Annotated in this window: 88 protein-coding genes and 1 riboswitch (2 of these 89 cut by a window edge); of the genes, 48 read left to right on the forward strand and 40 right to left on the reverse strand. The window is 67.7% G+C overall.

Translation table 11 applies throughout. The features are described from left to right. From ACKN61_RS00735 to ACKN61_RS00760, 6 genes are all read left to right on the forward strand, one after another. Positions 1-992 carry the end of a translocation/assembly module TamB domain-containing protein gene (locus tag ACKN61_RS00735; RefSeq protein WP_408951858.1) on the forward strand. 2,893 nt of this gene lie to the left of the window's left edge, so 992 of the gene's 3,885 nt are visible here — the last part of the coding sequence; the start codon falls outside the window, past its left edge; it ends in the stop codon at positions 990-992. Between the two features lie 87 nt (positions 993-1,079). Continuing rightward, complete coding sequence (locus ACKN61_RS00740) at positions 1,080-2,204, forward strand: Fic family protein (protein ID WP_408951859.1); 1,125 nt, start codon at positions 1,080-1,082, stop codon at positions 2,202-2,204. Next, positions 2,194-5,316, forward strand: a complete 3,123-nt coding sequence (locus ACKN61_RS00745) for a DUF6531 domain-containing protein (RefSeq protein WP_408951860.1) — start codon at positions 2,194-2,196, stop codon at positions 5,314-5,316. The genes ACKN61_RS00740 and ACKN61_RS00745 overlap by 11 nt, the downstream gene beginning before the upstream one ends. 8 nt (positions 5,317-5,324) lie before the next feature. Next, positions 5,325-7,610, forward strand: coding sequence for an RHS repeat-associated core domain-containing protein (locus ACKN61_RS00750; RefSeq protein ID WP_408951861.1), 2,286 nt, complete (start codon positions 5,325-5,327; stop codon positions 7,608-7,610). 482 nt (positions 7,611-8,092) lie between these two features. Then, positions 8,093-8,638: a DinB family protein gene (locus ACKN61_RS00755; protein WP_408951862.1), complete on the forward strand. Its 546-nt coding sequence runs from the start codon at positions 8,093-8,095 to the stop codon at positions 8,636-8,638. A gap of 511 nt (positions 8,639-9,149) precedes the next feature. Then, the gene (locus ACKN61_RS00760; RefSeq protein ID WP_408951863.1) at positions 9,150-11,309 is read left to right on the forward strand and encodes a M66 family metalloprotease; all 2,160 of its coding nucleotides are present in this window, start codon (positions 9,150-9,152) and stop codon (positions 11,307-11,309) included. Positions 11,310-11,463: 154 nt separating this feature from the next. Here the strand turns inward: ACKN61_RS00760 and ACKN61_RS00765 are convergent, their stop codons facing one another. From ACKN61_RS00765 to mutM, 3 genes are all read right to left on the reverse strand, one after another. Then, the gene (locus ACKN61_RS00765; protein ID WP_408951864.1) at positions 11,464-14,289 is read right to left on the reverse strand and encodes a protein kinase domain-containing protein; all 2,826 of its coding nucleotides are present in this window, start codon (positions 14,287-14,289) and stop codon (positions 11,464-11,466) included. 127 nt (positions 14,290-14,416) lie between these two features. Beyond that, entirely contained in the window at positions 14,417-14,989 is a 573-nt protein-coding gene (locus ACKN61_RS00770) for an ECF-type sigma factor (RefSeq protein ID WP_031370611.1), read from the reverse strand. Positions 14,990-15,158: 169 nt separating this feature from the next. Further along, complete coding sequence (gene mutM, locus ACKN61_RS00775) at positions 15,159-15,971, reverse strand: bifunctional DNA-formamidopyrimidine glycosylase/DNA-(apurinic or apyrimidinic site) lyase (protein ID WP_408951865.1); 813 nt, start codon at positions 15,969-15,971, stop codon at positions 15,159-15,161. 64 nt (positions 15,972-16,035) lie between these two features. Here mutM and ACKN61_RS00780 point away from each other — a divergent pair, with 64 nt between their 5' ends. From ACKN61_RS00780 to ACKN61_RS00820, 9 genes are all read left to right on the forward strand, one after another. Continuing rightward, a complete protein-coding gene (locus ACKN61_RS00780) occupies positions 16,036-16,956 on the forward strand; it encodes a CHAD domain-containing protein (protein WP_408951866.1) in 921 nt (306 codons plus the stop codon). 307 nt (positions 16,957-17,263) lie between these two features. Next, positions 17,264-18,469: an acyl-CoA desaturase gene (locus ACKN61_RS00785; protein WP_408951867.1), complete on the forward strand. Its 1,206-nt coding sequence runs from the start codon at positions 17,264-17,266 to the stop codon at positions 18,467-18,469. 446 nt (positions 18,470-18,915) lie between these two features. Next, the gene (locus ACKN61_RS00790; protein WP_161786072.1) at positions 18,916-19,086 is read left to right on the forward strand and encodes a hypothetical protein; all 171 of its coding nucleotides are present in this window, start codon (positions 18,916-18,918) and stop codon (positions 19,084-19,086) included. Between the two features lie 12 nt (positions 19,087-19,098). Continuing rightward, positions 19,099-19,272, forward strand: a complete 174-nt coding sequence (locus ACKN61_RS00795; RefSeq protein WP_408951868.1) for a hypothetical protein — start codon at positions 19,099-19,101, stop codon at positions 19,270-19,272. A 209-nt stretch (positions 19,273-19,481) separates the two neighbouring features. Next, the gene (locus ACKN61_RS00800; RefSeq protein ID WP_057972045.1) at positions 19,482-19,820 is read left to right on the forward strand and encodes a hypothetical protein; all 339 of its coding nucleotides are present in this window, start codon (positions 19,482-19,484) and stop codon (positions 19,818-19,820) included. A gap of 163 nt (positions 19,821-19,983) precedes the next feature. Next, positions 19,984-20,802: a kanamycin nucleotidyltransferase C-terminal domain-containing protein gene (locus ACKN61_RS00805; protein ID WP_408951869.1), complete on the forward strand. Its 819-nt coding sequence runs from the start codon at positions 19,984-19,986 to the stop codon at positions 20,800-20,802. 160 nt (positions 20,803-20,962) lie between these two features. After that, the gene (locus ACKN61_RS00810; RefSeq protein ID WP_408951870.1) at positions 20,963-21,961 is read left to right on the forward strand and encodes a hypothetical protein; all 999 of its coding nucleotides are present in this window, start codon (positions 20,963-20,965) and stop codon (positions 21,959-21,961) included. Beyond that, on the forward strand, positions 21,958-22,719 hold the full coding sequence (locus ACKN61_RS00815; protein WP_408951871.1) for an ABC transporter ATP-binding protein: 762 nt from the start codon (positions 21,958-21,960) through the stop codon (positions 22,717-22,719). The genes ACKN61_RS00810 and ACKN61_RS00815 overlap by 4 nt, the downstream gene beginning before the upstream one ends. Positions 22,720-22,965: 246 nt before the next feature. Then, positions 22,966-23,072: riboswitch (glycine riboswitch) on the forward strand. 161 nt (positions 23,073-23,233) lie between these two features. Further along, positions 23,234-23,839: a trimeric intracellular cation channel family protein gene (locus ACKN61_RS00820; protein ID WP_408951872.1), complete on the forward strand. Its 606-nt coding sequence runs from the start codon at positions 23,234-23,236 to the stop codon at positions 23,837-23,839. Positions 23,840-23,866: 27 nt separating this feature from the next. Here the strand turns inward: ACKN61_RS00820 and ACKN61_RS00825 are convergent, their stop codons facing one another. The 3 genes from ACKN61_RS00825 to ACKN61_RS00835 all read right to left on the reverse strand — a co-directional run bounded on the left by ACKN61_RS00825 (position 23,867) and on the right by ACKN61_RS00835 (position 27,790). Further along, complete coding sequence (locus ACKN61_RS00825; RefSeq protein WP_408951873.1) at positions 23,867-24,454, reverse strand: uracil-DNA glycosylase family protein; 588 nt, start codon at positions 24,452-24,454, stop codon at positions 23,867-23,869. Positions 24,455-24,630: 176 nt separating this feature from the next. Further along, the gene (locus tag ACKN61_RS00830; protein WP_408951874.1) at positions 24,631-26,295 is read right to left on the reverse strand and encodes an MFS transporter; all 1,665 of its coding nucleotides are present in this window, start codon (positions 26,293-26,295) and stop codon (positions 24,631-24,633) included. Between the two features lie 82 nt (positions 26,296-26,377). Then, entirely contained in the window at positions 26,378-27,790 is a 1,413-nt protein-coding gene (locus tag ACKN61_RS00835) for a DcaP family trimeric outer membrane transporter (RefSeq protein ID WP_408951875.1), read from the reverse strand. A 301-nt stretch (positions 27,791-28,091) separates the two neighbouring features. Here ACKN61_RS00835 and acs point away from each other — a divergent pair, with 301 nt between their 5' ends. Beyond that, on the forward strand, positions 28,092-30,044 hold the full coding sequence (gene acs, locus ACKN61_RS00840) for an acetate--CoA ligase (protein WP_408951876.1): 1,953 nt from the start codon (positions 28,092-28,094) through the stop codon (positions 30,042-30,044). A 307-nt stretch (positions 30,045-30,351) separates the two neighbouring features. Here the strand turns inward: acs and ACKN61_RS00845 are convergent, their stop codons facing one another. Continuing rightward, entirely contained in the window at positions 30,352-30,657 is a 306-nt protein-coding gene (locus ACKN61_RS00845) for an endonuclease domain-containing protein (protein WP_408951877.1), read from the reverse strand. A gap of 191 nt (positions 30,658-30,848) precedes the next feature. Between ACKN61_RS00845 and ACKN61_RS00850 the strand changes: the two genes are divergently transcribed. The 3 genes from ACKN61_RS00850 to ACKN61_RS00860 all read left to right on the forward strand — a co-directional run bounded on the left by ACKN61_RS00850 (position 30,849) and on the right by ACKN61_RS00860 (position 33,099). Beyond that, the gene (locus tag ACKN61_RS00850) at positions 30,849-31,517 is read left to right on the forward strand and encodes a response regulator transcription factor (RefSeq protein WP_031370625.1); all 669 of its coding nucleotides are present in this window, start codon (positions 30,849-30,851) and stop codon (positions 31,515-31,517) included. Positions 31,518-31,659: 142 nt separating this feature from the next. After that, positions 31,660-32,163 carry a hypothetical protein gene (locus ACKN61_RS00855; RefSeq protein WP_408951878.1) on the forward strand — a complete coding sequence of 168 codons (504 nt, stop codon included), beginning with the start codon at positions 31,660-31,662 and terminating at the stop codon, positions 32,161-32,163. Between the two features lie 135 nt (positions 32,164-32,298). After that, positions 32,299-33,099, forward strand: coding sequence for an SDR family NAD(P)-dependent oxidoreductase (locus ACKN61_RS00860; RefSeq protein WP_408951879.1), 801 nt, complete (start codon positions 32,299-32,301; stop codon positions 33,097-33,099). Positions 33,100-33,111: 12 nt separating this feature from the next. Here ACKN61_RS00860 and ACKN61_RS00865 read toward each other — a convergent pair whose 3' ends face one another. The 4 genes from ACKN61_RS00865 to ACKN61_RS00880 all read right to left on the reverse strand — a co-directional run bounded on the left by ACKN61_RS00865 (position 33,112) and on the right by ACKN61_RS00880 (position 38,277). Continuing rightward, a complete protein-coding gene (locus ACKN61_RS00865) occupies positions 33,112-33,399 on the reverse strand; it encodes a hypothetical protein (protein WP_031370629.1) in 288 nt (95 codons plus the stop codon). A 356-nt stretch (positions 33,400-33,755) separates the two neighbouring features. Next, positions 33,756-34,067 carry a hypothetical protein gene (locus ACKN61_RS00870; RefSeq protein WP_031370630.1) on the reverse strand — a complete coding sequence of 104 codons (312 nt, stop codon included), beginning with the start codon at positions 34,065-34,067 and terminating at the stop codon, positions 33,756-33,758. Between the two features lie 163 nt (positions 34,068-34,230). After that, positions 34,231-36,717 carry a S8 family peptidase gene (locus ACKN61_RS00875; protein ID WP_408951880.1) on the reverse strand — a complete coding sequence of 829 codons (2,487 nt, stop codon included), beginning with the start codon at positions 36,715-36,717 and terminating at the stop codon, positions 34,231-34,233. A gap of 183 nt (positions 36,718-36,900) precedes the next feature. Further along, positions 36,901-38,277, reverse strand: a complete 1,377-nt coding sequence (locus ACKN61_RS00880; RefSeq protein WP_408951881.1) for a S8 family peptidase — start codon at positions 38,275-38,277, stop codon at positions 36,901-36,903. 210 nt (positions 38,278-38,487) lie between these two features. Here ACKN61_RS00880 and ACKN61_RS00885 point away from each other — a divergent pair, with 210 nt between their 5' ends. From ACKN61_RS00885 to ACKN61_RS00915, 7 genes are all read left to right on the forward strand, one after another. Continuing rightward, a complete protein-coding gene (locus ACKN61_RS00885) occupies positions 38,488-39,327 on the forward strand; it encodes a DUF6689 family protein (RefSeq protein WP_408951882.1) in 840 nt (279 codons plus the stop codon). A gap of 78 nt (positions 39,328-39,405) precedes the next feature. Continuing rightward, positions 39,406-40,296 (forward strand): FHA domain-containing protein, encoded by an 891-nt coding sequence (locus ACKN61_RS00890; protein ID WP_408951883.1) that lies wholly within the window; start codon positions 39,406-39,408, stop codon positions 40,294-40,296. Next, positions 40,293-43,616, forward strand: coding sequence for a protein kinase domain-containing protein (locus tag ACKN61_RS00895; RefSeq protein WP_408951884.1), 3,324 nt, complete (start codon positions 40,293-40,295; stop codon positions 43,614-43,616). The genes ACKN61_RS00890 and ACKN61_RS00895 overlap by 4 nt, the downstream gene beginning before the upstream one ends. Beyond that, positions 43,613-44,356 carry a sensor histidine kinase gene (locus ACKN61_RS00900; RefSeq protein ID WP_408951885.1) on the forward strand — a complete coding sequence of 248 codons (744 nt, stop codon included), beginning with the start codon at positions 43,613-43,615 and terminating at the stop codon, positions 44,354-44,356. Before ACKN61_RS00895 ends, ACKN61_RS00900 begins: the two co-directional genes overlap by 4 nt. A gap of 38 nt (positions 44,357-44,394) precedes the next feature. Further along, on the forward strand, positions 44,395-45,045 hold the full coding sequence (locus ACKN61_RS00905) for a response regulator transcription factor (RefSeq protein WP_057916175.1): 651 nt from the start codon (positions 44,395-44,397) through the stop codon (positions 45,043-45,045). A 745-nt stretch (positions 45,046-45,790) separates the two neighbouring features. Then, positions 45,791-46,525, forward strand: coding sequence for a hypothetical protein (locus ACKN61_RS00910; protein ID WP_408951886.1), 735 nt, complete (start codon positions 45,791-45,793; stop codon positions 46,523-46,525). A 19-nt stretch (positions 46,526-46,544) separates the two neighbouring features. Then, positions 46,545-48,011: an XVIPCD domain-containing protein gene (locus ACKN61_RS00915; RefSeq protein WP_408951887.1), complete on the forward strand. Its 1,467-nt coding sequence runs from the start codon at positions 46,545-46,547 to the stop codon at positions 48,009-48,011. 122 nt (positions 48,012-48,133) lie between these two features. Here ACKN61_RS00915 and ACKN61_RS00920 read toward each other — a convergent pair whose 3' ends face one another. The 3 genes from ACKN61_RS00920 to ACKN61_RS00930 form a co-directional block, all read right to left on the reverse strand. Beyond that, positions 48,134-48,421, reverse strand: coding sequence for a hypothetical protein (locus ACKN61_RS00920; RefSeq protein ID WP_408951888.1), 288 nt, complete (start codon positions 48,419-48,421; stop codon positions 48,134-48,136). Positions 48,422-48,791: 370 nt separating this feature from the next. Beyond that, positions 48,792-49,136: a hypothetical protein gene (locus ACKN61_RS00925; RefSeq protein WP_408951889.1), complete on the reverse strand. Its 345-nt coding sequence runs from the start codon at positions 49,134-49,136 to the stop codon at positions 48,792-48,794. Further along, complete coding sequence (locus tag ACKN61_RS00930; protein WP_408951890.1) at positions 49,136-49,582, reverse strand: hypothetical protein; 447 nt, start codon at positions 49,580-49,582, stop codon at positions 49,136-49,138. The genes ACKN61_RS00925 and ACKN61_RS00930 overlap by 1 nt, the downstream gene beginning before the upstream one ends. Positions 49,583-50,077: 495 nt before the next feature. On the opposite strand from ACKN61_RS00930, the gene ACKN61_RS00935 reads away from it, so the two are divergent. The 4 genes from ACKN61_RS00935 to ACKN61_RS00950 all read left to right on the forward strand — a co-directional run bounded on the left by ACKN61_RS00935 (position 50,078) and on the right by ACKN61_RS00950 (position 53,590). Beyond that, positions 50,078-51,115, forward strand: coding sequence for a helix-turn-helix domain-containing protein (locus tag ACKN61_RS00935; protein WP_408951891.1), 1,038 nt, complete (start codon positions 50,078-50,080; stop codon positions 51,113-51,115). Between the two features lie 103 nt (positions 51,116-51,218). Beyond that, positions 51,219-52,145: a type 1 glutamine amidotransferase domain-containing protein gene (locus tag ACKN61_RS00940; RefSeq protein ID WP_408951892.1), complete on the forward strand. Its 927-nt coding sequence runs from the start codon at positions 51,219-51,221 to the stop codon at positions 52,143-52,145. A gap of 83 nt (positions 52,146-52,228) precedes the next feature. Then, complete coding sequence (locus ACKN61_RS00945; RefSeq protein WP_408951893.1) at positions 52,229-52,669, forward strand: nuclear transport factor 2 family protein; 441 nt, start codon at positions 52,229-52,231, stop codon at positions 52,667-52,669. A 267-nt stretch (positions 52,670-52,936) separates the two neighbouring features. Continuing rightward, positions 52,937-53,590, forward strand: coding sequence for a glutathione S-transferase family protein (locus tag ACKN61_RS00950; RefSeq protein ID WP_408953739.1), 654 nt, complete (start codon positions 52,937-52,939; stop codon positions 53,588-53,590). A gap of 77 nt (positions 53,591-53,667) precedes the next feature. Here the strand turns inward: ACKN61_RS00950 and ACKN61_RS00955 are convergent, their stop codons facing one another. The 3 genes from ACKN61_RS00955 to ACKN61_RS00965 all read right to left on the reverse strand — a co-directional run bounded on the left by ACKN61_RS00955 (position 53,668) and on the right by ACKN61_RS00965 (position 57,195). Further along, positions 53,668-55,221, reverse strand: coding sequence for an amidase (locus tag ACKN61_RS00955; protein ID WP_408951894.1), 1,554 nt, complete (start codon positions 55,219-55,221; stop codon positions 53,668-53,670). A gap of 235 nt (positions 55,222-55,456) precedes the next feature. Next, entirely contained in the window at positions 55,457-56,098 is a 642-nt protein-coding gene (locus tag ACKN61_RS00960) for a hypothetical protein (protein ID WP_408951895.1), read from the reverse strand. Between the two features lie 206 nt (positions 56,099-56,304). Further along, the gene (locus ACKN61_RS00965) at positions 56,305-57,195 is read right to left on the reverse strand and encodes an AraC family transcriptional regulator N-terminal domain-containing protein (protein ID WP_408951896.1); all 891 of its coding nucleotides are present in this window, start codon (positions 57,193-57,195) and stop codon (positions 56,305-56,307) included. Between the two features lie 134 nt (positions 57,196-57,329). Between ACKN61_RS00965 and ACKN61_RS00970 the strand changes: the two genes are divergently transcribed. Beyond that, positions 57,330-58,085 carry an SDR family NAD(P)-dependent oxidoreductase gene (locus tag ACKN61_RS00970; protein ID WP_408951897.1) on the forward strand — a complete coding sequence of 252 codons (756 nt, stop codon included), beginning with the start codon at positions 57,330-57,332 and terminating at the stop codon, positions 58,083-58,085. Here the strand turns inward: ACKN61_RS00970 and ACKN61_RS00975 are convergent. Continuing rightward, complete coding sequence (locus tag ACKN61_RS00975; protein WP_408951898.1) at positions 58,073-61,582, reverse strand: NahK/ErcS family hybrid sensor histidine kinase/response regulator; 3,510 nt, start codon at positions 61,580-61,582, stop codon at positions 58,073-58,075. The two genes, ACKN61_RS00970 and ACKN61_RS00975, sit on opposite strands and share 13 nt — an antisense overlap. A gap of 364 nt (positions 61,583-61,946) precedes the next feature. Between ACKN61_RS00975 and ACKN61_RS00980 the strand changes: the two genes are divergently transcribed. Next, on the forward strand, positions 61,947-63,530 hold the full coding sequence (locus tag ACKN61_RS00980) for a proprotein convertase P-domain-containing protein (protein ID WP_408951899.1): 1,584 nt from the start codon (positions 61,947-61,949) through the stop codon (positions 63,528-63,530). Positions 63,531-64,077: 547 nt separating this feature from the next. After that, a complete protein-coding gene (locus tag ACKN61_RS00985; RefSeq protein WP_408951900.1) occupies positions 64,078-65,316 on the forward strand; it encodes a trypsin-like serine peptidase in 1,239 nt (412 codons plus the stop codon). A gap of 522 nt (positions 65,317-65,838) precedes the next feature. Here the strand turns inward: ACKN61_RS00985 and rpmG are convergent. The 11 genes from rpmG to ACKN61_RS01040 form a co-directional block, all read right to left on the reverse strand. After that, the gene (gene rpmG / locus ACKN61_RS00990; protein ID WP_031370656.1) at positions 65,839-66,003 is read right to left on the reverse strand and encodes a 50S ribosomal protein L33; all 165 of its coding nucleotides are present in this window, start codon (positions 66,001-66,003) and stop codon (positions 65,839-65,841) included. 13 nt (positions 66,004-66,016) lie between these two features. Beyond that, positions 66,017-66,253 (reverse strand): 50S ribosomal protein L28, encoded by a 237-nt coding sequence (rpmB, locus tag ACKN61_RS00995; RefSeq protein ID WP_031370657.1) that lies wholly within the window; start codon positions 66,251-66,253, stop codon positions 66,017-66,019. Between the two features lie 447 nt (positions 66,254-66,700). After that, positions 66,701-67,036 (reverse strand): lipid-A-disaccharide synthase N-terminal domain-containing protein, encoded by a 336-nt coding sequence (locus tag ACKN61_RS01000; RefSeq protein ID WP_408951901.1) that lies wholly within the window; start codon positions 67,034-67,036, stop codon positions 66,701-66,703. An 8-nt stretch (positions 67,037-67,044) separates the two neighbouring features. Further along, on the reverse strand, positions 67,045-67,785 hold the full coding sequence (locus ACKN61_RS01005) for a glycosyltransferase family 2 protein (RefSeq protein WP_408951902.1): 741 nt from the start codon (positions 67,783-67,785) through the stop codon (positions 67,045-67,047). A 331-nt stretch (positions 67,786-68,116) separates the two neighbouring features. Next, positions 68,117-69,082, reverse strand: coding sequence for an NAD-dependent epimerase/dehydratase family protein (locus tag ACKN61_RS01010; RefSeq protein ID WP_408951903.1), 966 nt, complete (start codon positions 69,080-69,082; stop codon positions 68,117-68,119). A gap of 168 nt (positions 69,083-69,250) precedes the next feature. Next, entirely contained in the window at positions 69,251-69,682 is a 432-nt protein-coding gene (locus ACKN61_RS01015; protein WP_408951904.1) for a hypothetical protein, read from the reverse strand. 185 nt (positions 69,683-69,867) lie between these two features. Continuing rightward, positions 69,868-70,317, reverse strand: a complete 450-nt coding sequence (locus ACKN61_RS01020; RefSeq protein WP_408951905.1) for a DUF4279 domain-containing protein — start codon at positions 70,315-70,317, stop codon at positions 69,868-69,870. A 14-nt stretch (positions 70,318-70,331) separates the two neighbouring features. After that, complete coding sequence (locus ACKN61_RS01025; protein ID WP_408951906.1) at positions 70,332-71,249, reverse strand: ParB/RepB/Spo0J family partition protein; 918 nt, start codon at positions 71,247-71,249, stop codon at positions 70,332-70,334. Further along, on the reverse strand, positions 71,246-72,064 hold the full coding sequence (locus ACKN61_RS01030; RefSeq protein ID WP_223619267.1) for a ParA family protein: 819 nt from the start codon (positions 72,062-72,064) through the stop codon (positions 71,246-71,248). Before ACKN61_RS01030 ends, ACKN61_RS01025 begins: the two co-directional genes overlap by 4 nt. 110 nt (positions 72,065-72,174) lie before the next feature. Beyond that, positions 72,175-72,852 (reverse strand): 16S rRNA (guanine(527)-N(7))-methyltransferase RsmG, encoded by a 678-nt coding sequence (gene rsmG, locus ACKN61_RS01035; protein ID WP_408951907.1) that lies wholly within the window; start codon positions 72,850-72,852, stop codon positions 72,175-72,177. Between the two features lie 144 nt (positions 72,853-72,996). Continuing rightward, positions 72,997-73,608, reverse strand: coding sequence for a 4'-phosphopantetheinyl transferase family protein (locus tag ACKN61_RS01040; protein WP_408951908.1), 612 nt, complete (start codon positions 73,606-73,608; stop codon positions 72,997-72,999). A gap of 278 nt (positions 73,609-73,886) precedes the next feature. Between ACKN61_RS01040 and ACKN61_RS01045 the strand changes: the two genes are divergently transcribed. Together ACKN61_RS01045 and ACKN61_RS01050 are read left to right on the forward strand one after the other, a co-directional pair. Further along, complete coding sequence (locus ACKN61_RS01045) at positions 73,887-75,197, forward strand: AMP-binding protein (RefSeq protein ID WP_408953740.1); 1,311 nt, start codon at positions 73,887-73,889, stop codon at positions 75,195-75,197. A gap of 345 nt (positions 75,198-75,542) precedes the next feature. Beyond that, entirely contained in the window at positions 75,543-75,818 is a 276-nt protein-coding gene (locus ACKN61_RS01050; protein ID WP_031370668.1) for a GlsB/YeaQ/YmgE family stress response membrane protein, read from the forward strand. 136 nt (positions 75,819-75,954) lie between these two features. On the opposite strand, the gene xth is transcribed toward ACKN61_RS01050, so the two are convergent. Genes xth through ACKN61_RS01065 form a run of 3 tightly spaced genes read right to left on the reverse strand, consistent with a single transcriptional unit; the run spans position 75,955 to position 79,547 of the window. After that, the gene (gene xth / locus ACKN61_RS01055; protein WP_408951909.1) at positions 75,955-76,722 is read right to left on the reverse strand and encodes an exodeoxyribonuclease III; all 768 of its coding nucleotides are present in this window, start codon (positions 76,720-76,722) and stop codon (positions 75,955-75,957) included. A gap of 16 nt (positions 76,723-76,738) precedes the next feature. Beyond that, positions 76,739-78,067, reverse strand: coding sequence for a hypothetical protein (locus tag ACKN61_RS01060; protein ID WP_408951910.1), 1,329 nt, complete (start codon positions 78,065-78,067; stop codon positions 76,739-76,741). Positions 78,068-78,119: 52 nt separating this feature from the next. Beyond that, a complete protein-coding gene (locus ACKN61_RS01065) occupies positions 78,120-79,547 on the reverse strand; it encodes a coniferyl aldehyde dehydrogenase (protein ID WP_408951911.1) in 1,428 nt (475 codons plus the stop codon). 208 nt (positions 79,548-79,755) lie between these two features. Here ACKN61_RS01065 and ACKN61_RS01070 point away from each other — a divergent pair, with 208 nt between their 5' ends. The 12 genes from ACKN61_RS01070 (at position 79,756) to ACKN61_RS01125 (ending at position 100,754) form a co-directional block, all read left to right on the forward strand. Then, the gene (locus tag ACKN61_RS01070) at positions 79,756-80,298 is read left to right on the forward strand and encodes a gamma carbonic anhydrase family protein (RefSeq protein ID WP_057916209.1); all 543 of its coding nucleotides are present in this window, start codon (positions 79,756-79,758) and stop codon (positions 80,296-80,298) included. A 65-nt stretch (positions 80,299-80,363) separates the two neighbouring features. Continuing rightward, positions 80,364-80,867 (forward strand): RDD family protein, encoded by a 504-nt coding sequence (locus ACKN61_RS01075; RefSeq protein WP_223619275.1) that lies wholly within the window; start codon positions 80,364-80,366, stop codon positions 80,865-80,867. Then, positions 80,867-81,550 carry an RDD family protein gene (locus ACKN61_RS01080; protein WP_408951912.1) on the forward strand — a complete coding sequence of 228 codons (684 nt, stop codon included), beginning with the start codon at positions 80,867-80,869 and terminating at the stop codon, positions 81,548-81,550. Before ACKN61_RS01075 ends, ACKN61_RS01080 begins: the two co-directional genes overlap by 1 nt. Further along, positions 81,547-82,563: a stage II sporulation protein M gene (locus ACKN61_RS01085; RefSeq protein ID WP_408951913.1), complete on the forward strand. Its 1,017-nt coding sequence runs from the start codon at positions 81,547-81,549 to the stop codon at positions 82,561-82,563. Before ACKN61_RS01080 ends, ACKN61_RS01085 begins: the two co-directional genes overlap by 4 nt. Further along, positions 82,560-84,236 (forward strand): DUF4129 domain-containing protein, encoded by a 1,677-nt coding sequence (locus tag ACKN61_RS01090; RefSeq protein ID WP_408951914.1) that lies wholly within the window; start codon positions 82,560-82,562, stop codon positions 84,234-84,236. The genes ACKN61_RS01085 and ACKN61_RS01090 overlap by 4 nt, the downstream gene beginning before the upstream one ends. Continuing rightward, on the forward strand, positions 84,233-85,459 hold the full coding sequence (locus tag ACKN61_RS01095; protein WP_408951915.1) for a DUF4350 domain-containing protein: 1,227 nt from the start codon (positions 84,233-84,235) through the stop codon (positions 85,457-85,459). The genes ACKN61_RS01090 and ACKN61_RS01095 overlap by 4 nt, the downstream gene beginning before the upstream one ends. After that, positions 85,456-86,445: an AAA family ATPase gene (locus ACKN61_RS01100; RefSeq protein WP_408951916.1), complete on the forward strand. Its 990-nt coding sequence runs from the start codon at positions 85,456-85,458 to the stop codon at positions 86,443-86,445. The genes ACKN61_RS01095 and ACKN61_RS01100 overlap by 4 nt, the downstream gene beginning before the upstream one ends. Beyond that, positions 86,442-87,833, forward strand: coding sequence for a DUF58 domain-containing protein (locus tag ACKN61_RS01105; protein WP_408951917.1), 1,392 nt, complete (start codon positions 86,442-86,444; stop codon positions 87,831-87,833). Before ACKN61_RS01100 ends, ACKN61_RS01105 begins: the two co-directional genes overlap by 4 nt. Positions 87,834-88,090: 257 nt before the next feature. Then, positions 88,091-91,081 carry an FG-GAP-like repeat-containing protein gene (locus ACKN61_RS01110; RefSeq protein WP_408951918.1) on the forward strand — a complete coding sequence of 997 codons (2,991 nt, stop codon included), beginning with the start codon at positions 88,091-88,093 and terminating at the stop codon, positions 91,079-91,081. 390 nt (positions 91,082-91,471) lie between these two features. After that, on the forward strand, positions 91,472-94,462 hold the full coding sequence (locus ACKN61_RS01115) for an FG-GAP-like repeat-containing protein (RefSeq protein WP_408951919.1): 2,991 nt from the start codon (positions 91,472-91,474) through the stop codon (positions 94,460-94,462). 243 nt (positions 94,463-94,705) lie between these two features. Further along, positions 94,706-97,648 carry an FG-GAP-like repeat-containing protein gene (locus ACKN61_RS01120; protein WP_408951920.1) on the forward strand — a complete coding sequence of 981 codons (2,943 nt, stop codon included), beginning with the start codon at positions 94,706-94,708 and terminating at the stop codon, positions 97,646-97,648. A 103-nt stretch (positions 97,649-97,751) separates the two neighbouring features. Next, complete coding sequence (locus ACKN61_RS01125; RefSeq protein WP_408951921.1) at positions 97,752-100,754, forward strand: FG-GAP-like repeat-containing protein; 3,003 nt, start codon at positions 97,752-97,754, stop codon at positions 100,752-100,754. A gap of 63 nt (positions 100,755-100,817) precedes the next feature. On the opposite strand, the gene ACKN61_RS01130 is transcribed toward ACKN61_RS01125, so the two are convergent. From ACKN61_RS01130 to aroE, 3 genes are read right to left on the reverse strand one after another with little or no spacing between them, the layout of a single operon-like run. After that, positions 100,818-101,078, reverse strand: a complete 261-nt coding sequence (locus ACKN61_RS01130) for a YkgJ family cysteine cluster protein (protein WP_408951922.1) — start codon at positions 101,076-101,078, stop codon at positions 100,818-100,820. Further along, positions 101,075-101,503 (reverse strand): DUF952 domain-containing protein, encoded by a 429-nt coding sequence (locus ACKN61_RS01135; RefSeq protein WP_408951923.1) that lies wholly within the window; start codon positions 101,501-101,503, stop codon positions 101,075-101,077. The genes ACKN61_RS01130 and ACKN61_RS01135 overlap by 4 nt, the downstream gene beginning before the upstream one ends. Positions 101,504-101,510: 7 nt before the next feature. Beyond that, positions 101,511-102,380 carry a shikimate dehydrogenase gene (aroE, locus tag ACKN61_RS01140; RefSeq protein ID WP_031370685.1) on the reverse strand — a complete coding sequence of 290 codons (870 nt, stop codon included), beginning with the start codon at positions 102,378-102,380 and terminating at the stop codon, positions 101,511-101,513. A gap of 47 nt (positions 102,381-102,427) precedes the next feature. Between aroE and ACKN61_RS01145 the strand changes: the two genes are divergently transcribed. After that, positions 102,428-103,342: a TolB family protein gene (locus ACKN61_RS01145; RefSeq protein WP_408951924.1), complete on the forward strand. Its 915-nt coding sequence runs from the start codon at positions 102,428-102,430 to the stop codon at positions 103,340-103,342. Positions 103,343-103,444: 102 nt separating this feature from the next. Here ACKN61_RS01145 and hemB read toward each other — a convergent pair whose 3' ends face one another. From hemB to ACKN61_RS01170, 5 genes are all read right to left on the reverse strand, one after another. Then, a complete protein-coding gene (hemB, locus tag ACKN61_RS01150; RefSeq protein WP_408951925.1) occupies positions 103,445-104,437 on the reverse strand; it encodes a porphobilinogen synthase in 993 nt (330 codons plus the stop codon). Between the two features lie 257 nt (positions 104,438-104,694). Continuing rightward, positions 104,695-105,738, reverse strand: coding sequence for a sulfate/molybdate ABC transporter ATP-binding protein (locus ACKN61_RS01155; protein WP_408951926.1), 1,044 nt, complete (start codon positions 105,736-105,738; stop codon positions 104,695-104,697). A gap of 20 nt (positions 105,739-105,758) precedes the next feature. Further along, positions 105,759-106,619: a sulfate ABC transporter permease subunit CysW gene (gene cysW / locus ACKN61_RS01160; protein ID WP_051884424.1), complete on the reverse strand. Its 861-nt coding sequence runs from the start codon at positions 106,617-106,619 to the stop codon at positions 105,759-105,761. Beyond that, positions 106,612-107,478: a sulfate ABC transporter permease subunit CysT gene (gene cysT / locus ACKN61_RS01165; RefSeq protein WP_036147971.1), complete on the reverse strand. Its 867-nt coding sequence runs from the start codon at positions 107,476-107,478 to the stop codon at positions 106,612-106,614. The genes cysW and cysT overlap by 8 nt, the downstream gene beginning before the upstream one ends. A gap of 230 nt (positions 107,479-107,708) precedes the next feature. Continuing rightward, positions 107,709-115,343, reverse strand: partial view of an amino acid adenylation domain-containing protein gene (locus ACKN61_RS01170; protein WP_408951927.1) — the 3' portion only. Its footprint extends 5,991 nt past the window's final position; 7,635 of the gene's 13,626 nt are visible here — the last part of the coding sequence; its start codon lies beyond the right edge, outside the window; its stop codon occupies positions 107,709-107,711.

The following is a 115,343-nucleotide window of genomic DNA, read 5'->3' on the forward strand; positions in this document are numbered from 1 at the left end:
GCGAAGGCACTTTGAACATCGACGGCACGCTCGGCTGGCAGGGCGACGACACGCCGCTGGTGCTCAACCTGCGCGGCACCAACGTGCTCGCCTCCGACACCCGCGACCTGCATGCGATCGCCAACCCCGACCTGACCGTGCGCTATGCCGCCAAGCAGCCGCTGCAGGTCACCGGCACGGTGACCATCCCGACCGCGCGTATCGACCTGGAACGCCTCGACCAGGGCGTGTCGGTGTCCGAGGACGTGGTGGTGCTCGACCCGGTCGATCCGGAAGACACCGGCGCCTCGCCGCTCGACCTCGACCTGACCCTGGTGGTCGGAGAACAGGTCAAGCTCAACGGCTTCGGCCTCGACGGCAAGCTCGGTGGCCAGATGCGGGTGCGTTCGCGCCCCGGCCGCGAGATGACCGCCAACGGCGCGCTCAACGTCGAAGGCCGCTACACCGCCTACGGCCAGAAACTGCAGATCACCCGCGGCCGCCTGGCCTGGAATAACGGCCCGGTGTCGGACCCGATCCTCGACGTGCGCGCCGAACGCGAAGTCGGCGCGGTCACCGCCGGCGTCGACATCAGCGGCCGGGTCAGTTCGCCGCAGGTCAATGTCTGGTCGAACCCGGCCAGCTCGCAGTCCGAAGCGCTGGCCTATCTCGCGCTCGGCCGGCCGCTGTCGTCGGTCAGCGGCGACGAAGGCCGCCAGCTCAACGCCGCCAGCGCCGCGCTCTCGGCCGGCGGCGGCATGCTCGCCTCGCAGCTCGGCGCCAAGATCGGCCTCGACGATGCCGGCGTGATGGAAAGCCGCGCCCTCGGCGGTTCGGTGCTCGGCGTCGGCAAATACCTGTCGCCGCGCCTGTACGTCGGTTACGGCGTGTCCCTGCTCGGCACCGGCCAGGTGCTGACCTTGAAGTATCTGCTGCGCAAGGGCTTCGACATCGAGATCGAGTCGAGCACGATCGAGAACCGCGCGTCGATCAATTGGCGCAAGGAGAAGTAGGCGCGCATTTGCGATCACTCGGCACATATTGCGTGACGATTAGCGCATAACTATCCTGTCCCGGCCATTGCTTAGGGAAGCGATGCAATGCCTGAGGGGGCAGGGATGCAGCGGCCAGTGGATGCTGGAAGCAAGAAGCAAGACGTGGGGGCGACGTCCTCGGCGAGTGTGCCGATGGGGCGCTTTGACAGCGTGCCGTCCGCTATCACCGGCGTGCCGCTTACGTATTTCACGCCGGCCCCACTCAATGAGCTTTTGAGGCGCTTTGGGACGGCTCCGATCGCTCGGAACTACAGCTTCGGTTCGCGGGATTCCAACCATTGCCTGATTCTGGTGCGCTTGGCCAGCCTGAGCAGCGGCCAGGTCGTGGACATCGAGCAGGCCCGACGCCTGGCTGGCCTTTGGCTGCAGCCCGCCGCATGGACGTCCGTTGAGCAGCTCATCGAATTCGCGCGTTCGATTTCGCCCGGGATTAAGGGACTGCGCGAAGAAATTTCATTTGTAGGCGGCCCCACTGCGAGTCGGGCCAAGCACATATTCGCGCCTGCCTCTGAGCTGCCGAACCTCGTCGAGGAAATCGCAGGCTCGCTCGGTTCGGAGAACATATCCGTCGATGCTGCCGCTATTGCCGCGCTGGTAGGCTTCTGCGCCGTACATGCCCATCCTTTTGTCGACGGCAACGGAAGGTGGTCCCGCGCGTTGGCAATGTATGCCGGTATGCGCAAGGAAGGTCGCGCTGCCATGTCGGCGACCGTTTTTCTGAGTGCCGAGAACCAGTTGCTTTGCGAACGAATCTGGCCGGACGCGCGTCGAGCCGGAGCGGATACGTATATGGCAGCGCTTTATGCGTTCGAGCGGACGCTGTTCGTCCACTTAGACGCGACTCCTAAGTTGGTCGGGCTGCTCGATGAAGTCAATGATGTGGTACGCGCGGCGGCGCGTGGGTCACGAAGACTGAGCGAACGCCTGATGGTGCAGTTGTACGCGGAAGGTGGTCTTGCGTTGGCGGAGCTGCGGGCGCGTTGCGGTCTGTCCACGCGCGCAGCGACGGGGTGCGCGGAACGCCTGCGAGAAACGGGACTGCTCGGTGTGCGTGCCGGGGCGGCATGGATCGATATGGCGGAACCGCTGGCGCTGGCTGCAGATGCAGTGAGCGCTGCTGGCGCCGCCGCTCGTAAAGAAATCTATAAAGGATCGAGGAATGAGGCCTGATATCGGTTGTGAGCTAAGTGCGCGTGGGCGAGGAGAGCTTAGATACGCCATCGGCGCAATTCTATTCGCCACAGCGATGGCAACGGTTCCAATGCCGGCTGCTGCATCCGATCCGCCGCCGCATGATCTACCTGGCTTGCAGGTCACGTCGCCTTTCCCCCGGTTTCCTCGATCGGTCGTCAATGGTGCGCTTTACATGCGCAACTATGGGAGTTGGGAAGCGCACAGTACGGTGCCTCAGGACACGCCTCAGTACTACGAAGAAAGCCCACCGGATCCCGGTACCGGAAAGGACAAGGGAACTAACTGCGACAAGAACGTCGGACGTTCCAATCCGATCTACTTGTCCAACGCCAACAAGGCCGAATTCGAACTGGATTTTGCGGATTCGGATCTGGAGTTTCCGCTGCTGTTCGAACGGACTTACAACCATAACGCTACCGACCATTACTACACCGTCACCGGCAACGTCTGGTTGACTAGCTTCGATTACCAGTTCGAGGGCGGCACCCTGGTCGCGCGTCGGCCAGATGGTTCGTCGATCTACTTTGATGGAACTCTGGTGGGCGACCGATTTTACGAGAAGCGCGCAGATCCGCGGCGCTATGTCGTGGTTGCCATTGGGGGAGGCAGTTATGCCTTACATCGTGGCGACGGCGTAGTCGAACACTACGAACTCGGTGAAAGCAACGGAGCCTACCGAATCCGCAAAATCGAGAACGGCCGTGGAGTCGGTTGGACATTCGTGTACGGCGCACCGGGCGGCACGCCCTACCAGCCGTCGGCTGTCATTCATACTTCCGGTAAGCGTATCTCGCTGGAGTACAGCAATCAGAAGTTGGCCAAAGTCACGGATCCAGCCGGAAACCTCTATCAGTACGGTGGCGACAGTCGTCAGGGATCGACTTACGTCATCTATCCCGACGGCGTGAATCTGACCTACCACTACAGCCTTGAAGACGGCGCGGCGGCTTACGACTCGGAGCGAGAGTTGACCGGCAAGTCCTACGACGGCGTTCGTTACTCACGTTTCCATTGGGGGGAGATCAAGTTTCCCTACTTTGCGCGCAGGGTGCCAATATCCAGCGAACATGCGGGTGGGGTCGAAAAGTCCCAGTTCGAGTACACCCTGGCGCAGAGCGACGGCAGCGTCACCAAGGTTGTCGAAACCAATCCGCTTGGGAAAAAGGCGACCTATCTGTTCGACAAAGGCCGTCTGACCGAGGTAACCGGACATGCTTCGCCTTTGTGTTCGGGCTCAGTCAGCTCAATCACCTACGACAGCAACGGCAGCAAGGACCGCGTCACCGATCCGCGCGGTAACGTCACCGATTATGACTACTCATCGGGCGGAAGGCTGGCTCGGCTCACCGAGGCGGCGGGTACCGCGCAGCAGCGTGTCACTGAGTACCAATGGGATCCGACTAAGGAGCGGATGGCCGAGGTCAAGGTGGTGGGGCTGAACAAGGTGACCTATCGTTACGATCAGGACGACCGTCCTGCTGAGGTGATTAGCCAGAATTTGTCAGTGCACGGCGTGTCCGGTCAGACGCGCAGTGTCAACTACACCTACACCCATCACGGCAATGGGAAGATCGCAACGGTCACCGTCGATGGACCGCTGCCCGGCAACGGTGACGCGAAAGTGTTCTCCTACTCGTCCACCGGCAACCTGCTTTCCGTGCGCGACAGCCTCGGCAACGCCACCAGCTACAGTAATCACAACGGCCTTGGCCTTCCAGGACGGATTGAAGGCGCGAACGGCGAGGCTGTCGAGTACTCGTATGACACTCGTGGGCGGGTGCTGAGTACGCGCCAGATCACCCAGCGAGGGACTGCTGAGACGAAGAACTATTATGCTCACGGGCTGCTTGCTTCTTCTATCTCGGCCGACGGGGTAGAAACACGCTATGTCTACGACGCAGCTCGCCGACTCACCGATGTGTACCGCAAGGAGCCGGATGGCAGCTATGCGCGGCGACGGTACGTGCTCAATGCGATGTCTCAGCCAACGACGGTGGAAGTGTCGCGAGCCGATTACCCGTCGGATACACGAATAGCCGGCAACATCGACGGACTGTTCCAGTCAGGCGGGGTCCATTACGTCTCAGGCTGGGCTTGTTCGACCGGCATGACCCGTTCGATCGATGTCCATGTTTACGCAGGTGGGACCTTTCTGGTCAGCATCACCGCGGACAAAGACAGCGAGCCTGCAGTGGCGGCGGCATGCGGGACGCAGGGCACCCGTTACCGGTTCACGGTTCCCTTGTCTATGGAAATACGGCAACAGCGCGGTGGACAGGCCATCACTGCGTTCGGCATCTCGCCGACCGGGGACGGTGCGCAGAATCTGATGCTGACTGGATCCAATGTGCATGCGGTTCCCGCGCTGGGCTTCGCCGGAACCATCGACGGCGTCGGTCCTGATAGCGCATGGAATTACTTCTTGAACGGATGGGCGTGCACCGTCGGCGCCGCCGGACCTATTGATGTGCATCTTTACCTGGGAGGGCCGGCTGGCAGCGGAACGTTCATCGGTGCCTATCACGCAGATGGCGCTGCCGAAGCAGCGGTCGGGCAGGCCTGCGAGAGCAGCAACCATGCGCATAGATTCAACATCGCTCTGAGTACTGACTTCCGCCGACAACACGCCGGAAAATCGATTTATGTTCATGCGGTAACGTCGACCCAGGAAAAGTTACTGTCAGGCTCCGGAGCGCATGCGATTCCGGGAATCGGCAATAACGCCGAGATCGTCTCGTACGACGCGCCGAACTACATGAACTTGGGCGAAACGGCCAATGTCACAGTGCGAGTTCGCAACACCGGCGACGTGACCTGGGGCGCATCGGGCGGCGAAACTTATTCTTTCGGCAAGAACTCATACCTTTACAGCATGCCGGAAAGATTGCCGCTCTCCAGTCCGGTCGCGCCTGGGGCGGTTGCAACGTTCAACTTCAATGTTTACGCGGACCGGGAGGGCTTGATCCATCTCGGTGGCCGAATGCGGAGTGATGCGGCGGGTTGGTTCGGCGCTACAACCGCATGGGATATCACGGTCGAAGACCCGTACTACCAGTGCACCGACGCGTACTGCGAGGTGCCGCGATGAGAGGCACCATGTTCGCGCTCAATGCGGGCGGCCCGATCAACAGTCTGGCGACCAGGTTAAAAGGCGAGGAAGCCTCGATGAGCAAAATCGGAACGAAGACGGCATGGTCCGCACTGCTGTTGTTACCGTTATGGTCGCCATGGGCCATCGCCCAATCGGAAGTCGTTTCGCGTACTACCTTTCAATACGACGAACTCGGACGGTTGATCCGCCAGCACGCAGCCGATGGTCAGCTTCAAGCGAGCTATGTCTACGACGTCGGCGGCAATATGATCAGCGCGACCGATGCGTTGGGGCGCGCGACCACGTACGAGTACGATGCATTGAATCGAGCGGTAAAGACGACCGATGCCAAGGGAGGCAGTACGCGAGTCGCTTACAATCTAGCCGGTCTGCCGGTGGAAGTAGTCGATCCCAGGCAGTTGCCGACCACCTATCAGTACGATGGTTTCGGTCAGCTGCTAACACAAGCTAGCCCGGACACGGGAACCACGCGGCACGAGTACGATGCGGCCGGCTTGCGACGTAAGACCACGCGCAACGACAGTTCGGCGTTGAACTACGATTACGATGCGCTAGGGCGCTTGACCAGCGTGAGCAACGGCAGCGAAGTGCGGCGGTACGGCTACGACTGGTGCGGCAACGGCAAGGGCCGGCTATGCAATGCCGACGGCCCCGGCAGCGTCGTCCACTTCGGTTACACGCCGGAAGGCGACGTAGCAATCAAACGCCAGCTGTGGGGCGGCCACGACGATTGGACCCATTACGGTCGCGACGCGCAGGGGCGTGTGGTCGATCTGACTCATCCCAACGGCCTGGTGGTGAAGCATGAGTATTCATGGGATCGTCTGTCCGCGATCCGTGCCGCTTTCCCAGGCGAGCAGATAGCATCGGTCGTTACCGGCATCCGTTATTTGCCCACCGGGCAAGTTGCGGGTTGGACCTACGGCAATGGTCTCAACCGGAACCATAACTACGATCTGAACGGCTACGTTACCGGCATCAGCGCCGGCGATACACAAGACGTCGCCCAAAGCCTCACCCTTGGGCGCGATGCGAACGGGCTCATCACCGCGATCACGAACGGTGCTCGTGCCGAAGCGAGTCAGAATTACACCTACGACGAGTTGGGGCGCCTGGCCACGCTACGTGCCCATCAGGCGAACGAGGATTTCGCCTACGACGCGAACGGCAACCGGACCCATCATGATTGGCAGATTCACGGCTCCGACCATGTAGTGTCGATGCCGGGCGATATCCATTCGGCCAGCAACCGTCTGCTTAACGATCATCAGATCTACGATTACGATCAGCTCGGCAACCGTATCGGACAAGCCTGGGGCGGTTCCATGGCGGTCTACCGCTACGACGCCTTCAACTTTCTGCGCGAGATCGAGCGCGACGTTCCGATCAGCTATTACAACCCGGTCAGCGGATACTTGAGCTTGCCTGCGGGGGTGACCCGCTATGCAACCAATGCCTTGGATCAGCGAATCTCCAAGAGCAATGCCGCTGGCGAAGTGCGTTTTACCTACGACGGCCATCAGATACTCGAAGAGCGATCGGCTGCCGGGGCTCGGAACTACATCTGGCTGGGCGGCGAACTGGTCGGCTTAGTCCAGACCAATCGGGCACTGAGCTTCGTCCACGGCGACCAGCTTGGACGGCCGGAAGTCGTAACCGACTGGAACCGGACCTCGATCTGGCGATCGGCCAACTATGCGTTCGAGCGTCGGGTAACGCAGGATCAGATAGGTGGGCTCAAGGTGGGTTTTCCGGGGCAGTACTACGACGAGGAAAGCGGACTTTGGTTCAATGGATATCGCTACTACGATGCTCGTGTAGGCAGGTACACTCAATCTGATCCCATCGGGCTGGATGGCGGAGTTAATACATATGTCTATGTTGAGGGAAATCCGGTCAACTTGGTTGACCCTTTGGGGCTGGCCGGAGATCCGTTAGCTGGATATAAGCCTATCTATGGACGAATTATCACTAAGACCCCGTCGAGCCCAGTTTCCCTGCTTGAACGACTCATCACCGGTGTGTTGATTGGGAAGGCTTCGTTAGGTACGACGGGCGTTAATAAGTATGGCGATTTTGTGCCGAAGCCTACTACGCTGCTCGGAAGGGCGAGCGTGTTTATCGCATTGATGGAGCCGACGGAAATGGGGTGCGCCGAATTGGATTGTGATAAGAATGGAATTGCCGACTATAAGGAGCGCTATAGTTGTCCGGCTCCGGGAGTTGGAGTATTGGCTCCGGCTGTAGCTCTCCCCGCAGCCGGCCAATGAGGCCTGTATGAAGAAGTTAGCCGCTACTGTGACGTTCCTTGGCTTGTATTTTTTAGGGGTGCTAATGGCATGGCATGTCCCTGCCCTTAGGGACAGCGGGTTGACCGTCGTTTTCGCTCTAGTATGGTTCTTTGTTGTCTCTAAGGCAGTGTCTTACATCGCCGCAAAGCTCGGTTGGACTGAGCCCAAGCCGCGGTAAGGCGTTAAGCTGGTTAAAACCTGCCTATGGCCGGCGGCGATGCGCAGGACGGGTTTCGGCCCGCCGCGAGGAGCAAGGTATTGGACTTGAAGATGAGTGCATTACAATCCGAGGAGCGCTCGCCTATCGCGCATGCGGGCTCAGTTGGTTGCGGATGTTCGTCAGCTGCGATGCGGGCGCCTTGGCGCCGTGCGCACTCATCAACTGGCGCAAGAGAAATTAAGCAGATGCCTTTCGTGGGTTAGGGGCACGGCAGCTGGATAGCTGCAAGGAGTTCTCCACGATGAAGCTGTGCGAACACGCGGCGCTGATGGCCGGCTACAACCGCTGGATGAACGACAAGGTGTACGCAGCGGCTTCGCGTCTATCGCATGAGGCCTTAAGCGAAGACCGCGGTGCATTCTTCGGTTCGATCCTTGGTACGCTCAATCATCTGCTGGTGGCCGACCTGATCTGGCTGCATCGTTTCGCCAGTTATCATCCGACGCGTTTCGAGGCGCTGGACCCGATTCGTAACATGGCGCCGCCGACCGCCATCGATCAGCAACTGCACGATCGTCTCGCGCCCTTGCAGGCGCAGCGAAGCGAGCTCGATACGCGGATCGAGGGTTGGGCAGGCTGCTTGACCGATGCGGACCTCGATCACGTACTGACCTATGCGAACACCCAAGGCGTCGTTTCGCATCGCGACTTCGGCGGGTTGTTGATGCATTTCTTCAACCACCAAACCCATCACCGCGGCCAGGTCACGACGCTGTTGACCCAGGCCGGCGTGGACGTCGGCGCGACCGATTTATTGCTGCTGCTGCCGCAGCACGCGCCGAACTGAGGGCCGAGGTTTCGTCAGGCGTGCTGCGCCAACGGCCTTGCCTGCTGCACGCGGCCTGAGTACGCGGCCCGCTTCGCGCAAATCCGCATGCAGTGCACGATTCTTGGCCATGCGGGCGACGGCTTCGTGGGTATGGCCGATGTTGCCGATACGACAGCGCAGCGCTGCGGTGCGTCGCGCTCGTATCGTCGTGGTGCCGCATCCTTGCCTCCGGATTGTGCGCGCAGTCACGGCTCACGCATGCGACTTCGCGCATCCCGTGCGCGTGCTCGCGACGAGCTGTGCTAACGAAACGTAGGCAGTGCTGCGGTTGCACATGCGCGGGTGTCGCGCTTGGCCGTGCGCAAGCCGCGCATGGCGACGACGCGTCACGATTGCATGGGTATGATGCGGCCCGCCGGATCGTGGGGAGACGATCGCGCCGATCGGCGACGGCTCATACGCAGGATGCTCCATCCATACGCCATTCACTGGCGCGGGCGCAGAGGTTCGTGCCACAGGGGGAACCAGCATGCAGACACCTCGCTTCACCACAACCGCGTTGTGGCTTTCGATCGCACTGAGCTTGAGCGCCTGCGGAGGCGGCGGCGGTGGCGACAAGAAAGGCGGCGAAACCGCGCCGGCTCCGGGCACGCCGCCCGGCACGCCGCCGACTACGCCGCCCCCGCCGCCGCCGGGAGCGGCGGCGCTGGAGATCGCTCAACTCGAACTCGCCCAGACCCACGTGCTGCCGGAAGCCGGGCTGAGCTGGACTCTGCGCCAGGCCAAGGAGCGGCTGCATGCGGTCGGCGGGCGCGAAGCGCTCGCGCTGCTGCGCCTGTCGGCCGACAACGCCGGCAATCCGCAGTTGGAAGGCTGGGCCAACGGCGTTCAACTCGGCACCGTTGCGGTGTCCGCTTCGATCCCCGCCACCGAGGCCGGCGGCGCGGCCTATCCGGGCGCGCGCTACAGCGCGAGCTTGCCGGCGGCGTGGTTGGTGCCCGGTTTGCAGTTGCGCGTGCGCGCCGACAATTATCGCGTCGGCGCTTTCCGCTCGCCCACGATCGGCGCCGACAGCCCGGTGACCCTGCGCGTGCTGCCGCTGTATCTGTTCGGTGCGAACGAGAGCAACTCGGTGCCGCTGGCGACCTCCGGCGCGCCCGATGCCGCCACCGTGACCGAGATCTTCGCCAAATGGCCGGTCGCCAGCGTGGTCGCGCAGAACCATCCGGCGCAGCGCGCGGTGTGGCCGACCTTGTCGATCGCGCCGAGCGGCGGCAAACCGGCTTATCTGGCGCGCAGCACCGACGACGAACAAGCGGGCTACCAGGTCATGGGCGCCGCCTTGAATCTGCTCGGCGGGTTGCTCGCCGCCAACGGCGAATCCTCCGGGCCGGTGCAGTACTACGCGCCGCTGATCCTGTTCGATGCCGCCGGCAAGCTCAAGCATCCCGGCGGCGGCCTGGGCTCGATCGGTGGCGACACCGGCGTCGGCGATCATGGCTACTCGGGCATCTTCATCCATGAGCAGGGCCACGCGATGGGCCTGCCGCACCAGGGCGGCGCCTACACCGACGGCAAGTACCCCTATCTCGCCGGCAGCTTGAACGGATCGGTGTGGGGCTACGACAGCACGCGCAAGGAGTTCCTGGCGCCGTTCGTGCCGGCCACCGCTTCGCGTTATCGCAACTGCGCCGGCGATACCTTCGACAGCACGCCGCGCCAACTCGATGCGCAGGGCCGCTGCATCAAGCAGGACCCGATGCAGAGCGGTTCCGGCGACGAGGCGCGCGGCTACCGCTTCGCGACCTTCTCCGATTACAGCGTCGCGATGATGCAGCGCCATCTGGAAGGCACCACCGCGACCGACAAGAACGGCGCGCGCGTGTACTCCGGCGGCAGCATCGTCGCCGATGCGGCCTTCCCGGGCGGCTACAAGCGTTGGGACGGGATCGACCGGCGCTGGATCGACGTTGCGCCCAAGACCGCCGACAACGGCCTGTACGGCTTCAACCAGGGCTTGCCGGAGCGGCGCGACGTGCCGGTGCAGGCGATCGCGGTCGCTTACAGCCGGGCCGGTACCGCCAACGTCTCGCAGATCTATCCGCCGATCGGTTTCCGCGGCAACCTGCTGCGCTACATCGATCCCACCGATGCGGCGCAGCGCGCGAGCATCGTGCCGAACACCGGGACCTATGCGTGGTACTGCCATAACGGCGGCTGCGACTACACCTTGCGCGTGACCTATGCCGATGGCGGCGTGCGCCATGTGCTGCTGCAAGGCGGTTTCCGTCCCTGGTTCGGCCCGACCACCGCGCCGCCGGCCAGCGCCGGCGATCCCAACAACGGCGACAGCTTCCGCACCTGGGTGGTCAACGTGCCCGCCGACAAGGCGATCGCGCGGATCGAGCTGCTGGATTCGCCGAAGGGGTGGGAAGGCCTGCCGGCTGCGCCGACGGTGTTGCTGTCGCGTCAGGTGCCGGCGGTGAGCGCCCGCGCCACCGAAGCCGGCGCGAACGATGCCGCCTGCATTGAGCTTGCGACCGTCGCGGTGCCGCTCAAGGCCGCACCGGAGCCGCGTTGCGCCTCCACGCCGCGCCCGGCCGCGTCGCCGGCGAGCGAAGCGTCGGCGACGCAACCGGCGGCGGACCTGCATCTGCGCGCCTGGCTCAGCAGCTTGCTCAGGCGCTGACGCCGCAGGCGTCGGATCGTCGCGATCGCGCCCTGCCCCGTCCGCAACCGCGGCGGGGCATGCGCCCTGCGTCGGGACTTCGCGCCCTCATGAGGTGTTGCGGCGACTGCGGCGCGCCGTTCGCTGGCCAGGCGAGCGAACCCGCGAGTGCCGCCTATCCGCTGCAGGCGTCGCGTATGACCTGCACTTCGCGTTTGACCTCGCTGCCGTCCGGTCGCGCGTCGCCGATGCCGCGCAGCAGGCCGTCGAGCGTCGCCCGTGCCTGCCCCCGCTGCGGCCCGCGACAACGCACCTGTGCGGCATAGGCCTGCGCGCGCCAGCCGAGTTCGCGCAATTTTTCGTCGGTGGTCGGCAGTTCCGACAGCGAATCCAGGTGCGCGAGCGCGGCGGCATCGCCGGACAGCGCCTGCACCTGGGCCAGGTCGAGTTCGGCGTGACGGGTGTTCGGGTGGCGCTCGCCATAACTCTTGCGGGTCAGGCTGACCGCGCGTTGCAAGTGGTCGATGCCGCGGTCGCGTTGGTCCAGCGCGATCTCGACATCGCCGAGCAGACGCTCGGTGTCGCCGACCAGGCCGTGCTCGGCGCCGAACTCGGTCACGCGCAGCGCGCGGATCTCGTCGAGCAGAATCCGCGCCATGGTGTTGCGGCCGGTCGCATGCAGCACCGCGGCCTGCGCGAACAGGGCCTCGGCGAGGCGGCCGCGGTCGAGGTGCTTGCGCGAAATCGTCACCGCGTATTCGAGTTCGCTCAGGGCGCGATCGACGTCGCCGCGTTCCCAGGCGATCAGGCCCAGACTGCTGTGCAGGCCGGCCAGGTCGGAATGATCGGCGCCCAGGCGCGGGGTCAGTACGTTGCGCAGTTGTTCCAGCTCGATCTGCGCCTGCACGTACTGGCCTTGTTCGATGTGGAAGGCAGCGAGTTGGCGGCGCACGGCCAGGGTGGCCGGATGCTGGCCGCCGTTGACCTCCAGGGCGATCGCCAGCGCTTCCTTGGCATCGCGTTCGGCGTCGTTGAGCTGGCCGAGGTCGTGTCGCAGCGCGGCCAGGTTGCGGCTGATTTCGACCTGCAGCGGGTGGCGATCGCCCACGCTCTGCTGCAGGCGCCGGCGCGCCTGCTCGAAGCCCTGCAGGGCCTGGCGGCTCTGCCCGGCATCGGCTTGCAGGCTGGCGAGATCCATCAGGTTCTCGACTTCGCCGATGTCGCTGTTCTCGAGCATTTCGCGGCGCAACGCCAGCGAACGTTCGAACAACTGCCGCGCCCCCTGGCGCTCGCCGTTGGCCTGCCGGCACCGGCCGAGTTCGGAATAGAACTCGCTGGCCTGGTTCGGCAATTGCGCCTGTTCGCGCCGGGCCAGGTCGAGCCCGGTTTGCATCAGCGCCGCGCACTCGCGCGGCTGAGCGAGCAGGCGCAGCACCTTGCCGCGTTGGGTGATCGATTCCAGGCGCAGGCTTTCGGGGATGTCGTCGTCGGTGCTGGCGATGATGCTAGCCTGGCGGTCGAGCAACGCGCGCGCTTCGTTGTAGTCGCCCAGGCTGGTGCGCATGCGCGCGATCACCCCGAACAGCTCGGCGCGCGCGCGCGGTTGCCGCGCGAGTTCGCGCGTACCGCGGATCACCGAGGCGTCGAGCAGGCCGCGCAGGTCCAGCGCTTCGCCCTCGGGCGTGCCGCGCGCGCTTTCGAACAGGCCGACCATGAAGTCCTGCATGGCCTGGGCGCGGCTGGCTTCGCCGACCGCTTCGCGCGCCTGCCAGGCGACGATGCCTAGCGCGGCGCTGAGCACCAGGGTGACCAGGGCCGCGGTCGCCAAGGCCCAGCGATGGCGGGCGACGTATTTGTTGAAGCGGTAACGCAGGCTTTGCGCCCGCGCCAGCACCGGCCGGCCGGCTTCGAAACGCTGCAGGTCCAGCGACAGCGCTTCCACCGAGGGATAGCGCTGCTCGGGACGCTTGGACAGGGTCTTGAGGACGATGTTGTCGAGGTCGCCGCTGAGCTGGCGGGCGAGGCGACGCACCGAGTTCGGATCGACCTCGGCGTCGTCGGCGTCGACGTAGCGCAGCACCGCCTGCGAAGGCCGCAGCGGATCGGCGGCGAGGATCGCCTCTTCCCACTCGGCGTCGGTCTGGCGCTTGAGTCGGTACGGCTTGGAATCGGTGAGCAGCTCGTACAGCACCACGCCGAGCGAATACACGTCGGTCATGGTGGTGACCGGCTCGCCGCGCACCTGTTCGGGCGCGGCGTAGTGCAGGGTGAAGGCGCGCGCGCCGGTGCGGGTCTGCTCGGGCAGCGGCACGTCGTTGCTGTCGAGCAGCTTGGCGATGCCGAAATCGAGCAGGCGCACGTCGCCGGCCGGCGTCACCATGATGTTCGACGGCTTGAGGTCGCGATGGACGATCAGGTTGGCGTGGGCGTGGCTGACCGCGTCGCAGATCTGCTGGAACATGCGCAGACGCTTGTCGAGCGGCGTGCGCTGGTTACGGCAGTAGTCGGTGATCGGCTCGCCTTCGACGTACTCCAGGGCGAGATAGGGCAGGCCGTCGCGGCTGATGCCGGCATCGAGCAGACGCGCGATGTGCGGATGCGCCAGGCGGGCGAGGATCTGGCGTTCGCGGGTGAAGCGCGTGCGCAGGTTGGTGTCGGCCAGGCCCGGACGCAGCAGCTTCAGTGCGACCCGGCGCTGGTACAGACCGTCGGCGCGCGAGGCCAGCCAGACCTGGCCCATGCCGCCTTCGCCGAGCAGGCTTTCCAGGCGGTAAGTGCCGACCTCGACGCCCGGGCGCATGCCGGTGTTCTGCGGCGCGACCAGGGGCTCGGAAAGAAAATCCTCGTGGCCTTCTTCGAGCGCGATCAACTCGGTGAGCTGGTCGGCCAATTCGGCGTCGTCGGCGCGCAACTCGCTCAGGCGTTCGGCGCGTGCGACCGGGTCCAGCTCGAGCAGCGCGTCGAGCAAAGGGGACAGGCGTTGCCAGCGTTCGGCATCCATGCGCGGTCAGTCGGTTTCGATACGACGGTCGTCGGCGATGTGGATCATGACGATGCGCATGGTGTGCGGGCGCGCTGCGCGGCGGCAGCCGGGGCGGTGACGGAACGCGGCAGGCGCGGACCGTGCGTCAGCGGCTGGGCTCGTCTTGCAGCGAGGCCAGCAGGAACAGACGGGCCTTCTGCCAGTCGCGGCGGATGCTGCGCTCGGAGCGTTGCAGCAGCGCGGCGATTTCCAGTTCCGAGAGGCCGGCGAAATAGCGCAGCTCGACCACCTGGGCGAGGCGCTGATCGACGGCGGCCAGTTTGGTCAGGGCGGTGTCCAGACCGAGCGTGTCCTCGTCCAGGCGCAGGCCGCCTTCGACGTCGTCGGGCAACTCGGTGACGCGGTGCAGATCGCCGCCGCGCTTCTGCGCCAAGCGCTGGCGCGCGTAGTCGACGACCACGCTGCGCATCGCCGAGGCGGCGTAGGCGAAGAAATGGGCGCGATCGTCGAACTGCGCTTCGCGCCGGCCGACCAGCTTGAGGTAGGCCTCGTGCACCAGCGCGGTCGCGTCCAGGGTCTGGCCGTGCTGGCCGGCGAGCTGGCGCCGCGCCATGGTGTGCAACTCCTGGTACAGAGTCGCGAGCACGCGATCGAGTGCGCCGCGATCGCCTTCGCGGGCGGCATCCAACAGGATCGTGATGTCAGCGCTTTCGGCCATATCGCCCCTCGACTCGGTGGAGACTATAGCGCGTTCATCTTCACATGATAGCGACCGGGGTGGCATCGCCCGCGCCACCCGGGCGCCGTCCGTCCGGAACCGGCGCCCGTAACGCCTGCCGACGGTGCGGACGAGCCGGCCCGGCGGCGGGCAGCGCCGGGTCGCCGCTTCAGCGTTGGCAGTGCCCGCACCAGACGGTGGTGCGCTGGCCGATGCTGGCCTGCTTGAGCGGCCGTCCGCAGCGCGGGCAGGGTTCGCCGCCACGGCCGTAGGCCGACAGCTCCTGCTCGAAATAGCCGGGCGCGCCGTCGGGGCTGATGAAGTCGCGCAGGGTCGTGCCGCCGCGCTGGATGGCGTAGGCCAGGATGTCCTTGATCGAGGCCGCGAGCTCGCCGTAGCGGTCGCGCGAGACCTTGCCGGCCGCGCGCAGCGGCGACACCCCAGCCGCGAACAAGGCCTCGGCGGCGTAGATGTTGCCGACCCCGACCACCACCCGCTGGTCCATCAGGAAGGTCTTCACCGGCGCCTTGCGGCCGCGGCTGAGCTCGAACAGGTAGTCGCCGTCGAAGGCGTCCGAGAGCGGCTCCGGGCCGAGATCGCGCAGCAGTTCGTGGGTTTCGCCGGGCGCCTGCCACAGCAGGCAGCCGAAGCGGCGCGGGTCGTTGAAGCGCAGCACCTGGTCGGAATCGAGCAGCAGATCGACGTGGTCGTGCGCGCGCACCGGCGTGTCCGCGGGCAGCACGCGCAGGCTGCCGGACATGCCCAGGTGCAGCAGGGCGCTGCCGGCGGCCGTGTCGAGCAACAGGTACTTGGCGCGGCGGCGCACTGCGTCGATGCGTTCGCCGGGCAGGGTGTCTTCGATCTGCAGCGGGATCGGCCAGCGCAGGTCGGGGCGGCGCAGGATCGCGGTGACGACGCGGCGGCCTTCCAGATGCGGCGCCAGGCCGCGCCGGGTGGTTTCGACTTCAGGCAATTCAGGCATGCGGCAAGGGTACTATTCCGGCCAGGCCGCGCATCGTTCGAAGGCCGAAACTGGGAGTCGCTTCATGCCGCACGCGCCCGCGTCCGAGGAAGCCGCCGCACACCGGTCCCGGCTCGCCGCGAAGGCGCCGGACGAACCGCTCGCCGCTAAGGCGCCGGACGATCCGGCCGCGCACCCGCCGGGTCGGCGCCTGCGCAGTTTCGCCAGCGCCGAGATCGACATGGCGCTCGACGCCCTGGGCTGGCGCGGCAACCGCATCCATGCCGGCGTGCACCTGGCGCGCAAGGGGCTGCGGCGGGTCCGCGCCACCGTCGCCCTCGGCGGCGGCGCGCTCGGTCCGGGCGCGGTGTTGGTCGACCGCGAGTTGCGCCGGCTCAATCGCGACCTGTCCGAATTGCGCGACGCCCATGCGCTGGTCGAAACCCTGGACCGTCTGCTGCGCCTGTCGCTCGAGGCCGAGGTGCGCACCCTGCTGCGCCGCGCCCGCCGCCGCGCCGCGCAGGCGCGCGCGCGGGTCGCGCACCAAGCCCGCGCCGACGACCCCGAGCTCGGCGCGCGCCGTTCCCTGTTGCGGGTGTTGCGCGCCGCGCTGCGGGCGCTGCCCTGGGACGGCTTGAAGCCGGAGGATTGGCGCGGGGCGGTCACCGCCAGCCTGGCGCGGGTCGCCCGCGGCGCCGAACGCGCGCGCCGCAGCGGCGTGGACGAGGACTGGCACGACTGGCGCCGGCGTGCGCGGCGGTTGTCGCAGCAGCAACGCGCCCTGAAAGCGGCCAAGCTGGGCCGCGATGCGCCGAAGTTCGACAAGCACACGATCGAGCGCCTCGGCGCGGCCCAGGACCTGAACCTGCTGCTCGACCATTGCGGGCGCCGTTCGGTGTTCGGCAAGGCCGACCGCGGCGCCTTGCGGCGCTATGCCGAGGGCGAGCTGGCGCGGTCGCGCGGGGAAATCGTGAATGGGGGCGAGGAAGGGCGCGGCTCGGAGTAGGGGCCGTTCCTCGCTGCTGGCCCCTCACCCCCACCCTCCCGGCTTTGCACTTCCTGCGGTCGCCGCAGGCGGGAGAGGGAGCAAAACGGGGCGGAAGACAGGCTGGGCCGGGCAGCCGCGACCGCCGGTCGGCGGGCGCCGGCTGAACCCTTTCGGCCGCGCCCGTTGCGGGCGTCCTTGCCCGTTGGAATAAACGACCCCATCACATCGCAGAGCCGTACCGGCGCGAAGGGTCCGCGCCGGGTGGCATCATTTGCTCAGGACCGGCCGCTTCGGGCCGGCCCCCGTGGTCTGTCGGAGTTTCGAAATGCCCGCTTCCCTGATCGATTTCCTTGCCGGCGGCCTGGTCCAGGCCGGCTTCTGGGAACTCGCCGTGTACTTCCTCGCGGTCACCCAGCTCACCATCATGTCGGTGACGCTGTACCTGCATCGCTCGATGGCGCACCGCTCGGTCGATTTTCATCCCGCGCTGGCGCACGTGTTCCGTTTCTGGACCTGGCTGACCACCTCGATGATCACCAAGGAGTGGGCGGCGATCCATCGCAAGCACCACGCCAAGTGCGAGACCGAGGAAGACCCGCATAGCCCGCAGTTCAAGGGCATCGACACGGTCATGTGGCGCGGCGTCGAGCTCTACCGCGAAGCGCGCGGCGAGCGCGAGGACATCGAGAAATACGGCAAGGGCTGCCCGGACGACTGGATCGAACGCAAGCTCTATACGCCGCATGCGACCTTCGGCCCGACCTTGCTGCTATTCATCAGCTTCGCCCTGTTCGGCTTCGCCGGCGTGGCGATCTGGGCGCTGCAGATGGTGTGGATTCCGTTCTGGGCCGCCGGCGTGGTCAACGGCCTCGGCCATTGGTGGGGCTATCGCAACTTCGAGACCACCGACACCGCGACCAACCTGACCCCGTGGGGTTTCTGGATCGGCGGCGAAGAACTGCACAACAACCATCACGCCTTCCCGAGCTCGGCCAAGTTCGCCCTGCGCAAGTGGGAGTTCGACATCGGCTGGGCGGCGATCCGCGGTTTGCAGGCCGTGCGCCTGGCCAAGGTGCTGCGCGTCGCGCCGACCCTGGACGTGCGCCCGAACATCGCCATGCCGGACACCGAAACCCTGCGCGCGTTGCTGGCGATCCGCTTCCAGGCGATGACCGACTATTACCGCAGCGTGACCCTGCCGACCCTGCGCGAAGAAGCCGCGCACGCCGGCGACCGCATGCGCACCTTGCCGCGCCGTCTGCGCAAGGGCCTGGCCGACGGCGGCCGCTGGCTCGACGACGGCGCGCGCGCGCGCCTGCAGAGCTGGATCGACGAGCGGCCGCGCATGGCGACCCTGGCCGAGTTCCGCCAGCGCCTGGCGCAAGTGCTCGACGACCGTTCGCACGATGCGCAGGCCACCTTGAACCGTCTGCACGCCTGGTGCGTCGACGCCGAGGCCACCGGCATCCAGTCGCTGCAGGCGTTCTCCGCGCGCATGAAGGGCTACGCGCTGGCGCCGGCGCGCCACTGAGCGTTCGAAGCCGGTTCGCCGGTTGGGTCGTTCCAATAACAACCCGCGCAGCGATGCGCGGGTTTTTTATTGCCGCACAGGCAGCGCGCCGTGCAGCGCGCGATGGCTCGGCCGCCGCCCCGCGCGGCAGCCCCTTCAGGACCGCGACGCCCATCAGCATTTGCCGTCCGGCGAGGGTGTAGCGTGCGCAGGAATGGAGTCGCCGCGCCGGACCGCGTCCCGCGCCGCATAAGGAGATGCCGCATGTGCAGGGACATCGTTGCCCGGACCACCGCAGCTCGGATCATCGCCGCCGTCCGCGCGCCGCTTCCGATTCCCTCTTTCCTGCCTGCCCGTGCCGCCCTGCGCCGCACGCGACCGACGTCATTGCAAGGACGAACCCGCCACCCGTGAACGCGCCGCGCGCCAGGGACGGGGCCGCGCTTCAAGCAAAGGAGACAGAACAGATGAAGGTATTCCGTAGCAAGCGCATCAAGCTGCTCATGCTGGCCTCGTTGTTCGCTGCCGGCATCGGCTTCGGCGTGGCCCAGGCCGACAGTCCCTACCGCGAAGGCTGCCCGCCGAAGGCCGGCTGCAAGTACGGCGGCCAGCGCGTCGGCTGCTGCATGCTGCCCTGAGGACGGCGAACCATGAAGACTTTCCGCAGCACCCGCATGAAGTACTTGGCGATCGCCGCGCTGTTCGCCGCTTCGGTCGGTTTCGGCGCGGCCCAGGCCGACAACAAGTACGCCGAGGGCTGCGCGCCCAAGGCCGGCTGCCAGTTCGGCGGCAATCGCTTCGCCTGCTGCATGGACGATTCCTGATCCGAGGCGGTCGATGATCCGTGCGTGACCGGCCTTGCGCCGTGCGCACCCGTGTTGCCGGCGTCGCCTGCGCGCGCCGCCGGCAACCCTGGTCGGCCGAGCCGGCGGCGCGGGATCCCGCGATCCGCGGCCCGGACTTGCCTGGCGCTGCCGCCCGCGTCAGGCTGCGCGGCAAAGCCGCCGTTCCCGGCGCCACCCGGTTCCCGTGCATGCGCCGACTGATTGCGATCGCGTTCTGTGTTCCGTTGGTCTGCGCGGCCCAGCAAGTCGCCTCGACCGGCGACTATTTGTCGCGCATGGACGGCGACCAGGACGGCAAGATCTCGCTGCTCGAGTACCAGGACTGGCTCAGTTACGCCTTCGACGCGATGGACGCCAACCGCGACGGCCAGTTGGATGCGCAGGAGCAGCCCGCGAGCGGGCGCGGCGCGCGCGCCGCGCTGTCGCGCGAGCAGCATCGCCTGACCCTGGCCGAGCGTTTCGGCAAACAGGATCGCAACCGCGACGGCTGGCTCGACGCGCGCGAACTGGCCTCGCCCCCGCAGTGATCGCCGGCCTGAACGGCTCGCTCGGCCGAGGCGAACGCTAAGGCCACGGGCGTCGCGTTTCCGGCGCGTTGCGCGATGCGCATCCGGCGAATTCTCCGCAGCCCGTCGCATTGCCCGGATTGCGCAATTGCCGCCGCTGCGCCGCGCGTGATACCTAGTCGCGATGAATTACGCACTGCCCCGCGGCGAACTCGATACGCTGTTCGCCGGCCCCCAATCGGTCACTTCCGAACAACGCCGCGAACTGGCCGAACTGATCGTCGAACGACTGCGTCAGGTCCATGGCGAGCGCCTGCTCGCGGTCGCCATGTACGGCTCGACCGCGCGCGACGGCGACGGCCCGTACTCGGACATCGAACTGTGGGCGGTGCTCGACGACGACGCCCTCGGCGCCGACTACGACGAAACCCTGGAATGGGTGCACGGTCGCGGCAAGGCCGAGCTCAACCTGATGTCGCGCACCGCCATCGAGGCCTATGCGCGCGAAGTCGACGAAGGCTGGGCGCTCAGCCACGGCCAGTTCGTGCATGCGCGCGCGCTGTGGATCGCGCCCGACCACGGCGCCCTGGTCGAGACCTTGCGCTCGCTCGCCGCGCATCCGAACGATGAGGCGGTGGACGCGGCCTTGGCCGAAATCGTGGTCGGCGAGCTGTACGAACTGGTCGGCAAGCTGCGCAATCGCTATGCGCGCAAACCGCTGTCCCTGCTCGCCTGCGAGTTCGCCCAGCACCTGGCCTGCCTGATCGGCCTGGCCGAGCGACACGTGTTCGCATCGAGCGGGACCATGTTCGACGAGGCCGCCGACCTGCCCGGGCCGGACGGCGCAGCGCAATTGTTCGGCCTGGTGGGCCAGGGCGATCTGCGCGACGAAGTGGTGCTGAGCATGGCCGTGGAGCGGGTCTGGACCGGCCTGGAGGAATGGGCGCACGCCGCATCCTTGAACGAGGCGCTGGAACTGCGCTGCGCGGCGTCGGAGCGCTGAGCGGCGCCGATCCGGTACAGTCCGCATCGTCGACGGGACCGCTGCGGGGGCGTAACCGGCGTGCCCGCACGAGCGCGCCGCGCGTCGCCGCCGGGTCCTGCGCAGTGCCGTCGACAACGCCGATTCCGGTTTCCCGATCGATCGCCGAGGACCTCCTGCGATGGGCCGAATGCTGCATCCCTGGTTCGCCGAAGCGCGCCTCGTCGCCGCGCGCGGCGGCGCATGGCGACGCGGACGGACCCTGTCGGCGGCGGCCGCCGCGGCGATCGTCTTGCCGTTGTTGTTGCTTGGCTGGGGCGGCGATGCCGCGGCCCTGGCCGAGGCCCTGCCGCGCCTGATCGCAGGCTTGCCGCTGCCGTTCGGTCTGCTCGCCATGGCTACGGCGTATGCGGTTGCGCGCGGACGCTTGATCGCGCTCGATGAGTACCTGCGCCTGGGTTGGTGGGCGGCGGCGCCGATCGAGCCGTCGCGGGCCACGCGCAGCCTGGTCTTGCTGGCCGGCCTGGCGACGCTGGCGGCGATGGCATTCGCGGCGACCGTGCTCGCCGCCTGCGGTGGCGACCGCGCGAGCCTGCGCGCCGCGTACTGGGTCGTCGACGGCGGGCTCGCGCTCGGCGCCGTGCTGGGTCTGTTCGCGGCCCTGCGCCATCGTCGCCATCCGGCGCAGCGTTTGCGCGAAGGCGCGCGCCTGCCGGTGTTCGGCCTGGCCTGGCTCGACGATGCGCGGTTGCCGCACCTCAGCGACTGGCAACGGCGCGAAGGCGTGTTGCGCTGGCGCCGCGGCGGCCACGCCTGGATGATCGGCGCGGTGCTGTTCGGCCTGCCGAGTTCGACCGGTGCGAGCAGCGGTATCGGTGTGTTGCTGATCGCCATCGCGCTGGCCTGGTTCAGTCTGATCCTGCAGGCCTGCGTCGCCGCGACGCTCGATGCCGACGCCTTGCTGGCGAGCACGCCGCGCGCGCCGCACCGGCTGGCGCAGGCGGCCTGGCGGTATCCGGCCTTCGCCTTGCTCTGCGCCCTGGCATTCGCGGGCGTCGGCGCCGCGTTGTTGTCGCTGACCTGGCGTGCCGCGCCGGTATTGCTCGCGATCCTGCTCGTCCTTTCATCGCCAGCGCTGCTTGCGCTGCGTCCGCTCCTTCACCGGCCTTTGTCGCGATGACCGTCCTGCTCGAACTCGATGGCCTGCAGCACCGCTACGACGAGCACGCGGTGCTGCACGGCATCGATCTGCGCTTGCAGGCTGGCGAATTCGCCGCGCTGATCGGTCCGAACGGTTCCGGCAAGACCACCCTGCTGCATTGCCTGGCCGGGCTGCAGCGGGCGAGCGCGGGGCGCGTGTTGATCGGCGGCCACGACCTCGCCCGCGCACCGCTGCAGGCGCGGCGCCTGCTCGGCTTCGCGGTCGACCCGGCGCGCCTGCCGCCGTTGTTGACCGGTCGCGAATGCCTGCGTCTGTTCGCCGGTACGCGCGAGCTCAGCGAAATTCCCGCGCCGACGCTGGCCCTCGCCGAGACCCTGGCGCTGGCGCCGATGCTGGATCGCCGCATCGGCCAGTACTCGCTCGGCACTCGCCAGAAACTGGCGATCGCGCTCGGCCTGCTCGGCGAGCCGCCCTTGCTGGTGCTCGACGAACCGCTCAACGGCCTCGACCCACTCAGCGCCTACGCGCTCAAGCGCCATCTGCAGCAGCTCGCTCACGAGCGCGGCACCGCCGTGTTGCTGGCGACCCATTCGCTCGACGTCGCCGAGCGCTTCATCAGCCGCGCGCTGTTGCTGATGGACGGGCGCCTGCGCCGCGACTGGCCGGCCGGCGAGCTCGATGCGATCCGCGCCGACCCGCAGCGGTCGCTGGAGCAGTCGATGGTCGAGGCCTTGGCGGCCGAGCGGCCGGAGCGTGCAGGTCAGGTCGGTCGCTGAATACCGCCGAGACGAGTCCCCGCTTTGGAGAGGGAGGGCAGGGGGGGCGTCGTCGCCGTCCATGCACGGTCGCGGCTCACGCCGCTCCTACACGGACATGACGAAGCGGCTCATTGAATCGGGATGGGCTGCTACCATGCCCCCGTTGCTGAAGAGTGGCGCCGGCCGAAGGCCGCTGCCCGCCGAAGGCGCAGGCTCCCATAATCGCTCAGGCTCGGCCCTTCATCGGCCGGAACACTGCAACGAACACGCCGATCTGGAGAGAGGCCGCGACGCGGCCCACCGAAGGGGCAAGCGGCCGCTGTCGCGACAGCGCGCCGCCCAAACTCTCAGGTAAAAGGACAGCGGGAGCGGCATCGCGGCCTTCGGGCCACGGAGACAGGCAAGCGCATGCGGCTCACGGCCGCGCCTGCGCTTGCCGTGCCGCCCGGCCGCTGCGTCCTCATCGCAGCGGCGCGTTCGCGTCTTCGTGCCCGGCCGCGGTTCATTCGTGCCCGTCCGACGGAGAACCGCCGTGTTATTGCAACTGATCTATCTCATCGCCATCAGCGCCGAAGCCATGACCGGCGCGCTCGCCGCCGGCAAGCGGCGCATGGACCTGTTCGGCGTCGTCATCATCGCCAGCGTCACCGCGCTCGGCGGCGGCTCGCTGCGCGACATCGTGCTCGGTCACTACCCGCTCGGCTGGGTGCGGCATCCCGAGTACCTGGGCTACACCATCGGCGCGGCGATCGCCGCGACCTTCCTGGCCAAGAGACTGCACCGTTTGCGCCGCGCCTTCCTCTGGCTGGACGCGCTCGGCCTGATCGCCTTCACCCTGATCGGCTGTTCGGTGGCGCGCGAAGGCGGGCACGCGCCGGCCATCGTCGTCATCGCCGGCATGTTGACCGGCGCGTTCGGCGGCGTGTTGCGCGACGTGCTGTGCAACGAGATCCCGCTGGTGTTCCAGCGCGAGTTGTACGCGGTGATCTCGCTACTGACCGGCGTGGCCTATCTGGCGATGCTGCGCTTCGGCGTCGCCGAGAACCTGGCCGTGCTGCTCTGTCTCGGCGGCGGCTTCTCCTTCCGCCTGTTGGCGATCCGCTACGAGTGGGAGATGCCGAAGTTCGTTTACCAGTGAGCGTCGGTGCTGTGCTGCGGAGCTCGCTCAAGCGTCTTCGGACAGCGCCTGCGCGACCCGTTCGCGGAGGGCCGGCACCAGCTCGCGTTCGAACCAGGGGTTGCGTTTGAGCCAGAGATTGTTGCGCGGGCTCGGATGCGGCAGCGCCACCGTATGCGGCCAGCGCTCGCGCCAGGATGCGACCGCGGCGGTCAAGGTGTCGCCGGCGTCGGGCAGGTGATAGGCCTGCGCGTACTGGCCGATGACCAGGGTCAGGCGCAGCCGTTGGAACTGCGCCAGCAGACGCCGGCGCCAGGCCGGCGCGCACTCGGGGCGCGGCGGCAGGTCGCCGGACTTCGCGGTGCCCGGATAGCAGAAGCCCATCGGCAGGATCGCCACCTGGCCAGCGTCGTAGAAACGTTCGCGATCCAGGCCGAGCCAGGCGCGCAGGCGTTCGCCGCTGGCATCGTCGAAGGGCAGGCCGCTCGCGTGCACCTTACGGCCGGGCGCCTGTCCGGCGATCAGGATGCGCGACTGCGCGCTCATCTGCAGCACCGGCCGCGGGCCATCGGGCAGATGCGCGGCGCACAGCCTGCACGCGCGAACGTCGGCGAGCAGGGCGGCAAGGGATTCCATCGGCATCGGTTCCGACAAGAAGGCGGCGGGCGGGTTTGCGCGTGCAAGCCGCGGCCGAGTGTTGGTCGCGGCGCAAAACCCTGTCAAGCCGCGAATCCGCGGGGCCGGGCGGCAGCGCAAAAGACGACGCCGGCGCGAGGCCGGCGTCGTCGTTGCAGCGCTAGCAGGCGGAGAGGTTATACGGTGATGTCGCGGTCCTTGGTTTCCGGCAGGAACAAGGCGCCGATCACCACCGTCATGGCGGCGACGATGATCGGATACCACAGGCCGCTGTAGATGTTGCCGGTGGCGGCGACGATGGCGAACGCGGTGAACGGCAGGAAGCCGCCGAACCAGCCGTTGCCGATGTGGTACGGCAGCGACATCGAGGTGTAGCGGATGCGGGTCGGGAACAACTCGACCAGCCAGGCGGCGATCGGGCCGTAGACCATCGTCACCAGCAGCACCAGGAAGGTCAGCAGCGCGATCACCATCGGCTTGTTGATCTGCGCCGGGTCGGCCTTGGCCGGATAGCCCGCGGTCTGCAGCGCTTCGGTCAGTTGCTTGCCGAAGGCTTCCGACTGCGTCTTGAAGGTGGCGCCGTCGAGCGATTCGCCTTCGAAGCTGCTCAGGCTGGCGCCGCCGATGCTGACCGTGGCGACGCTGCCGGCCGGGCCGGCCGCGTTGACGTAGGGAATGCCCTTCTTGGCCAGCGCCGACTTGATGATGTCGCAGGACTGCTTGAAGGTCGCCTTGCCGACCGGGTCGAACTGGAACGCGCAGCGCTCCGGATCGGCGGTGACGGTGACCGGCGAGGCGGCGACCGCGGCTTCCAGGGCCGGGTTGACGTTATGGGTGAGCGCCTTGAACACCGGGAAGTAGGTGAACACCGCGATCAGGCAGCCGGCCAGCACGATCTTCTTGCGGCCGATCTTGTCCGACAGCCAGCCGAAAAAGATGAAGCCGCCGGTGGCCAGGGCCAGGGCGATCGCGATGAAGATATCGGCCTGGTTCGGGTCCATGCCGAGGGTCTTGGTGAGGAAGAACAGCGAGTAGAACTGGCCGCCGTACCAGACCACGGCCTGGCCGGCGGTGGCGCCGAGCAGGGCGAACAGGGCGATCTTGCCGTTCTTGGAGAAGAAGCTCTCGGTGATCGGCGCCTTGGAGGTCTTGCCTTCGGCCTTCATCTGCTGGAACAGCGGCGATTCGGCCAATTGCATGCGGATCCACACCGACACGCCGAGCAGGATCACCGAGAACCAGAACGGGATGCGCCAGCCCCAGGACTCGAAATCTTCCTTGCCCAGGTAATTGCGGCAGGCCCAGATCACCAGCAGCGACAGGAACAGACCGAGCGTCGCGGTGGTCTGGATGAAGCTGGTGTACAAGCCGCGCTTGCCGTTGGGCGCGTGCTCGGCGACGTAGGTCGCCGCGCCGCCGTACTCGCCGCCGAGCGCCAGGCCCTGCAACAACCGCAAGGTGATCAGGATGACCGGCGCGGCGATGCCCAGGGTGGCGTAACTGGGCAGGATGCCGACCAGGAAGGTCGCCAGGCCCATGATCACGATGGTGACCAGGAAGGTGTACTTGCGTCCGATCATGTCGCCGAGGCGGCCGAACACCAGCGCGCCGAACGGCCGCACCGCGAAACCGGCGGCGAAGGCGAGCAGGGCGAAGATGAACTGGCTGGTCTCGTTCAAACCGCCGAAGAACTGCTTGCCGATGATCACGGCGAGCGAACCGTAGAGGTAGAAGTCGTACCACTCGAACACGGTGCCGAGGCTGGAGGCGAAGATGACCTTCTTGTGGTCCTTGGTCAGCGGCGCGGTGTGCGGCGCTGAGTTTGCGGCGATGCTGGACATGTCTGTTCCCCCGAACAGTGGAGAGGAGCGGGCCGGGGCCCGCCGGGGCGATTCTTTCTATGTTGCTGTCGCGACTTTCCGATCAGAAGCTGTACTTGACGTGGGTCTGCAGGCGGTTGATCTCGCCGCGGTCGCCGCTTTCGATCTCGCGCTGGCCCCAGATGTACTCGGCACCCAGGTCGAGTTTCGGGATCGGGGTATAGATCAGGTTGATGTGGGCCGATTGCGCCGACTTGGTGATGCCCAGGCCGGTCAATGCGGTCTTGTTGTCGTACTCGGCGCGCGAATAGAACAGGTTGCCGCGCAGCTTCGGGGTGAACGCGTGGCGCCAGCCGACGAAGCCCGAAACCAGATCGATGTTCTCCAGGTCGCCGCTGGCGTCGAGCACGGCGTCGTTGTTGAGCGCCAGGCCGACGTAGCGGCCGATGCCGCTGCCGGTGGTGATCATGTAGCGCAGGTCGTCCTTGGCGCCGAGGTTCCACTTGCCCGACAGGCTCAGGCCGTAGCCGGTGTTGCTGTCGTTGATGCGACCGGACTGATACTTGAGCTGGCGGGCGAGCGCGCCGACGCTGAAGTGGCCCCAGTCGCCCTTGGCGGTGTAGCGCGCGGTCACGTCCGGCACCGCGCCGTCGTCGCCGGCGACCTGGGCCATGTTGCCGCGGAACGGCGTGTACACGGTTTCCGGGTTTTCGATCGAGAACGACCACGGCCCGCTGGTGTAGCGCAGTTGCGCCTGGCGCACGAACACCGTGCCCTCGGTGGGGCCGAGGAAATCGACCGTGTCCGGCAACGCCGCGGTGTCCTGGAAGTTCGACCAGGCCTGGCCGGCCATCCACTTGTTCCAGGTCACGTAGGCCTGGCGCAGCGTCAGCGCGTAAGTGTTGGTGGCGACCTCGCTGCCGGTGAAGGCGGTGCTGCCGCCGCCGTAGAGGTCGAATTCCAGATAGCCCTTGAGCTTGTCGCCGCTTTCCAGGTCGGTGTCGGCGGCGAACCAGAAGCGCGAGAAGTTCGCGCCCATGTCGGTGTCGCTGCCGCCTTCGCGGGTGGCCGCGCCGCCGACCGGAATCGCCTTGGGCACGTAGAACAGGCGCCCGACCGAACCGTCGGCGATGTCGCCGTCGTTGGTCTGGGTGACCGAGGCGTCGAGCTTGATGAAACCGCCGTAGCTGAAACGGGTGCCGGGATTGCCGGCGGTCGAGATCGGCGTGCTCTGGATGCCGGGCTTGGCCGGCGTCGCCGCGACCGCGGTCGGTGCGGCGGCCTGTGCGGCCTTGACCTCGGTGACCTGGGTCTGCACCTGCTGCTGTTGCGAGACCAGTTGCTGGACCATGCGTTCGAGTTCGGCGACGCGCGTTTCGAGTTCTTTTTCCTTTGCCGTCTGCGCGAAAGCCAGGCCGGGCAGCGCCAGGGCGACCAGCAAGGCCGCGGCCAGGGGCCGCCGTCGCATCGCCGCGCGCTGCGGTGCCGTGCGTGTGAGCACACTAGTGAACGTCATGATTCCCTCCCGAGGAACGCCGCGCGGTACGTGCGGCTGGGGCCAGCCTGCGCGCGGCCGAGACGGCTTCACCATTCGCCATTGGTCGTAACGGCGCGATTCAGTTCTCCATTTACGACCAAGTTACGACCAAGGTCTAAATGGGTGCCGCGGCGGCGGTCGCGATGAATGCGGCAAACTGGGAGGCCCGACGGGTCGAGGGCGGGGATTGCGGATTCGGGATTCGTAAGCTGCGATGATGGCTCGGTCGATTCTCGAATCCCCAATCCCGAATCCCAGCCGTCTTACGGAGCCCCCACTCATGACTCACCCCGTCACCGTCTACCCGACCGACGCGGACTTCGCTGCGAAGTCGCGCTACCGGCGCGAAGACTACGAGCGTCTCTACGCCGAATCGGTCGCCGACCCCGACGCGTTCTGGGGCGGCGTGGCCAAGCGCCTGGACTGGTTCAAGGTGCCGACCAAGATCAAGAACGTCAGCTTCGATCTGGCCGACTTCCATATCCACTGGTACGAGGACGGCGAGCTCAACGCCAGCGTCAACTGCCTCGACCGCCATCTGGCCGAGCGCGGCGACAAGACCGCGCTGCTGTTCGAGCACGACGACCCGAACCTGCCGGCCGAGCACATCACGTACCGCGAGCTGCATGCGCGCGTGTGCCGCCTGGCCAATGCGCTGCGCAACCTCGGCATCAAGAAGGGCGACCGCATCACCATCTACCTGCCGATGATTCCCGAGGCCGTGGTGGCGATGCTCGCCTGCGCCCGGGTCGGCGCGATTCACTCGGTGGTGTTCGGCGGCTTCGCCCCGAACTCGATCGCCGACCGCGTCGCCGATTGCGCCAGCAAGCTCGTCATCACCGCCGACGAAGGCCTGCGCGGCAGCAAGAAGATTCCGCTCAAGGCCAACGTCGATGCGGCCCTGAGGCTGCCCGGCACCAACTCGGTCGAAACCGTGCTGGTGGTGCGCCACACCGGCGCCGCAGTCGACATGCAGATGCCGCGCGACCGCTGGTACGACGCGGTGGTCGAAGGCCAGCCGGAAACCTGCGAGCCCGAGCGCATGAACGCGGAAGACCCGTTGTTCATCCTCTACACCTCCGGCAGCACCGGCAAGCCCAAGGGCGTGCTGCACACCACCGGCGGTTACCTGGTCTATGCCAGCTTCACCCACGAGGCGGTGTTCGACCTGCGCGAAGACGACATCTACTGGTGCACCGCCGACGTCGGCTGGGTCACCGGTCACAGTTACATCGTCTATGGCCCGCTCGCCAACGGCGCCACCGCGCTGGTGTTCGAGGGCGTGCCGAACTATCCGGACGTGTCGCGTTTCTGGAACGTGATCGACAAGCACAAGGTGAGCGTGTTCTACACCGCGCCGACCGCGATCCGCGCGCTGATGCGCGACGGCGACGAGCCGGTCAAGAAGACCTCGCGCGCTTCGTTGCGTCTGCTCGGCACGGTCGGCGAACCGATCAACCCCGAAGCCTGGCGTTGGTATTACGAGGTGGTCGGCGATTCGCGTTGCCCGATCGTCGACACCTGGTGGCAGACCGAGACCGGCGGCATCCTGATCACCCCGCTGGCCGGCGCGATCGACCTCAAGCCCGGTTCGGCGAGCAAGCCCTTCTTCGGCGCGCAGCCGGCCCTGGTCGACGCCAACGGCGGCGAGCTCGCAGGCGAGGCCGAAGGCAATCTGGTGCTGAAGGATTCCTGGCCCGGGCAGATGCGCACCGTCTACGGCGACCACCCGCGTTTCATCGAGACCTATTTCAAGACCTACCCCGGCAGTTACTTCACCGGCGACGGCTGCCGCCGCGATGCCGACGGTTACTACTGGATCACCGGGCGCGTCGACGACGTCATCAACGTCAGCGGCCACCGCATCGGCACCGCCGAAGTCGAGAGTGCCCTGGTCTCGCACCCCAAGGTCGCCGAAGCGGCCGTGGTCGGTTTCCCGCACGACCTCAAGGGCCAGGGCATCTACGCCTACGTGACCCTGATCGCCGGCGAAGCGCAGAACGACGAACTGCGCAAGGAGCTGGTGGCCTGGGTGCGCAAGGAGATCGGCCCGATCGCCACGCCCGACCACCTGCAGTGGGCGCCGGGCCTGCCGAAGACCCGTTCGGGCAAGATCATGCGCCGCATCCTGCGCAAGATCGCCGAGAACGCGCCGGACCAGTTGGGCGACACCAGCACGCTCGCCGACCCGTCGGTGGTCGAGAGCCTGGTGAGCGAGCGACTGGGACGGTAAGAGCGTCACTGCCTGGCTGGCACGGCTGTTATCGCGGTCGTGCTGGTTGCGGTGAGGCCGGTTGTAGTAACAACAGCAACAGCAACAGCAACAGCAACAGCAACAGCAAATCCCCCCTGCCCCCTTTTTCAAAGGGGGGACAGCGACAGCACGGCCACACCAATGCCAGCGCCAGTTTGAGCATGAGCTACCAAAGCGAGGCTCCCCGTGGCCTCGCTCGTGAATCACCCAGTCGATGAATCCCCGCCTATCGCCTCCCCCCCTTTGAAAAAGGGGGGGGAGGGGGGATTTGCTTCGGCTTTTGCCTTCAATCGTGACTCACGATCCCAGGCAAACGCTCGGACACGACGCGATATATCTCCTCCATCACCGCAGCCGTTTCCCTGAGCACCTGCAGGTTGTCGAAGCGGATCACCTTCAGCCCGAGCATCTCCAACGCGACCGTCCTTCTTGCATCCGCCGCCAGGCCTGAATCGGTGGCGTGCTGCGCGCCATCGACTTCGACGATCAGCGCCGCCGCCGGCGCATAGAAGTCGACCACATAACGCAGCAACGGCTTCTGCCGGTAGAACTGCACGCCGAGTATCTGCTCGCGCCGCAACAGCCACCACAACCGCTGTCCGGCGGCGCTGGCGTCGCCTCGCAGGCGGCGCGCGGGCGTTTTGAGACCGGGTTCATACGAATGCATACCCACATTTCACCCGCCTTCACCCATCGTCCAATAGCGGACGAACCCCCTATACGACGTAAGATTCCTGCCATGTACGTCGTCCGCAGCGCCCTTCCCCCGCCCAGGCCCGCCCCATGCCGACCCTGCTGATCGCCGACGACCACCCGCTGTTCCGCGAAGCCTTGCGCGGCGCGGTCGCGCGGGTGCTGCCGGACGCGGCCCTGCGCGAAGCCGACAGCGTCGATGCGCTGTACGCGCTGGTCGAGGCCGAGTCCGACGCCGATCTGTTGCTGCTCGACCTCAACATGCCCGGCGCGCAAGGCTTCAGCGCGCTCGTGCATCTGCGCGCGCTGCATCCGCAGTTGCCGATCGTGGTGGTGTCGGCGCGCGAGGAGCCGGCGACGATGCGCCGCGCGCTGGATCACGGCGCGGTCGGTTTCATACCCAAGTCCGCCGACGCGGCGACGCTCGGCGCGGCGCTGACCACGGTGCTCGACGGCGACCGTTGGGCGCCGGCCGCCGCCTTCGCCGCGCCGGCCGCGAATGCCGACGAACACGAAGCCGCGCAACGCCTGCGCGACCTCACCCCGCAGCAGTTCCGCGTTCTGCAGATGCTCGGCGCCGGCCTGCTCAACAAACAGATCGGCTACGAACTCGGCGTCTCCGAAGCGACGGTCAAGGCCCACGTCACCGCGATCCTGCGCAAGCTCGGCGCCAACAACCGCACCCAGGCGGTGCTGATCGCAGGCCGTCTCGCCCTCGATCCCAGCGCGATCGTGCCGCCGCCGGAAGAGGTCGAATAGGCCGCTCAGGCATCTGCGTACGCGCGGCATCCCGCGATCGGCATCGCTCGATGCGAATCGCAAGGCACGGTCATTGCTCGGGCCGGGCGCTTGCCGGCATAGTCGCGCCATGACCGGATCGCCGTCGCGAAAGGATGCCAGCATGAAGCGTTTGGCCCCTTGGCTGTTGTGCGCCGGCGTCCTCCTGTCCGCATCGCCTGCCGGTGCGCAGGACAGCGACTGCGATTTCGACCAGGCCTATTTCGCCAAGCGCATGCAACAAGTCGCCGCGCGCCACGGCGGCCGACTCGATGCCGCCACCGGCACCGCCATCTGGAAACTGCGCAACGGCGAGACGGTCACGGTCGCCAGCGGCGGTTGCGTGCATTACGGCACGACGGTGAGTCTGGTCTATGCGCCCGGTGCGCCCGCACCTTCCCGTGAAGTCGCGATCGAGCGCCTGTTCGCCGCGGTCTCGAAGTACTGGCAGCCGGCGGCTGCACGCCGTCTGCAGGCTTTGGTGCAGGCCGGCGTGTATGCAACCAAGACCTTGGACGACGGCAGCATCGAACTGGTCGGCTCGCTCGAGCCGGGGGAAAGTTTTTCGTTCGAATATCGCCTCGTCCTCGGCAAGCACGAGGTGCGGATCAGCTGGGAAGAAGCCTGATCCGCGAAACCGCAACCCGCGCACAAACTTGAAAACCGTGCGGCGCGGGTGTTAGCTGGCCGCCTCAATGCGCCGCTGCGCAGTCGCGGTCGGTGCGCACGCACGGCGATCGCGATGCGGTTCAACGGAGGCGCAATGAAGCGGGAGCTCGAAGGCAGGGTGGCGGTGATCCACGGCGGTGGCGGCGCGATCGGCGGCGCGGTGGCGCGTGCGTTCGCGCGCGAAGGCGCTCGCTTGTTCCTCGCCGGGCGTAGCCAAGCGCGTCTGGATGCGGTCGTGACGGACATAGCGAAAGCCGGCGGCATTGCCGAAAGCGCGCAGGTCGATGCGCTCGATGCCGATGCCGTCGATCGCCACGCCGAGGCGGTCGCGGCGAAGGCCGGCGCCATCGATATCGTTTTCAACGCGGTGGCCTTCGTGCACGTGCAGGGCGTGCCGTTCGCCGAACTGCCGCCGGCCGACTTCGAGTATCCGGTCCACTCGTACATCCGCTCCAACTATCTGACCGCACGGGCGGCCGCGCGCCACATGGGCGAACGCGGCGGCGTCATCCTGAGCCTGGTCACGCCGGTCGCGCGCATGACCGGTCCCGGCTACCTGGGCCATTGCGTCGCCTGCGCCGGTGTCGAAGCGATGTCGCGCCATCTCGCCGGCGAACTCGGCGGGCGCGGTATTCGCACCGTCTGCCTGCGTTCGCATGCGATCCCCGAAGCGCTGGACGCGGGTTCGCACAGCCGCGAGGTGTTCCAGCCGCTTGCCGACCAGGCCGGCATCTCGGTCGAAGCGATGCTGCAGGGCGCGGCCGAGAGCACGCTGCTCAAGCGTCTGCCGACGCTCGCCGACATCGCCGGCAGTGCGGTCTATGCCGCTTCGGATCGCGCCTCGGCGATGACCGGCGGCATCCTCAATCTCACCGGCGGTTTCCTGGTGGATTGAAGCGCGAGCGGCTCAGGGTTCGTCGCGTTGCGCATCCGGCGCCCACACCACGCCGAGTGCGCGGATGCCGAAGCCGGACACACGCTGCACTTCGCGCCACGGGTCCAGCGAGGTGTCGAATTCGATGATCTCGTAGGAGCGGCCACAGGTGCGCCAACCCGTGCACGGCGCGATGTTCGGCGCCTGGTCCCAGGGAATGCCCGACAAACGCCGCAACTCCACCCACGCCTCGGCCAGCGAGCCGTGTTGGCTCAGCGATTGCGCGTGATCGGTGTCTTCGATGATGAAGCGCGTCGCCATGATGTCGATGCGTGCTACCCAGAGAGTGGGACTGCGGGGCAAGACCGGGCAGTCGGGCCGGCCTTCCCCAAGGCCGGCGATCCCGCGGCATCGTAGCCGGGCTCATGCGTCAGGACAAATCGCCGTGCGTCGCCGTCCTCGCGAACCGCAAGCGCGACTGGGGATCAACCGCCGAGGCAAGATCGCGATCGCGAAAACCAGGATCGCGATCACACCCGGCTACAGCGCCTGCGCACTCGTTCGACACGAAGCGCGACGGCGTGCCCGCATGCGATGGCGGTTCGAGGAAAGCAGCGGCGCGCGCGACGAGGCGTGCGTACTGCGAACACGGACGACGACGTCGTCGCAAGCAAGCGCTAGGGCAGGGTGAACTTGCGCATCGCGCGCAGCGGCCACAGCGAAGTGAAGCGCGCGCCGCCGACCAGGCGATGCGCGGCCGACATGCCCTGGATCAGGCCCAGGCGTTCCAGCACGTCCTTGGCGCGGCGGAAGCTATGGCGCGGGTCGGCGGTCAGCATGAACAGATTGATCTCTTTCGCGCTGACGTCGTAACCCTCCAGCTCGACCGTATCGCCCAGCGCGGCCTTTAACTCGGCCTCGATCGTCGCCAGGAAGGCCTCGTCGGCCAGGGACTTGCGCCAGAATTTGATGATGAGTTGATGATCCATCCGCCGATTGTAGGCGCAACCGCGAACGGCGCGATCTGCCCCTGCCGCAATGCCGTGTGCGGCCACCTTGCGCGCCGCGTCGCGGTCGCACTGGCGGATGCGGCGACAAAAAGCGGCCCGGTTTCCCGGGCCGCTCGTCGAGCTCCCTGGCCTGCTTCGCAGCTCAGTCCTGGGCGCTCTGGTAGGCGACCAGGTAACGGCCCGCGGCGACGGCGAAGGCGGCGCGGCTCACCGTCTTGCCGGGGTCGAAGTAGGCGTGCAGGGTCGGCTGCAGATCGAACGGGCCCTGGGTGACGGCGAAACGCGCGTTGATCAGGCCGCGGTCGAGGGCCAACTGCACGTAGCCGCGCAGGCTGGCCGGGATCGACGCCGCATCGTCCACCGCGATGCGCTTGCCGTCGTAGAACGCGGTCAGCTGGCCGTTGAACGCGCGCGCTTCGCTCTGCAAGGCCAGGCTCTGCACCAGCGAATAGGCCAGGCTGACCCGGCTGACGCTGTCGTTCGGGCGGAACGCGCCGTTGAGCGTGCCCATCACGCCGTCCTGCGACTGGCTCAGGTCGCGCAATGCACCGCCGTTGGCGACCGCGGATTCGGCATAGGCGTAACGCGCGTCGCCGGGCGAGAGGTCGCTGAAGCTGGAGCGGCCGTTGAACGGCAGGTACTGGCGCACGCTCTGGCCCATCAACAGGTACTGCGCCAGTTCGCTGCGCTTGAGCGTGGCATCGGGGCGGAACTGCTGGTCCGAGTAACCGTCGACCAGCCGGTTGGCGACGGCGAATTCGATCGCCGAGCGCGCCGCGTGGGTGGCGACATCGCCCATACCGGTGTAGCCGCCGCTCTTGAGGAAACTGATTTCGCCATCGACCGTGCCGGGCAGGCCGTAGCCGTTGGTGACCTTGGCCGGGTCGAGGTTGGTGCCGGACACCGAGCCGACGCCGCGCACGCTGACCTTCCACACGCCGGGCTTGCCGGGCGCGCCGGTGGTGACGGTGTCGCCGAGCACCGGCAGGGCGATCGAGGAGCCGTACTTGATGCCGTCCGGATCCGTCAGCACCACCGCCAGGGTGTTCTCGCCGATGGTGGCGCGGGCCGCGACCCAGGCGATGTCGCTGGCGACGGTGAAGCTTTGTTCCTCGACCGTGCCGACCGGAGCGAAGTCGACCGAGAACGGCAGGTTCGGCACGCCGCCGGACAGGATCGCGTTGGCGTTGAACGCACGCAGCGGGTTGACCGTGGCGCCGAAGCCGTAGCGCAGCGCGGCGGCCTCGGCGACCGCGGTGTAGGCGTTGACGTGGCCGGCACCGGCTTCCCAGGCCAGGCGCCCGGTCATGTTGGTCGAGGTGCGCTCGAGGATGTCCTTGATCTGCGCCGGGGTCAGGTTCGGATTGGCTTCCAGCATCAGCGCCACGATGCCGGCGACGTGCGGCGTCGCCATCGAGGTGCCGCTCATGTGGGTGTAGTGGACCAGATAGGCCGGCGCCAGGGTTTCGGCGTCGTGCTGCGCTTCGGTCGCCGGCAAGGCGCCGGTCAGTGCGCGCGTGGACACGATGTCCACGCCCGGCGCGACGATGGTGGGCTGGTTGAAATAGGTCCACTGGCGGCCGTCGGGCATGGTGAAGCTGCCGCTCTCGCCGCGCTTGCCGCGCGAGGAGAAGCCGGTCAGCACGCCGTCCTTCTCGCCGGCGCCGACCGAGATCACCCACGGCGCCTGTGCGTAGGGGTTGTGGGTGTCTTCGCCGGGGCCGTCGTTGCCGGCGGCGAACACGCTGACGATGCCGCGCTTGTACAGCTCGTAGGTCGACACGTTGACCGGGTTGAGCGGATCGAATTTGCCGCTGCTGCCCCAGGAGTTGCTGGTCACGCGGATCGGATGATCGAAACTGAATTGCTTGGTCGCGGCGTAGTCGAGGCCGCCGACCGCATCGAGGATCAGCAGCACCGCACCCGAACCGTAACCGACCAGGTCCGCGCCCGGCGCCACGCCGCGGTACAGGCCGTTGGAGCGGGCGCCGTTGCCGCCGATGGTGCCGGCGCAATGGGTGCCGTGGCCGGAACCGAGGTCGGTGTTGATCACTCCTTCGGTGTAGGAGATCGGCAGCATCGAGTCGAGCGAGTTGAGGTTGGTGGTGCCGAGGGTGTTCTCGACCACGTGCTCGCGGAACTTGAGGTCGTCGTGGGTGGCGTCGATGCCGGAGTCGTTGACCACCACGGTGATGCCGGCGCCGCTGAACGGCACTGCGCGCACGTAGTCGCCGGGGTGGTCGACGGTGCGGGCGGCGCCGGTGATCTCGCGCGCTTCCTTGTTGAAGTAACGCAGCGGCGCATTCCAGTAGATCGAGGCGACGTCGTCGCGCTGGGCCAAGGCGCGGATCTCCGCCGGCGTCGCCAGGGCGCCGGCGATCGGCAGGGTCCGCATGGTCACGCCCTGGTCGATGCCGAGCGCGCGCAGCGCCGCGACCTGGGCCGGGGTCACCGGGCTGGACTGCTTGTAGCTGACCACCACCTGCAGCGGCTCGGTGCCGGCGACGGCGGCCATGCGCTTGAGCAACTGCGGGTCGAGGTGGGCGTCGGCCAGGGCGACGCCGCTGGCGAGTACGCCGGCGGCGATGGCGCAGACGCGGAAGGTCTTACGGGGAATTCGCGATGACATGGTCGAATGGCTCCGGAAACGCCCAGGACGTGAGGCGTGTCCGGAGTATTCGCAGCCGCCCGGAGCGATCGCATCGGGACTTCCCCCTAACCCGGCTGGGGAGAAACCCTCAGGCGGGCAGGCCCGGGCGAGGCGGTGCGACGGCTCCTGCCGCGCGGCCGCGGCAGGGGCCTGCCGCCGTGCTTACAGCCCCTGCGCGACCTCGGCCGCCTCGTAGGCATCGACATGACCGCTGCCGACCTCGTAAGGCTGGCGTCCGACCATCGGGTCGGCGGTGGACTGCAGCACCTGCTTGACCTCGAGCGGGCTCAGCCCGGGGTTGGCCTCGAACAGCAGCGCGACGATGCCGGCGACATGCGGCGTCGCCATCGAGGTGCCGCTCATGTGGGTGTAGAACGGCGCCTGCAGGCCGAGGGCGGCATCCTGCGGCGTCGCCAACAAGGGCAAGGCGCCGGTCAAGGCGCGCGCGGACACGACATCGACGCCGGTCGCGACCAGGCTCGGCTGGTTGACGTAGGTCCAGTGCGAGCCGTCGCTCATGGTGAAGCTGGCGCTTTCGCCGCGCTGGCCGCGCGAGGAGAAGTCGGCCAGCGTGCCGTCCTTTTCGCCGGCGCCCACCGAGATCACCCACGGCGCCTGCGCGTAAGGGTTGTGGGTATTTTCGGCCGGACCGTCGTTGCCGGCGGCGAACACGCTGACGATGCCCTTCTTGTATGCCGCATAGCTGGCAAGGTTGACCGGGTCGGTGGGATCGAAAGCGCCGCTGCTGCCCCAGGAATTGGAAATCACCTTGATCGGCGAATTGAACGCATGCTGCTTGGCGATCGCGTAGTCGAAACCGCCGACTGCATCGAGGATCGAGATCACCGCACCGGAGCCGTAGCCGACCAGGTCGGCGGCCGGGGCGACGCCGCGTTGCTGGCCGCCCGAACGCGCGCCGCTGCCGCCGACGCTGCCGGCGCAATGGGTGCCGTGGCCGGAGCTGAGGTCGGTATTGAGTTGGCCTTCCAGGTACGTCGCCGGGCCGAAACCGGTCACCGAAGCCAGGTTGGTCAGCGCTTGCACGTTCTCGACCACGTGACTGCCGAACTTCAGGTCGTCGTGAGTGGCGTCGATGCCGGAATCGTTGACCATCACGGTGACGCCGCGCCCGGTGTAGCCGAGCGAGGGCGCCGCCTGCAGGCGGTCGACGCCGGACAGACGCCGCGCGTCGGCGTTGTAGTAGCGCAGGCTGCGGTTGAAATGGATCGCGGCGACATCGTCGCGCTGCGCGAGGGCGCGGATTTGCGCCGTGGTCGCCAGGGCGCCGGCGATCGGCAGGCTGCGCATGCGGATGCCCTTGGCGATGCCGAGCGCCTGCAGAGCGGCGACCTGGCCGGTCGTGACCGGGCCGGTTTGTTTGTAGCTGACTACGATCTGCAGCGGCTCGTTAGTGGCCGCCGAATTCAGCTTCGACAGCAGTTGCGGATCGAGCCGGGCCTCGGCCAGGGCCAGGCCGCTGCTCAGCAGGCCCAAAGACAGGGCGGACAGTTTCAGTGCCTTGCGACGAGTGCGATTCATGCGAGCGAAGACTCCCTAATGACCCGATGGCCGTGTTGGCCGAACATGAGCCGGCCGGGGCGGTCGGGGCATCCGGGGTTTCCTTCAGCGGCAAGCGCGAAAAACCCCCAGTCAGCTTCCCGGGAAGGGCGCTGAGTGAAATCCCCTAGAGACACACGTCACATTTCGGTTTAGCCTGCCTCTCCGCGTGGTCGTACGCCGGAGTAAGCGATGGGGAAGTTGGCGTTGGCGTCGAGGCTGCTGGCAGCCGCCGCCCTATTCGTATCCAGCGCGGTCGCATCGGCGCAATCGCTGCCGGTCACCGTCAACGCTTCCGGCAACACTGCCACCATCGTGGTCGGCGATCCCGCCCAGCCGGTCGCCGACCTCACCCTGACCTTCGACGACGCCAGCGGCCTGCAGGCGTCCAGCCTGGGGGTCAGCGCCCAGTTGGTCAGCCTCAGCGACAGCGCTCTGCTCGCGCGCCTGCCTGGCCTCGGCCTGACCCCGCTCGACCCGGCCTTTCCGCTGCTGATCACCATCGAGCCGCCGACGCTCGGCGGGCTCAGCTTCCGCCGCAGCGTGCGGGTCGAGGTGCATACCCATGCGCTGAGCTATAGCGCGGGCAGCTCGTATCGTTTGTTCAAGGCCTCGCTGGGCGGCAACTTCCGCGACATCTCCGACGAAATCGCCCCCGGCAGCGTGCGCTCGCGCGGCACCACCGGCGGTTTCTCGCAGTTCCTGGTGCTGTCGGACCTTCGCGCCACCGGCAGCGTGATCGCCCAGAAGATCGCCTGGCTGCGCGCCCGCGTCGATCAATTGCCCTTGGCCGAGCAGCCGGCGTTCGATGCCTGGCTCGACACCGTCGCCACCGCCGTGGCCGCGGCCGAGTACGCCGATGCGATCGCGGCGCTGGATGCGTTCCGCGCCCGCGCCGTCGCCCGTGCCGGCAGTCCGCTGGCCGACCAGTGGCGCGCCGCCCGCGACCTCGACAACCATGCCGGCGAACTGATCGCGGGGGCCGCGACGCTGAAGTTCAGCGTCGCCTACCTGCGCGACTTCGGCCAATAAGCACACCGCGTCATCGGCGGCTTGCGCTTTGCGCCGTCGCGCCTGCCTTTCCCGCATCGGCGACGCTAAGATGATCCGATGCAGGCGCGCCTGATCGCCTATCCGCCAGATCACGCTGCGGTCGTCCGGTCCTTGCGGCCGGGCGACGCGTTGAGCATCGGCCGCGCGCCCGATTGCGACCTGGTCATCGCGCACCCTTCGATCTCGCGCCGGCACGCCGAGCTGCGCGGCGAAGCCGACGGCTGGCGCCTGCGCGACCTCGGCAGCAAGAACGGCAGTTTCGTCGACGGCCTCGCGGTCGACGAATTGGTCATGAGCGAGCCGTACTGGCTGCGCTTCGGCGACGTGCATTGCGAATTTGCGCCGCTCAGCGCCGCCGAGATCGCCGCCGGCGAACAGGGCCAGTCGCTGCGCCGCGCCGCGGCCACCGCACATACCATGCGGCTGCAAGGCCTGACCCGGCTCGACGACCTGCTCGACGGCAGCCTGCGCGCGGTGTTGGACCTGGCCCAATGCGAGCGCGGGTTCGTCCTGTTCGAAGCCGGCGACGGTGACGGCTATAAGGTGCACAGCAGCCTGGCGCTCGACCCGGGCCGGCTCGGCGCACGCGAATTCTCCGGCAGCGTCGGCGCGGTGCGGCGGGCTTTGCAGCAACGCCGCGCGGTCGTCGCCAACGACGTCCGCAGCGAAGCTTGGCTGGCGACGCGCGCCTCGGTGGTCGCGGCCGGCATCAACACCCTGGTGTGCCTGCCGCTGCTCGACGGCGAACAAACCCTCGGCGTGCTGTACGCCGATCGCGTGCGCCCGGGGCCGGCGATCACCACCCTCGACCTGGAATTGCTCGAAGCCTTCGCCGAAGGCGCGGCGGTATGGATCGCCGTGCGCCGCACCAGCGAATGGCTCGATGCCCAGCCGGCCGCGCCGCAGTGGGAGCGCATCGTCGCCGCCCAGTTCGGGGAGGCGGGATGAGCGCCTCCGGCGGTGCCGGGCACGACGCGACCGCCACCGGTCTTTATCACCACGCCGATCTGCCGCCGGGCAGCGTGTTGGCCGGGCGCTTCCGCATCGAGTCGATGCTCGGCGTCGGCGGCATGGGCGTGGTCTATCGCGCCACCGACCTCGCCCTGGACATCCAGGTCGCGCTGAAACTGCTGCGCCCGGAACTGATGCATCGCCCGGATGCGTTCGAACGCTTCCGTCAGGAATTGTTGCTGGCGCGGCAAGTGTCCAGCGCTCACGTCGTGCGTATCCACGATCTGGCGCAGCACGAAGGCCGGTGGCTGATCAGCATGGATTTCGTCGACGGCGAATCGCTCGACCGCCGCCTCGACCGCGACGGGCCGTTCGCCGTCGACAGCGCCCTGCGCATCGCCCGTCAACTCGCCGAAGGCCTCGCCGCCGCGCACGCCAAGGGTGTGGTGCACCGCGACCTCAAGCCGGCCAACGTGCTGCTGGATGCGCAGGGCAATGCCTACATCAGCGATTTCGGCGTGGCGCGCTCGCTCGCCAGCACCGGCCTGACCCAGTCCGGCGCGGTGATCGGCACGCCGGACTATCTGTCGCCGGAGCAGGCGCGCGGCGAAGCGCTCGATGCGCGCAGCGATCTGTATGCGCTCGGCCTGATCCTCTACGAAATGCTAACCGGCAAGCTGCCGTTCGCCGGCGGCACGGTCAGCGAAGTGCTGGCGCAACGCATGCTGCGCACGCCGCCGCCGGTGACCGCGCTGCGCGCCGAACTGCCGGCCTGGATCGCGCGCCTGGTCGACAAGCTGCTGAGGCCGCAACCGGCGCACCGCTTCAAGGACGCGGCCGCGGTGATCGCCGCGCTCGACTCCAAAGAAGTGCCTCGCGACGGGTATCGCGAAGGCGGTCGTTCCACGCGCGCCCTCTGGCTGGCCGCGGCCGCCGCACTGGCCTTGTTCGCCGGCGCCGGTGCGTGGTGGTGGCAGCGCGACAGTGCGCCGGTGCAGGTGGCCTCGGCGCCCCTGGACCGTCTGCTGGTCCTGCCGATGCGCCATGCCGGCGACGATGCGTTGGCGCCGCTGCTGGCCGGCCTGGGTTCGCACTTGCGCGATGCGCTCGCGGCATCGCCCGGTGTCGCCGTGGTCGATGAAGAACGCACCGTGCAGGCGCTGCGGCAACTCGACCCGACCGGCAACGCCTTACCCGATAGTGCGGCCCTGAGCCGGCTCGCCGCGGCGCGGCGCGTGTTGCAGCCGCGCTTGGTCGAGCGCGACGGCCGTTGGCGCATCGACGCCGAACTGCGTGTCGCCGGCGCCCCGGCGCAGACCCTCGCCGGGCCGCTCGCCGCCGACCCGAGTGCGGCCTTGCAGGCCTGGGCGGCGAAGCCGGACACCGTGCGCGCGCTGGCCTTGCCGTCGGCGATCGCGCTGGCCTTGCCCGATACGGGCAAGGCGCTCGATGCCTATGGCGCCGGCCTGCTGGTGCGTCGCCAAGGCCGCTTGAGCGATGCGCTGACCCAGTTCGGCCTCGCCACCGCCGCCGCGCCCGACTACGCCATGGCCTGGCTCGCGCAGGGCGAAGCCGCCCTCGCCATCGGCGAGCAGGACGCCGCCTTCGAAGCGATCGAACGCGGCCAGGCCGTGGCCGGCATCGGCGAACGATTGCGGCGCCGTCTCGATGCCGAACATGCCCTGCTGCAAGGGGACCCGCCCAAGGCCGTCGCGGCCTGGCGCGAGTGGCTGGCCAAGACCCCGGACGACACCTACGCCGAACTCAATCTTGCCCGCGGCCTCGGCGCCGGTGGCGATTTCAAGGCCGCGGTCGCCGCCTTGCTGCGTCTGGCCGAGCGCGACGGCGACGACCCGCGGGTGTGGTTCGAACTCGGCAAGTTTTCGATCCTGCAGGGGCAGGCGCGGCGCGCGGTCGACGATTACCTCGTGCGCGCGCTGGTCTTGTTCAAGCGCAGCCGCAACCTCGGCGGCGAAGCCGAAACGGTCAACGCGCTCGGCGTCGGCTACGGCCGTCTCGGCCAGTCGGCCGATGCCGCCGAGCAATATCGCAAGGCGGTGGAGCTGCGGCGTGCGCTCGGCAACCGCCGCGGCGTGGCGACCAGCCTGCGCAACCTCGCCAACGTACTCGCCACCACCGGCAAGTTCGACGAGGCCGCTGCCGCGTTGGCGCAGGCGCGCGCGCTGCACGTCGAGCTCGACGATCGCGCCGGCTTGGCTGCGGTCGAGAACGAACTCGGCCTACTGGCCGAGGAGCGCGGCGACTACCCCGGCGCGCTCGACGCGTTCCGTCGCGCCTTGCAGGCCTGGCGTCAGGTGGAGGACCCGCACGGCACCGCGCAGGCGCTCAACAACATCGGCTTCGCCGACTATCAACTCGGCGCCTACGACGACGCCCAGGTGTACTGGCAGCAGGCCGCCGAGGCTTACGCCGCGCTCGGCGAACAGACCGGGCGCATCCGCACCGAACAGAATCTCGGCCTGCTTGCGACGGCGCGCGGTCAGTGGGGCGAGGCGCGTCGCCTGCTGCAGCATTCCTTGAGCGCGGCCGAACAGCAGCAGATGTTGGAAGAGGTCGCGGTGAGCCGCCGCAACCTCGCCGAGTTGGAACTGCTGCAAGGCCATTACGCTGCGGCGATCGAGCAGGCGCGCCAGGCCGGCGAGCTGTTCCGGCAACGCGAAGACGCGCGCGGCCAGGTCGATGTCGACCTGCTGCGCGTCCAAGCCCTGATGGAAGCGCAGGCCCTGGCCGAGGCCCGGCGTTTGCTCGACGAGCAAGCCAAGCCGCTCGCACAAGCGTCCAGCGAACAACGCGCGATCGCCTATCTGCTGCAAGCGCAGTTGGCAGCGCGCGGGCAACGCGCGGCGCAGGCCGGCCCCGCCTTGCGCCAGGCCCGGCAACTCGCCGAGGCCTCCGGCGTGCGTCAGTTGCAACTGCAGATCGCGCTGGAGCAGGCCCGCAATGAACGCGTCGATCCCTCGCTCGACCGTGCCACCGCCGGCCTCGGCCACGCCGGCTTGCGGCTGGCCTGGCTGGAGCTGGCGATGCGGCAGGCCCTGGCCGCACGCAATCCCGCGCTTGCCCTGGGCCATTACCGCGAAGCCGTGCAGCGCCTGCGCGACGGCGACTTCCATCGCGCCCAAGCGCTGCATCTCCTCGGCGCGAGCGCCTACGCCGCGACCGGCGACGTCGCCGGCGAACGCAGCGCCCGCAACAAGGCCGATGCCGCACTGAAGACCCTGCGCGACGGATTGCCGCCGGCCCTGCGCGCCGGTTTCGACCGCATCGAAACACCGTCAGGCAAGGAGGCGCCATGAGCCGCTCCGACCCCACAGAGCCAGACCTGTCGCTGGAACGCATCCGCGATCAATACCGCAGCCTGCTGCAACGCCTGGAAGCCAACGAACGCGAGTTCCGCCGGCTCGGCCGCTCGGTGTGGCGAGTGCAGGAAGACGAGCGCCGCCGCCTCGCGCGCGAACTGCACGATGGCATCGGCCAAAACCTCACCGCCCTCAAGCACCGCCTGGTCCAACTTGGCGACGGCTTGTCAGCCGAGCAACGCGCGCGACTGGAAACGGCGATCGCGCTGTGCGCCGACACGCTCGAAGACACTCGCGAACTCTCGCGTCTGCTGCGTCCGCCGATCCTCGACGACCTCGGCCTGGAACCGGCGCTGCGCTGGTTGGCGCGCAGCCAGAGCGAAGCCAGCGGCATGGACGTCGCGATCGAGATCGAAGCGCTGCCCGCGCTCGACGGCGATCTGCAGACGCTGCTGTTCCGCGTCGCCCAGGAGGCGATCAACAACGCCGCCAAACATGCGCAGGCACGGAATGTGCTTTTGCGTCTCGTCGCGCGCGGCGGCTTGCTGCAGTTGCAAGTCGTCGACGACGGTTGCGGTTACAACCCCGACGCGGTGGCCGCGTCCGGCGGCTGCGGCCTCGGCGGCATGCGCGAGCGTCTGCGCCTGTACGACGGCAAACTCGAAATCCATTCCGTGCCCGGCGAAGGCACGCGCTTGCGCGCCGTGCTGCCGTTGCCGCCCGTCGCCGACGCCTGAGGCTTGACGGCGGCGAAGCCGGCGCGCACCTTGCCCGCATGGCGAGTTTCACTATCCGGGTTCTGATCGCAGACGACCACACTCTCGTACGCGAGAGTCTCGTCAGCCTGTTGCAGGCCGACGGCGCGATCGAAGTCGTGGCCCAGGCGTCCGACGGCCTGGAGACCGTCACCCAGGCCATCGCCACGCGCCCCGACATCGTCGTCGCCGACATCTCGATGCCGCGCCTCAACGGCATCGAAGTCGTGCGGCGTTTGCGCGAAGCCCTGCCCGACACCCGCGTGCTGGTGCTGACCATGCACCAGGAAGACGAGTACGTACTGCAAGCGGTGCGCGCCGGCGCTTCCGGTTACCTGGTCAAAGACAGCGCCGCCTCGGAACTGCTTGCCGCCGTGCGCAGCCTGCATGCCGGCCGCAGCTATTTCGGCCCGCAGGCGGCCAAGGCCATGGCCGAGCAGATGCGTCATCCCGAGCGCACCGTCGAAGACCCTTACGGCCGCCTCACCCCGCGCGAACGCGAAGTGTTCCATCTGATCGCCGAAGGCCTGACCACCAAAGAGATCGCCCGCAAGCTCGACATCAGCGCCAAGACCGCCGAAAACCACCGCGCCCGCGTGCTCGACAAGCTCGACGTCCGCAACACCGCCGAGTTGGTCCGCTACGCCCTGCGCAAGGGCTTGCTCGACTGAGCGTGCTCCGCAGCACACCTCGACTGCATCCTGCCAGCTTCGCCTCATGACCCCGGTGGCCCAAAGGGTAGGAGCGGCGCAAGCCGCGACCGCGATCCCGCAACCTCGCATCGCAACTCTCAGCATCGCCCAGGGTAGGAGCGGCGCAAGCCGCGACCGCGCAACCTAAAGTTCGCGCCGCAACCTCCGGTGCTGCCGAATGTAGGAGCGGCGTAAGCCGCGACCGCGATCCTGCAACCTCGCATCGCAACTCTCAGCATCGCCCAGGGTAGGAGCGGCGCAAGCCGCGACCGCGCAACCTAAAGTTCGCGCCGCAACCTCCGGTGCTACCGAATGTAGGAGCGGCGTAAGCCGCGACCAAGCCCGACCCATCTCGCCTCGTCACTCCCAGCCGCGCCGACCTGTCTCCCTACCGTGGCCATTCGTCTACACGCATGCAGCAAATGTCTACAGCCGATCGGACTTTTCCTATAGCCGCCTCAAACGGCCTGCTGCTAGTCTGGATCACAGGAGCCCTGCATCATCGGCCACACTGCCAAGCACATTGCAGAACGGTCCGGAAGCCAGACCCGCGATAACGATGCATCGAATCGACACAAGGAAAAATCCTTTGTAAGCGCTGCCAACGTTACTCGTTACGCCAAAAGCTTTGGCTTTGGCCCCTGTGTAGAACAACGCAGGCGAGGGGCAGAATTTTGTAGGCAACTCGTGCATACAGGAATATGACGATGAAAAGGAGCGACCATTGCGAGCTTATCTAGTGCTGGTGATGCCAATCCTTGGCATGTCATTGATTCCTGCTCTGGGTGGTTGCCAATCTCGCGATGGCAACGCGGATATGTCTGGGAGTCCAGACATCGCGCCCGCTATAAATCCCAGGCCGATCCATGTTCTTCAACTATCGGGGCGGATACCGAAGTCCCTCACCACGAAGCTGTTCGTTAATTACCTGACCGATGCCAAGGATCCATCCTGCTTCTCTCACCCTGCCGCTAAATGGGGCGGCGGTCCGAACTATCGTCAGGAAATCCTCGATGTAACTCGTCAGGGCGAGTCTTTCCAGGCGCAAGTGGCCATCGACAAGTACTTGCCCGGTGTCTGCAATTGGCGTTTCCAGTCAGTTGGGGCGGCAGTCATCAAGGACGGCAATGCGAGCGATGAAACAGTGGTGGAAGATCTCGTAAGTGGCTATCTGTATGGCGCTAAAGCGGACGCGCAGGGCTGCGACGGTACAGGGCAGGACGATTGCCCGCAGAAGCAGAACGCATTGGACGCACCGGTAATTGTCCCTTGCGTCAAATTTCTATACGACAAGCCCATGCCCGGGATTAAGCAAGACACGGTGCCGCGGTTGTTTTGCGCATCGGAAAGTTCGGTCAAGGGCGCCTACAAGGAAAGTCATCGTCTCAGGTCCGGCCAGAAGACAGTCAGGGTCGACTTCTACGATTTGGAGTCGGAAGCGGATCCGACCGGGAAGTGAGTCACAAGGAGTTAGTGCGATGAGCAGTAGACCTTCGCTGTATCCACCCGCCAAGTTCGATCTAAGCGAGGATGCGGACCTGTCGATGATGGCCGATGCCGTTTATGGGGCCCAAGATGAACTCATCATCGCGAAGAGTGGCCTCGGTCGGAAGGAATACCAACTGCCTACGAACTGGTCCCTATTGGGGGCGAATGAAGAGCGAGAAGGCTTGAACTTCCGCGATGACCGCAAATCAGGTTTCACGGCTGCTGTCTTCGAGAAGGAAACCACGGAGGGGCGTCGTCTCGCGATCGCTTTCCGTGGCAGCGATGAGCTGGCAGATTGGATTGGTCCGAATCGAGTGCTCGCCGCCGATGGTGATCTTCTTGGAACCGCCGGCTTGCCCGGCCCGGCGACGGAGGCGACCAAAGGTCAAGCGGCCAAGGCGCAGGTAGCACTAATAGGTGCCTGGAATCCTCAGTTCGAGGAGGCTCTTGATTACGCGTTGGATATCCACAAGAAGTATGGCGCAGACCACATGATCGAGGTGACCGGGCATTCGCTCGGTGGGGCTCACGCCCAACTGGTTGCCTACACGTTCGGCTGGGGTGGGAGAACTTTCGACGCGCCCGGCGCCGTCAACGTCATTGAATCCAAAGACTATAGGGACTGGCTCAAGAAGCACGACATAACGCCTGCAGGCGCACCCGAATACCAGTATGGGGTCGTACAGCAGCAGAGTTTCTTGAACTACACCGTCAACAATAGTGTCGTATCGCACAAGAGTGGCGATCACATAGGAAACAAGATGTCGATCTCTAGTCTCGTGGGCCGCGAGGGCATCAAATCCCATGCGGTCTGGGCCGTAGGTCTCGTCGGCGGTGCGATATCCGAGACCCCATTGCTAGGCAAGGCGGCAGGCATGGCATATGGAGTCAACGAACGCTGGATCTCCGGCATCGCGAACGCCGCGAACGTAGCTGGAGATGCCAGCGACCGACACGATATGGCGCGCATCGTGAGGCTGTTTCAGAAAGCTGTAGAGAATGGCCGTGAGCTTCCGTACCAGTTCGGCGATACAACCGGGCCCGCGCGCCCTGAAAAGGTGGTTTCCGATCCGCGTCAGCCGGGCCATGCCGACCATGCGATGTACGAGAAAATAAAGGATGGCGTGACGACGTTGCATCAGCAGCAGGGCAGGTCGTCCGACGAAGGTGGCGAACGGATTGCTCTCGGCCTGCTCGTAGCGGCGAAGCAAGCCGGCCTGAATCGGGTCGATCATGTGGTACCCAGCGTCGGCGCCAACCCGGGCGAAACCTACTTTGTCGTGGAGGGCGATTTGCGCGACCCTGCGCATAAGCGCGCTCTAGTCTCGGTAGCGACTGCCGAACAAACGCCCATCGCCGAGTCCCTGCAGAAACTCGATGTCGAGAATCAGCGCCTGGCGGAGACTCAGAGTCAGAATCAAGAGCAAGCTCGAAGCAATGGCCCGCGTATGATTTGATCAATACCTGAATCCGGATTGCTGTTTGCGCTTTACCGTGTCGGTTCGATAAGTCGAGCTCAGGTTTACATCACATATTTCGATGCAGTGGTAAGTCCGGCTTAGGCGATCCTACAAGACAGTCAGCGAGCGTTGATCTGGTCGTTACTTGACCACAGCCGTTCGAACTCTTCCTGGGTAATTCGAAACGGCTCGAACTCCAGAGGGTCAAGCGGCGCTTCGCTCAGTTGGCCGTAAGTGTCTTCGATATGATCCAGGTGGTAGCGAAGTACCTGTCCGCCATCGTAGATTTCCATCTGTCGTTGTGGCCAGAAGTCGTCGCCGGTCTCGAAGAGAAACCAGGATGCGCCCCAGGAGTCGAAGCCGTCCCCTCTTGGTTCCTCCCAACGACGTTTGTAGTGATGAGCCATTTGGCTATCCATTACGATGAGATTAGAGATCTGCTCGGTATCGGCACGGGGATTCGCTCGCAATGCAGGCGCTGCCCGATACGTCGCCTGGAATCCAGGCAATCCTCCCCGTCAACCGGAAGCCGCCCGTCTGCCTAAGAAGAATGCGGCCAGTCTCAGCAGATAGTGAAGCGCCGCGCAGATGATAAACAGTTGCCACCAGTGCGCCACGCACCAGGCGGAGAATCCGTTCAGAGGGTCTGAAGAGACCGCGACGATGAGTGCGGCTATGCCTGGAAGGAGTGCGACGGACGAAAGTATCTTGAGAAATCTGATCGTATTCATGGTCGGCTGGAGCTTGTGTTCGATCCGGATTGGCTTGAATGAGCCATCAGGCCATCAGCCTGGATCGAGCCTCGGGATTCAACAACGGCCGTAATGCCCGTAACAGGCCTGTCTGGCCCAGATGTTCGAGAAAACAGGTCGACACGGCATTCTCCGAATCCCCTCCCATTGAAACAGCGCGATCGACAAGCACGGCTAAATGTTTGAGCTGCTTTTGAGACGGATTTGCTGCCGACACGTACGGCAGGAACGAAAGGTACACCGAATGGAGCGATGTGCTTGGCCACTCCTCATCTTCCCGATCAAGGTGCCAGTGATCCTGGAACCCGGGAAATATCCTGAAGAAGGATGCGAGCAAATCTTCTCGTGGTGCTTGCGACGTACTGTCCATCAATCATGGGCCTCTGGGGCAGGCTTAGTCGCTTCATGCCACCTCATCGGCACGGTCGCGCGGATCACGCTATAGCAATCGGCCTGTTCGCGGCCGGAAATGAAGGTGTCGTAACAACCGCCGTGATACTGGTATTGAATCTGGGAGGTCTCGACAGGGCTCAGTCGATCGGCAAGGCGATGGTTCAGCAGGGTCAGCGCAGCTTCGACCAGTGCGACGCACTCCGGGCGAATCTCCTCTTCCGGGGGCGAGTAGAAATGCGTAGGGCAGTCGATCGCTACGGAGGGGCCGTTCGTACGCAGAACCGATTCGCTGGCGGCCGCGAACTGGTGCGGTTCGCAATCGACCGGGGTGCCGGCCTTGCAGTGCTTGTACGACAGCCGGGAATCGATGCTGGCGCATCCGCAAAGCAGGGCCAGGCCGACGCAGAGGTAAACGACTTTCATGGCAGCGTCCGATGCTGATTGCCCCGCGGGCCGATGTCGGATGCTCGGTTCCCGCGGCGCGGGCTGTCAAGCTCGGGCGGCTGCGTTACGGCTTCGGCATGCCGACGTTCAAGGTCGTGGATTGCCGGCACTATCCGGAAGTCGAGCCGATTCGTCGCCCGGCCAGGTTCGACGGCCGCATCCGGACGGTTGTGCGTCCACGACCCGCTCGCATGCACCGACATGACCGGCCGACGTAAAAGCTCATGGGCTAAGGCGGCGAAGCACAGGAAACGGACCCTGCGCTAGGTGATCGCCAGCGGCGCCTCGCCAGAACCGCGCCCCGGAAGGGCGATGGGCAAATGTGTACCATTGCGTACCCTCGTCGAGGCGCATAAGGCCGGGCACCGGATCGAGGCGATGTAAGCATGTTCCCGCCTGTTCGCCGCAAGCGCGCGCCGCCGTCTCGCCCTGCGGTCGCGACTCGACCAAAACCGATCTTTCGATGCGCCGATCATGCTGAGCCAGCATTTCCTGTTCTTCTTCGCCATGCTCGGCGCCTTCAACGGCATCGGCGCGGCGTCGTTTCTCTGGTGGCGGGCCAAGGGCGAACCCACACAGCGTTGGCTATCGCTGCTGGTCCTGGCGGTCAGTGTGCGGACGGGAAAATCCGTTGCCTTTTATTTTTGGCCCGACATTCCCAAGATCGTTCTCCAGCTCGGCCTGACCGCCTGTTTCATGATCGGGCCCTGCCTGTTCTTTCTGGTCCGCTCCAGCCAGGGCGATAGCCCCGGCCCCGGGCAGGCCGACCGTCGGCATATCGCCGGGCTGTTGGCCGTAGCCGCCGCCGTGAACCTGTTCCTGCCCTATGCCAGCCACATCGACTTGTGGCGACAGGTCGTCGCGCCGGCTATCACCTACTCGTGGCTGGGCTACCTCCTGCTCGCCACCGCGCAGGTGTACCTGCATCGCACGCGGCTTTCGGGGACGCCATCCGGCCCGTTGTTGCTGGGGGCGGTGGGCGGCATCTGGTTGATCTGGATCGCCTACTACACCTCCGGCTATACCTCCTACATCGTCGGCGCGCTGTCGTTTACTTTCGTCCTGGCGGCGAGCGTCCTGATCTACCTGCGCCTGCGGTCCGGTCAGGCTCCGATCGAGCCCTATCAGGATCGGCGGATTCCGGAGTCCGAGGCCTCCGTGCAGTTGCAGGCCTTGGCCGAGTTGATGGCGCGCGAGCGCTTGTATCTGGACCCCGCATTGACGCTGCCTCGCCTCGCGCGCCGGCTCGGCGTGCCCCAGACCCGGTTGTCGCAGCTGTTGAACGACAACAACCAGACCACGTTCAAGCAATACCTGGCGCAACTGCGCGTGGGTGAGGCGAAGGCGCTGCTGCGGCAGCTCCCCCCGAAGCCGCTGGAAGTCGTGGCCGAAGAAGCCGGCTTCCAATCGATGTCGACCTTCCACAGCGCATTCAAAAAGTTGGAGGGGGGCACGCCGGCGGCGTTCCGCGCGACCAAGGCCGACTCCGAAAAGCGATTCCAGCACTCCTGAAGGATATTGCAAGAGATTGATTTGAAAGAGATTGGGTAGTGTGCGGGCTCCTTCCCACGAGCTCGCGCTCATGCACCTACCACGCTTCATCCAATGCATCCTGATGCTCATGCTGTCCGCCTGGCTGGGCGGCGTTTCCGGCGCCCATGCGGCCCATGCTTTCACCGGGCAGGCTTTCACCGGGCCGGCCTTTACCGGGCATGCCATCGCCGGACAGGTGGCCGCCGACCGTTCGCCGACCGTGGCGCCGACAGAGCCGACGGGCACGGCCCGATCCGTCGCCAAGACCGACAGCCGGGAGCCCGCCGGTGGCAACCCTGGGCGCATTCTCTTCATCCTCGCCAGCAGCAAGGTCCACGGCGCATCGGCCTTGCCGGCCAGCATCAGCTTCGGCGAGGTCGTGCATGCGTGGGATACGTTCCATGCCGCGGGCTATTCGGTCGACTTCGTCTCGCCCGACGGCGGGGCGGTGCCGATCCTCGACGCTTATGTCAGCAAAGAGGTGGAGCCTCGGCTGAAGGACGGGCGCATCATGGACGGGCTGCGGAACACCGCCAAACCCGCGCAGGTCGACCCCGCCCGATACCGCGCCGTGTACTACGTCGGGGGCAGCAATGCCATCTACGGCGTGCCGGAGCATTCGCTCCTGCAGAACATCGCCATGCATGTTTATGAGCGCAATGGCGGGGTGGTTTCCGCCGTCTGTCACGGCACGGCTGGAATCGTCAACCTCAAGCTCTCCAACGGCCAAGCCTTGGTCGCGGGCAAACGCATCACCGGTTTCCCCGAGGAACACGAAGATCAGGGCGCTGCCTACTTCAAGGAGTTCCCGTTCCTGATCCGGAAAACGGTCGAAGCCCGCGGCGGCTCCTTCCATGCGCTCGATGGCAACCAGCCTTACGCCGAAGTCGACGGCAGGGTGGTGACAGGCCAGAACTACGCGTCCGCGAAGCCCGTGGCGGAAGCCGTGGTCGATGTCCTTCGCAAACTGGCCGATCGACAGCCAGGCAGCGGCGCGGCGAAACGCTGATCTAAACGCTGATCTTCCGGAGCATCGCCGTCGCCAGGCGAAGTCGGACCACCCTCACGCACTCGATAAACCTCAGGACAATCATGAAAATCTCGATCCGGTCGTTCGTTCTCGCACTAGCTTTCCTCGTTCTTCCCACCTCCGTCATGGCGCAAAACAGCGAGCATGACGCGGTGGACCAAACCATGAAAAAGATGATGCTCGCCTTCGAAACCGGCGATGCCAATCTGGCTTTCGAAGTGCTCAGAAAGGACGGTGTGGTGCTCGGCTACTCGACATCCAAAGGCCAGGTGGTCGCGCAAACCGCGGAAGAATGGGCGAAAGGATTCCAGGGCAAGCCGGCCGACGACGAGGCCCAGCGCAAACGCAGCTACGAAATCGTGGATGTGACCGAACACGCTGCGGTCGTCAAAGTGACGCTGGATTATCCCGCGTGGAAGGGACTGGACTACCTTGCGTTGTCGAAGATCGACGGGAAATGGATGATCGTGAGCAAATCGTGGAGCGGTCAACGTAAACCCTGAGCACCGCAGCGCGGCCCTCGAACCCGCCGCTTCGCGCGCAGGGCGGCGCGAAGCGGCGGCATCGTGCGGCGTATTCTTTGCGCGAGGGTGGGCGGAAGGCCTGCCCCGAATGAAACCGAATCCGGCTCACTCCACCCGTGCCCGTCTCGGACACGGATGCGGGTGCGCGCTCATGCGCATGCTTCCGGCGGCTGTCGAATTCCGCTCCGGCCGTTCGTCGTGTATGCAGCGGACAACCCGCAACCGGCTCAGCAGGAGCGCGTCACGATGACCATTTTCATTACCGCCTTTGAACGGTCGCCCGACGGCGGCAAGGGGCTGGCGCGCGACACGCGCGTGCGTTGGGCACTGGAAGAAACGGGCCAAGCCTACGAGGCCCGCCTGGTTTCGTTCGCTGCGATGAAGGAACCCGCGCACCTGCGCCTGCAGCCCTTCGGCCAGATTCCCACCTACGAGGAAGGCGATCTCGCCCTGTTCGAAACGGGCGCGATCGTCTTGCACCTCGCGCAAAGCCACCCGGGGCTGTTGCCGGGCGACGCCAACGCGCGGGCGCGTGCCATCGCCTGGATGTTCGCCGCGCTCAACACCGTGGAACCGCCGATCCTCGACCTCGTCGTCGCCAAGTTCCAGGAAGGTGACCGGCCCTGGGCTAGAGAGCGCCTGCCCTTGGTCGAAGATCGCATTCGCCATCGGCTGGTGCAGCTTGCGGCCCGCCTGGGCGATGCCGACTGGCTCGACGGTGCATTCAGCGCAGGCGACCTGATGATGGTGTCGGTGCTGCTCAGGCTGCGACCGTCGGGCATCCTGGACGAATTTCCACGCCTGGCCGCCTACGTCGCCCGCGGCGAAGCGCGGCCCGCCTACCAGCGTGCCTTCGCCGCGCAATGGGCGGTCAACGCCGCCAAGCCGCAAGCCGGGTGAAGGTTCGGTTCGGGGTGGGCCTGCGGTCCGGAGCGGCGGTCTGCTTCCGGCCAAATGCAGACGCTCGGCCGTGGGTGTTAAGCCCCGAAACCGGGCGGCGCCTGAAAACCGCCAAGCTCTTGTGCGATCAGTCGGGCCACTTCGATCGTGGTCCGGTCGCCATACTCCGGACCGATGATCTGCAGGCCGATTGGCAGCCCGTCGCTCGATAATCCGCAGGGGAAAGCAGTGCTCGGCAAATATGCGAGGGTCGCAAGGCCTACCCAAAAGTAATGCTCGTAATGCGAGGTCGGTGCCGTGTCGACGGCGAGAACTCGCTCGAGCTTGGGCCGATGATCATGTTCGTAGGCCGTGGTTGCGGAAACCGGGCATATCACCACATCCCAATCGTTGAAGAAGGCGCGCCACCGCAGGCGGTAGCGGGTACGCGCTTCGTCGTGATCGGACCAGCTTCGATGATCGAGTACGCGGGCGCGCGTAACTACCGCTAACGGCGATTCGTCGTTCGCATCGAACCCTGCAGCCGCCGCCTGGGCAACGGAATAGTATTCATCGGGCAGGTCGACGAGTCCTGTCGATGCCAACAGGTTCAGGTATGTGTTGTGCGATTGCCGTGGCGAGAGTTCAGGACGGGCCAGATCGGAAACGACCGCGCCAGCCCGGGCAAGAGCTTCTCCGACTTGTTGCACGCGATCCGATATCTCGCCAGAGGTGGGGACGAAATCCTCCTTCGGCCAAATCGCAACGCGCAAGCCTCGTAAAGTGCGCGCCTTCGGCGGTGGAAGCACCAGTCTCCAGCCCGGCGCCCGGAACCGGTCAGGGCCCGCTACGGCATCCAGCGCCAGCGCCAGATCCTCCGCGCTCCGCCCCATCGGCCCGACGACATTCAGATCCGGCGCAGATACGACGCCGAGGGGATTGTGGCCCAGCGTCGGAACGATTCCATACGTGGGTTTGTGTCCATACACGCCACAGAAGTGAGACGGATTTCGGATCGACCCCGCGATATCGGAGGCGAATTCCAAGCCGGTCAAACCGGCCGCCAGCGCGGCAGCCGATCCGCCGGAAGATCCGCCCGGCGACCTCCCTGTATCCCAGGGGTTGTTGGTCGTTCCGTAAACGTCGTTGTAGCTCTGCCAGTCCGCGAGTCGCAGCGCGACGTTCGTCTTCCCGATGAAATGGGCGCCGGCTGCCTTCAGGTGCCCGACGACCGTTGCGTCGTTCAGGGCGAGGTTGTCCCGTTGCTCCGGCACGCCCCACGTGGTCGGCAATCCGGACACGTCGAAGGCTTCTTTGATCGTCATCGGCACGCCGTGCAGCGATCCCAATCGCTGCCCCCGGGCAAGCGACTCGTCGGCTGACTTCGCCGCCTCCAGTGCGCGGTCGAAATCCCTCGCCACGACGGCGTTCAGCGCTTTATCGAATCGTTCGATGCGCTCGATGTAGTACTGAGTGAGTTCGAACGAACTGACTTGTTTTCGTTGAATCAGTTGCGCCAGCTCGGTTGCCGACGAAAAAGCCAGTTCTCCCGATGCGAGGCCATTGTGTGCAGAGGTAATGGCAGGGCCGCAGGATGAAACTGAAGTGCCGCCTGGCGCCTTAGGAAAGTCACGCCTGGAAATCGGATTCATGATGGCCCTGTCGGTAGGTCGGCGGTCTTCAATCAGAGGTGTTTGCGCCCCCGATTCTTACTCAGCTTGTCCTGCAACGCCCGAATTCTAGCGGAACAAGTGACCGCTTCGGCTCGGAAGCTGTCAACGGGCCTGCTGCAAGGGGGTAACAGCCTTGTCTGGACGAGACACAGTAAGCCCATGTTTCTACCGGAGCGGAGCATGCCCGGACCGCAAGATCAGCCGGCCTATCGCTTCAGCCTTCCGGAATAGTCGCAGCCGCGAACGGTGCGAGCACCGTCCAACCCAGGTTCGCATACAGGCCGCGGCCGTCTTCCGTCGCGACCAGGAGCTGCTGGGTTGCAGGGGATCTCTTCGCGCTGCCAAGCGCAACCATCACCGCGACGCCCAGTCCTTTGCGGCGGTGGTCCTGCGCGGTTTCGATTCGGTCGTAGATGAAGGCCTCTGCGCTTTCCGCCGCGGATCCGGTTGCGGCCAGATCGCCGTTCGGCGCGATGACGCTGGCTCGGGTGACGGGCCCGGCTCGATGCAGTTCCATCCTGTACCCGTTCGGCAGAGGCTTCGTGTCGAGGTCGGCCACGGCCGTCGTCATCAGATAGTTCGATGGCTGAATCTCCCAGCGGGCGGGCAGTGCGCTTCGCAGCTCCTCGTCGCTGCCGCACAGCTTCAAGTAATGCCGTGGCGCCGTAATGTCGTGGGCGATTTCGCGCAGGCCATCGCATAGCGCCGGGAACACCCAGCGTTTCACTTCCTTTTCCGAGTGGGTGTCCACGCGAAAGCCGCCGCGGTCGTGCACGGGAACCGGGGAACCGCGAGCGATGGAATGCGCGGCTTGCCAGGCGAACAATAGCTTCGGGTCGATGTGGGACGCGGTCATGGTGGGTCGTCGGTGGTGCTCGGCAGGTGGAGGGACATTCTCCGACGGCCGCAGCTGCGGCGCCATTGGCTTTCGGCGATGAAGTCCCCGTGACTTCTCACTAGAGCATCGGCCTGTCTCGCGAGCTAAGACGACAGCGATAGGGCAGGACGAGGCCAGAACGAAAGGCCGGGCGAATCGCCAACGCAAAGCGGACCCGCCCGAACTCACGTCACCGTCCGCGCCTTGTTCTTCGCCGTCTGCGTATCCCGCACCGGCGGCAGGCCGAATACACGGCCGTATTCGCGGGTGAATTGCGGCACGCTTTCGTAGCCGACCGCGAAGGCGGCGCTGCTGGCGCTGACGCCTTCCGACAGCATCAGGCGCCGGGCTTCGATCAGGCGCAGTTGTTTCTGGAACTGCAGCGGCGACAGCGAGGTCACTTCGCGGAAGTGTTGGTAGAACGACGACGGGCTCATGCCGGCGGCCGCGGCGAGGCGTTCCACCGGCAGTGGTTGGGCGAACTCGGCGCGCAGCACGGTCACGGCTCTGGCGACGCGTTGGGCGTTGCTGTTGGGCCAGCCCAGGCGGCGGATCGCCGCGCCGTGCCGGCCGAGCAGCAGCCAGTAGTGCAGTTCGCGCAGCAACTGCGTTTGCAGGACCGGCATCGACGCGGGACGGTCGAGCAGGCGCATCAGGCGCAGGGCCGCGTCGGCGACTTCGCTGTCGGTCGGCTCGATCTGCACCGGGAAGCGCTCGGCCGTGGGCGCCGCCTGCATTTCCGTCGCCAGGTTGGCGATGACGGCGGCATCGAGTTCCAGCACGAAGGACAGGTAGGGCGCGGCGGCGCTGGCCTGGGTGATCTGGCTGACCGTCGGCACGTCGGCGGCGATCAGCAGCGAGTCGCCGGCGCCGAAGGCGAAGGTCTGGGTGCCCATCGTGACCTGCTTGCTGCCCTGCAGGACCAGGCAAACCAACGGCCGCGAGATTTCGTGCAGCAGGCCGCTGGGCGCGGTGGCGCGTATCGCGGCGAGGCCGGGGATCGGAGTGCGGGCCAGGCCGGTCGGGTCGGCATGGGCCTGCGCGTAATGGCCGACGGTATCGAGAAGAGTGGTCACGGGGCGAGCCTACTCCGTCGCTGCGGCGGCACGGGACAGCCTGGAGGATCAGGCAAACAACGCCGAGATTCCAGCAACCGGCGGTGGGCCGCCGGTCCGATAGTGGCGCCCTCATTCGCCCAAGGATTCGCAGCATGAACAAGATCGCCCTCGTCACCGGCGCCAGCCGCGGGCTCGGCCGCAACACCGCGCTCAACATCGCCCGCCACGGCGGCGACGTCGTTCTGACCTATCAACGCCGCGCCGAAGACGCGGCCGCCGTCGTCGCCGAGATCGAGGCGATGGGGCGCAAGGCCGTCGCCTTGCCGCTCGACACCGGCGACGTCGCCGCGTTCGCGCCGTTCGTGCAGACGCTGCGGACCGCCTTGCAAGACACATGGCAACGCGAAAGCTTCGATCACCTCGTCAACAATGCCGGCCACGGCGACAACGCGCCGTTCGAGCGGACGACCGAGGCGCAGTTCGACCGCTTGGTCGACGTCCACTTCAAGGGTGTGTTCTTCCTCACCCAGGCCTTGCTGCCGCTGATCGCCGACGGCGGTCGCATCGTCAATCTGTCGACCGGCCTGACCCGCTTCTCGGCGCCGGGCTGGTCGGCGTACGCGGCGGCCAAGGGCGCGGTCGAAGTGCTGACGGTGTATCTGGCGAAGGAACTCGGCAGCCGCGGCATCGCCGTCAACACGGTGGCGCCGGGCGCGATCGAGACCGATTTCTTCGGCGGCGCGGTGCGCGACACGCCGGAGTTCAACCGCCACTTCGCCGAGATGACCGCGCTCGGCCGCGTCGGCTTGCCCGACGATATCGGGCCGATGATCGCCAGCCTGTTGTCCGAGCAGAACCGTTGGGTCAACGCGCAGCGGATCGAGGTATCGGGCGGTCAGGCGATCTGAGGCGGCGGCCGCAGCCTGACCTGCGCGGCCTGTTTCTGCGCCGCCAGGAACGCGCGCAGCGAGGCCGGCTTGATCGGCTTGGTCAGCACCCGGCAGCCGCGTTCGCGCGCGGCGAGCTTGAGGGCGTCGCTGCCGTCGCCGGTCAGCAGTGCGGCCGGCAAGGCGATGCCGAGGCGTTCGCGCAGGGCATCGATGGTGGCGAGGCCGTCGAGGCGGTCGTGCAGGTGGTAGTCGACCAGGGCGACGTCGGGGTTTTGATCGAGCAGCGCCAGGGCATCGTCGACGGTCGCCGCCAGCAGCGGTGTCGCGCCCCATCGGTCGAGCAGGGCGCGCATGCCGTCGAGAATCTCGCGGTCGTTGTCGATGCACAACACACGCAGGCCGGACAGCGAGTCGGCCGCCGACGAGTTCGCCGGTTCGACGACGGGCTGGGCGCGCAGTGCCTGGCCGCGCGGCACGAAGATCGAGAACACGCTGCCGCGGCGGATCTGCGAACGCACGCGCAGCGGGTGGTCGAGAGTGCGGGCGATGCGCTGGCAGATCGACAGGCCCAGGCCGAGGCCGCGCTCGCCGCCGCTGCCGGGCTGATCGAAGCGGCGGAACTCGTCGAAGATCTGTTCCAGATGGTGCTCGGGAATGCCGGGGCCGGTGTCCCAGACCTGCAGTTCGATGCGGCCCGGTTGCGAGGGGTCGTGATGCGGGCGCAGGCGCGCGGCCATCAGCACGCCGCCTTCGCGGGTGTAGCGCAAGGCGTTGGCGAGGAAGTTCTGCAGCGCGCGGCGCAACAGGCGGCGGTCGCTGCGCACCGGCATCGAGGCTTGCGCCAGGCGCACGCGCAGTTCCAGGCCGCGCCCGGCCGCGCTCGGTGCGTACTGCGCGGCGAGTTCGCGCAGCAGCTCGCCGGCGTCGAAATCGGTCAGCTCGGGCCGCAGCGCGCCGGCGTCGAGGCGCGAGATGTCGAGCAGGCCGTCGAGCAGGTCTTCGGCGGCGCGCAGCGAAGCATCGACGCGTTCGGCCAGGCGCCGTTGTTCGCCGATGTCGTCGCTCTCGCGCAGCGCGGTGGTGAACAAGCGCGCGGCGTTGAGCGGTTGCAGCACGTCGTGGCTGACCGCGGCGAGGAATCGGGTCTTGGACTGCTGCGCCGATTCGGCTTCCTGGGTGCGTTGCTCGACGCGTTGTTCGAGGTTCTCGTTGGCCTCGCGCAGCGCCTGTTCGGCGCGCTTGTAGTCGGTGACGTCGCTGTAACTGGTGACGTAGCCGCCGCCGATCAGCGGGCGGCCGACCATCTCGATGACCTGGCCGTTGGCGCGCACGCGTTCGAACACGTGCGGCGCACCGGCGCGCAGGTGGGCGAGGCGGCGGCCGACCAGTTCGTCGATGGCGCGTTCGTCGAGCGGGCCGGTGCCCATCTCGCCGCGCTCGGCGTTCCAGCGCAGCAGGTCGCCGACCGGGCGGCCGACGTAGAGCATGCCGTCGGGATAGTCGAACAGTTCCTGATAGCGCCGGTTCCAGGCGACCAGGCGCATTTCCGGGTCGACCACGCTGACCCCCTGGCTGATGTTCTCCAGGGTGGTCGACAGCACCTGGCGGTTGAAACGCAGCTCTTGGTTGGCCTCGTCGAGCAGGGCCACCACTTCGCCGAGTTCCATGCCCGAGCCACGCAGCGCGCTGGTCAGGGTGAGGCGCGCCGAGGCCGCGCCGATGGCCGAGGCGAGCAGGCGTTCGGTGAACTGGGCCAGGGCGCGGTCGGCCGGTTGCAGCGGCTGCCATTCACGGCCTTGCTGGTGGGCGTAGTCCTCGAAGGCGCGGCGCGCATGGCGTTCGCCGACGATGCGTTCGGCCAGGGTCAGCAGTTCGCCGCTGCGCACGCTGCCGGCCCAACCGCCGGGGCCGAGCGCGGGGCGGCGCACATAGGGGTCGAGGAAGGGCGCGGCGAGCAATTGGTCCTGCAAGCGCGGACGCTGCCGCACCGAGATGAACAGGAAGGCGCCGATGTTGAACAGCAGCGACCAGAAGGTGCCGTGGGTCAGCGGGTCCCAACCGACCAGGCCGAACAGCTGCTCCGGGCGCAGCCAGACGATGTCGAGCGGGCCGGTCGCGAGCCAAGCATCGGGAATCCAGCCGCCGCGCGCGAGCGCCGGCAGCAGCAAGGTGTAGATCCACAGCACGGTGCCGGCGAACAGGCCCGAGAACGCGCCCGAGCGGCTGGCGCCGCGCCAGTACAAGCCGCCGATCAGCGCCGGGGCGAATTGCGCGACCGCGGCGAAGGCGAGCAGGCCGTGTTGGGCCAAACCGTTCGAGCCGAGCGAACCGCGGTGGTAGGCATAGGCCATCAGCGCCAACATCACGATGGTGATGCGCCGTACCCACAGCACTTGGCGGTCTATGCCCTGGCTTTCGTTCAAGGCGCCGCTGCGCAGCAGCAGCGGCACCACCAGATCGTTGCTGACCATGGTCGAGAGCGCGACGCTGGAGACGATGACCATGCCGGTCGCGGCCGAGAAGCCGCCGATGTAGACCATCAAGGCCAGCGCCTGCTGGTCGAACTGCAGCGGCAGCGCCAGCACGTAGGTGTCGGGGGAGATGCCGCTGCCGGCGAGCACGGCCTGGCCGGTCAGGGTGATCGGCACCACCAGCACGGTGATCAGCGCCAGATAACCGCCGAATAGCCAGCGCGCCGCGCGCAGGTCGTTCGGGTCCTGGCACTCGACCACGGCGACGTGGAACTGGCGCGGCAGGCAGATGATCGCGGTGAAGGCGAGCAGGGTCTGGGTGACGAAACCGGCCGGCAGGCCGGGCTGGATCACCACCTGCGCCGCCTGTTGGATACGTTGCGGGAAATTGCCGAGGCCGGGCAGGTGCAGTAACGCGAACACGCCGATGGCGATGAAGGCGATCAGCTTGACCAGCGACTCCAGCGCGACCGCGAGCACCATGCCGTGATGGTGTTCGGTGGCGTCGATCTGGCGCGTGCCGAACAGGATCGCGAACACCGCCAGCATCATCGCCACGTAGAACGCCGGGTCGGCGAGTAGGCCGCCGTCGGACGGCACCCCGGCCAGCACTTCCACGCTCATCGCCACCGCCTTGAACTGCAGGGCGACGTAGGGCACCGCGGCGGTCAGCGCGACCGCGGCGACCAGGGCGGCCAGGCCCGGTGCGCGGCCGTAGCGCGAGGACAGGAAGTCGGCGATCGAGACGATGCGGTGTTCGCCGGAGATCAGCACCAGGCGTTCGAGGATGCGCCAGCCGAACGCCAGCATCAGCAGCGGGCCGAGGTAGATCGGCAGGAAGCCCAGGCCGGTGCGCGCGGCGGTGCCGACCGCGCCGTAGAAAGTCCACGACGAGCAATAGACGGCGAGCGCGAGCGAGTACACCGCGGTGCGCAGCCAGCGCGCGCGCGGCGTGCGTTCGCGCTGGTCGCCGTAATAGGCGACCGCGAACAGCAGGCCGACGTAGCCGGCCGATACCAGCAGCAGAATCCAGCCTGGGATCAAGGGCGCGGGTTCGGAATCGGTGAAGTCGGTCGAGTGTACGGCCTGCGCGCGCGGGTCGGACCGGTGCAGGGCTTCGACTTTGGCCGCGGGTCGGGCCGGACCGGCGCGAACCGGCGCTGGGCCGCCGGCACGCTCGCGCTGAGGCCGCGGTCAAGGTTCAGCGATACGGCCGCGGAGGGAACCACTGCGATCACGGTTTTGGCCAGGGCGATCTGAGAGCGTGCTGCGGCGCCGGCTCGTCGCCGTGCGCTCCGACTCATCACCCCCGGCGTCTGCACCGCGACGCTGCGCCGCCGTCCGCACGGCGGCCGACCGCCGTTGCGACTGCTCTGTGCGCCATCGCCGCTCCAGGAGGGAAACCGCAATGAAGTCCGGAACCACGAAATTCTTCGCGCCCACGCTGCTCGCCATCGCCCTGACCACGGGCCTGGCCCTGTCTTTCGCCCCCGAAGCCGTCGCCGCCGATCCCGCGCCGGCGCCGCTCAAGATCGCCGAGCAGCGCAGCACCGACCTGCGCCTGGGCGCCGGCGGCAAAGCCGCGTTCGAGCCGGTCGAAATCCGCACGCCCGACGCCGCCTTCATCAAGGTGCACTTCGACCGCTTGTCGCTGCCCGAAGGCGTGATGCTCGAAGTCGCCAGCCCCGACGGCCGCGAGGTCTATCGCTACGGCAACACCCAGCGCGACCGCTACACCGTCGCCAAGGACCTCGGCCAGGACGGCCGCCTGAGCTTCTCGGCGATGTCGATCGGCGGCCCGGTCGCGGTGCTGCGCCTGGTCGGCACGCCGCGCGAGCCGTGGAACTCCGGGCACGGCGTGGTGGTGACGCGTTATCTGGAAGGTTATCCGGAGGCGATGCTCGGCGAACTGCAGGATGCGAATCTGCTCGGCGGCCAGGTCGGCACCAAGTCGATCTGCGGCGTCGACGACAAGAAGGCCGCGGCGTGTTACGCCAGCAGCGACGCCACCGCCTTCGATCGTTCGCGCCCGGTCGCGCGCATGCTCAGCAGCGGCGGCAGCCTGTGCACCGCGTGGCGCGTCGGTCCCGACAACCGCATGTTCACCAACAACCACTGCATCAACACCGCCGCGGCGGTGGCCGGCGCCGAGTTCTGGTTCAACTATCAGCTCAGCAGTTGCGGCGGCGCGCAGGGCACGGTGACCAAGGTCGCCGGCGACCAGATGCTGCGCACCGATGCCACGCTCGACTACACGCTGTTCACGGTCAAGAACTTCGCGACCATCTCCAGCTTCGGTTACCTCGGCCTCGACGTGCGCGCCGCGACCGCGGGCGAGGGCTTGTTCATCTCGGGCCACCCGGGCGGACGCCTGAAGGAACTCAGCGTCGTCGACGACCGCAACGGCGGCGGCAGCTGCCGCGTCGATTCGGCCAACGTCAACGGCAACGGCACCAATACCGACATCGGTTATTACTGCGACACCGAAGGCGGCAGCTCGGGCTCGCCGGTGATCGCGCGCTCCACGCGCAAGGCGATCGCCCTGCATCACTTCGGCGGCTGCCTGAATTCCGGCGCGAAGTTCTCCTTGATCTGGCCGCAGGTCTCGACCCACTTCGGCGGCGTCGTGCCGGACGGCGACGGCGGCGGCACGCCGGCGCCGCGCTTCGAGAACACCACCGACTATGCGATCAACGACAACGCCACCGTCGACAGTCCGGTCACGGTGAGCGGCATCAGCGGCAGCGTGCAGACGGTGAGGGTCGAGGTGGCCATCGTGCACACTTATCAAGGCGATCTGAAGGTCGACCTGGTCGCGCCCGACGGCAGCCTCTACAACCTGCACAACCGCACCGGCGGCAGCGCCGACAACATCAACCAGACCTATACCGTGACCGTCAACGAGCTGGCCAACGGCGTGTGGAAGCTGCGCGTCAACGACAACGCAGCGCAGGACGTCGGCAAGATCGACCGTTGGGCCCTGCAGTTCTGAGCCCATGCGGCATGAGGCGCGGCCCGCGTGCGGGTCGCGCTTCACCTGTAGGAGCGGCGTAAGCCGCGACAGGGAGTTTCCGGTCGCGCCGTGCTTTATTTGGCGCGGTCGCAGCTCACGCCGTTTCTACAAAAGCCGCACGATCTCCTGGTTGCTCGGTTCCTAAGGGGTAGGAGCGGCGCGAGCCGCGACCGCGACGCCTCACGATTGCGACGCGATCAGCCATCCCACGATCGCGGCTCACGCCGCTCCTACAGGAGCGACATCGCATCGCGATGTCGGAACGGCGTGGCCCCACGATTGCGGCGCCATCCGCCATCCGCCATCCGCCATTGCATCGCATTCAGCTCATGCGCACACACGCGCTGCGCGCTCGATCCAAGTTCCGCACATCCGCGCTCCGAATCCGATCGCGGTCACGTTTGCATGCGGTTTCGGTGTTGCGCGAGGCGCCCGTGCGGCGTTCGCGCTGTGCAAGCTCATGCGCGGCGCATGCGTGCCGTTCGCAGTCGCGCAGAGAGCGCCGGATCGCAATCCAGGAGACGACATGACTATCGCAAGGATTTCGCCGCAGGCGTTCGGCCTGCTGATCGGCGCCTGCTTGTTGACCAGCACGGCCTTCGCCGCCGACCCGCGCCCGGCGCCGCTGACCGCCGGCCAGACGCGCGCCGTCGACCTGCGGCTGGGACCGCATCTGGGCCTGTCGAAGTCGGCATGGTCGCAGCCGGTGCGGATCGGCACGCCCGATGCGGCCTTCATCAAAGTGCACTTCGAGCACTTCGATTTGCCTGCGGGCGTGACCCTGCAGGTGTCGAACCCGCAGGGCACCGAGGTCTATCGCTATCGCCAGGGCGACCTGGGTCGCCACACGGTCGATGCCGCGCTCGGCGAGGACGGCAAGACCCGTTTCGGCGCGATGTCGATCGCCGGCAACACCGCGGTGCTGCGCCTGGTCGGCACGCCGACCGAGCCGTGGGCGCCGCGGCACGGCGTGCGCGTGAGCCGTTACGACGAAGGCTTGCCGCAAGCGTTGATGGGCGAGTTGAGCGATGCCGGCCTGCTCGGCGGCGACGTCTCGGCCAAGTCGATCTGCGGGGTCAAGGACAGCCGCCCGGTCGCCTGCTATGCCGGCACCGACGCCACCGCGGTCGCGCGCTCCAAGCCGGTCGCGCTGATCCTGCTCAACGGCACCAAGTGGTGCACGGCCTGGCGCGTGGGCGCCGACAACCGCATCTTCACCAACAACCACTGCCTCGACAGCGCCGCCGACGTGGCCGCGTCCGAGTACTGGTTCAACTACCAGGCCACCACCTGCACCGGCACTACCAGCGGCACCTTGACCAAGGTCGCCGGCGACAAGTTGCTCAAGACCGATCAGACCCTGGACTACAGCCTGCTCACGGTGAAGAACTTCGCCGCCATTTCCAGCTTCGGTTACCTGAGCCTGGACGTGCGCAAGCCGGTGCTCGGCGAGGAGATCTACATCAGCGGTCATCCCGCCACGCGCATGAAGGAGTTGTCGGTGGTGAGCGATCGCGACGGCGGCGGCCGCTGCAAGGTCATCGACGCCGATGCCGACGGTTACGGCACCAACACCGACGCCGGCTACTACTGCGACACCGAAGGCGGCAATTCCGGCTCGCCGGTGCTGGCGCGCTCCTCGCACAAGGTCGTCGCGCTGCACCACTTCGGCGGCAACTGCAATCTGCAGGCGCCGAACCGCGGCGTGAAGATGCAGTTGATCTGGCCGCAGGTGAAGTCGTTCTTCAACAACGTGGTGCCCTGAGCTGCGTCTGACCGCACAGCCGTGCGGATCGCCGCACGGCTGTGCGCGAGCGGCTGCGGCGGTTGGAAGAGTTGCTGCGTCATCCGCCTGCCGTCGTTCCCGCGAAGGCGGGCTCCGCTTTACTCGGGCGAAGCCGAATACCCAGGGCTCTATCGAAGCAATGCGCTGAAGTCTCTGCGGCCCGGCCAGGGCGCATGACGCCCTGGCGTTCATGGATACGCGAGTCAGTGGCTCGCAAGCGTATCTATTCACCCCCGCCTGCGCGGGGATGACGGCCGAGAGCGTTGGTCTCGACGGCGCACGCGAGAATCATCGATTCCCGATTCCCGATTCCCGATTCCCGATTCCCGATTCCCGATTCCCGACTCCCGACTCCCGACTCCCGACTCCCGACTCCCGACTCCCGGGCAAAAGAAAACCCGCCACAGGGGCGGGTTCTCTTCTGAAGGCTTTGGATCCCCGCCTTCGCGGGGATGATGCAATGGCACAGGCGTTCGCGCTAAGCGCGAACGCGCCATTGCATCACTTGATCTTGCCTTCCTTGTAGATCACGTGCTTGCGAACGACGGGGTCGTACTTCTTGACCTCCATCTTCGCCGGGGTGTTCTTCTTGTTCTTGTCGGTCGTGTAGAAGTGACCGGTGTTCGCCGTCGAGATCAGGCGGATCTTGTCGCGCTTGGAAGCCATGGGTCAGTCCTCCTCAGATCTTTTCGCCGCGGGCGCGGAGCTCGGCGAGAACGGAGTCGATGCCGTTCTTGTCGATGGTGCGCAGGGCATGGGCGGAAACACGCAGCTTCACCCAACGGTTCTCACTGGCGACCCAGAAACGGCGCTCGTGCAGGTTGGGGAGGAAACGGCGGCGGGTTTTGTTCATGGCATGCGAGACGTTGTTACCAGTCGTCGTTCGCTTGCCCGATACTTGGCATACGCGGGACATTACGCACCTCGAAAAGGTCTGTGCTTCCCTTGGCCAGGGAGGCGGCGGCCCCGATGCCGACATTCGATCGAATGCTGCACCACGCGACACGGGTCAGGATTGAAAACCGCTGCACCATGGCGGGCCGGAATCGCGTTTCCGGGGTCCGCCCGGATACCCCTAAGGGCAAGCCGGACGCAGCGAGCCGCGCATTATGCCGGCAAATGCAAGCCGGAACAAGCACTTGGGCCGCGCAGGGGGCGACACCGCCGGTACCACGCCCTGGGTAGGAGCGGCGCGAGCCGCGACCATGGGGTAACAGGTCGCGGCGGAGGGGCCGGCTAGAGGTTTCGAGGGCCAGGGCCGGAGTCTACGGGCCGGTGGTGCCGTGCTCGGGGTGTTGCGCGGTCGCGGCTCGCGCCGCCCCTACCCTTGGAGTCCAGGCAGTCGCAGGCCAGCCTGAGACGCTCAGTGGCCGTTGCGGTCGCGGTGCCAGCCGCGGTGCTTGATGTCCAGGTACAGGCTGTAGGCGGCGGTGAAGGCCGGGAACAGGTTCTGGATCACGCCCACCGAGTCCTGCTTCTGCGAGAACACGAAGTAGCTCAGGGTCATCGCGCTGCCGACCAGGCTCATGTACCAGAACGCGCGCGGGATCACCGGCTTGCCCTGGCGCTTGCTGGCGATGAACTGGACCAGCCAGCGGCCGCCGAACATGAAGGCGCCGACCAGGCCGATCAGCTTCCACGGCGACATGTGCAGACCGGTCCAGGCCAACCACGAGATCGGGGAGTTCATGAAGTCCATGGCGGGCCTCAGCGTTCGACGATCGCGGTGAGCTTGGCCCGGCGGATCAGCCAGGCGACGCCGCGCAGGTCGGCGATGCCGACCAGGGCGCGGTTGAGGTTGTTGTACTTGGACACACCGGTGCTGCGGGCGCGGTGGTTGACCGGCACGCTCACGGTCTTCCAGCCGGCGCGCTGGATCAGCGCCGGCAGGTAGCGGTGCATGTGGTTGAAGTACGGCAGTTCGAGGAAGGCGGCGCGCTCGAACAGCTTGATGCCGCAACCGGTGTCGGGGGTGTCGTCGCGCAGCATGCGGCTGCGGATCGCGTTGGCCCACTTGGAGGCCCAGCGCTTGCTGCCCGAGTCCTGGCGGTTGACCCGCCAGCCCGCGAACAGTTTCACCTCGGCGCCGGACTCGGCGCGCTTGGCGAGCAGCTTGGGGATGTCGGCCGGGTCGTTCTGGCCGTCGCCGTCGAGGGTCGCGATCCAGACGCCGCGCGCGGCCTTCACCCCGTTGCGCACCGCGGTGCTCTGCCCGCTCTGGGTGAGGTGGTGCAGCACCCGCAGCTCGGGCACGCCGGCTTTCAGCGCTTCCAGCGCCGCCAGGGTGCCGTCGCGCGAGTGGTCGTCGACGTAGACGATCTCGAAATCGCCGCCGTCGGACGGCGCGCGGCCGCGCAGGGCGGTGGTGATTTCCTGGATCAGCGGGGCGACGTTGTCCTGTTCGTTGAACACCGGTACGACGACGGACAGTTGTGGGCTTTGCGTCATTGCTTGGAACTCGCGATGGATTCGATGCGATTGCGCCCTGGAGAGGACAGGCGAAGGCGGGCGCGCTGCGGGCGAGTGCAGACGCGACCGCCGGTACGCGACGGCACCTCACGCCCCCTTGCCGCCGGGGCGCCCGGTCTTTCGGGCTGCCTCCCCCGAGGGGAAGGGAACTGCAGGGGATTCAGGTTCTTCTTGTCGGCGCCGACCGCGAGCGCGGTGGAGCCAGGATAGTGTGTCATCGCGGCGGCGAACCGGAGCTTCACATCGTCACGGTGCCGCCGGGAAGCGCCGGTCCGGCCGGCCGCGGCCGCCGCAACCGCCGGCGATGGGCTCAGGCACGGTCGCCGAAGTAACCGCGGCACCAGTCGACCACCCGCGGCAGGCCGAGCTCGATCGAGGTGCTCGGCTCGAAGCCGAACGCCGCCCGGGCGCGGCCGGTGTCGGCCATAGTCTCGATCATGTCGCCCGGCTGCATCGGCTTGTAGACCTTCTCGGCGCTGCGGCCGGCGGCCTCCTCGATCACCGCGATGAAGCGCTCCAGTTCGACCGGGGTATGGTTGCCCAGGTTGAACACGCGGTGCGGCGGGTCTTGCTCGGAAGGGTGTGCGAGCGCGCCGAGCACGCCGGCGACGATGTCGTCGATGTAGGTGAAGTCGCGCCGCATCTTGCCGTGGTTGAACACGTCGATCGGGCGCCCGGCCAGGACCGCGCGCGAGAACAGCAACGGCGCCATGTCGGGCCGGCCCCAGGGGCCGTAGACGGTGAAGAAGCGCAGGCCGGTGGCGTGCAGGCCGTAGAGGTGGGCGTAGGTATGCGCCATCAGCTCGTTGGCGGCCTTGGTCGCGGCGTACAGCGAGCGCGGCTGGTCGATGCGCTGGTCTTCGGAGAACGGCGGCGTCGCCGAATCGCCGTACACCGAGGAGGAACTGGCGTAGACCAGGTGGCGCACCTCGCGGTGCCGGCACAGCTCGAGCAGATTGACGAAGCCGGCCAGGTTGCTGTCGACGTAGGCGTGCGGATGGGTCAGCGAGTAACGCACGCCGGCCTGGGCGGCGAGATGGATCACCTGCTCGGGTCGGACCTCGTCGAACAACGCGGCCAGACCGTCGCGATCGCCGAGGTCGAGGGCGCGGATGTCGACATCCGGGCACAGCGCGGCGACGCGGTCGCGCTTGAGTTGCGGGTCGTAGTAGTCGTTGTAGTTGTCGAGGCCGACCACCGCCTGGCCTTGCGCGCGCAGGGCGCGGCAGACGTTGGCGCCGATGAAGCCGGCTGCGCCGGTGACGAGGATGGTCATGGGAACTGCAACGGGGTAGAGGAAGGGAAGCTTGCCCGAGTTTCGATGAACCGTTGTCGGAAGGAGGTCGTAATGCCCGCGGCGAAGAGGCCGAGGGCGTTACGACGACGTCGTTGCGGGGCGCTCATGCCGGCCGCCGGCAACGAAGGTCGCGGACCGCTGCGCCGCTTACTGGACCGCGATCTGCTTCGACAGGCCGAAGGCCTCGTCGAGCTGTTCCTGGCTGCTCGCATCGATCCAGACATAGACCTTGACCTTGCTCTTGGGCTTGGCGCCGGGCAGGTTGATCTGGGTTTCGCGCGAGTACGGGCGCGCGTTGTTGACGGTCGCCTTCTTATACCAAGTGACGGCCTGGGTGCCGACCGTGCCCTTCTCGGCACGCGCCTTCTTGCCCGGCTTGAAGCTGCGCTGGCCGAGGTATACGCCCAGGCCGGAACCGGCGCCGAGGCTCGACGGCAGTTCCAGGTAGCAGATGGTGTAGTTGGCGCCTTGGCGTTCGCCCCATTTCAGGCTGGGGTCGCTGAGTTCGGGGCAGGTGCCCGACTGTGCGAAGGCCAGGGCCGGTGCCAGCAACAAGGTGGCGGCGGCAATCCATTTCATACGAATCTCCTTTCGGTGGTGTCGGTATTGGCGGTCGAACGGCGGGCGGTCGAACGGCGGCGCGATGCGTCCGGCCAAGATGGACGCAGCATTTTAGTGGATCGATCCGGCCCTGCCGCCGTAAAGCGTCACAGGACGGCCCCGCCTCGTCCCCGCAGGCTATGCCGGACGAATCGAGCCCGTGCTCAACTCGCCGCGGCGCTCGGCGGCTCGGGTGGATAAAGATCGAACCCCAGCTCGACCCCAAGCGCGGCCGCCTTGGCCATCAAGGCTGGAGACAATACAAAGCCGGAGTTGTCGCCGCAGAACAGGCCGATGAAGAATCCGGCGCGACCGCCATCGGCATTCAGGGCCTGCAGCCGCCCGGCGTGCGGGCTGAGGCGGTCGAGCTGTCGCTCTATGAACGCCTCCAGATCTTCCTCCCGGGAGTCCGCCGGGTGCTCGCCTGGGGTGAGGTCCGCCGACCAACTCGAATCCTGGCGCAGGCCCGGCAGGACCGTGCCCTTGGGTGTGACTCGCGGATCGCCGGCCTGCCAACTTCGCGATGGCGCTGCATGCAGATAACTGCCGAGCTCGCGCAGATCGGCCTGCGGATGCTGAAGTTGTAACGCGACGCGGTAACGGTAAGGGTGCACGCAGCGGCGACGAGTTACGCCTCGACCTTGCCGCGCAGCCGTTCCAGCACGCCTTCGAGCGAATCCAGATCGGTGTAGTGGATGACCAGGCGGCCTTTGCCGCCGCGGCCGTGCAGCACGTTGACCTTGGTGCTCAGCGATTCGGACAACTCGCGTTCCAGGGTAACGATGTCGGCCTGCGGCTTGGCCTTGGCCGGCTTGGGCTTGCCCGACACCGGCACCTTGCCGGCGGCGAGCTGCTGCACGCGGTGTTCGACGTCGCGCACCGACCACTGGTTCTCGGCGGCCTGGCGGGCGAGCGCGATCGCCGCCTGCGGCGCGAGCGTGAGCAGGGCGCGCGCATGGCCCATTTCGAGGGCGCGGGTTTCGACCAGGACGCGGATCTCGCTCGGCAGTTCGAGCAGGCGCAGCAGGTTGGACACCGCCGCGCGCGAGCGGCCGACCGCTTCGGCGGCCTGGGCGTGGGTGAGGTCGAATTCGTCGATCAGCCGCTGCAGCGCGGTGGCTTCTTCGAGCGGATTGAGGTCTTCGCGCTGGATGTTCTCGATTAGCGCCATCGCGACCACGGTGCGGTCGTCGACTTCGCGGATCACCACCGGAATCACGTCGAGCCCGGCCAGGCGCGAGGCGCGCCAGCGGCGCTCGCCGGCGATGATCTCGTAGGTCTTGCCGCCCTTCTCGCCGATCTCGCGCACCACGATGGGCTGGATCACGCCCTGGGCTTTGATCGACTCGGCCAGCTCGGCCAGCTTGTCCTCGTCCCAGTGCTTGCGCGGCTGGTACTTGCCGGGGCTCAGCGAATCGACCGGCAGGTTGCGCAGCAGGTCGCCGGGCTGGGCTTCGACCAGGGTCGGCGCTTCGGCGGCGGCCTTGGGGCCGAGCAGGGCTTCGAGACCGCGGCCGAGGCCGCGCTTCTTGGCAGGGTGACTCATGCCGGGGTCTCCGCAGTGACGGCGCGCGCGGCGGTCTTGGCGGCCTGGTCGCGTTCGCGCTGGCGACGCAGCACCTCGCCGGCCAGGCCCAGGTAGGCGATGCCGCCGCGGCTGGCCTTGTCGTAGCCGACGATGCTCTGGCCGTGGCTCGGGGCCTCGGCCAGACGCACGTTGCGCGGCACGATGGTCCGGAACACGCGGTCGCCGAAGTGATTGGTCAGTTCGGCCGAAACCGCGTTGGCGAGGTTGTTGCGCACGTCGAACATGGTGCGCAACACGCCTTCGATTTCGAGTGAAGGATTGAGGTTGGCCTTGAGCGCCTCGATCGTGTCGACCAGCGCGCTGAGGCCTTCCAGTGCGTAGTACTCGCACTGCATCGGCACGATGATCGAGTCGGCCGCGGTCAGCGCGTTGAGGGTCAGCAGCGACAGCGCCGGCGGGCAGTCGATGATGATGAAGTCGTAGTTGCCGCGCAGCGGCGCCAGCGCGCGCTTGAGCCGCTGCTCGCGTTCGCTCTCGCCCATCAGGGTGATCTCGGCCGCGGTCAGGTCGATGTTGCCGGGCAGCAGGTCGAAGTCCTCGGGCGCCCGCACGATGGTCGCGGCGGCGTCGGCTTCGCCGAGCAGGACATCGCAGATCGAATCCTCGAGCTGGCGCTTGTCGATGCCGCTGCCCATGGTCGCGTTGCCCTGCGGGTCCAGGTCGACGAGCAGGACGCGTTTGGGCGTGCGCGCGAGCGCAGCGGCCAGGTTGACCGCGGTGGTGGTCTTGCCGACCCCGCCTTTTTGGTTGGCGACGGCGATGATGCGGGCCATGCGGCTCGTCCCCTGCTGTAACGGTGAGATGACATGAAGGAGGACGGCGCCTGGCGCCGGCCGGACTGGGGATTATGCCCCAGGGCGGGAGTCGGGGAGGGGACCGGGGATCAGGAGGCGCCGGCCGCCTCGCCGCTGCGCCCGACCACCACCATATGACGCTCGGCGGCCAGGCCGGGCACCCGCATCGGTTCGACCGAACGGACGCTCCAGCCGGCCGGCAGGGCGGCGATCTCCTCGTCCGGACGCACGCCCTTCATCGCCAGCAGCACGCCGCCGGGCTTGAGCAGGTGCCCGCCGAGTTCGAGGATCAGCGGCAGGGTCGCCAGGGCGCGCGCGGTGATCGCATCGTAGGCGCCGGGTTCGGCGAAGGCCTCGATCCGCGACTCGGCCACGCGTGCGTCCTTCAGACCCAACTGGCGCAGGGCTTCGCGCATGAAGCGGGCCTTCTTGCCGTTGCTCTCGACCAGGGTCACGCGCAGGCCGGGCTTGACGATGGCCAGCGGAATGCCGGGCAGGCCGGCGCCGGTGCCGAGGTCGGCCAGGGCGCCGCCGCGGCCGGCGAGTTCCTCGACGTAGGGGTGCATGGCCAGGGAGTCGAGCAGGTGCTTGCCGACCATCTCGTGCGGGTCGCGCACGGCGGTCAGGTTGTAGGTGCGGTTCCAGCGCGCAAGCAGGGCCAGATAGTCCAGTAGGGGCCCGGCCAGGGCCGGATCGAGGGCGAGCGCGGACAGGCCGGCTTCGAGCTCGCTGCGCAGCCCGGGCGGTAGGGAGACGGGGGTATTCATCGGCGACAGTATCGCCGATGGGCCGAGCCGGGCGCAGCCAGGAGCAGTGGGCGGGGGTACGAACGATGGCTGCGGTGCCGGTCGCGCGGGTGCTGCAAGGGCGCGGTCGCGACTTGCGTCGCTCCTGCCCTTTGGATGCGTCGCCTACTCCGCCAACGGCCGCCACGCCAACGCGCCCAGATACCCCGGCGCCGGTTCGATCTCGCGCAAGCTCCACTGCTCGGCCCGACCCAGGGCCGGATCGCATTCGACCAAGCGCAGCCTGGCGTCGCGTTCCTCGAAACGCAGCTTGTCGAGGCCGAACGACAGGCCGTGGCCATGCGCCTTGAGCACCGCTTCCTTGGCGCACCACAGGCGCAGGAAGGCGCGGTCGAGATCGGGGTGCGCGCGCAGCCAGTCGGTTTCGCGATCGGTGAAGAAACGCGCCGACACTTCCAGCGCGCGCGGCCGTCGCTGCAGACGCTCCAGGTCGACGCCGACCCGCGCCTGCAGGGCCAGGGCGACCAACAGGCGTTCGCCGCTGTGGCTCCAATTGCAGTCGTAGCGATCGTGCGGCGGGTCCAGGTGAGGACGCTGGCGGCCGTCGCGGGTCAGCGACAAGGCCGGATCGCCGAGCTGCCCGGCCAGCCACTCGCGCGCTTCCGGTTCGGCCGGTCGGCCGTGCCGGTGCGGCAGCCAGGTCCAGCGCACACCGTGGCCGTCGGAGCGTTCCGAATACGTATCGACTAGCGAAGGTGAACGGCCGGACAGGGACATGAACAGGTGTGCTTTGGCCTGGAACAGGCCGGTCAGCGTAAGCTAAACCCTGGGGTACGGGTTCGTGGCGGCGGCACAGCGCGGGGGCGCGGTGCGATCGCATTGGTGCGAGGGTCCGAAGGGGCCGTCAGCTGCCGATCAGGCGGGCCCGGGCAAGTTGCAACACATTGGAAGCGGCCCTCAGGCCGCGGGAAATCTATTTGATGTCAGCGGTTATCGATCCGAGCCTTGTTCCGTTCAGCCAGGATCCTGCGTCGCCCGGCGGCGAGTCGTTCGCGCTGGTCGCGGGTGCGCCCGGGCGCGCCTTGGCCTTCGGCCCCGACGGCGTCGTCGATCGCGCGAGTTTCGAGGCCGAAGTGCGCGCGCTCGCGGCGACGCTGCCGGCGGCGCAGTACGCGGTCAACCTGTGCGAAAACCGCTATCGCTTCCTGGTCGCCCTGTGTGCGGTGGCCTTGCGCGGGCAAGGCAATCTGTTGCCGCCTTCGCGCGCGCCGGCGGTGGTCGACGATGTGCTCGCGCGTTATCCCGACAGCTACTGCATCGGCGATCTCGCCCTCGATCCGCTGCCGCCGCGTTATCTGCGTTTGCCGACCGAACTGCCGCGCGACGCCGGCGACACGTTGACCGCGCAGGCCGCGGCCTTGCTCGCGATCGGCTTCACCTCCGGCAGCACCGGCCAGCCCAAGCCCAATGCCAAGAGCTGGCAGGCCTTCCGTACCAGCACCGCACAGAACCTGATCGCGCTGGGCGACTTGTTGCGCGCCGGCGAAGTCACTTATCTGGTCGCGACGGTGCCGCCGCAGCACATGTACGGCATGGAGATGTCGGTGTTGCTGCCCTTGCTCGGCCCGGTCGCGGTGCACGCAAATCGGCCGTTTTTCCCGGGCGATGTCGCACTTGCGCTCGGCGATGCGCCGACCCCGCCCTTGCTGGTGACCACCCCGGTGCATCTGCGCGCGCTGGTCGAATCCGGCGTCGAGCTGCCGCCGCTGGCCGGCATCGTCTCGGCGACCGCACCGCTGCCGGTCGAACTCGCGGTGGCGGCGGAAACGCGCTACGGCTGCGAAGTGCGCGAAGTATTCGGTTCGACCGAGACCTGCGTGTTCGCCCGTCGCCGCACCGCGCGCGAGGCCGCGTGGACGCCGTTGCCGGGCGTGCGCGTGTGTCCGCAACCCGACGGCACCGCGATCCATGCGCCGCATCTGTCCGAGCCGGTGGTCCTCGCCGATCTGATGGAAGTCGAGGCCGACGGACGTTTCGTGCTGCGCGGGCGCAGCGCCGATTTGCTGGAGATCGCCGGCAAGCGCGCCTCGCTCGGCGACCTCACCCGCAAGCTGCTCGCGATCGAGGGCGTGCTCGACGGCGCCATGTTCCAGCTCGATGCCGCCGACGCCTTCGGTGTGCGCCGCATCGCCGCCCTGGTGGTCGCGCCCACGCTCGACGAAGCTTCGATCCTCCAGGCCCTGCGCCAGAGCATCGACCCGGTGTTCCTGCCGCGTCCGTTGCGCCGCGTCGAGGCCTTGCCGCGCAACGAAACCGGAAAGCTGCCGCGCCACGCGGTCGAGGCGATGCTCCGCGACGCCGAGTGATCGCGCTGCAAGACGCCTCGGCGCGAATGCGAAACCGACCCATGGCTTCATGCGGGCTTCGCGCGGAGCCTGTGCGGGCCATGCCGGATCGATACCGACCATCGGCGAATCGCGACGTTCATCGGGAGAAGCAAAACGCCGCTGCCGTAGCCTTGTGAGCCATACCCAGGCGCAGTGTGCTTTTGCCTTGCACTGCAGCGTTTTCTTCACATTCCTAAGCGCGGTTTCTGACGTCGCCGTCACGTGCGCCGATTCATGCTGCAACTGCCCCCGAACGAGGGACAGCGATTCGCACCATGCGCATCGTGTCGCCTTGGGCTCATCAGAATCGCTAGGAGAACGCACATGCTCGGTATCATCATTTGGCTGGTAGTAGGCGGCATCATCGGTTGGATCGCCAGCATGATCATGAAGACCGATGGTCAGCAGGGTCTCTTCCTCAACATCATCGTCGGCATCGTCGGCGCGTTCCTCGGCGGTTGGCTGGGCGGCGTGCTCGGCATCGGCGCCGGTACCATCAACAGCGGTGCGTTCAGCCTGTCCGGATTGCTGCTCTCGCTGGTCGGCGCGATCGTTCTGCTCGCGATCGTGAACCTGTTCCGTCGCGGACGCGTGCGTTAAGCGCAACGCATTGCCGCAACAAAAAAGCCCGGCTTCGGCCGGGCTTTTTTGTTGCGGCGGGATTGGGGATCAGAGATTAGGGATTCGCAGAAGCGGGCTCCGGGCTCTTCGAATCCCGATTCCCGATTCCCGATTCTCAAGCCAACTCCACCCAAGCCGGGGCATGATCGCTCGGTCGGTCCCACGTGCGCGGTTCTCGGTCGATGCCGGCTGCGATGCAGCGGGCGCGCAGCGAGTCGGAGATCAGGGTCAGGTCGATGCGCAGGCCGAGGTTGCGGCGGAAGCCGGCCTGGCGGTAGTCCCACCACGAGAACTGGCCTTCTTCCTGGCTGTGCAGGCGGTAGGCGTCGTGCAGGCCGAGCGCTTGCAGGCGCTGCAGGGCTTCGCGCTCGGCGGTCGAGGTCAGGATGTGGTGCTCGTTCCACACCGAAGGGTCGTGGGTGTCGCGCGCTTCCGGTGCGATGTTGAAATCGCCGAGCACGATCAGGTCCGGATGGCGGGCGAGTTCGTTCTGCAGCCAGGCGTGCACGGCGTCGAGCCAGCGCAGCTTGTAGGCGTACTTGTCGGTGCCGACGTCCTGGCCGTTGACCACGTACAGATTGACGATGCGCAGGCCGGCGACGGTGGCGGCGATGACGCGCTTTTGCTCGTCGTCGAAACCGGGGATGCCGATCTGCACGTCGCTGGCGCTTTCGCGCGAGAGAATGGCGACGCCGTTGTAGGTCTTCTGCCCGGCGAACACGCTGCGGTAGCCGGCGCCGACCAGCGCGGTGTCCGGGAAGCGCGTGTCCTCGAGCTTGGTTTCCTGCAGCGCGACGATGTCGGGAGCGAACGTGCCGAGCCACTGTTCCAGATGCGGCAGGCGCACGTTGAGCGAGTTGACGTTCCAGCTGACGATTTTCATGGCGGCAAGTGTAGCCTCAGCGCCGCTCGCTGTCGGCCTCGGCGGTCTCGCCGGTGCCGACGCGGCGGTCGTTCGCGCTCGAGCCGTCGGCGGCCTTTCCGGGCTGGGCCGAACCGTCGGGCGGGCACAGGGCCTGATGGATGCGCGCGGCCGCGGCGATGCGTGCGGCCGAGTCCGCGACCGTCGGCCGGCGTTCGGATTCGCTGAGTTCGAAGACCGCGCAGGGTTTGCGCGCGTGCTCGGAGCGGCGCGGGTCGGCGCCGGCCTTGCGCAGGGCTTCGACCAGTTCGGCCGGCACCGCCGGGTCCGGGCCGCGGTCGAGCAGTTCCGACAATTCATAGCTCAGGTGCGACAACGCATCGGCGCCCTCGCTTCGTGCCTCGCTCAACATCGCCGCGAACTCCGGGTCGGCGGCGATCAGTTCCTGCAGCATCGCCTTGGACCGCACCGCGCGCAGGGCGAGGTCGCGCTGTTCCTGGCTGAAGCCGAAACCGGCCTGCAGCCATGCGCGCAGGCCGGCGTCGTGCCAGCGCTTGAGCGCGGTGTCGGCGGGGTCGCGCGCGGCGCTGCACGTGCCGGTATCGCCGCGGTAGTCGGACGCGAGCAGCGGGGGGCGCGCGGCATCGGGCTGCTCCAGGGTGCGCCGCCACAGGCCGGCCCAGGTCGGGAACAGCGCGGGCTCGTCGCGTTCGCTCAGGTAATGCAGCAAGACCAGCAGCGCCGCCTGTTTCTCCTGGCGCGGCCAGGCGCCGTCGACGACGGCCGCGGCGGCTTCGAGCAGATCGGCGCTCGGCAAGGCCTCGCCGTAGGCGTGGTCGTCGAACCACAGCCAGCGTTGGAAGCTGTAGGTGGCGCCGCCGCCGAGCGCGCACAGCGCTTTCGGCGCGCTGAAGCCGTCGGGCAAGGCGGGCAGCGCATTGCGGATGCGGGCGTGGTCGTGGCTGCGCACGGTCGCGACGAATTCGGCATAGCGCGCCTTCTTGTCCTCGAAGGCCTGGGCCCGGCGCGCATGGGTCAGATGCAAGCTCAGCGGCAGCGCGAACACCGCAACGACCGCGCCGATCGTCACGCCGAGCAAGGCCTGGCCGATGCGCCGGGTCAGGCCGCCCCAGATCAACACCGGCACGGGCACCAACAAGGCGACCACTGCACCGGTCAGGACGGCGTCGGAGTAATCCCAAAAATCGGCGGCTTCGGTGCCGCGGGTCAGCACCACCCAGACCAGCCAGGCGAAGGCGGCCAGCGGAAAGGTCGCCAGCGCGACCCAGAACACCGCGCGGCTGCGGCGGGGCGCCGGCGATGAGGGCGGCAGGTCGTTCGGTGCGGGAGGTACTGAGCCGGCCATGGCATGCGATCCGTGATGGGCTCCGACCCGGCATGGGTCGGAGCGAGGCCGGCTATTTCGCCAGCCACCGGATCATCGCATCGATCTTGCCGCGGTACGGCGGCTTGAGCAGGTCGCTGGCGGCGAGGCGGCGCTGATGGAACACCGGCAACAGCTTGCTGAAGGTGTCGAAGCCGTTGCGGCCGTGGATGGCGCCGATGCCGCTCGGGCCGATGCCGCCGAACGGCAGGTCGTGGGCGCCGAAATGCAGCAGGGTGTCGTTGACGGTGACGCCGCCGGCCAGGGTCTGGGCGAGGATGCGCTCGATCTGGGCGCGGTCGTGGCCGAACGGGTACAGCGCCAGCGGCCGGTCGAGCGCGTTGATGCGGGCGATGGCTTCGTCGAGCGTGCGGTAGGACAGCACCGGCAGGATCGGCCCGAAAATCTCGTGCTGCATGACCTGGGCGTCGGCGCCGGGCTCGATCACCAGCGCCGGCGGGAAGATGCGTTCGGCCACGCGCTGTTCGCGCGGCACGCTGTCGGCGAAGGGCTCGACCACGTCCAGGCCGCGTGCGCGGGCGTCGTCGAGATAACCCGACAGACGCTGGTACTGGCTGGCGTTGATGATGCGGGTGTAGTCCTGCGGCGCGACCAGGTCGCCGTAGCGTTCTTTCAATTGCTTGAGCAGGGCCGCGACCAGTTCGTCGCGGCGTGCCGCGTCGACCAGCACGTAGTCGACGCCGATGCAGGTCTGGCCGGCGTTGAACCATTTGCCGCTGGCGATGCGCGCGGCGGCGCGTTCGATCGGGTAGTCGGCGCAGATCAGCGCCGGCGCCTTGCCGCCGAGTTCCAGGGTCACCGGGGTCAGGTTGGGCGCGGCCGCGGCCATGACCTTGCGCCCGACCGCGGTCGAGCCGGTGAACAGCAGGTGGTCGAACGGCAGCGCCGAGAACGCCGCGCCGATCTCGGGGCCGCCGAGCGCGACCGCGACGCGGTCCTCGGGGAACACCTCGGCCAGCAATTCGCGCAGGAACTGGGCGGTGCGCGGGGTGTGTTCGGACGGCTTCAGATAGACGTGGTTGCCGGCGGCGATGGCCGACACTAGCGGCACCAGGGCCAGGTTTACCGGGTAATTCCACGGCGACAGGATGCCGACCACGCCGACCGGTTCGGGGCGGATTTCGGCGCGCGCCGGCCAGAAGCGCCAGCCGACCGCGGCCCGGCGCGGGCGCATCCAGCGGCGCAGATGGTTCAGGGCGTGGTCGATCTCGGCCAGGGTGATCATCGCCTCCGAGAGCAGGTTCTCGTGGCTGGAGCGATGGCCGAAATCGGCGCGGATCGCCGCATCCATCGCCGCGCCGCGGGTGCGGAAGGCATCGCGCAAGCGGAGCAGGTCGGCGCGGCGTTGCGCGTAGTTGGGCTTGCGCGCCTGCCAGGCGGTGCGCAGGCGCTCGCGGGTGGCGGCGAGTTCGGTCGGGGCGGTGTCGGCGATCGTATCCATACGCTGCAGTCTAGTCGGGTTGGGGCGCCCAGCGTGCGGGCGGCAGGGGACAGCCGAGGGGGGCGAATCGGCCGAACACCGTCGCCCGGCATGCCGATCGCATCCGTTCGCCGTACCGCATGCGGCGGCTGCGTATCGTCGCTCGTCCGGCGGCGTTCGACGCGCCCGCTCGCGCCTGGGTTCGCCCGCGAGCGCCTACAATGCGCGCATGAGCCTACGTCCCTATCTCGACAAATTTCCCGTCCTCGGCGAGCGCGTCTACGTCGACCCGGCCGCGACCGTGATCGGCGAGGTCGACCTCGGCGACGACGTCTCGATCTGGCCCGGCTGCGTGGTCCGCGGCGACGTCAATTCGATTTCGATCGGCGCGCGCACCAACGTCCAGGACGGCACCATCGTCCACGTCACCCACGAAGGCCCCTACACCCGTCCCGGCGGCCTGCCGACGGTCATCGCCAACGACGTCACCATCGGCCACGGCGCCATCGTCCATGCCTGCACGATCGACGAGTTCGCCCTGATCGGCATGGGCGCCAAGCTGCTCGACGGCGCGCGCGTGTCGCGCTACGGCTTCGTCGCCGCCGGCGCGGTGCTCTCGCCCGGCAAGATCGTCGGCGAAGGCGAGCTGTGGGTCGGCAATCCGGCCCGCCTCGCGCGCCGCCTCAGCGACCGCGAGATCGAACAGCTGCAATACAGCGCACAGCACTATGTGCGGCTCAAGGATCGCTACCTGGGCATGCTGTCGGGCTAGTCAGGGCCGATGGCCGCGTTTACAGTCGCGGCAGGGGAAAGCAGGACTCAGGGAGTCAGGGCTACATGGAAGAAACGCAAAATCCGTACGCCGCGCCGAATGCGCCGGCGTTGCCGAATGCCGAATGGCAACAAACCGTACGCGCCGACCGCGGCATGCGCCTGGTCGCCCGCTTGATCGACGGCGGCCTGTATCTGGTGTGTTTCCTGCCGATGTTCATCGCCGTCGCGATCGATCCGGAAAGCAAGGAACCCTCGGCGATCCAGATGGCCATGATGGGCCTGAGCTTCCTGCTCATGCTCGGCCTGTTCGTCTACAACCTCGTCCTGCTCAACGAGAGCGGCCAGACCCTCGGCAAGCGCTGGATCGGCATCAAGATCGTGCGCACCGACGGCACCCCGGCATCGCTCGGCCGCATCCTCGGCCTGCGCATGTTCGTGATCGCCCTGATCGAGGCGATTCCCTGCCTCGGCAGCGTGTTCGCCCTGGTCAACGTACTGTGGATCTTCGGCGAAGACAGCCTGTGCCTGCATGACCTGATGGCGGATACGAAGGTCATCAACGCCTGATGCTCGACACGTACCGCCAGGTGGTGACGCCGGAGGGCGTGGCCTTGCACCTGCGCGCGGCCGGACCGGTACCGCGCGCGCTGGCCTGGATGATCGACCTGGTCTTGCGCGCGGTCATCTACGTGGCCTTGTTCCGCGCCCTGGTCGGCCTGTTCGGCGAGGCCGGCAACGCCATCCTGGGCTTGGCCGTGTTCGTGATGACCTGGTTCTATCAGGTGCTGTTCGAGGTGCTCATGCAGGGCCGTACGCCCGGCAAGTGGGCGCTCGGCCTGCGCGTGGTCGCCGCCGACGGCGCCCCGGTCGGCTGGATGGCGTCGTTCACCCGCAACCTGTTGCGCGTCGTCGATGCGCTGCCGGTTTGCTATGCGGTCGGCCTGATCACCAGCCTCATCGATCCCTGGGGCCGCCGCCTCGGCGACATGGTCGCCGGCACCCTGGTCGTGCACGCCGCGCGCCAGACCGACATTCGCGCCGCCGCGGTCAGCCCGCCGCTGGCGCCGTCGATGGTGTTGCTGCCGCACGAGCAGGCCGCGGTGGTCGCGTTCGCCGAGCGCGGCCCTAACCTGACCGCGGCGCGCCAGGCCGAACTCGCCGACCTGACCGAAGCGCTGACCCAGGCCCGCGGCGAAACCGCGGTGATGCGTCTGTACGGCATCGCCAACTGGTTGCTGGGGCGGCGATGAGGCAGGAGCATTTCGTCGCCCGCCATGAGGCCGAGTGGCGCGAACTCGAGCGCTGGCTGGAGATGCGCGCCTCGAGCGCCCGCAACGCCCGCAGCCATCGTCGCGACTGGACCGGCCTGCGCGACGACAAGATTCCCGAGCGCCACCGCCGCCTGTGCCAGCAACTGGCCCTGGCGCGGCGGCGCGGCTACAGCGCGGTGGTCACCGACCGCCTGCAGCAACTCATGCAACGCGGCCACAGCGTGCTGTACCGGACCAAGCCGGTGCATTGGCGGCGTTCGGCCGAGTACTTATTGGCCGGTTTCCCGCGCCTGGTCCGCGCCGAGTGGCGCTGCATGCTGGCCGCGGCGCTGCTGTTCTGGCTGCCGCTGATCAGCATCTTCGTCGCCATCCAGGTCCGCCCGGAACTCGCCGCCGGCCTGTTCGACGCGCAGTCGCTGGTCCGCTTCGAGCAGATGTACGACCCGGCCCGGCCCGACAGCGCCCTGGGCCGCACCAACGAAGACGACCTGCAGATGTTCGCCCACTACATCGGCAACAACGTCGGCATCGGTTTCCAGACCTTCGCCAGCGGCCTGATGGCCGGGCTCGGCACGGTGTTCGTGCTGATCTTCAACGGCGTGATGATCGGCGGCGTCGCCGGGCATCTGCAGGCGGTCGGCCACGGCGAGCCGTTCTGGCGCTTCGTCGCCGGCCATTCGGCGCCCGAGCTCACCGCCATCGTCATCTCCGGCGGCGCCGGGCTGCGCCTGGGCCTGAGCCTGATCGCGCCCGGGCAGCGCCGGCGCATCGATTCGCTGATCCATGGCGGCCGCCGCGGCGCGTTGATCTGCATCGGCGTCTTCGCGATGTTGGTGTTCGCGGCGTTCGTCGAAGCGTTCTGGTCGTCGATCGGCAGCGTGCCGGCGGCGATCAAGTACGGCGTCGGCCTGGCGCTGTGGCTGCTGGTCGGCCTGTGGCTGCTGCGCGGCGGGCGTAACGCCGTCCACCGCGACGACGAAGACGCGGCATGAAGCTCGAAGCGCTGACGGTTTCGCTGCGCCCGCGCACCGCGTGGGAAGCCTGCGAGCTCGGCATGGCCCTGGTGCGCAGCCAGGCCGGCGCGATCTGGAAGCCGTGGCTGCTGGTGACCTTGCCGATCCTGGTGCTGCTCAATGCCGCCGGCTGGGCCCTCGACCTGCTGTGGTTGTCGGGCCTGCTGATGTGGTGGCTCAAGCCCTGGTTCGACCGCATCCCGCTGTTCGTGATTTCGCGCGCGGTGTTCGGCGAAACCCCGAGCACGCGCCAGACCGTGCGCGCGCAACTCCGCTGGGGCGCGCGCTGGTGGCTGCCGTATCTGACCTGGCGCCGGCTCAGCCCGGCGCGGCCGCTGTACCTGCCGGTGGACCTGCTGGAAGGCGGCGACGGCGCCGAGGCGCGCCAGCGCCGTTCCGCGCTCGGCGCGCCGGTGTACGGCGTGTGCGCGCTGCTGACCTTGGTCTGCGTGCATTTCGAGTTCGCGATCATCATCGGCAGCGTGCTCGGCGGCCTGATGTTCGTGCCTTTCGATTACCTGCCCGACACCTTCAAGTCCTTGATCGAAGCGATCGGGGTGGAGCCGCAATGGCTCAGCGCCTTGTTCAACGTGCTGGCCTGGGGCGCGGTCAGCGTGATCGAGCCGTTCTACGTCGGCGCCGGCTTCGGGCTGTATCTCAACCGCCGTACCCAGATCGAAGGCTGGGACATCGAGATCGTGTTCCGCCGCCTGCGCGCGCGCCTCACCGCCGCGGCCGCGCCGATGCTGCTGGTGCTGTGCGCGATGGTCGGCTTCTCGCCGGACGCCGCCGCGCAAACGCCGCCTGCAGTCGAGACCAGTGTCGCCGCGAGCACGGACACGCAAACGGACGCGGGCGAAGACGTCGCTGCTGCCGCCGACAGCGAAGACGAGAACGCGAAAGCCGAAGCGCCGGCCGAGGCGCCGATCCGCGATTACCTCGAAGACGGCAAGAAAGCGCGCCGCCTGCCGTCGACGCTCGGCGAGGTTTACCGCGACGGCCGCAGCGACGACCGCGGCCTGCGCGATGCGGTCGCCCAGGCGATGAAAGACCCGACTGTCGACCCCAAGCGCAAGCAAAGCGTCTGGAAAGCCAAGTCCGAGACCAAGGCCAAGACCAAGAACGAACGCGAGCAGGCGATCAACGAGGGCCTGTTCAAGGGCATCAGCGGCGGCGTGGCGGGCTTGCTGAAGGTGCTGATGTGGGGCGTGGTGGCCTTGATCGTCGTCGCCGTGCTGCTGACCGCCTCGCGTTGGCTCGGTTGGTTCCGCGACGGCGGCATCGAAGAGGACGAGGCGCCCGGCGACGTGCGCAATGCGCCGTTGCCCGAGCATGAGCCGCTGCCCGACGATATTCCGACCGCGATCCGCCGCCTGTGGCAGGCCGGCCGCCGTCGCGATGCGCTGGCCTTGATGTACCGCGCCGCGGTCGAATCGATGGCGCAACGCGCCGACATCGTATTGGTGCCGGGCGCGACCGAGGCCCAGTGCCTGCGCGCCTCGCGCAAGCTGGCCTCGGCCGAGGACCGCGAGGCCTTCGCGCGCGCGGTGCGCACCTGGCAGTACGCGGCCTATGCCGAGACCCTGCCGAGCGGCGACGACTTCGACGATCTGGTGGGCCAGCTGAGCCGGCGTTTCGGGTGGGCGGCATGAACCGCGCCGGCCTGAGCCTCGTCGGCGCCGGCGCGGCCCTGCTGATCGTGCTGGTGCTGATCGTCGGCGCGCTGTGGCGCCGCGACTACCACAAGGTCGAGGAAACCGTCGCCGCCGCGCGCAGCGGCGAGGCTGCGAGTAATCCGCTGTACGTGCTCAAGCTCGCCCTGCAACGCGACAAGGTCAAGGTCGAGGCGCGCCAGCGCCTGCAGCTGTCGACCCATCCGCTGCAGGCGCGCGACACGGTGCTGATCTACCGCGACCCGCGCACGCTGGCCGCCAGCGAAGCCGAGGCGCTGCTCGGCTGGGTCGAGCGCGGCGGCCATCTGATCGTGCGCACGCCGCCGCTGCAGGACCAGGTCGGCGATTCGCCGCTGCCGGTGCTCGATGCGCTCGGCATCACCCTGCTCGACGCCAGCGACGCCGCCGATCCGGAGTACCTGCGCAACGAATGCGTCGGCCTGTACGAGCGCGGCCTGGAGCCGCAGCAGGTGTTCTGCTCGGCGCGCCGTTTCTATTTCTACAACAGCGACGCCGACCCCGATTACGCCTGGGGCGGCGAGGACAGCGCCTACGTCTACGTGCGCTTGCCGCGCGGCAAGGGCCATGTCGACGTGCTCGCGGACCTGGATTTCCTGTCCAACCGCACCGGCACCGGCAACCCCTTGCTCGACAGCATCGGCATGGGCGACGACGAGATCGCCGCGCCGGCCAATGCCGCATTCGCGCGCCAGGTGCTGGCGCCGAACTACCGCGCCGGCACCGTGCACCTGATCTACGCGGCCGAAGTGCCGAAGCTGTGGAAGACCCTGTTGCGCGACAGCTGGATGGCCTGGTTGCCGCTGCTGCTGTGCCTGCTCGGCTGGTTGTGGCAACGCACCCAGCGCTTCGGCCCGCTGCGCCCGGCACCGGCCCTGGAGCGGCGTTCGCTGCTCGAACACATCGTCGCCAGCGGCGAGCATGTGTATCGCTACGGTTACGGCCCGCGCTTGTACGAATCGGCGCGCCGCGCCTTCATCGCCCGCCTGCGCCGCCGCGATCCCTACGCCGCCGCGCTCGGCGGCGAGCCGCAGATCGCCTTGTTGATCGAGCGCTTCAAGGCCGATCCGGCGCCGATAGCGCCTAACGACATCCGCGACGCCCTCACTCCGCCGCCGGCACGCGACCACGCTGCGTTCCGCGCCCGCATCGCCACTTTGATCCGCATGAGAAACCGCTTATGAGCCTCGACGCCGCTCCGCTCGTCCCGATCACCGGCACCGCGCTGGCCGAACGCGCCGCCGCCGTGCGCGACGAAGTCGGCAAGGCCTTCATCGGCCAGGCCGACGTGCTCGACCAGATCCTGATCGCCCTGCTCGCCGGCGGCCACGCGCTGCTCGAAGGCGTGCCCGGGCTCGGCAAGACCCTGGTCGTGCGCGCGCTGTCCAAGGCCCTGGACTGCGGCTACGCCCGCGTCCAGTTCACCCCCGACCTGATGCCCAGCGACATCAGCGGCCATGCGGTCTACGACCCCAAGACCGAGAGCTTCAACATCCGCCGCGGCCCGGTATTCACCAACCTGCTGCTCGCCGACGAAATCAACCGCGCTCCGGCCAAGACCCAGTCGGCTTTGCTGGAGGCGATGCAGGAACTGCAGGTGACGATCGAAGGCCACAGCTTCGAGTTGCCGCCGCCGTTCCTGACCCTGGCCACGCAGAACCCGGTCGAACAGGAAGGCACCTATCCCTTGCCGGAAGCGCAGCTCGATCGCTTCCTGCTGAAGATCCTGATCGGCTACCCGACCCGCGCCGACGAAAAGCGCATGGTCACCGCGGTCAGTCTGGGCCGCAGCGCGTCGGACTTCGATCTGTCGCAGGTGCGTCGCGTGCTCGGCCCGGAGGAGATCGTCGCGATGCAGCAGGGCACCGCTCTGGTGCGCGTCGACGAGGCGGTGATCGACTACGTCGTGCGCATCGTCGGCACCACCCGCGACTGGGCCGGCATCGCCCTCGGCGCCGGTCCGCGCGGCAGCCTCGCCCTGGTGCGCGCGGCGCGCGCGCAAGCGGTGCTGTCGGGGCGCGATTTCGTCACCCCCGACGACGTGCGCGAGATCGCCAAGCCGGCCCTGCGCCATCGCATCGCGCTCGCGCCCGAGCTGCAGATCGAAGGCCAGTCGCCCGACGACGTGTTGCAGGCGCTGTTGGCCAAGGTCGAAGCGCCCCGGCAATGAGCCGCGCCGCGCCGCCGCCGCTGCCAGTCGCCGCCGCCAGCGCCGGCCTGACGGTGCCGCGCGACCGCGCCTTGCCGCGTCGCGGTTGGGCACGGCCGGCGCCGCGCTGGATCTGGCTGGCGCTGCCGTGGTCGGCGCTCGGCCTGGCCGCGAGCGTGGGGTGGGTGCAGGCCGCGGCCTGGCAGGTGGCGACCCTCGTCATCGTGCTGCTCGCGATCGTCGATCTGTTGCGTCTGCTGTACGCGCCGACGCCGCGGGCGAGGCGCAGCATGCACGACACCTGGGCGATCGGCGTCGAACGCCCGGTCACCCTCGAATTCGAGGCCGATCGCCGGCAACGCCTGGATGCTTTCGACCTGCATCCCGGCAACTGGAGCATGCGCAACCTGCCCCGCCGGATCGACCTGCGTCGCGGCGAGAGCGCCAGCTTCGAGTACGAACTGCGCCCCGGCATGCGTGGCGATTTTCAGTTCGACGGCGTGCAACTGCGCCTGCACTCGCCGTGGGGGCTGTGGTGGCAATCGCGCATCGGCGGCGAGATCCAGCGCGTGCGCGTGTTCCCCAATTTCGCGCCGCTGGCCAAGTTCGCGATGTTCAGCGCCGAACAGGCCTCACGCCTGGTCGGTGCGCACGTCAAGCGTCGTCGCGGCGAAGGCACCGACTTCCATCAGATGCGCGAATACCGGGTCGGCGACAGCCTGCGCCAGATCGACTGGAAAGCCACCGCGCGTGCGCGCCGGCTGATCTCGCGCGAGTACCAGGACGAACGCAATCAACAACTGGTGCTGATGCTCGACACCGGCCGCCGCCTGATGGCGCGCGACGGCGAGCATTCGCATTTCGACCACGTGCTCGATGCGGCCCTGGTCGTGGCTTATCTGGCTCTGCGCCAGGGCGACGGCGTCGGCCTGCTGGCCAGCGGCGGCGAAAGCCGCTGGGTGCCGCCGCAGCGCGGTGTCGGCGCGATCGACAACCTGCTGCGCGCCAGCTACGCCCTGCAGCCGCAGCCGGTCGCCACCGACTTCCTCGCCGCGGCCACGGAACTGTCGTTGCGCCAACGCCGCCGTTCGTTGGTGATGCTGGTGACCAACCTGCGCGACGAGGACATGGACGACTTGCTTGCTGCCGTGCGCATGCTGCGCGGCCGCCACCTGGTCTGCGTCGCCAGCCTGCGCGAAGGCTCGCTGGATCAGGCGCTCGCCGAAGAAGTCGCCGACCTGCCCGGTGCGATCCGCGCCGGCGCCACCGCGCAATACCTCGAACACCGCGTGGCCGCCCACGAAGCCCTGCGCAACCACGGGGTGATGGTGCTCGACGTCAGCTGCGATCAGTTGGCGGCATCCTTGGTCGAGAAGTACCTGGCGGTGAAGCGCGACGGCTTGCTGTAGGGCGTCGGACTGCTAGGGCACCGCCATCGTCTCGCCGTGGCCTGTGCGCCCGCTCCGCAAAACGCTCCCGGCCAGCCATGCCGTCGCCCAACCGGCGCTCATCGATGCCGTCGTTCGCTGTGTCGGAAAAGCACACATAGAGGCGACAGCCGGACTGGGCTTATGATCCCGCTGCGTACCGTGGCTGGAAGTCGCGGCTCGCGCGCAGGGTGCATGAATGCGCCACCGCATAGGGATGATGTCGTTCAGGGGCTGTCATGCGTACTTTCGGGCTGTTCGTCGTTGCTGCGCTGTGCGCCGCGTTTTCCTGCGTCGCATCCGCGGCGATCATCACCTCCATTGCCGGCGGCGGCTCGGGGGGAAACTACGCATCGCAGACCGCAACTTATCCCTACGCGGTCGCGATAGCGCCCAACGGTGAAATCTACGTTGCCGGATTGTCTCGGATTCACAAGATCATGCCCGAAGGCGTGATGCGCGTAGTGGCAGGCACCGGTACGGGGTCGATGTACGGCGGCGACGGCGGGCCTGCGACCGAGGCCAGGCTCTACGATGCCTCGGCCATTGCGCTTGACGGGTTGGGCAATATCTATTTTTCCGACACCCAGAACCAACGCGTTCGCCGCATCGGCGCCGACGGCATCATCCGCACCGTGGCCGGCACCGGTGTTGCGGGCCCGGCCAGCGACGGAGTCGCCACCCAAAGCACGTTAAACTCGCCGAATGGCCTGGCTATCGGTCCGGATGGGGCGTTATACATCTCCGACTCCGAGAACCACTGCATCCGAAGGCTCGGTGCCGACGGCAGACTGGTCACCGTCGCGGGCGACGGCACCGCGGGTTTCTCCGGCGATGGCGCATCAGCGGCCCAGGCCAGATTGAACCGGCCTCGGGGTTTGGCATTCGATGCCGTCGGCGCCTTGTACTTAGCCGACCAAGGCAATCAACGCATCCGCAGGGTCCGCAGCGACGGCAAGATCGAGACCGTGATCGGCGGAGGATCCGATGCGCAAAGTGCCGAGCCACTGTCCACAAAAATATGGGCGAATGCTGTCGCAATCGGGCCCGACGGCAGCATCGCTTTCACGGACGGTGTGCGGGTGCGCTTGCTGAAGGATGGAGCGATCACTTTGGTGGCTGGGTCGCAGGAACCCTATGGTTTCAATGGCGATGGTGGCGAAGCTACTCAGGCCAGATTTGGAGCGTTGCACGGTATCGCCTTCGACAAGGACGGAAACTTATACGTCGTCGACGCAAGTGGGTACTCCCCGGGTTATGAGCGAGTGCGCAAGATCGCTCTCGCCAATCAAGGCTTACCCGCCGCACGGGCCAGTCGGTTCCAGCCCGCCATCGTAATTCCGATCGTCGGATACGGGGAGGGGGTGCGTGTGGCCATCGGAGACGTTACCGGCGATGGTCGTAACGATGTTGTCGCCAGTCTCGCCAGCTATGGCACCGATCCAAACACCGCTTTCAAGATCATGATCTTCGCCGGCCAGGCGAACGGTGGTTTCGAGCCCGCGCAAATCGGGAGCTATTACTACAAGGACACTGGATTGCAAAGAGCCGCCGACCTTGTCCTGTCGGATATGAATAACGATGGCATCCAGGATGTCCTGATCGGCGATGGCGCGGGTGTGGTGCTGTTTCTCGCCAATCGCGAGCGCAAGCTGGTCGGCGTTCGCTATCCGGTCCCGCGTGCAGGGGTGTCCGGTTCGATAGCCGTCCTGGATATCGATCTCGACGGCAAGCCGGAGGTCGCGCACTACCTCGACAACAACGGTGTTGGCGGCGGTGGATATCCCCTGCAGATATTCAAGGGGCTGGGTCAGGGCGGGTTGGGTGCGCCTTACGGGATCGCAAGCGCACCAGAATATGGTCTGGTGGCAAAGTCGCGCGACATGAATGGCGATGGCTACCAGGATCTGGTCGTCGCGTCGAGAGGGTCGGGGGCATACCTCTACCAGCACGATGGCATCGGCGGTTTTCTGAAACCGCGTCTGCTGGGAGACCAGATCACCCGCACTCTCGGCGACTTGGACAGCGACAAGCGGGTCGATCTGGTCGAATCGGCGGACGATATGAACATGACGGCCCGCTACGCCAATGGAAAGTTCGTTCGTATCGGCACTTCGTCCTCTGCGCATCGTCCTTACGCGGCCGACATCGATGGCGATCATCGCGACGATCTGCTGCTTCCGCAGAATCAGTATCTGGCGGTGTACGACCAGACCGATCTGGGTTTGGCGGATCCGACTTTGTATCCGATGTATCTGGCCGTCGACGTGGCGGTCGGCGAGATCGGGGGCGACGCTTGCAAGGATGCGGTGGTCATTACCCGCTTCAATGGTCTGCAAGTGCTTCACGGCCGGGATTGCCTGAAAGGCGCGCCGAGCGACGTCGATGGCAACGGCAAGTCCGATCTGCTCTGGCGCGACGATGCGCGTCAGCATCTGGCGATATGGACGATGGACGGGGCGAGCCGATTGAACGGCGTGGGGCATGCGGTGCCGCCGGAGTGGCGTGTACTCGCCACCGGCGATTTCCAGGGCGATCGCAAGCTCGACGTGCTCTGGACCAACGGCGCGCAGATGCAGTTGTGGGAAGGTGCGGGTGACGGGCAGTTCCGCGGTGTTGCGATGCGCGACTATCCGGTCGGCTGGCGCGTGGTCGCGACGGGCGACGTCGATGGCGACGGCAACGCCGATCTGCTGTGGCGCGACGACGCCAATACCGCGATCTCGTTGTGGGTGATGAAGGGCGCACAGATCATCGACAGCGCGGCCTATGCGACGAGTCGGGATTGGTGGGTGGCCGGCAGCGGCGATCTCACCGGCGATGGGCGCCTGGACGTGATCTGGACGAACGGCGCATCGATGCAGTTGTGGAAAGGCACCGACAGGTTGCGCTTCACCGGCGAAACCATGCCGGACTATCCGCAGGGCTGGGAGCCGACCGCGACCGGCGATGTGACCGGCGACGGCAAGGCCGACCTGATGTGGCGTCACCCCGAACTCGGTCATTTCGCGGTGTGGGCGATGGCCGGCGGTGCACGCTTGTACGGCATCGGCTATCAGCCGGGTCCGAGCTGGCGGGTAGCGCAGACCGGCGATTTCACCGGCGACGGCCGTACCGACATCGTCTGGACCGACGGCAGCCTGATGCAATTGTGGCAATCGCACGGCAGCGGCTTCACCGGATTCACGATGCCTAACTACCCGTTAGGTTGGTCGGTGATCCGGCGCTAAGCGGTCGCATGGGCATCGCACGGGCCGCTGGGTAATGCAGTCCGAGTGATCCCCCAGCAACGTCGGCCAAGGCGCCTGCGCTGCCGCGGTCCGGGCCACTGGGCCGAACATCGGTTCGTTTTCGATCCTGTGGCCTGCTCTCCGCCAGCACGCACCCTCGCAGCGCATCGGCTCCTACGTATGCGCAGACTGTTTCCGGCGCGGCTCCCGAGCTGTCTCGCACCCGCCTGAGCCGGCTACTTCGTTCATCTTGGGCGGGGCCGATGCACATGTGATGTGAGGCACATTGCGCTTATGATCCCGCCCACGGACCCGGCTGGGGCAGCCGGCGTCCTTCCGGAGGGATGGATCGCTCCCTTCGCATATGGAACGTGTCGAGAAGGGGACCTCGTGCGAAATTGGATGTTGCTGGCTGTCGGCGCGCTGTGCGCCGCGTTTTCCTGTGACGCGCCGGGCGCGATCATCAATTCCATCGCCGGCGGCGGCAGTGGCGGCAGCTATGCCACCCGTGTCGCGCTGACGGCTCCGAAGGCGCTCGCGGTCGCCTCCGGCGGCGAGATCTATCTCGTCGAACAGGCGCAGGTGCGCAGGATCGCTGTCGACGGCCGCACCCGCATCGTCGCTGGCACCGGCACCGCGGGTTACGGCGGCGACGACGCGCCGGCCACCGAGGCGATGTTCAACGGCCCCACGGCAATCGCAGTGGACCGCCACGGCATCGTCTACATCGCCGACACCTTGAACCAACGCATTCGCGCCATCGGGACCGACGGCATCGTCCGTACCGTGGCCGGCACCGGTGTCGCCGGTCCTGCCAGCGATGGCATCGCCACGGCCAGTACGTTGAACCATCCCGCCGGCCTGGCAGTCGGGCCGGATGGCCTGCTGTACATCGCCGATACCCGGAACAACCGCATTCGCCGGCTCAACGCCGACGGCACCCTGGTCGTGCTGACCGCTCCGGGCGAGGCTGGAGCACCGGTGCCGATCGAGCTGTCGGGACCGACCGGCCTGGCCTTCGACGGTACCGGCGCGCTGTACGTCGCCGAGACCGGCAACGAGCGTGTGCGCAGGATCGGCAGCGATGGTGCGCTCACGACCGTCGCGGGCGGCGGTAGCGACGAGTCGACCACCGATGCCGGCAACGCCAGGCTCAACGCCCCGCGCGGCGTTGCCGTCGATGCCAGCGGCAACGTGTTCGTGCTCGAGACCGGCGCTTCGCGCGCGCGCAAGATCAAGGCCGGTGCGATCACGCCGGTGGCCGGGCGGCTCAATATGCACGGCCTCGACGGCGACGGAGGCGAAGGCTTCGCCGCGCTGATGGACCATCCCCAAGGCATGGCCCTGGACGGCGAAGGCAACCTGTACATTGCCGATACCGAAAACGGACGCATACGCAAGCTCGCCCTCGCCGGCCGGGGCTTGCCGCGCGTGGCCGGCAGCACGTTCCTGCCTTATGCGCGCGTTGCCGTGCCGGTCGCCGCCAATCCGATCGAGGTGGAGATCGGCGACGTCACCGGCGACGGCCGCGACGACGTCGTGGTGCTCACCGCCGGTCCGATCGGATCGGCGCCCGATCTGTTCAAGGTGCTGGTGTATGCGCGCGAAGCCGGCGGCAGCCTGGCCGCTCCGTACTCGACTGCGTACTACTTACCGCAGTACGGCGCCTCCGCCGATCTGGCCCTGGCCGACCTCAATGGCGATGGCATCCAGGACATCGTGGTCGGCGTCACCAACGCCGTCTCGGTGTTCCTCGGCAACCGCGACCGCGCCCTGGTCAGCAAGCAGTTCTTCGTGCCGACCTCGCCGGGCAATGCCAGTTCGGGCGGTTCGCTGGCGGTGATGGACGTCAACCGCGACGGCAGGCTCGATGTCGTGCATCTGTTCTACGACGTCACCATGGCAGTGCCGAAGAATCTGCATGTATTGCCGGGCATCGGCGACGGCGGGCTCGGCGCAGCGGTCCCGATCGCGAGCGCGCAGCGCACCGGTGTGGAACTGAGCGCGGCCGATGTCAGCGGGGACGGCATCGAGGATCTGCTGCTGATCGCCTCGGCCAACCAGGCCTACGTGCTCGAGCACGACGGCATAGGCGGCTTCAAGCCCGAGCAGTCACTCGGTTCGAACATCGCGGCCGTCCAGGTCGGCGATTTCGACGACGATGCCATCGACGACATGGTACTCATGCAGGCCAACCATCCCCATGGCCAGTTGGTAGTGGCCCGCTCGTCGGTGGGATCGAGCGAGCGCATCGCCGCGCCGGTCACGATCTACGGCATGCGCACGGCGGACCTCAATGGCGATCATCGCGACGATCTGATGATGATCCGGATGGGCCAGTTGGCGGTGTACCAGCAATCCGATTTCGGTTTGTCCGAGGAAGTGACCTATCCCGCTCCCGGCGGTGGCGATTTTGCGGTCGGCGACGTCAACGGCGATGGCTGCAAGGACGTGGTCGCGGTCAGCATCACCCGAGTGCTGTATGTCTACTACGGCCAGGGCTGCACGCGCTTCGCGGTCGCCCCGAGCGACGTCGAGGGCAACGGCAAGTCCGACTTGTTGTGGCGCGACGACTCACGCCAGCATCTGGCGCTGTGGAAGATGGACGGCGCGACCCGCATCGAAGGCGTCGGCCATGCGGTGTCGCCGGACCAGCGCGTGCTCGCCACCGGCGATTTCCACGGCGACGGCAAGCTCGATCTGCTGTGGACGGACGGCATGCAGATGCAACTGTGGGAAGGCCTCGGCGATGGCCAGTTCCGCGGCGTGCCGATGCGCGACTACCCGACCGGTTGGCGCGTGGTGGCCGCGGGCGACGTCAACGGCGACGGCCGCACCGACCTGTTGTGGCGCAACGACGCCAATACCGCGGCCGGGCTGTGGGTGATGCAAGGCGCGCAGATCATCGACAGCGCCGCGTATCCCACGAGCCCGGACTGGTGGGTGGCCGGCAGCGGCGATTTCAGCGGCGACGGCCGCCTCGACCTGGTCTGGACCGACGGCAACCTGATGCAATTGTGGCGGGCCACCACCGGCCTGCGTTTCGTCGGCGATGCGATGCCGGCTTACCCGCAGGGCTGGGAGCTGACGGCGACCGGCGACGTCACCGGCGACGGCATGGCCGACCTGATGTGGCGCCATCCCGAGCAGGGCCATTTCGCGGTCTGGGCGATGGACGGCGGCGTGCGGTTGCGCGGGTTCGGTTATCAGCCCGGACCGGCCTGGCGGGTCGCGCAGACCGGCGATTTCAGCGGCGACGGGCGCACCGATATCGTCTGGACCAACGGCAGCCTGATGCAGTTGTGGCAGTCGCAGGGCGATGGCTTTATCGGTATCGAGATGCCCGGCTATCCGAGCGGTTGGTCGGTGATTCGGCGCTGATGTCGTCGAGTGGGGAGTGCCTGCGCGACGGTCAGCGTCTGGGCTGGCCGCTTGCGCGGAGCTTCGCGCCCGCGCGGTTCGGGCGGGCGAGACGCGATGCTTAATATCCCCGGGCGCACAGCTGGGGAGTGGTGCGGTAAAGGAGCGGAGGGAGCGACGCGTCGCTTCCAAGGCATAGGGAACATGTCGAAGGGGGCTTAGATGCGAATCTTCAAACTGCTATCCGTCGGCGCGATTTGCGCCGTGTTTTCATCCGTGTCGCACGGCGCGATCATCACCTCCATCGCCGGTGGCGGTAGCGGCGGCCACTACGCCACGCGTCAGACTCTGGTGCTGCCGAGGGCCATCGCAATCACGCCGGCGGGGGACATCTACCTGGCCGAGCAGGCCCGGATACGCAAGATCCGCTCCGACGGCGTCGCCAGCGTCATCGCCGGCACCGGCACCCAGGGTTACAGCGGCGACGGCCAAGCCGCGAGCGCGGCCTTGGTGAATCAGCCGGGTGCAGTCGTCGCGGACGCGTTCGGCAACGTCTACATCGCCGACAGCTACAACCATCGCATTCGCAAGATCGGCAGCGACGGCATCATCCGCACGATCGCCGGCACCGGCGTCGCCGGGCCGGCCAGCGACGGGCTCGCGACGGCCAGCACGCTCAATCGCCCGGGCGGCCTGGCGATCGGGCCGGACGGCCTGCTTTATATAGCCGACACCCTCAACCACCGTATCCGCAGGCTCAATGCCGACGGCACGCTGGTGGCCGTCGCCGGCGACGGCAACGACGCCTTCGTGGGCGAAGGCGTGCCGGCGCTGCAGGCGAGCCTGTCCCAGCCGAACGGGTTGACGTTCGATGCCGGCGGTGCGCTATTGGTCGCGGATACCGGCAACGGGCGCGTGCGCAAGATCGCCGGCGGCATCATCACGACCGTGGCCGGCGGCGGCACCGACGAAACCGACTCCGGTGCGCTCACCACCTTGCTCGTCACGCCTTACGCCGTTGCGGCCGACGCGAACGGCAACCTGTTCGTGATGGAAAACTACGCCCGGCGGGTGCGCAAGATCAGTAACGGCACGGCGACCCGGGTCGCGGGTCGTTCGTATGTCGACGGCGGCAGCGGCGACGGCGGCGAAGCGACCGAGGCCAGCCTGGGCCGGCCCTACGGCCTGGCGACGGACAGCGAAGGCAATCTCTACATCGCCGATACGATGAACAACCGGGTGCGCAAGGTCGCGTTCGCCGGCGGCGGTTTGCCGCGCGCGACCGGCAGCTCCTTCGTGGCGTCCACCGTCGTCCCCGGCCCGAACCCAGGCAACGCGCGTGCCATCGAGGTCGGCGACGTAACCGGCGACGGCCGCGACGATATCGTGGTGGCCACGCGCTTGAGCGGCGATGCCGCTTATGCCGGCAAGGTCCTGGTGTACGCCAGTCAGGCGAGCGGCGGTTATGCCGCTCCGATCGTGACGTCCTATTCCCATCTGGACTACACGGAGGTGTCCGACCTCGTACTGGCCGATCTCAACAAAGACGGCATCAAGGACATGATCCTGGGCGACAGCGGTGGCGTGACGGTGTTCCGAGGCAGCCGCGACGGCGTGTTCGACGGCCGGCGCTACTGGGTCGACAGCGGAGTCATGGGTGCCTCGTTGGCGATCATCGATGCCAATCTGGACGGTAACGCCGACGTCGCCCATCAGTTGCTTCCCTCCGGTAGCGCGCAAGCGCTCGACATCGTGATTTTCCTCGGCGCCGGCGACGGCCGGCTGACCTCGACGATGTCGGTCGACACGAGTACGCCGGGAGCTACCAGGATCGTCGCCGGCGACGTCAACGGCGACGGTTATAAGGATCTGCTGTCGGTAGACGCTTCCCGGCGCGCCTATCTGTACGAGCACGATGGCGCAAACGGCTTCAGGCTCGAGCGGATGATCGATTCCGATAGCGGCACCGCCGATGTCGGCGATTTCAACAACGATGGACGTCCCGATCTCGTTTCGCTGCGATCCAATCTGCAGTACAGCACTGTGGTCCTGCGGCACGCCGGCTCCGAGCAGTTGGAGTCGATTCCGGGCCCGGGCCTGGCCTACAAGCCCCTAGTCGCCGACCTCAACGGCGACCGCCGCGACGATTTCCTGGTGGCCAGGACCGGACAGTTGGTGCTGTATCAGCAGACCGAGTTCGGCTTGTCGGAAGAACAGGCTTATGCCGCGCCGAACATCGCCGATATCGCGGTCGGCGACGTCGATGGCGACGGTTGCAAGGACGCGGTGGCGCTCAGCAGCACGCAGGGCATCCTGGTGTTCCAGGGCCAAGGCTGCACGCGAGGCACGCCCGGCGACGTCGACGGCAACGGCAAGTCCGACCTGTTGTGGCGCGACGATGCGCGCCAGCACGTGGCGATCTGGAAGATGGACGGCGCCGTGCGCGTGGAAGGCATCGGTCATGCGGTGCCGCCGGATTGGCGGGTGCTGGCGACCGGCGATTTCCAGGGCGACCGCAAGCTCGACCTGGTCTGGACCAACGGTGCCCAGATGCAGCTGTGGGAAGGTCTCGGCAACGGTCAGTTCCGCGGCGTGCCGATGGCCGATTATCCGGCCGGTTGGCGCGTGGTCGCGGTCGGCGACGTCAATGGCGACGGCAATGCCGACCTGTTGTGGCGCAACGATGCCAACACCGCGGCCGGCCTGTGGGCGATGAAGGGCGCGCAAGTGATCGACAGCGCGTCGTATGCGACGAGCCCGGACTGGTGGGTGGCCGGCAGCGGCGACCTCAGCGGTGACGGCCGTCTCGACGTGATCTGGACCGACGGCAGACAAATGCAGTTGTGGCGTGCGGACGCGGCACTGCGTTTCGCCGGCGCTGCGATGCCGGGCTATCCGCAGGATTGGGAACTCACGGCCAGCGGCGACGTCACCGGCGACGGCATGGCCGACCTGATGTGGCGTCATCCCGCCACCGGCAGCTTCGCGGTGTGGGCGATGGCCGGCGGCCAGCGCGTGTTCGGCATGGGCTATCAGCCGGGTCCGGACTGGCGCGTGGCGCAGACCGGCGACTTCACCGGCGACGGACGCATCGACATCGTCTGGAGCAACGGCAGCCTGATGAACCTATGGCAGTCGCAGGGCAACGGCTTCACCCAGACGCCGATGCCGGATTATCCGCTCGGCTGGTCGGTGATCCGCCGCTGAGGCCTTCGCATCGCCATCGTGGCGGCGCCGAACCAAGGGAGTGGTTCGGCGCCACCGCGCGCGATGCTTCATTCCATACCAAGCACATCGAACAGGGGGCTGGGTGCGTACCATCACCGCATTGACCGTCGGCGCGTTCTGCGCCGCATTCTCGTCCGCATCGCCGGGCGCGGACATCACCACCGTCGCCGGCGGCGGCCGCGGCGGCAGCTATGCCACGCGGGTCGAACTGACCTATCCGCAGAACATCGCGATCACGCCGGCCGGCGAGATCTATCTGGCCGAAGCGGCGATCATCCGCCACATCGCGCCCGACGGCCGGACCCGCGTCATCGCCGGTACCGGCACGATGGGCTATGCCGGCGACGGCATGGCGGCCATCGACGCGCAGTTGAACGTGCCTGGAGCGATAGCGATCGATGCCGCCGGCAACGTGTATATCGCCGACACCTACAACCAGCGCATCCGCAAGATCGATACCGGCGGCATCATCCATACGGTCGCCGGCACCGGCGTCGCCGGCGCGGCGAGCGACGGTATCGCCACGCAAAGCCCCTTGAACTACCCTACCGGACTGGCGATCGGTCCCGATGGCCTGCTCTACATCGCCGACACCCGCAATCATGTCATCCGCAGGCTCGATGCCGACGGCCGTCTGACCACCGTGGCCGGCAGCGGCGCAGGCGGCTCGAGCGGCGAGGGCGTGCCGGCGTTGCAGGCGGCCTTGTCGTCGCCGCATGGCCTGGCGTTCGACGCCGCCGGCGCGCTCTATATCGCCGACACCGGCAGCGCGCGCGTGCGCAAGCTCGGCACCGACGGGCTCATCGTCACGGTCGCCGGCGGCGGTGCCGTGCAGAACGGCAGTGTCGCGCTGGAGGCGAAACTCGACGTACCGCGCAGCGTGGCGGTGGATGCGAACGGGCAGTTGTTCGTGCTCGAATCCGAAGGTTCGCGCCTGCGCCGGGTCAAGGACGGGGCGATCGCCACGGTCGCCGGCCGCGCGAACATCCCGGGCTTCGGCGGCGATGGCGGCGACGCCACCGAGGCGCTGGTCAAGCGGCCCTACGGAGTCGCCACCGACAGCGACGGCAATGCCTACATCGCCGACACCGAGAACAATCGCGTGCGCAAAGTCGCGTTGGCGAGCCGGGGTCTGCCGCGCCACAACGGCAGCACGCTGCTGCCCCAGGCCGCGCTGCCGGTGCCGGGCACCGCGACCCTGGTCGAGGTCGGCGACGTGACCGGCGACGGTCGCGACGACATCGTGGTCGCGACCGGCTACGGCGATCTGCCGAACGCGCCCCTGGTCCACAAGGTCGTGGTGTACGCCCGTCAGGCCGGCGGCGGTCTGGCCGCGCCGGTCAGCGCCTCCTACGAGAACGAGTTCCCGTACGGCAAGTCCGACATGGCCCTGGCCGACCTCAATGGCGACGGCATCCAGGACATCCTGATCGGCATGCGCTCGGGCGTCTCGGTATTCCTGGGCAGCCGCGACGGAACGCTCGCGGGCCGGCATTTTCCGCTGCCGTCCCTGCGCGGCCTGGGCGGCTCTCTGGCGGTGATGGACGTCAACCGCGACGGCAAGCCCGATGTCGTGCATCAGGTCGACGACCTCGGCGACTCGAACGGCAGTGACTACAACGTGCTGCTGGGCAGCGGCGACGGCCGACTGGGCGCTGCGACCCCGATCGCGACCACCGTGCGGGGCGGCGCGAAAATCCTCGCCGCCGATCTGACCGACGACGGCATCGAGGACATCGTCGCGGTGTCCTCGTCGAGCAATCGCGTCTTCATGTTCGAGCACGACGGCGGCAGCGGTTTCAAGCCGGCGCAGGAGATGTTGTGGAGCAACATCATGGAGATCAACGTCGGCGACTTCGACGACGACCAGTATCTCGACCTGGTGTCGGCCTACTACAACTCGCCCTACGACACGATCGTGGTCGAGCGTTCGCAGGCCGGCGCGCTCGAGTACATCCCGGCGCCGCACGCGTTCGCCGATTCGCAGGTGGCCGACCTCGATGGCGACCGTCGCGACGACCTGGTGACGCTGGCCTCGAACCGGATCGCGGTCTACCAGCAAACCGATTTCGGTTTGTCGGAAGAGACTGCGTATCCGGCGCCGGGCGCGAGGGACCTCGCCACCGGCGACGTCAACGGCGATGGTTGCCGCGACGTGGTCGCCGCCAGCAACACCGAAGGCCTGCTGATCTACTACGGTCAGCAGTGCAAGCCGAGCGCGCTCGCGCTCGGCGATATCGACGGCGACAACCGGTCCGACCTGCTGTGGCGCGATGACGCGCGCCAGCATGTGGCGATCTGGAAAATGGACGGCGCCGCGCGCGTGGAAGGCATCGGTCATGCGGTGCCGCCGGACTGGCGAGTGCTCGCCACCGGCGACTTCCAGGGCGATCGCCAGCTCGACCTGGTCTGGACCAACGGGACCCAGATGCAGCTGTGGGAAGGACTCGGCAACGGCCACTTCCGCGGCGAAGCGATGGCCGACTATCCGGCCGGCTGGCGCGTAGTCGCGGTCGGCGACATCAACGGCGACGGCAATGCCGATCTGCTGTGGCGCAACGAAAGCAACACCGCGGCCGCGCTATGGGCAATGAAGGGCCCGCAGGTGATCGCCAGCGCCTCGTACGTGACCAGTCCGGACTGGTGGGTAGCCGGCAGCGGCGACCTCAGCGGCGACGGCCGCCTCGACGTGATCTGGACCAACGGCCAGCAGATGCAGTTGTGGCGCGCCGGGGCGGGCCTGGGTTTCGTCGGTGACGCGATGCCGGACTACCCGCAAGGCTGGGAGCTGACGGCGGCCGGCGACGTGTCCGGCGACGGCAGGGCCGACCTGATGTGGCGCCATCCGGAGCTGGGCCATTTCGCGGTCTGGGCGATGGACGGCGGGACGCGTGTGTACGGCCGTGGCTATCAGCCCGGACCGACCTGGCGCGTGGCCCAGACCGGCGATTTCAGCGGCGACGGGCGCACCGATATCGTCTGGAGCAATGGCAGCGTGATGCAGTTGTGGCAGTCGCAAGGCGATGGTTTCATCGGCGTCGAGATGCCCGCCTATCCGACCGGTTGGTCGGTGATCCGCCGCTGACGGCGAGCGCAGACGCGCAGGGCGGGCTATGTCCGTCCTGCGCGCTGCGCTGGCGTTGCGGCCTCAGGGGCGGGTCGCGATCTCGAGCGCGCTCAGCGTGGCGAAGGCATCGCTGCGCGAGGTCCCGCACATTTCTTGCGCCGGCTGCAGCGAACCGCAGAACGCCGGCCGCTCCGGCTTGCCGAACAGACGGCAGCGCAGTTCGTCGTCGAGTTGCACACAGGGGATGCCGGCCGGTTTGCCGTGCGGCATGCCCGGGATCGGCGAGGTGATCGAAGGCGCGATGCAGCAGGCGCCGCAATGCGCGCGGCAGGCGAAGTTCATGGCGGCGCCGTGAACGGCTCGACCGCGCGTACCGCGTCCAAGGGAATCGGCGCGTACACGTGCGGGAAATAGTCGCCGCTGCGTTCGCTCCAGTCGTAGCGCAAGGCCGGGCCGAGCGCGGCCGCGTCGATGCTCAGCACAAGCAAGGCGCCGCGCCCGCGTTGATGGCGTCCGATGACACCGTCGAGTTGCGCCTGCGTCGCGCAGTGCACAAAGCCTTCGCGCGTCCATCCGTCCGGGGCATAGGCGCCGGTGGCCTGCGCCCGTTGCCAATCGGCCGGCGCGGCGAAATGAAAGATCGTGTCGGGGCCGCGGCCGGGGTGGGCGCCGGCGAAGTCCGCTCGCGCCGTCGGCTTGCGCTCGCCGGGGCCGGAAACGGTCGCGGCGCCGTCGTCGGGCGCCGCGTCGCGGTCGATCGCCGTCATCGCCGGGTCAGTCGGCGGTGACCAGGGCGTCGGCGCGTTCGCGCAGCATCGCGTAGACCGGATCGGTGTCCGGGCGCTTGCGGTGCCAACGTTCGAAGCTCTCGGCGGCCTGTTCGACCAGCATGCCGAGCCCGTCGATGCGGTCGTGGGCGCCGGCGACCTTCGCCCAGGCCAGGAACGGAATCGCGACCTCGCCGTAGCTCAGGTCGACCGCGGCGGTGCGCGGTGTCGCCAGGCTCATCGGCAGGGTCGGCATGGCGTCGTCGCGCGCGGCCGAGGTGGCGTTGACGATCAGGTCGAAGTTGCCGAGCGTGGCGACGTCGGCGAGATAACGCGGATGCACGCGGCCGGGCATGCCGAGCGCGTCGGCCAAGGCATCGACGCGTTCGCTGGTGCGGTTGACGATGTAGAGATCGCCGATGCCGGCATCGAGCAGGGCCGGGGCCACGCCGCGCGCGGCGCCGCCGGCGCCGATCAGCAAGGTGCGGCGCGAACGCAGGTCCAGGCCGTGGCGTTCGGTGAGGTCGCGGATCAGGCCGGTGCCGTCGGTGTTGTCGCCTTCCCAGCCGGTCGCGCTGCGGATCAGGGTGTTGACCGCGCCGGCGCGTTGCGCGCGTTCGCTGAGGTGGCTGCAGATGCTCGCCGCGCGCGTCTTCAGCGGCAGGGTGATGTTGGCGCCGAGGCCGCCTTCGGCCGCGAACGCGGCGAGGGCGACGTCGAATTGCTCCGGCGCGGCGTCGATGGCGGTGTATTCCAGGGCGATGCCGAGCTGGCGCCCGAACGCGGCATGGATGCGCGGCGACAGCGAGTGCGCGACCGGATGACCGAAGACCGCATAGCGAAGGACAGGGCTGGACGAACTGGAATCGATCGACATGGACGCGCCTCGTTCTAGACTGGTGACCCTAGTTCGGGAGACGCACGATGCGGCACGCCAGGGTCCGGTTCGGCCTCAGTCTACTCCTCGCCTGCGGGCTCGCCAGCACGGTCCAGGCGGCCCTGTCCGAATTCGGCATAGAAGGCATGGGAGTTGTTTCAACCGTGCACAGTGAGGTACGCGCGGCCGTGTCTCCCGACGGACGGCGCATCGTCTGGGGCAGCACCGACCGCAGCGGCGGCGCCGGCGGCTGGGACCTGTGGCAGGCCAGCCTGATCGATGGCCGCTGGCAGGACGCGAAGCCGTTGCCGCTGAACGCCAAGGCCAACGATTTCGACCCCGCCTTCAGTGCCGACGGGCGCTGGCTGTACTTCTTTTCCAACCGCCCCGGCGGCCACGGCGGCGACGATCTCTATCGCGCCGCGGTGCGCGACGACGGCGGCTACGGCCCGGCCGAAAACCTCGGCCGTGGCGTCAACGGCCGCGGCGACGAATGGGCGCCGACGCCGAGCCGCGACGGCCGTCATCTCTTGTTCGCCAGCGACGGCTTTGGCGGCAGCGGCCGTCACGATTTGTTCGTCGCCCGCTGGAATGGCCAGGCGTTCGTCGACCCCAAGCCGGTGCCCGGCGTGAACAGCGCCGACGACGAATTCGATGCCGCCTGGCTCGGCGACGGCAAGACCCTCGTGTTCGCGCGTTCCAGGGACGTGGAGAAACTACCGATCCGTTTGTACGTCGCCCACTGCGACGGCGCGCGCTATGCGCAGGCCGCGCCGCTTGCGTTGTCGTTCAATACCGAAGAGGCCCACACGCTCGGCCCGGCGATCGACTGGAACAAGCCCGGCGAACTGTTGGTCACCGGCTCGGCGAAAGCGCCGCGCGCCGGCAAGATGGATCTGTACCGGATGAAGGCGCCGGCGGCGACGGGCCAGGACGGTTGCGTCGCGAGCGCGGCGCGCTGATACGCATGCGCACGGCGAGCGCCGCGATGGCGACGCCGTGCGAAACGCAGCAGGCGGCGTCGCGCCGATGCTGCGTTTGCCTGCGCGGTGTCGAGCGAGGCCTTAGCGGGCCTCGCGCATCCACTGCGCCGCATCGAGCGCGAAGTAGGTCAGCACGCCGTCGGCGCCGGCGCGCTTGATCGAGGTCAGCGCTTCCATCACGCAGCCGCGTTCGTCGAGCCAGCCGTTCTGGATCGCCGCGCGCAGCATCGCGTACTCGCCGCTGACCTGGTAGACGAAGGTCGGCACGCCGAATTCGTCCTTCACCCGGCGCACGATGTCGAGGTAGGGCATGCCCGGCTTGACCATGACCATGTCGGCGCCTTCGTCGAGATCGAGCGCGACTTCGCGCAACGCTTCGTCGCTGTTGGCCGGGTCCATCTGGTAGGTGTACTTGTTGCCCTTGCCGAGCGCGCCGGCCGAGCCGACCGCATCGCGGAACGGGCCGTAGAAGCTCGACGCGTACTTGGCGCTGTAGGCGAGGATGCGGGTGTGGATGTGGCCGTCGAGCTCGAGCGCGTTGCGGATCTGGCCGATGCGGCCATCCATCATGTCGCTGGGCGCGACCACGTCGGCGCCGGCGGCGGCGTGCGACAGCGCCTGCTTGACCAGGGCTTCGACGGTCTCGTCGTTCATGACGTAGCCGCTGTCGTCGACCAGGCCGTCCTGGCCGTGGCTGGTGTAGGGGTCGAGGGCGACGTCGGTGATCACGCCAAGTTCGGGGAAGCGCTGCTTGAGCGCGCGGATCGCGCGTTGGCACAGGCCGTCTTCGTCCCAGGCGGCGACCGCGTCGAGCGACTTGGCCTCCGGCGCGGTGACCGGGAACAGCGCGAGCGCGGGCACGCGCAGCTCGCTGGCGCGTTCGGCCACGCGCAGCAGTTCCTCGATCGACAGACGTTCGATGCCGGGCATCGAGCCGACCGGGGCGCGGCCGTCGAGTTCGTGGACGAAGACCGGATAGATCAGGTCGTCGGCGGTGAGGACGGTCTCGCGCATCAGGCGCCGCGAGAATTCGTCGCGGCGCATCCGCCGCGGGCGCGAATAGGGATAGGTCATGGGCGCTAGTTTACCCCCGGCGGTCGCGGCGGCCTGCGACCGGCGGTCGCGCCCGGATGCGGACGCTGCGTTCTGCCAAACCGGGCAAGGCGCCCTCACCCCAACCCCTCTCCCGCAAGCGGTAGAGGGGCTTTACCACCAGGGCTCGTAACAACGAGGGTTTCAGGCGCCTTCCAACCGCCCCTGCGATATCGAATCTGCTTTAGCTCCCTCTCCCGTTGACGGGAGAGGGGTGGGGTGAGGGCTCTGGACGACCCTTAGTCCGAATACACCCGATAGCGCAGCGGGCGCACGTGGACGGTGCTGCCGGGGGCGGGTGTGACCGCGTCCGGGGTCGCGACCAGGTCGAGTTCCAGCGGCCGGGTCTGGCCTTCGACCAACAATTCCAGGGTGATGCGTTCGGCCAGGCGGTGCGCGGACAGCACCCGGGCCGGCAGGCCTTCGCCGTCGGCGACCAGGGCCATGTCGTGCGGGCGCACGTACAGGCGCGCGCGGCTGCGGCTGTGGCTGTCGACCGGCAGGCGCAGGGCGTGGCCGTTGACCGAGAGCTGGCCGCCTTCGGTCTGGCCTTCGATGACGTTGGCGCGGCCGATGAAGTCGAACACGTAGGCCGAGGCCGGCGCGCTGTAGATCTCATCGGGGGTGCCGACCTGTTCGATGCGGCCGTCCTTGAGCACGACCACGCGGTCGGCCAGCTCCAGCGCTTCTTCCTGGTCGTGGGTGACGAACAAGGTGGTCTGCCCGGTCTGGTCGTGCAGGCGCCGCAACCAGCGGCGCAGCTCGATGCGGACCTTGGCGTCGAGCGCGCCGAAGGGTTCGTCGAGCAGCAACACGGTCGGGTCGATCGCCAGCGCGCGGGCCAGCGCGACGCGCTGCTTCTGCCCGCCCGAGAGCTGTTCCGGATAGCGCGCGCCGAGTTCCGGCAACTGGATCAGGTTCAACAGCTCCTGCACGCGCTGGGCGATGCTGGCCTTGTCGGGCCGGCGCGCGCGCGGCCGGCTGCGCAGGCCGAAGGCGATGTTCTCGGCCACGCTCATGTGCTTGAACAAGGCGTAGTGCTGGAACACGAAGCCGACGTTGCGCTCGCGCAGGCTCAGCCGGGTCGCGTCCTGGTCGCCGAACAGCAGGCGGCCCGAGTCGGGCTGCAGCAGGCCGGCGATCACCCGCAGCAAGGTGGTCTTGCCCGAGCCCGACGGCCCCAGCAAGGCGACCAGTTCGCCCGAGGCGACGTCGAGGTCGACCGAGTCGAGCGCGGCGACGGTCGCGTAGCGCTTGGCGATGGCTTGAATGTGCAGATCCATGTCGGGCGATTACCTGTGAATCAGTGTCGGCGATGCGAACGCGCGAGCGCGTCGCCGTGACGTGCCTCGAGCCAGATCTTGAAGACCAGGGTGACCAGGGCCAGGCCGGCGAGCAGCGAGGCGACGGCGAATGCGGCCGCGGCTTCGCCGCCGAGTTGTTTGTACAAGACCTCGACGTGCAGCGAGAGCGTATTGGTCTTGCCCATGATGTTGCCCGACACCACCGTGACCGCGCCGAATTCGCCCATCGCGCGCGCGCTGCACAACAGCACGCCGTACAACAGGCCCCACTTGATGTTCGGCAGGGTCACCCGGAAGAACATGGTCCAGGCGCTGGCGCCGAGCGAGCGCGCGGCGAGTTCTTCGTCGCTGCCTTGCTGCTCCATCAGCGGGATCAGCTCGCGCACCACGAAGGGGAAGGTCACGAACATGGTCGCCAGGACGATGCCGGGCGTGGCGAACAGGATCTTGATGTCGTATTGATTGAGCAGATCGGCGAAGTAACCGTGGGTCGGGCTGAACAACAGCACCAGGCACAGACCCGCGACCACCGGCGACACCGCGAACGGCAGGTCGATCAAGGCCAACAAGGTGCGCTTGCCGCGGAATTCGAAACGGGTCAGCGCCCAGGCCATGAACACGCCGCAGATCGCGTTGACCGGCACCACCACCGCCGCGGTCAGCAGGGTCAGGCGCAGCGCCGACAAGGTGTGCGGCTCGGTCACCGCGGCGATCCAGACCTTGAGCCCGCTGCCGAACGCGGCGCCCAGCAGCATCAGCAGCGGTAGCACCAGCACCAGGGCCATGATCGCCACGGCGAGCGTGATCAGAGTCCAGCGCACCCAGGCCGGTTCCTGCAATTGGTCGCGCGCGTCAGCCATCGCGGCGGCTCCCGTGAGCGAACAGGGCCGAGGCGGCGTTGATCGCGACCAGGCAGGCGAAGGACATCAGCAACAGCAGGGTGGCCAACACGATCGCCGCGGTCACGCCGCCTTCTTCTTCCAGGCGGATGGTGATCAGCAGCGGGGCGATCTCGGTCTTCATCGGCAGGTTGCCGGCGATGAAGATGACCGAGCCGAACTCGCCCAGGCCGCGCGCGAACGCCAGCGAGAAACCGGTCAGCAGCGCCGGCAGCAGCTCGGGCAGGATCACCCGCCGCAAGGTGGTCAGGCGCGAGGCGCCGAGCGAGGCGGCGGCCTCTTCCTGCTCGCGGCCCAGCGCTTCGAGCACCGGCTGCACGGTGCGCACCGCGAACGGCAGGCCGATGAAGATCAGGGCGATGACGATGCCGGTGGTGTTGTTGACCAGCTTGATGCCGAGCGGCTGCAGCAACTGGCCGACCCAGCCGTTTTCGTCGTAGATCGCCGCCAGGGTGATACCGGCGACCGCGGTCGGCAAGGCGAATGGCAGGTCGACCAGGGCGTCGAGCAGGCGCCGGCCGCTGAAGCGATAGCGTTCCAGCACCCAGGCGATCAGAGCGCCGCCGAGCAGCGAGCACACTGCGGCGATGAAGGCGGTGGCGAAACTGACCTTGAGCGAGGCGATCACCCGCGGATCGCCGATCGCGCGCAGCCACCCGGCCAGCCCCAATCCGCCCGAACGCAGGATCAGCGCCGCCAGCGGCAACAGCACGACCAGGCCGAGCCAGGTCAGGCCCAGCCCCAGGCCGAGCCCGAAACCGGGCAACGGCCGGCGCCAACGAACGGCGGAGGTCGGTAGGGGCAGGGCGTGCTCGCTCATGTGGCGTGGGCGGCCGTCTGGATAGGGACAGAGGGGTGGGACGCTATCCCAGCGGCCCACGCCTAGGGAAATGCGCGTTGGTTGTTTCGAGGTGCGAGATGGCGATATGGGCAGGATGGCGCGGCCCGGATTCGCGGCGGGTGAAGCCGCGCAGGCCTTGCGCGGCGGCGGCCGGCCGGATCGGGCCGCCGCAGAGGCCGGCCCGCCGTGATCGCCGGAGCGCCTGGCGCTCAGCCCCAGTCGATGACGCCGCCGCGGCTGCGGCCCAGCAGGCCGTGGCCCCGGTCGATGGCGTGGACGATGGCGGCGACTTGTGCCGGCTGCCGGCTGACGAAGTAATGCCCGCCGTCGGCCAGGACGATGGCGTGGACCCGCTCCGAGCAGGCCCGCCAACGCCGGTACTTGCGGCGATGGCCGCGGGTCAGCGGGTCGTCCTCGCTGTTGATGTTGAACAGCGGGGCCTGGATCCGCGGTGGCGGCCGGCCTTTGAGGTGGGCCGCGGCCAGGCGGGCGTCCTGGCGGAAGCCGGCGCTGAGGCGTTGCAGTGCGTCCTCGTGCAGGCCCTCGGTCGACCCGCCCCAGGCCCGGATCAGTTCGCGCAGTTGCGCATCGCTGGTGGACTTCCAGGGATCGCGCCCGAGCAGCCATCGCGACAGCCTCGACAGCGGCAGCACCCCGCCGACGCAGACGAACTTCAGCGGCCGCCCGGCCGCTTCCAGGCGGCGGGCGATTTCCAGCGCCAGCACGCTGCCGACGCAGTGGCCGTACAGACCGATCTCGCGGTCGGTCTTCGCCAGCAGGCGCTCGACGCAGAGTGCGGCCAGCGCATCGAGGTCGCGCAGTCCGGCGCCGGCCTCGGCGTCGTCGCGGCCCGGCATCGCCACTGCATACACGCTGATGCGCGGGTCCAATGCGGCCAGGTGCTCGGCGAGCGGTTGGAACATCGTCGCCGAGGCGCCGGCATAGGGCACGCACAGCAGCGTCAGTTCGCTGCGGGCGCGGCTCGCCAACAACTGCGGCACCGGGTCGTAAGCCGCGGCCTGTCCGGCTTGCAGAGACTGCGCCAGCGCCGCGATCGTCGGCTGCGCATAGAAGGCCAGCAACGACAGCGACTGGCCGTCGAAGGCCTCGGCGACGCGCGCGACCAGGTTGATCGCCTTGAGCGAATGGCCGCCGAGCTCGAAGAAGTGATCGTGGCGGCCGACCCGGTCGAGTGTGAGCAGCTCGCACCAGATGCCGGCGAGCGTGGTCTCGACTTCGCCGCGCGGCGCTTCGTAGCGGCGGGTCGCGACCGCATCCAGGTCAGGCGCCGGCAAGGCCTTGCGGTCGAGCTTGCCGTTGGCGGTCAGCGGCCACTGCGGCAGGTGCACATAGGCCGCCGGCAGCATGTGCTCGGGCAAGCGCGCCTGCAGCCGCGCGCGCAGGGTTTCGGCCGGCAGCGACGGGCCGGTGTAATAGGCGATCAGGCGCTTCTCGGCGGGACCATCCACAGCAGGACCGGCCTCAACGAGAACGTCCTTGCCGGGGCTGCCCTCGCCGGGGCCGTCGTCGCGCGCGACGACCAGCGCCTGCTCGATGCCTGCGACTTGCTGCAAGGCCGTTTCGATCTCGCCCAGCTCGATGCGGAAGCCGCGGATCTTGACCTGATCGTCGTTGCGGCCGAGGTATTCGAGGCTGCCGTCGGGCAACCAGCGGCCGAGGTCGCCGGTTTTATACATGCGCGCGTGCGCCGCCTGCGGCCAGAACGGATCGTCGAGAAAGCGTTCCGCGGTCAGCGCCGGGCGATGCAGATAACCGCGCGCGACGCCGGCGCCGGCCACGTAGAGCTCGCCGATCGCGCCGATCGGCAGCGGTTGGCGCTGCGCGTCGAGCACGTAGACGCGCAGGTCGGCGAGGGCGCGCCCGATCGGGCTGGCGCCGCTGTGCTCGGCGTCGGCCGCGCTCAGAGCGCGGTAGGTCACGTGCACCGTGGTCTCGGTGATGCCGTACATGTTGACCAACTGGGTGCGTGCGTTGTCGGCGCGCCGGTACCAGGGGGCGAGCAGGTTCGTCTGCAGCGCTTCGCCGCCGAAGATCACCACCCGCAAGCGGTGCTGGCTGCGGCTCTGCGCGGCGATCAGGTGACGGAATGCGGTCGGGGTCTGGTTGAGCACGGTCACGCCTTCGCGGCACAACAATTCGTAGAACTCTTGCGGCGAACGGCTGGTCGGTCGCGACACCAGCAACAGCCGCCCGCCGTGCAGCAAGGCGCCCCACAGCTCCCAGACCGAGAAATCGAAGGCGAAGGAATGGAACAGCACGCCGACGTCGTCGGCGCCGAACCGGAACTGCGCCGCGGTCGCGGCGAACAAACGCGCGACCTGACGGTGTTCGACCATCACGCCCTTGGCCTGCCCGGTCGAACCCGAGGTGTAGATCACGTAGGCCAGATGTTGGGGCCCGAGTGCGGGCAACTGTGGGTCGTGCGTCGGCAGGTCGGCGAAGGCCTCGGTGTTCAGTTCGAGCAGCGGTACCGAGGTCGCGCCCAGCGTCTCGTGCATCTGCGACGGCGCCAGCACCGCCACCGGCGCGCTGTCGTCGAGCAGATAGCGCAGCCGTTCGGCCGGATAGGCCGGGTCCAAGGGCACATAGCCGGCACCGGCCTTGAGAATGCCGAGCACGCCGATCACCAACTCCGGCTCGCGCTCGGCGCACAGGCCGACGCGGTCGTCGGGCGCGATGCCGAGTGCGAGCAGACGGTGGGCGACCCGGTTGGCGCGGGCGTTGAGTTCGGCATAGGTCAGCGTGGCGCCTTCATAGCTCAGCGCGACCGCGTCCGGGCTGCGCGCGGCCTGCGCCTCGAAACGGCGATGCAGGCAGTCATCTTCAGCGGCGTCCATCTGCGGCGTGTTGAAGCCGACCAGGACTTGCTCGCGCTGTCGCGGCGGCAAGATTTCGAGACCGAGCACCGGCGTGTGCGGCGCGTGTTCGAGCGCGTCGACCAGGGATTCGAGCGACTGGCGCAGGCAGGCGCAAACGCGCGCGGCATCGATGCCGGCACGGGTGCGCACGCCGAGGGCGAAGCCCGTACCCAGGTCGTCGACCGCCACGGTCAGCGGATAGTGGGTGCGTTCGCCCGCGGCCGAGTCCAGGGCCTCGATGCCGGGCCAGGCGGCCTCGGCGGTCGGCGCGCTGTGGCGGTAGTTGAGCAGGCTGTTGAACAGCGGCCGCGGCGCGGCGACGCCGCTGCAGGCCTGCGCCAGCACCAGCGGCGCGTGTTCGTGCTCCAACAACGCGGCGAGGCTTGCGTGGGTGGCCTGCACCGCTGCACGGACGTCTGCGGTCAGCGCGACGCGCAAAGGCAGGGTGTTGATGAACATGCCCAGGGCGCGATCGGAGTGCGCGGCACCGTGCAAACGGCCGAACAACACGGTGCCGAACACCACGTCGTCGCGTCCGCTCAACCGTCCCAACACCTGCGCCCAAGCCAAGTGCAGCAGACTCGCCACGCCGACCCCGAGTTGCCGCGCCTGTGTGCGCAGGCGCTGATCGAGTTCGCTGTCTAGTTCCTCGTGGGCTTCGTCGTCGCCTGTGGCTGTGTCCTGCGTGCCGGGTTTGTCGTGGCTCTTGGCCGGCGATCCGTCGACGCCGAACGCTAAGGTCGGCTCGTCGACATCGCCGAGCAGGTCGCGGAAGAAGGCTGCGTGCGCGGCCTGGCCTTGGGCGAGGGTCGCCTGCACTACGTAGTCGCGGTACGGCACCGGCGCGGGCAGGCTCGCCATCTCGCCGTGCAAGAACGCCTGCATCTCGCGTTGCACCACCTCGAGTGCGGTGTGGTCCAGGGCCATGTGATGAAACTGCAGCGCACCGACCCAACTCCCGTCGGCGCCGTCGCGTGCGCAACTCAAACGCAGCAGCGGTGCGCGACGCACGTCGAGCCGACGCGTACGCGGATCGACTTGGGCTTGCAACTGCGCGGCGACAGCGCCGGCCCCCGGATCCAGGGCGATCTCCTCGATCGGCAGCTGCGCGCGTCGCCACACCACTTGCACCGGTTCGGCCAGACCCTCCCAGGCCATCGCGGTCCTGAGGATGTCGTGGCGGTCGATCACCGCCTGCAAAGCGTCGCGGAACGCGTCGAGGCGGGCGCGGCTGTCGAAGCGGAACAGCGCTTGCAGCAGGTAAGGGTCGCCGGCCTGGGCGGTGCGGTGGTGGTACAGCAGCCCCTCCTGCAAGGGCGCGAGCGGGTAGATGTCCTGGACGTTGCCGGCGCCGCCGGGCACCTCGGCGATCAAACGGTCTATCGCGGCCTGGCTCAGGTTCGCCAGCGGCAGCATCGACGGCGTGATCGCGGTGCAATCGGCGAGGATCGCGTACGTGGGCACCTCGGGCTGCGTGCGATGTTCGATTGCCGCGGTTTCCACCGAGGCCGCGAAGGCGGCCAGGGTCGGCTGAGCGAACAGCAGGCGCACGCGCGCGATCAGCCCGGCCTGGCGCATGCGTTCGATCAAGCGCACCGCCAACAGCGAGTGCCCGCCGAGCTCGAAGAAGTGATCGTGGCGGCCGACCCGCGGCAGGCTCAGCAATTCCTGCCACAGCGCCGCGACGGTTCGTTCGACCTCGCCGCGCGGCGCTGCGTAGTGTTCGGTCGCGGCCGCATCGAGCCCGGGCGCCGGCAAGGCGCGGCGGTCGAGCTTGCCGTTCGGCGTCAGCGGCCAGCGTTCGAGGACGACGAAGGCCGCCGGCAGCATGTGCTCGGGCAGGCGCAACGCGAGACGGCGCCGCAGCGCCGCGGTGTCGACGTTCGCAGCGACCAGATAAGCGACCAGGCGCGGCTGATCGTGCGGGCCATCGCGTGCGACGACGGTGTTGTGCGGGAAACCGGCCTCGGCCAGTGCGGCTTCGATCTCGCCGGGTTCGATGCGGAAGCCGCGCAGCTTGAGCTGGCGGTCGGCGCGGCCGAGGAATTCGAGCTGGCCGTCGCGCCGCCAGCGCGCCAGATCGCCGGAGCGGTACATGCGTTCGCCGGGCGCATCGGGGTCGGCGACGAAGCGCTCGGCGCTCAGGCCGGGGCGATCGAGGTATCCGCGCGCCAGCCCCGGGCCGCCGATGTAGAGCTCGCCGGGCACGCCGACCGGCACCGCACGCAGGCGCGCATCCAGCACATGCAGGCGGCTGCCGCGCACCGCGCGCCCGATCGGCAAGCGGTGCTGCGATGCCACGACGTCGCTCGCCAATGGCGCGGTCATGCTCGTGCAGATCGTGGTCTCGGTCGGGCCGTAGGCATTGATCAAGCCGCGGCCTTGCGCCCAGGCATGGGCCAGCGCGGGCGCACAGGCATCGCCGCCGACGATCAGGCGACGGCAGTCCGGCAGGTCGTCCGGGTGCAACAGCGACAACACCGCCGGTGGCAGCAGCGCATGGGTGATGCGATGCGCGCGCATCGTTGCGGTCAGGGCCGGGCCGGGCAGCAGGCGCTCGGACTCGGCCATCACCAGTGCGGCGCCGGACAACAGCGCCATGCAGAGCTCCCAGAACGCGGCATCGAAACTCAGCGAGGCGAACTGCAGCACGCGCGCATCGGCGCCGATGGCGAGCGGTTCGACACCGCTTTCGATCAGGTTGGCGATGCCGGCGTGAGCGACGACCACGCCCTTGGGCCGGCCGCTGGAGCCGGAGGTGTAGATGACATAGGCCGGGTGCTGCGCCCGCAGCGCGCTCACTCGTTCGCGATCGCTCGGGTTGTGCAGCGGGCTGTCGTCGATCGCGGCGAGGTTGGTCTCGTCGTCGAGGCCGAACCAGGCCGCGTCGGCCAGTGCCGGCAAGCGGGTGCGACCGGCGCGGTCGCCGATGCTCAGGCGCGGGCTGGCGTCGTCGAGCATGTAAGCGAGGCGATCGAGCGGATACTCCGGGTCCAGCGGCACGAAGGCGGCGCCGGCCTTGAGCACGCCGAGCACCGCGACGAGCGTGTGCGGCGAGCGCGGCAACACCAGCGCGACCCGGTCTTCCGGGCCGATGCCGCGGCCGATCAGGGTATGGGCGAGGCGATTGGCGCGGCGGTTGAGTTCGGCATAGCTCAGCACGCTGTCGCCGAACACCAGGGCCGGCGCGGTCGGCGTGAGGGCGACTTGGCGCTCGAAAGCCGCGCTTACGGTGATCGGCTCGACAGCCTCGTCGCCGCGGCCGCTTGCGAGCAGCCGCTGCCGTTCGTCTTCGCCGAGCAGGGCGATGCCGCCGATCGGTTGGCTCGGGTCGATCGCGATCGCCCGCAGCAGGCGTTGCAGTCGTTCGGCGATGTCGCGTGCCGTGGCGTCGTCGAACAGATCGGTGGCGTACTCGATGCTGCCGTCGAGTCCGTCGGGGCGGCCGTCGCGGTCGCGGCATTCGCTGAAGCCGAGGCTGAGCTCGAACTTGGCGATGTCGAGGTCGAAGGCCTGGGTGCGCAGGCTCAGGCCGGGCAATACCAGTTCGGCATCGGCGCCGATGCCGTTCTGCAGGCTCAGCATCACCTGGAACAAGGGGTGATGCGACAGCGAGCGCGCCGGGTTCAAGGCCTCGACCAGATGCTCGAACGGCAGGTCCTGGTGCTCGTAGGCAGCGAGGTCGACGCGGCGCACGCGGTCGAGCAACTCCTCGAAGCTCGGGTCGCCGGAGGTGTCGCTGCGCAGCACCAGGGTGTTGACGAACAGGCCGATCAAACCGTCGAGGGCCGGATCGACGCGGCCGGCGATCGGCGTGCCGATGGCGAAGTCGTCGCCGGCGCCGAGCCGGCTCAGGGTCGCGGCCAGGGCCGCATGCAGGGCCATGAACAAGGTGGCGTTGCGGCCTTGCGCCAGCGCGAGCAGGCGCGCGTGAGTGTCGGCGTCGACGGCGAACGACAGACGACGGCCACGATGGCTCGCCGCCGGCGGGTGCGGCCGGTCCTGCGGCAGCGCGATGCGCTCCGGCAGGCCGGCGAGGGCTTCGCGCCAGTAGCCGATTTGCCGGGCGATCGTGCTGTCCGGGCGGCGCTCGTCGCCGAGCCATTGCCGTTGCCAGAGGGTGTAGTCGGCGTACTGCACCGGCAGCGGTATCCACGCCGGCGGCTGGCCTCGCAACCGCGACGCGTAGGCGCTGGCGAGGTCGCGCGCCAGCGGCGCCAGCGAGGCGCCGTCGCCGGCGATGTGGTGCAGCAACAGCAGCAGGGCGTGCCGTTGCGGGCCGAGCCGGAACAACTGCGCGCGCAGCGGCAGCTCCCGGCTCAGGTCGAAGGCATGGGCGACCGCGGCATTGAGCGCCGCCGGCAAGTCGGACTCGTCGAGTTCGACTGTCGCCAGACGCAACTCGGCGCGATCGAGCACGCACTGCTGCGGCGTATCGGTCAGCGGGACGATGCTGCGCAGGCTTTCGTGACGGGCGATCAGATCGTTGAGGGCGCATTCGAGCGCGTCCGCATCGAGCTCGCCCTGCAGATGCAAGGCCAACGGAATGTTGTAAGTGGCGCTGGGGCCTTGCAACTGGTGCAGGAACCACAGGCGCTGCTGCGCGAACGACAGCGGCAAGGTCGCCGGCCGCTCCTGCCGTCGTAGCGGCGGGCGTGTACGTGCGCCGCTCGTGAGGCGCTGGGCCAGGGCCGCGACCGTCGGCGCCTCGAACAGACTGCGCAGCGCGACTTCGCTGCCGAGCTCGGCGCGGATCCGGCCGAGCAGACGCGTGGCCAGCAGGGAATGCCCGCCGAGGGCGAAGAAGTCGTCGTCGATGCCGACCCGTTGCACACCGAGGACTTCGGCGAACAGTGTGCACAGAGTCTGCTCGACCAAGTTGCGCGGGCCGCGGCCGCCGGCCGCAGCGGCATCGGCATCGGGCGACGGCAGGGCGGCGCGGTCGAGCTTGCCGTTCGCGGTCAA

Origin of the sequence: Lysobacter sp. Hz25, assembly GCF_046097045.1 — a bacterium.
Taxonomy (GTDB): domain Bacteria; phylum Pseudomonadota; class Gammaproteobacteria; order Xanthomonadales; family Xanthomonadaceae; genus Lysobacter; species Lysobacter antibioticus_B.

What these genes read in the sequence shown, in the direction of transcription:
- ACKN61_RS00740 (WP_408951859.1), top strand. Translation starts at nt 1,080, where the DNA reads ATGCCTGAGGGGGCAGGGATGCAGCGGCCAGTGGATGCTGGAAGCAAG.
- ACKN61_RS00745 (WP_408951860.1), top strand. Translation starts at nt 2,194, where the DNA reads ATGAGGCCTGATATCGGTTGTGAGCTAAGTGCGCGTGGGCGAGGAGAG.
- ACKN61_RS00750 (WP_408951861.1), top strand. Translation starts at nt 5,325, where the DNA reads ATGTTCGCGCTCAATGCGGGCGGCCCGATCAACAGTCTGGCGACCAGG.
- ACKN61_RS00755 (WP_408951862.1), top strand. Translation starts at nt 8,093, where the DNA reads ATGAAGCTGTGCGAACACGCGGCGCTGATGGCCGGCTACAACCGCTGG.
- ACKN61_RS00760 (WP_408951863.1), top strand. Translation starts at nt 9,150, where the DNA reads ATGCAGACACCTCGCTTCACCACAACCGCGTTGTGGCTTTCGATCGCA.
- ACKN61_RS00765 (WP_408951864.1), bottom strand. Translation starts at nt 14,289, where the DNA reads ATGGATGCCGAACGCTGGCAACGCCTGTCCCCTTTGCTCGACGCGCTG.
- ACKN61_RS00770 (WP_031370611.1), bottom strand. Translation starts at nt 14,989, where the DNA reads ATGGCCGAAAGCGCTGACATCACGATCCTGTTGGATGCCGCCCGCGAA.
- mutM (WP_408951865.1), bottom strand. Translation starts at nt 15,971, where the DNA reads ATGCCTGAATTGCCTGAAGTCGAAACCACCCGGCGCGGCCTGGCGCCG.
- ACKN61_RS00780 (WP_408951866.1), top strand. Translation starts at nt 16,036, where the DNA reads ATGCCGCACGCGCCCGCGTCCGAGGAAGCCGCCGCACACCGGTCCCGG.
- ACKN61_RS00785 (WP_408951867.1), top strand. Translation starts at nt 17,264, where the DNA reads ATGCCCGCTTCCCTGATCGATTTCCTTGCCGGCGGCCTGGTCCAGGCC.
- ACKN61_RS00790 (WP_161786072.1), top strand. Translation starts at nt 18,916, where the DNA reads ATGAAGGTATTCCGTAGCAAGCGCATCAAGCTGCTCATGCTGGCCTCG.
- ACKN61_RS00795 (WP_408951868.1), top strand. Translation starts at nt 19,099, where the DNA reads ATGAAGACTTTCCGCAGCACCCGCATGAAGTACTTGGCGATCGCCGCG.
- ACKN61_RS00800 (WP_057972045.1), top strand. Translation starts at nt 19,482, where the DNA reads ATGCGCCGACTGATTGCGATCGCGTTCTGTGTTCCGTTGGTCTGCGCG.
- ACKN61_RS00805 (WP_408951869.1), top strand. Translation starts at nt 19,984, where the DNA reads ATGAATTACGCACTGCCCCGCGGCGAACTCGATACGCTGTTCGCCGGC.
- ACKN61_RS00810 (WP_408951870.1), top strand. Translation starts at nt 20,963, where the DNA reads ATGGGCCGAATGCTGCATCCCTGGTTCGCCGAAGCGCGCCTCGTCGCC.
- ACKN61_RS00815 (WP_408951871.1), top strand. Translation starts at nt 21,958, where the DNA reads ATGACCGTCCTGCTCGAACTCGATGGCCTGCAGCACCGCTACGACGAG.
- ACKN61_RS00825 (WP_408951873.1), bottom strand. Translation starts at nt 24,454, where the DNA reads ATGGAATCCCTTGCCGCCCTGCTCGCCGACGTTCGCGCGTGCAGGCTG.
- ACKN61_RS00830 (WP_408951874.1), bottom strand. Translation starts at nt 26,295, where the DNA reads ATGTCCAGCATCGCCGCAAACTCAGCGCCGCACACCGCGCCGCTGACC.
- ACKN61_RS00835 (WP_408951875.1), bottom strand. Translation starts at nt 27,790, where the DNA reads ATGACGTTCACTAGTGTGCTCACACGCACGGCACCGCAGCGCGCGGCG.
- acs (WP_408951876.1), top strand. Translation starts at nt 28,092, where the DNA reads ATGACTCACCCCGTCACCGTCTACCCGACCGACGCGGACTTCGCTGCG.
- ACKN61_RS00850 (WP_031370625.1), top strand. Translation starts at nt 30,849, where the DNA reads ATGCCGACCCTGCTGATCGCCGACGACCACCCGCTGTTCCGCGAAGCC.
- ACKN61_RS00855 (WP_408951878.1), top strand. Translation starts at nt 31,660, where the DNA reads ATGAAGCGTTTGGCCCCTTGGCTGTTGTGCGCCGGCGTCCTCCTGTCC.
- ACKN61_RS00860 (WP_408951879.1), top strand. Translation starts at nt 32,299, where the DNA reads ATGAAGCGGGAGCTCGAAGGCAGGGTGGCGGTGATCCACGGCGGTGGC.
- ACKN61_RS00865 (WP_031370629.1), bottom strand. Translation starts at nt 33,399, where the DNA reads ATGGCGACGCGCTTCATCATCGAAGACACCGATCACGCGCAATCGCTG.
- ACKN61_RS00870 (WP_031370630.1), bottom strand. Translation starts at nt 34,067, where the DNA reads ATGGATCATCAACTCATCATCAAATTCTGGCGCAAGTCCCTGGCCGAC.
- ACKN61_RS00875 (WP_408951880.1), bottom strand. Translation starts at nt 36,717, where the DNA reads ATGTCATCGCGAATTCCCCGTAAGACCTTCCGCGTCTGCGCCATCGCC.
- ACKN61_RS00880 (WP_408951881.1), bottom strand. Translation starts at nt 38,277, where the DNA reads ATGAATCGCACTCGTCGCAAGGCACTGAAACTGTCCGCCCTGTCTTTG.
- ACKN61_RS00885 (WP_408951882.1), top strand. Translation starts at nt 38,488, where the DNA reads ATGGGGAAGTTGGCGTTGGCGTCGAGGCTGCTGGCAGCCGCCGCCCTA.
- ACKN61_RS00890 (WP_408951883.1), top strand. Translation starts at nt 39,406, where the DNA reads ATGCAGGCGCGCCTGATCGCCTATCCGCCAGATCACGCTGCGGTCGTC.
- ACKN61_RS00895 (WP_408951884.1), top strand. Translation starts at nt 40,293, where the DNA reads ATGAGCGCCTCCGGCGGTGCCGGGCACGACGCGACCGCCACCGGTCTT.
- ACKN61_RS00900 (WP_408951885.1), top strand. Translation starts at nt 43,613, where the DNA reads ATGAGCCGCTCCGACCCCACAGAGCCAGACCTGTCGCTGGAACGCATC.
- ACKN61_RS00905 (WP_057916175.1), top strand. Translation starts at nt 44,395, where the DNA reads ATGGCGAGTTTCACTATCCGGGTTCTGATCGCAGACGACCACACTCTC.
- ACKN61_RS00915 (WP_408951887.1), top strand. Translation starts at nt 46,545, where the DNA reads ATGAGCAGTAGACCTTCGCTGTATCCACCCGCCAAGTTCGATCTAAGC.
- ACKN61_RS00920 (WP_408951888.1), bottom strand. Translation starts at nt 48,421, where the DNA reads ATGGCTCATCACTACAAACGTCGTTGGGAGGAACCAAGAGGGGACGGC.
- ACKN61_RS00925 (WP_408951889.1), bottom strand. Translation starts at nt 49,136, where the DNA reads ATGGACAGTACGTCGCAAGCACCACGAGAAGATTTGCTCGCATCCTTC.
- ACKN61_RS00930 (WP_408951890.1), bottom strand. Translation starts at nt 49,582, where the DNA reads ATGAAAGTCGTTTACCTCTGCGTCGGCCTGGCCCTGCTTTGCGGATGC.
- ACKN61_RS00935 (WP_408951891.1), top strand. Translation starts at nt 50,078, where the DNA reads ATGCTGAGCCAGCATTTCCTGTTCTTCTTCGCCATGCTCGGCGCCTTC.
- ACKN61_RS00940 (WP_408951892.1), top strand. Translation starts at nt 51,219, where the DNA reads ATGCTCATGCTGTCCGCCTGGCTGGGCGGCGTTTCCGGCGCCCATGCG.
- ACKN61_RS00945 (WP_408951893.1), top strand. Translation starts at nt 52,229, where the DNA reads ATGAAAATCTCGATCCGGTCGTTCGTTCTCGCACTAGCTTTCCTCGTT.
- ACKN61_RS00950 (WP_408953739.1), top strand. Translation starts at nt 52,937, where the DNA reads ATGACCATTTTCATTACCGCCTTTGAACGGTCGCCCGACGGCGGCAAG.
- ACKN61_RS00955 (WP_408951894.1), bottom strand. Translation starts at nt 55,221, where the DNA reads ATGAATCCGATTTCCAGGCGTGACTTTCCTAAGGCGCCAGGCGGCACT.
- ACKN61_RS00960 (WP_408951895.1), bottom strand. Translation starts at nt 56,098, where the DNA reads ATGACCGCGTCCCACATCGACCCGAAGCTATTGTTCGCCTGGCAAGCC.
- ACKN61_RS00970 (WP_408951897.1), top strand. Translation starts at nt 57,330, where the DNA reads ATGAACAAGATCGCCCTCGTCACCGGCGCCAGCCGCGGGCTCGGCCGC.
- ACKN61_RS00980 (WP_408951899.1), top strand. Translation starts at nt 61,947, where the DNA reads ATGAAGTCCGGAACCACGAAATTCTTCGCGCCCACGCTGCTCGCCATC.
- ACKN61_RS00985 (WP_408951900.1), top strand. Translation starts at nt 64,078, where the DNA reads ATGACTATCGCAAGGATTTCGCCGCAGGCGTTCGGCCTGCTGATCGGC.
- rpmG (WP_031370656.1), bottom strand. Translation starts at nt 66,003, where the DNA reads ATGGCTTCCAAGCGCGACAAGATCCGCCTGATCTCGACGGCGAACACC.
- rpmB (WP_031370657.1), bottom strand. Translation starts at nt 66,253, where the DNA reads ATGTCCCGCGTATGCCAAGTATCGGGCAAGCGAACGACGACTGGTAAC.
- ACKN61_RS01000 (WP_408951901.1), bottom strand. Translation starts at nt 67,036, where the DNA reads ATGGACTTCATGAACTCCCCGATCTCGTGGTTGGCCTGGACCGGTCTG.
- ACKN61_RS01005 (WP_408951902.1), bottom strand. Translation starts at nt 67,785, where the DNA reads ATGACGCAAAGCCCACAACTGTCCGTCGTCGTACCGGTGTTCAACGAA.
- ACKN61_RS01010 (WP_408951903.1), bottom strand. Translation starts at nt 69,082, where the DNA reads ATGACCATCCTCGTCACCGGCGCAGCCGGCTTCATCGGCGCCAACGTC.
- ACKN61_RS01015 (WP_408951904.1), bottom strand. Translation starts at nt 69,682, where the DNA reads ATGAAATGGATTGCCGCCGCCACCTTGTTGCTGGCACCGGCCCTGGCC.
- ACKN61_RS01025 (WP_408951906.1), bottom strand. Translation starts at nt 71,249, where the DNA reads ATGAGTCACCCTGCCAAGAAGCGCGGCCTCGGCCGCGGTCTCGAAGCC.
- ACKN61_RS01030 (WP_223619267.1), bottom strand. Translation starts at nt 72,064, where the DNA reads ATGGCCCGCATCATCGCCGTCGCCAACCAAAAAGGCGGGGTCGGCAAG.
- rsmG (WP_408951907.1), bottom strand. Translation starts at nt 72,852, where the DNA reads ATGAATACCCCCGTCTCCCTACCGCCCGGGCTGCGCAGCGAGCTCGAA.
- ACKN61_RS01040 (WP_408951908.1), bottom strand. Translation starts at nt 73,608, where the DNA reads ATGTCCCTGTCCGGCCGTTCACCTTCGCTAGTCGATACGTATTCGGAA.
- ACKN61_RS01050 (WP_031370668.1), top strand. Translation starts at nt 75,543, where the DNA reads ATGCTCGGTATCATCATTTGGCTGGTAGTAGGCGGCATCATCGGTTGG.
- xth (WP_408951909.1), bottom strand. Translation starts at nt 76,722, where the DNA reads ATGAAAATCGTCAGCTGGAACGTCAACTCGCTCAACGTGCGCCTGCCG.
- ACKN61_RS01060 (WP_408951910.1), bottom strand. Translation starts at nt 78,067, where the DNA reads ATGGCCGGCTCAGTACCTCCCGCACCGAACGACCTGCCGCCCTCATCG.
- ACKN61_RS01065 (WP_408951911.1), bottom strand. Translation starts at nt 79,547, where the DNA reads ATGGATACGATCGCCGACACCGCCCCGACCGAACTCGCCGCCACCCGC.
- ACKN61_RS01070 (WP_057916209.1), top strand. Translation starts at nt 79,756, where the DNA reads ATGAGCCTACGTCCCTATCTCGACAAATTTCCCGTCCTCGGCGAGCGC.
- ACKN61_RS01075 (WP_223619275.1), top strand. Translation starts at nt 80,364, where the DNA reads ATGGAAGAAACGCAAAATCCGTACGCCGCGCCGAATGCGCCGGCGTTG.
- ACKN61_RS01080 (WP_408951912.1), top strand. Translation starts at nt 80,867, where the DNA reads ATGCTCGACACGTACCGCCAGGTGGTGACGCCGGAGGGCGTGGCCTTG.
- ACKN61_RS01085 (WP_408951913.1), top strand. Translation starts at nt 81,547, where the DNA reads ATGAGGCAGGAGCATTTCGTCGCCCGCCATGAGGCCGAGTGGCGCGAA.
- ACKN61_RS01090 (WP_408951914.1), top strand. Translation starts at nt 82,560, where the DNA reads ATGAAGCTCGAAGCGCTGACGGTTTCGCTGCGCCCGCGCACCGCGTGG.
- ACKN61_RS01095 (WP_408951915.1), top strand. Translation starts at nt 84,233, where the DNA reads ATGAACCGCGCCGGCCTGAGCCTCGTCGGCGCCGGCGCGGCCCTGCTG.
- ACKN61_RS01100 (WP_408951916.1), top strand. Translation starts at nt 85,456, where the DNA reads ATGAGCCTCGACGCCGCTCCGCTCGTCCCGATCACCGGCACCGCGCTG.
- ACKN61_RS01105 (WP_408951917.1), top strand. Translation starts at nt 86,442, where the DNA reads ATGAGCCGCGCCGCGCCGCCGCCGCTGCCAGTCGCCGCCGCCAGCGCC.
- ACKN61_RS01110 (WP_408951918.1), top strand. Translation starts at nt 88,091, where the DNA reads ATGCGTACTTTCGGGCTGTTCGTCGTTGCTGCGCTGTGCGCCGCGTTT.
- ACKN61_RS01130 (WP_408951922.1), bottom strand. Translation starts at nt 101,078, where the DNA reads ATGAACTTCGCCTGCCGCGCGCATTGCGGCGCCTGCTGCATCGCGCCT.
- ACKN61_RS01135 (WP_408951923.1), bottom strand. Translation starts at nt 101,503, where the DNA reads ATGACGGCGATCGACCGCGACGCGGCGCCCGACGACGGCGCCGCGACC.
- aroE (WP_031370685.1), bottom strand. Translation starts at nt 102,380, where the DNA reads ATGTCGATCGATTCCAGTTCGTCCAGCCCTGTCCTTCGCTATGCGGTC.
- ACKN61_RS01145 (WP_408951924.1), top strand. Translation starts at nt 102,428, where the DNA reads ATGCGGCACGCCAGGGTCCGGTTCGGCCTCAGTCTACTCCTCGCCTGC.
- hemB (WP_408951925.1), bottom strand. Translation starts at nt 104,437, where the DNA reads ATGACCTATCCCTATTCGCGCCCGCGGCGGATGCGCCGCGACGAATTC.
- ACKN61_RS01155 (WP_408951926.1), bottom strand. Translation starts at nt 105,738, where the DNA reads ATGGATCTGCACATTCAAGCCATCGCCAAGCGCTACGCGACCGTCGCC.
- cysW (WP_051884424.1), bottom strand. Translation starts at nt 106,619, where the DNA reads ATGGCTGACGCGCGCGACCAATTGCAGGAACCGGCCTGGGTGCGCTGG.
- cysT (WP_036147971.1), bottom strand. Translation starts at nt 107,478, where the DNA reads ATGAGCGAGCACGCCCTGCCCCTACCGACCTCCGCCGTTCGTTGGCGC.